The 86460-nt window shown below is 43.9% G+C and carries 103 protein-coding genes and 4 pseudogenes; 74 read left to right on the forward strand and 33 right to left on the reverse strand.

The annotated features are described in order from the left end of the window. Positions 1-13: 13 nt before the first annotated feature. Positions 14-406, reverse strand: coding sequence for a reverse transcriptase-like protein (locus tag AXI59_RS11390; RefSeq protein WP_061528252.1), 393 nt, complete (start codon positions 404-406; stop codon positions 14-16). 6 nt (positions 407-412) lie between these two features. Then, positions 413-1093 (reverse strand): queuosine precursor transporter, encoded by a 681-nt coding sequence (locus tag AXI59_RS11395; protein ID WP_061528253.1) that lies wholly within the window; start codon positions 1091-1093, stop codon positions 413-415. A gap of 81 nt (positions 1094-1174) precedes the next feature. On the opposite strand from AXI59_RS11395, the gene AXI59_RS11400 reads away from it, so the two are divergent. Continuing rightward, positions 1175-1846: a ribonuclease H family protein gene (locus AXI59_RS11400; protein ID WP_061528254.1), complete on the forward strand. Its 672-nt coding sequence runs from the start codon at positions 1175-1177 to the stop codon at positions 1844-1846. Between the two features lie 2 nt (positions 1847-1848). Further along, entirely contained in the window at positions 1849-2031 is a 183-nt protein-coding gene (locus AXI59_RS11405) for a zinc-finger domain-containing protein (RefSeq protein WP_061521020.1), read from the forward strand. 26 nt (positions 2032-2057) lie between these two features. Here the strand turns inward: AXI59_RS11405 and AXI59_RS11410 are convergent, their stop codons facing one another. Beyond that, positions 2058-2315, reverse strand: coding sequence for a DUF2564 family protein (locus tag AXI59_RS11410; protein WP_061521021.1), 258 nt, complete (start codon positions 2313-2315; stop codon positions 2058-2060). A gap of 156 nt (positions 2316-2471) precedes the next feature. Between AXI59_RS11410 and AXI59_RS11415 the strand changes: the two genes are divergently transcribed. Beyond that, positions 2472-2654 carry a hypothetical protein gene (locus AXI59_RS11415; protein WP_061521022.1) on the forward strand — a complete coding sequence of 61 codons (183 nt, stop codon included), beginning with the start codon at positions 2472-2474 and terminating at the stop codon, positions 2652-2654. Between the two features lie 51 nt (positions 2655-2705). Here the strand turns inward: AXI59_RS11415 and cspD are convergent, their stop codons facing one another. From cspD to metA, 4 genes and pseudogenes are all read right to left on the reverse strand, one after another. Beyond that, the gene (gene cspD, locus AXI59_RS11420) at positions 2706-2906 is read right to left on the reverse strand and encodes a cold-shock protein CspD (protein ID WP_003153604.1); all 201 of its coding nucleotides are present in this window, start codon (positions 2904-2906) and stop codon (positions 2706-2708) included. 15 nt (positions 2907-2921) lie between these two features. Then, a pseudogene (locus tag AXI59_RS19790) lies at positions 2922-3033 on the reverse strand (hypothetical protein); the annotation flags it as partial. A gap of 98 nt (positions 3034-3131) precedes the next feature. Next, on the reverse strand, positions 3132-4277 hold the full coding sequence (locus tag AXI59_RS11425) for a diglucosyl diacylglycerol synthase (protein WP_061528255.1): 1146 nt from the start codon (positions 4275-4277) through the stop codon (positions 3132-3134). Between the two features lie 224 nt (positions 4278-4501). Continuing rightward, entirely contained in the window at positions 4502-5407 is a 906-nt protein-coding gene (gene metA, locus AXI59_RS11430) for a homoserine O-acetyltransferase MetA (RefSeq protein ID WP_061528256.1), read from the reverse strand. 287 nt (positions 5408-5694) lie between these two features. Here metA and AXI59_RS11435 point away from each other — a divergent pair, with 287 nt between their 5' ends. From AXI59_RS11435 to AXI59_RS11480, 10 genes are all read left to right on the forward strand, one after another. After that, complete coding sequence (locus tag AXI59_RS11435; protein WP_061528257.1) at positions 5695-6177, forward strand: glutathione peroxidase; 483 nt, start codon at positions 5695-5697, stop codon at positions 6175-6177. Positions 6178-6191: 14 nt separating this feature from the next. Beyond that, positions 6192-6800 carry an HD domain-containing protein gene (locus AXI59_RS11440; RefSeq protein ID WP_061528258.1) on the forward strand — a complete coding sequence of 203 codons (609 nt, stop codon included), beginning with the start codon at positions 6192-6194 and terminating at the stop codon, positions 6798-6800. A gap of 72 nt (positions 6801-6872) precedes the next feature. Continuing rightward, positions 6873-8006, forward strand: a complete 1134-nt coding sequence (locus AXI59_RS11445; RefSeq protein ID WP_061521026.1) for a conserved virulence factor C family protein — start codon at positions 6873-6875, stop codon at positions 8004-8006. 272 nt (positions 8007-8278) lie between these two features. Next, positions 8279-9955: a dihydroxy-acid dehydratase gene (gene ilvD / locus AXI59_RS11450; RefSeq protein ID WP_061528259.1), complete on the forward strand. Its 1677-nt coding sequence runs from the start codon at positions 8279-8281 to the stop codon at positions 9953-9955. 81 nt (positions 9956-10036) lie between these two features. Beyond that, positions 10037-10471, forward strand: coding sequence for a BrxA/BrxB family bacilliredoxin (locus AXI59_RS11455; protein WP_061521028.1), 435 nt, complete (start codon positions 10037-10039; stop codon positions 10469-10471). Positions 10472-10509: 38 nt separating this feature from the next. After that, positions 10510-11280 carry a class I SAM-dependent methyltransferase gene (locus AXI59_RS11460; protein ID WP_061528260.1) on the forward strand — a complete coding sequence of 257 codons (771 nt, stop codon included), beginning with the start codon at positions 10510-10512 and terminating at the stop codon, positions 11278-11280. A gap of 261 nt (positions 11281-11541) precedes the next feature. Continuing rightward, positions 11542-12150, forward strand: coding sequence for a YpjP family protein (locus AXI59_RS11465; protein WP_061528261.1), 609 nt, complete (start codon positions 11542-11544; stop codon positions 12148-12150). Positions 12151-12248: 98 nt separating this feature from the next. Beyond that, positions 12249-13043, forward strand: coding sequence for a thymidylate synthase (locus AXI59_RS11470; RefSeq protein ID WP_061521031.1), 795 nt, complete (start codon positions 12249-12251; stop codon positions 13041-13043). Beyond that, on the forward strand, positions 13040-13525 hold the full coding sequence (locus AXI59_RS11475; RefSeq protein ID WP_061521032.1) for a dihydrofolate reductase: 486 nt from the start codon (positions 13040-13042) through the stop codon (positions 13523-13525). The genes AXI59_RS11470 and AXI59_RS11475 overlap by 4 nt, the downstream gene beginning before the upstream one ends. Positions 13526-13546: 21 nt before the next feature. Next, positions 13547-14170, forward strand: coding sequence for a lysophospholipid acyltransferase family protein (locus AXI59_RS11480; RefSeq protein WP_061521033.1), 624 nt, complete (start codon positions 13547-13549; stop codon positions 14168-14170). Positions 14171-14214: 44 nt separating this feature from the next. Here the strand turns inward: AXI59_RS11480 and trhA are convergent, their stop codons facing one another. Then, the gene (gene trhA / locus AXI59_RS11485; protein WP_061521034.1) at positions 14215-14853 is read right to left on the reverse strand and encodes a PAQR family membrane homeostasis protein TrhA; all 639 of its coding nucleotides are present in this window, start codon (positions 14851-14853) and stop codon (positions 14215-14217) included. Between the two features lie 18 nt (positions 14854-14871). Continuing rightward, complete coding sequence (locus AXI59_RS11490) at positions 14872-15864, reverse strand: sigma 54-interacting transcriptional regulator (RefSeq protein ID WP_061528262.1); 993 nt, start codon at positions 15862-15864, stop codon at positions 14872-14874. Between the two features lie 186 nt (positions 15865-16050). On the opposite strand from AXI59_RS11490, the gene ilvA reads away from it, so the two are divergent. The 5 genes from ilvA to AXI59_RS11515 all read left to right on the forward strand — a co-directional run bounded on the left by ilvA (position 16051) and on the right by AXI59_RS11515 (position 19762). After that, positions 16051-17319, forward strand: coding sequence for a threonine ammonia-lyase IlvA (ilvA, locus tag AXI59_RS11495; protein WP_061528263.1), 1269 nt, complete (start codon positions 16051-16053; stop codon positions 17317-17319). Positions 17320-17412: 93 nt separating this feature from the next. Beyond that, positions 17413-17664 carry a DUF2535 family protein gene (locus tag AXI59_RS11500; protein ID WP_061528264.1) on the forward strand — a complete coding sequence of 84 codons (252 nt, stop codon included), beginning with the start codon at positions 17413-17415 and terminating at the stop codon, positions 17662-17664. 110 nt (positions 17665-17774) lie between these two features. Continuing rightward, a complete protein-coding gene (locus AXI59_RS11505) occupies positions 17775-18356 on the forward strand; it encodes an SCO family protein (RefSeq protein WP_061521038.1) in 582 nt (193 codons plus the stop codon). 77 nt (positions 18357-18433) lie between these two features. Further along, positions 18434-19189, forward strand: a complete 756-nt coding sequence (locus AXI59_RS11510) for an SGNH/GDSL hydrolase family protein (protein ID WP_061528265.1) — start codon at positions 18434-18436, stop codon at positions 19187-19189. Between the two features lie 9 nt (positions 19190-19198). Then, the gene (locus AXI59_RS11515; protein ID WP_061528266.1) at positions 19199-19762 is read left to right on the forward strand and encodes a YpmS family protein; all 564 of its coding nucleotides are present in this window, start codon (positions 19199-19201) and stop codon (positions 19760-19762) included. 51 nt (positions 19763-19813) lie between these two features. Here AXI59_RS11515 and AXI59_RS11520 read toward each other — a convergent pair whose 3' ends face one another. Then, positions 19814-20239 (reverse strand): MarR family transcriptional regulator, encoded by a 426-nt coding sequence (locus AXI59_RS11520; RefSeq protein ID WP_061528267.1) that lies wholly within the window; start codon positions 20237-20239, stop codon positions 19814-19816. Between the two features lie 133 nt (positions 20240-20372). On the opposite strand from AXI59_RS11520, the gene msrA reads away from it, so the two are divergent. Together msrA and msrB are read left to right on the forward strand one after the other, a co-directional pair. Continuing rightward, entirely contained in the window at positions 20373-20906 is a 534-nt protein-coding gene (msrA, locus tag AXI59_RS11525; RefSeq protein WP_061528268.1) for a peptide-methionine (S)-S-oxide reductase MsrA, read from the forward strand. Position 20907: 1 nt separating this feature from the next. Next, the gene (gene msrB / locus AXI59_RS11530) at positions 20908-21342 is read left to right on the forward strand and encodes a peptide-methionine (R)-S-oxide reductase MsrB (RefSeq protein ID WP_061528269.1); all 435 of its coding nucleotides are present in this window, start codon (positions 20908-20910) and stop codon (positions 21340-21342) included. A 38-nt stretch (positions 21343-21380) separates the two neighbouring features. On the opposite strand, the pseudogene AXI59_RS11535 reads toward msrB, so the two are convergent. Both AXI59_RS11535 and AXI59_RS11540 read right to left on the reverse strand, forming a co-directional pair. After that, positions 21381-22001, reverse strand: a pseudogene (locus AXI59_RS11535) (polysaccharide biosynthesis protein); the annotation flags it as partial. Further along, positions 21977-23653, reverse strand: coding sequence for a recombinase family protein (locus AXI59_RS11540; protein ID WP_061528271.1), 1677 nt, complete (start codon positions 23651-23653; stop codon positions 21977-21979). The pseudogene AXI59_RS11535 and the gene AXI59_RS11540, both read right to left, overlap by 25 nt. A gap of 460 nt (positions 23654-24113) precedes the next feature. Between AXI59_RS11540 and AXI59_RS11545 the strand changes: the two are divergent. The 5 genes and pseudogenes from AXI59_RS11545 (at position 24114) to AXI59_RS11565 (ending at position 26660) form a co-directional block, all read left to right on the forward strand. Beyond that, positions 24114-24382 (forward strand): annotated as a pseudogene (locus AXI59_RS11545) (CD3324 family protein). Positions 24383-24522: 140 nt separating this feature from the next. Beyond that, a complete protein-coding gene (locus AXI59_RS11550; RefSeq protein WP_240491512.1) occupies positions 24523-25176 on the forward strand; it encodes a FusB/FusC family EF-G-binding protein in 654 nt (217 codons plus the stop codon). Positions 25177-25346: 170 nt separating this feature from the next. Next, a complete protein-coding gene (locus AXI59_RS11555; protein WP_061528272.1) occupies positions 25347-25784 on the forward strand; it encodes a hypothetical protein in 438 nt (145 codons plus the stop codon). Next, positions 25775-26032: a hypothetical protein gene (locus tag AXI59_RS11560; RefSeq protein ID WP_156476272.1), complete on the forward strand. Its 258-nt coding sequence runs from the start codon at positions 25775-25777 to the stop codon at positions 26030-26032. Before AXI59_RS11555 ends, AXI59_RS11560 begins: the two co-directional genes overlap by 10 nt. A gap of 7 nt (positions 26033-26039) precedes the next feature. Further along, a complete protein-coding gene (locus AXI59_RS11565) occupies positions 26040-26660 on the forward strand; it encodes a lytic polysaccharide monooxygenase auxiliary activity family 9 protein (protein WP_061528314.1) in 621 nt (206 codons plus the stop codon). A gap of 533 nt (positions 26661-27193) precedes the next feature. On the opposite strand, the gene AXI59_RS11575 is transcribed toward AXI59_RS11565, so the two are convergent. Continuing rightward, on the reverse strand, positions 27194-27541 hold the full coding sequence (locus AXI59_RS11575) for a BLB8/JUQZ-1 family protein (RefSeq protein ID WP_061528275.1): 348 nt from the start codon (positions 27539-27541) through the stop codon (positions 27194-27196). A 488-nt stretch (positions 27542-28029) separates the two neighbouring features. On the opposite strand from AXI59_RS11575, the gene AXI59_RS20740 reads away from it, so the two are divergent. Further along, positions 28030-28302 carry a hypothetical protein gene (locus AXI59_RS20740; RefSeq protein WP_156476273.1) on the forward strand — a complete coding sequence of 91 codons (273 nt, stop codon included), beginning with the start codon at positions 28030-28032 and terminating at the stop codon, positions 28300-28302. Between the two features lie 31 nt (positions 28303-28333). Here AXI59_RS20740 and AXI59_RS11585 read toward each other — a convergent pair whose 3' ends face one another. Then, complete coding sequence (locus AXI59_RS11585) at positions 28334-28759, reverse strand: SDR family NAD(P)-dependent oxidoreductase (protein ID WP_061528277.1); 426 nt, start codon at positions 28757-28759, stop codon at positions 28334-28336. Between the two features lie 325 nt (positions 28760-29084). On the opposite strand from AXI59_RS11585, the pseudogene AXI59_RS11590 reads away from it, so the two are divergent. After that, positions 29085-30235: pseudogene (locus AXI59_RS11590) on the forward strand (phytase). A 56-nt stretch (positions 30236-30291) separates the two neighbouring features. Here AXI59_RS11590 and AXI59_RS11595 read toward each other — a convergent pair. Together AXI59_RS11595 and AXI59_RS11600 are read right to left on the reverse strand one after the other, a co-directional pair. After that, positions 30292-31245 (reverse strand): CgeB family protein, encoded by a 954-nt coding sequence (locus AXI59_RS11595; protein ID WP_061528278.1) that lies wholly within the window; start codon positions 31243-31245, stop codon positions 30292-30294. Between the two features lie 6 nt (positions 31246-31251). Continuing rightward, positions 31252-31677 (reverse strand): hypothetical protein, encoded by a 426-nt coding sequence (locus tag AXI59_RS11600; RefSeq protein ID WP_061528279.1) that lies wholly within the window; start codon positions 31675-31677, stop codon positions 31252-31254. A gap of 205 nt (positions 31678-31882) precedes the next feature. Between AXI59_RS11600 and cgeC the strand changes: the two genes are divergently transcribed. From cgeC to AXI59_RS11675, 15 genes are all read left to right on the forward strand, one after another. Then, positions 31883-32182, forward strand: a complete 300-nt coding sequence (gene cgeC / locus AXI59_RS11605) for a spore maturation protein CgeC (RefSeq protein ID WP_061521048.1) — start codon at positions 31883-31885, stop codon at positions 32180-32182. Positions 32183-32248: 66 nt separating this feature from the next. Next, the gene (locus tag AXI59_RS11610; protein WP_061528280.1) at positions 32249-33520 is read left to right on the forward strand and encodes a glycosyltransferase family 2 protein; all 1272 of its coding nucleotides are present in this window, start codon (positions 32249-32251) and stop codon (positions 33518-33520) included. A gap of 38 nt (positions 33521-33558) precedes the next feature. Continuing rightward, positions 33559-34338, forward strand: a complete 780-nt coding sequence (locus AXI59_RS20895) for a GNAT family N-acetyltransferase (RefSeq protein ID WP_061528281.1) — start codon at positions 33559-33561, stop codon at positions 34336-34338. Positions 34339-34416: 78 nt separating this feature from the next. Further along, positions 34417-34557 (forward strand): YjcZ family sporulation protein, encoded by a 141-nt coding sequence (locus tag AXI59_RS20900; protein ID WP_156476274.1) that lies wholly within the window; start codon positions 34417-34419, stop codon positions 34555-34557. A 135-nt stretch (positions 34558-34692) separates the two neighbouring features. After that, complete coding sequence (locus AXI59_RS11625) at positions 34693-36024, forward strand: aspartate aminotransferase family protein (protein WP_061528315.1); 1332 nt, start codon at positions 34693-34695, stop codon at positions 36022-36024. 5 nt (positions 36025-36029) lie between these two features. Then, positions 36030-36719: a CoA transferase subunit A gene (locus tag AXI59_RS11630; protein ID WP_061521052.1), complete on the forward strand. Its 690-nt coding sequence runs from the start codon at positions 36030-36032 to the stop codon at positions 36717-36719. After that, a complete protein-coding gene (locus AXI59_RS11635) occupies positions 36704-37357 on the forward strand; it encodes a 3-oxoacid CoA-transferase subunit B (protein ID WP_061528282.1) in 654 nt (217 codons plus the stop codon). Before AXI59_RS11630 ends, AXI59_RS11635 begins: the two co-directional genes overlap by 16 nt. 7 nt (positions 37358-37364) lie before the next feature. After that, positions 37365-38672 (forward strand): peptidase, encoded by a 1308-nt coding sequence (locus AXI59_RS11640; protein WP_156476278.1) that lies wholly within the window; start codon positions 37365-37367, stop codon positions 38670-38672. Beyond that, complete coding sequence (gene ablB / locus AXI59_RS11645) at positions 38650-39477, forward strand: putative beta-lysine N-acetyltransferase (RefSeq protein ID WP_061528316.1); 828 nt, start codon at positions 38650-38652, stop codon at positions 39475-39477. The genes AXI59_RS11640 and ablB overlap by 23 nt, the downstream gene beginning before the upstream one ends. A gap of 31 nt (positions 39478-39508) precedes the next feature. After that, positions 39509-40933 (forward strand): lysine 2,3-aminomutase, encoded by a 1425-nt coding sequence (kamA, locus tag AXI59_RS11650; RefSeq protein ID WP_061528284.1) that lies wholly within the window; start codon positions 39509-39511, stop codon positions 40931-40933. Next, the gene (locus tag AXI59_RS11655; protein WP_061528285.1) at positions 40930-41208 is read left to right on the forward strand and encodes a YokU family protein; all 279 of its coding nucleotides are present in this window, start codon (positions 40930-40932) and stop codon (positions 41206-41208) included. The genes kamA and AXI59_RS11655 overlap by 4 nt, the downstream gene beginning before the upstream one ends. 74 nt (positions 41209-41282) lie before the next feature. Continuing rightward, complete coding sequence (locus AXI59_RS11660) at positions 41283-41507, forward strand: YozE family protein (protein WP_061521057.1); 225 nt, start codon at positions 41283-41285, stop codon at positions 41505-41507. A 150-nt stretch (positions 41508-41657) separates the two neighbouring features. Then, positions 41658-42053, forward strand: coding sequence for a VOC family protein (locus tag AXI59_RS11665; protein WP_061528317.1), 396 nt, complete (start codon positions 41658-41660; stop codon positions 42051-42053). Positions 42054-42699: 646 nt separating this feature from the next. Continuing rightward, the gene (locus tag AXI59_RS11670; protein WP_061521059.1) at positions 42700-42987 is read left to right on the forward strand and encodes a hypothetical protein; all 288 of its coding nucleotides are present in this window, start codon (positions 42700-42702) and stop codon (positions 42985-42987) included. Positions 42988-43149: 162 nt separating this feature from the next. Beyond that, positions 43150-43830 carry a hypothetical protein gene (locus AXI59_RS11675; RefSeq protein WP_061521060.1) on the forward strand — a complete coding sequence of 227 codons (681 nt, stop codon included), beginning with the start codon at positions 43150-43152 and terminating at the stop codon, positions 43828-43830. Here AXI59_RS11675 and AXI59_RS20025 read toward each other — a convergent pair. Further along, on the reverse strand, positions 43827-43970 hold the full coding sequence (locus tag AXI59_RS20025) for a hypothetical protein (RefSeq protein ID WP_167348373.1): 144 nt from the start codon (positions 43968-43970) through the stop codon (positions 43827-43829). The two genes, AXI59_RS11675 and AXI59_RS20025, sit on opposite strands and share 4 nt — an antisense overlap. Before the next feature lie 119 nt (positions 43971-44089). On the opposite strand from AXI59_RS20025, the gene AXI59_RS19410 reads away from it, so the two are divergent. The 3 genes from AXI59_RS19410 (at position 44090) to AXI59_RS11685 (ending at position 45326) form a co-directional block, all read left to right on the forward strand. Next, positions 44090-44263, forward strand: coding sequence for a YozD family protein (locus AXI59_RS19410; RefSeq protein ID WP_013352563.1), 174 nt, complete (start codon positions 44090-44092; stop codon positions 44261-44263). Positions 44264-44334: 71 nt separating this feature from the next. Continuing rightward, on the forward strand, positions 44335-44946 hold the full coding sequence (locus AXI59_RS11680; protein WP_061528286.1) for a phosphatase PAP2 family protein: 612 nt from the start codon (positions 44335-44337) through the stop codon (positions 44944-44946). A 59-nt stretch (positions 44947-45005) separates the two neighbouring features. Next, positions 45006-45326 (forward strand): YodL domain-containing protein, encoded by a 321-nt coding sequence (locus AXI59_RS11685; RefSeq protein WP_061521062.1) that lies wholly within the window; start codon positions 45006-45008, stop codon positions 45324-45326. Between the two features lie 71 nt (positions 45327-45397). Here the strand turns inward: AXI59_RS11685 and AXI59_RS19795 are convergent, their stop codons facing one another. Next, positions 45398-45523, reverse strand: coding sequence for a hypothetical protein (locus AXI59_RS19795; RefSeq protein ID WP_156476276.1), 126 nt, complete (start codon positions 45521-45523; stop codon positions 45398-45400). A gap of 141 nt (positions 45524-45664) precedes the next feature. Here AXI59_RS19795 and deoD point away from each other — a divergent pair, with 141 nt between their 5' ends. Both deoD and AXI59_RS11695 read left to right on the forward strand, forming a co-directional pair. Beyond that, positions 45665-46363 (forward strand): purine-nucleoside phosphorylase, encoded by a 699-nt coding sequence (gene deoD / locus AXI59_RS11690; protein WP_061521063.1) that lies wholly within the window; start codon positions 45665-45667, stop codon positions 46361-46363. A 78-nt stretch (positions 46364-46441) separates the two neighbouring features. Beyond that, a complete protein-coding gene (locus AXI59_RS11695; protein ID WP_061528318.1) occupies positions 46442-47260 on the forward strand; it encodes a M15 family metallopeptidase in 819 nt (272 codons plus the stop codon). A 42-nt stretch (positions 47261-47302) separates the two neighbouring features. On the opposite strand, the gene AXI59_RS11700 is transcribed toward AXI59_RS11695, so the two are convergent. Both AXI59_RS11700 and AXI59_RS11705 read right to left on the reverse strand, forming a co-directional pair. Next, positions 47303-47557, reverse strand: coding sequence for a hypothetical protein (locus AXI59_RS11700; RefSeq protein ID WP_061528287.1), 255 nt, complete (start codon positions 47555-47557; stop codon positions 47303-47305). Between the two features lie 91 nt (positions 47558-47648). Continuing rightward, entirely contained in the window at positions 47649-48350 is a 702-nt protein-coding gene (locus tag AXI59_RS11705) for a class I SAM-dependent methyltransferase (RefSeq protein ID WP_061528288.1), read from the reverse strand. Between the two features lie 146 nt (positions 48351-48496). Between AXI59_RS11705 and ctpA the strand changes: the two genes are divergently transcribed. Together ctpA and AXI59_RS11715 are read left to right on the forward strand one after the other, a co-directional pair. Further along, on the forward strand, positions 48497-49897 hold the full coding sequence (gene ctpA / locus AXI59_RS11710) for a carboxy-terminal processing protease CtpA (protein ID WP_061521066.1): 1401 nt from the start codon (positions 48497-48499) through the stop codon (positions 49895-49897). Positions 49898-50368: 471 nt separating this feature from the next. Next, on the forward strand, positions 50369-51778 hold the full coding sequence (locus tag AXI59_RS11715; protein ID WP_240491514.1) for a glycoside hydrolase family 30 protein: 1410 nt from the start codon (positions 50369-50371) through the stop codon (positions 51776-51778). Between the two features lie 44 nt (positions 51779-51822). Here the strand turns inward: AXI59_RS11715 and AXI59_RS11720 are convergent, their stop codons facing one another. Both AXI59_RS11720 and AXI59_RS11725 read right to left on the reverse strand, forming a co-directional pair. Further along, positions 51823-53313, reverse strand: a complete 1491-nt coding sequence (locus AXI59_RS11720) for a sodium:solute symporter family protein (RefSeq protein WP_061528290.1) — start codon at positions 53311-53313, stop codon at positions 51823-51825. Next, a complete protein-coding gene (locus AXI59_RS11725) occupies positions 53313-53513 on the reverse strand; it encodes a DUF3311 domain-containing protein (protein ID WP_061528291.1) in 201 nt (66 codons plus the stop codon). The genes AXI59_RS11720 and AXI59_RS11725 overlap by 1 nt, the downstream gene beginning before the upstream one ends. A gap of 185 nt (positions 53514-53698) precedes the next feature. Between AXI59_RS11725 and AXI59_RS11730 the strand changes: the two genes are divergently transcribed. Beyond that, the gene (locus AXI59_RS11730) at positions 53699-54610 is read left to right on the forward strand and encodes a ring-cleaving dioxygenase (protein ID WP_061528292.1); all 912 of its coding nucleotides are present in this window, start codon (positions 53699-53701) and stop codon (positions 54608-54610) included. A 12-nt stretch (positions 54611-54622) separates the two neighbouring features. Beyond that, positions 54623-55225 carry an alpha/beta hydrolase gene (locus AXI59_RS11735; RefSeq protein ID WP_061528293.1) on the forward strand — a complete coding sequence of 201 codons (603 nt, stop codon included), beginning with the start codon at positions 54623-54625 and terminating at the stop codon, positions 55223-55225. Between the two features lie 42 nt (positions 55226-55267). Here the strand turns inward: AXI59_RS11735 and AXI59_RS11740 are convergent, their stop codons facing one another. Then, on the reverse strand, positions 55268-55876 hold the full coding sequence (locus AXI59_RS11740) for a nitroreductase family protein (protein ID WP_061528294.1): 609 nt from the start codon (positions 55874-55876) through the stop codon (positions 55268-55270). A 129-nt stretch (positions 55877-56005) separates the two neighbouring features. Between AXI59_RS11740 and yodB the strand changes: the two genes are divergently transcribed. Both yodB and AXI59_RS11750 read left to right on the forward strand, forming a co-directional pair. Next, a complete protein-coding gene (gene yodB, locus AXI59_RS11745; RefSeq protein WP_061521072.1) occupies positions 56006-56365 on the forward strand; it encodes a transcriptional regulator YodB in 360 nt (119 codons plus the stop codon). A 407-nt stretch (positions 56366-56772) separates the two neighbouring features. Continuing rightward, entirely contained in the window at positions 56773-57546 is a 774-nt protein-coding gene (locus tag AXI59_RS11750) for an acetoin reductase (RefSeq protein WP_061528295.1), read from the forward strand. Positions 57547-57869: 323 nt separating this feature from the next. On the opposite strand, the gene AXI59_RS11755 is transcribed toward AXI59_RS11750, so the two are convergent. After that, positions 57870-58259 carry a tautomerase family protein gene (locus tag AXI59_RS11755; protein ID WP_061528296.1) on the reverse strand — a complete coding sequence of 130 codons (390 nt, stop codon included), beginning with the start codon at positions 58257-58259 and terminating at the stop codon, positions 57870-57872. A gap of 221 nt (positions 58260-58480) precedes the next feature. On the opposite strand from AXI59_RS11755, the gene AXI59_RS11760 reads away from it, so the two are divergent. Continuing rightward, positions 58481-58717, forward strand: a complete 237-nt coding sequence (locus AXI59_RS11760; protein WP_061521075.1) for a hypothetical protein — start codon at positions 58481-58483, stop codon at positions 58715-58717. A gap of 33 nt (positions 58718-58750) precedes the next feature. On the opposite strand, the gene AXI59_RS11765 is transcribed toward AXI59_RS11760, so the two are convergent. Further along, on the reverse strand, positions 58751-59215 hold the full coding sequence (locus AXI59_RS11765; protein ID WP_061528297.1) for an Hsp20/alpha crystallin family protein: 465 nt from the start codon (positions 59213-59215) through the stop codon (positions 58751-58753). A gap of 98 nt (positions 59216-59313) precedes the next feature. On the opposite strand from AXI59_RS11765, the gene rarD reads away from it, so the two are divergent. From rarD to bshB2, 4 genes are all read left to right on the forward strand, one after another. Continuing rightward, complete coding sequence (rarD, locus tag AXI59_RS11770) at positions 59314-60210, forward strand: EamA family transporter RarD (RefSeq protein ID WP_061521077.1); 897 nt, start codon at positions 59314-59316, stop codon at positions 60208-60210. 67 nt (positions 60211-60277) lie between these two features. Continuing rightward, positions 60278-60556, forward strand: a complete 279-nt coding sequence (locus AXI59_RS11775; protein ID WP_061528298.1) for a hypothetical protein — start codon at positions 60278-60280, stop codon at positions 60554-60556. Continuing rightward, positions 60553-60903, forward strand: a complete 351-nt coding sequence (locus AXI59_RS11780) for a YojF family protein (RefSeq protein ID WP_061521079.1) — start codon at positions 60553-60555, stop codon at positions 60901-60903. Before AXI59_RS11775 ends, AXI59_RS11780 begins: the two co-directional genes overlap by 4 nt. 17 nt (positions 60904-60920) lie before the next feature. After that, positions 60921-61586, forward strand: coding sequence for a bacillithiol biosynthesis deacetylase BshB2 (bshB2, locus tag AXI59_RS11785; RefSeq protein ID WP_061521080.1), 666 nt, complete (start codon positions 60921-60923; stop codon positions 61584-61586). A 489-nt stretch (positions 61587-62075) separates the two neighbouring features. Here bshB2 and AXI59_RS11790 read toward each other — a convergent pair whose 3' ends face one another. Next, positions 62076-63422 (reverse strand): MATE family efflux transporter, encoded by a 1347-nt coding sequence (locus AXI59_RS11790; protein ID WP_061528299.1) that lies wholly within the window; start codon positions 63420-63422, stop codon positions 62076-62078. 277 nt (positions 63423-63699) lie between these two features. Between AXI59_RS11790 and cdaS the strand changes: the two genes are divergently transcribed. From cdaS to AXI59_RS11840, 9 genes are all read left to right on the forward strand, one after another. After that, the gene (cdaS, locus tag AXI59_RS11795; RefSeq protein ID WP_061521082.1) at positions 63700-64326 is read left to right on the forward strand and encodes a sporulation-specific diadenylate cyclase CdaS; all 627 of its coding nucleotides are present in this window, start codon (positions 63700-63702) and stop codon (positions 64324-64326) included. Between the two features lie 120 nt (positions 64327-64446). Beyond that, on the forward strand, positions 64447-65658 hold the full coding sequence (locus AXI59_RS11800) for a macrolide family glycosyltransferase (RefSeq protein WP_061528300.1): 1212 nt from the start codon (positions 64447-64449) through the stop codon (positions 65656-65658). A gap of 316 nt (positions 65659-65974) precedes the next feature. Continuing rightward, complete coding sequence (locus AXI59_RS11810) at positions 65975-67204, forward strand: C40 family peptidase (protein WP_061528301.1); 1230 nt, start codon at positions 65975-65977, stop codon at positions 67202-67204. A 79-nt stretch (positions 67205-67283) separates the two neighbouring features. Beyond that, positions 67284-67874, forward strand: coding sequence for a superoxide dismutase family protein (locus tag AXI59_RS11815; RefSeq protein ID WP_061528302.1), 591 nt, complete (start codon positions 67284-67286; stop codon positions 67872-67874). A gap of 77 nt (positions 67875-67951) precedes the next feature. Further along, positions 67952-68842 carry an AAA family ATPase gene (locus AXI59_RS11820; RefSeq protein WP_061521086.1) on the forward strand — a complete coding sequence of 297 codons (891 nt, stop codon included), beginning with the start codon at positions 67952-67954 and terminating at the stop codon, positions 68840-68842. A 10-nt stretch (positions 68843-68852) separates the two neighbouring features. After that, the gene (locus AXI59_RS11825; protein WP_061528303.1) at positions 68853-70769 is read left to right on the forward strand and encodes a vWA domain-containing protein; all 1917 of its coding nucleotides are present in this window, start codon (positions 68853-68855) and stop codon (positions 70767-70769) included. Positions 70770-70995: 226 nt separating this feature from the next. Further along, on the forward strand, positions 70996-73830 hold the full coding sequence (gene sucA, locus AXI59_RS11830) for a 2-oxoglutarate dehydrogenase E1 component (protein ID WP_061528304.1): 2835 nt from the start codon (positions 70996-70998) through the stop codon (positions 73828-73830). Positions 73831-73845: 15 nt separating this feature from the next. Beyond that, positions 73846-75096: a 2-oxoglutarate dehydrogenase complex dihydrolipoyllysine-residue succinyltransferase gene (gene odhB / locus AXI59_RS11835; RefSeq protein ID WP_061528305.1), complete on the forward strand. Its 1251-nt coding sequence runs from the start codon at positions 73846-73848 to the stop codon at positions 75094-75096. A gap of 70 nt (positions 75097-75166) precedes the next feature. After that, on the forward strand, positions 75167-75913 hold the full coding sequence (locus tag AXI59_RS11840) for an MBL fold metallo-hydrolase (RefSeq protein WP_061521090.1): 747 nt from the start codon (positions 75167-75169) through the stop codon (positions 75911-75913). A 27-nt stretch (positions 75914-75940) separates the two neighbouring features. Here AXI59_RS11840 and AXI59_RS11845 read toward each other — a convergent pair whose 3' ends face one another. Continuing rightward, the gene (locus AXI59_RS11845; protein WP_061528306.1) at positions 75941-76912 is read right to left on the reverse strand and encodes a bile acid:sodium symporter family transporter; all 972 of its coding nucleotides are present in this window, start codon (positions 76910-76912) and stop codon (positions 75941-75943) included. A 199-nt stretch (positions 76913-77111) separates the two neighbouring features. Here AXI59_RS11845 and AXI59_RS11850 point away from each other — a divergent pair, with 199 nt between their 5' ends. Beyond that, positions 77112-78449 (forward strand): sodium-dependent transporter, encoded by a 1338-nt coding sequence (locus AXI59_RS11850; protein ID WP_061521092.1) that lies wholly within the window; start codon positions 77112-77114, stop codon positions 78447-78449. 33 nt (positions 78450-78482) lie between these two features. Here the strand turns inward: AXI59_RS11850 and AXI59_RS11855 are convergent, their stop codons facing one another. The 3 genes from AXI59_RS11855 to AXI59_RS11865 all read right to left on the reverse strand — a co-directional run bounded on the left by AXI59_RS11855 (position 78483) and on the right by AXI59_RS11865 (position 82800). Next, positions 78483-79328 carry a superoxide dismutase gene (locus AXI59_RS11855; RefSeq protein WP_061528307.1) on the reverse strand — a complete coding sequence of 282 codons (846 nt, stop codon included), beginning with the start codon at positions 79326-79328 and terminating at the stop codon, positions 78483-78485. Continuing rightward, complete coding sequence (locus tag AXI59_RS11860) at positions 79325-81211, reverse strand: terpene cyclase/mutase family protein (RefSeq protein WP_061528308.1); 1887 nt, start codon at positions 81209-81211, stop codon at positions 79325-79327. The genes AXI59_RS11855 and AXI59_RS11860 overlap by 4 nt, the downstream gene beginning before the upstream one ends. Positions 81212-81312: 101 nt before the next feature. After that, the gene (locus AXI59_RS11865; RefSeq protein WP_061528309.1) at positions 81313-82800 is read right to left on the reverse strand and encodes an aldehyde dehydrogenase family protein; all 1488 of its coding nucleotides are present in this window, start codon (positions 82798-82800) and stop codon (positions 81313-81315) included. A gap of 182 nt (positions 82801-82982) precedes the next feature. On the opposite strand from AXI59_RS11865, the gene AXI59_RS11870 reads away from it, so the two are divergent. The 3 genes from AXI59_RS11870 (at position 82983) to AXI59_RS11875 (ending at position 84059) form a co-directional block, all read left to right on the forward strand. Next, the gene (locus tag AXI59_RS11870) at positions 82983-83186 is read left to right on the forward strand and encodes a DUF6501 family protein (protein WP_061521096.1); all 204 of its coding nucleotides are present in this window, start codon (positions 82983-82985) and stop codon (positions 83184-83186) included. Positions 83187-83251: 65 nt separating this feature from the next. Continuing rightward, a complete protein-coding gene (locus AXI59_RS19800; RefSeq protein WP_156476277.1) occupies positions 83252-83401 on the forward strand; it encodes a DUF4025 domain-containing protein in 150 nt (49 codons plus the stop codon). A 313-nt stretch (positions 83402-83714) separates the two neighbouring features. Continuing rightward, positions 83715-84059, forward strand: a complete 345-nt coding sequence (locus AXI59_RS11875) for a PH domain-containing protein (protein ID WP_061521097.1) — start codon at positions 83715-83717, stop codon at positions 84057-84059. Positions 84060-84106: 47 nt separating this feature from the next. On the opposite strand, the gene AXI59_RS11880 is transcribed toward AXI59_RS11875, so the two are convergent. Beyond that, positions 84107-84340 carry a hypothetical protein gene (locus AXI59_RS11880; RefSeq protein WP_061521098.1) on the reverse strand — a complete coding sequence of 78 codons (234 nt, stop codon included), beginning with the start codon at positions 84338-84340 and terminating at the stop codon, positions 84107-84109. Then, a complete protein-coding gene (locus AXI59_RS11885) occupies positions 84337-84609 on the reverse strand; it encodes a hypothetical protein (protein ID WP_061521099.1) in 273 nt (90 codons plus the stop codon). The genes AXI59_RS11880 and AXI59_RS11885 overlap by 4 nt, the downstream gene beginning before the upstream one ends. Positions 84610-84683: 74 nt before the next feature. Here AXI59_RS11885 and AXI59_RS11890 point away from each other — a divergent pair, with 74 nt between their 5' ends. Beyond that, complete coding sequence (locus tag AXI59_RS11890) at positions 84684-85166, forward strand: Hsp20/alpha crystallin family protein (RefSeq protein WP_061521100.1); 483 nt, start codon at positions 84684-84686, stop codon at positions 85164-85166. On the opposite strand, the gene AXI59_RS11895 is transcribed toward AXI59_RS11890, so the two are convergent. Then, complete coding sequence (locus AXI59_RS11895) at positions 85153-85386, reverse strand: hypothetical protein (RefSeq protein ID WP_061521101.1); 234 nt, start codon at positions 85384-85386, stop codon at positions 85153-85155. The genes AXI59_RS11890 and AXI59_RS11895 overlap by 14 nt on opposite strands. A 103-nt stretch (positions 85387-85489) precedes the next feature. On the opposite strand from AXI59_RS11895, the gene gerPC reads away from it, so the two are divergent. Both gerPC and AXI59_RS11905 read left to right on the forward strand, forming a co-directional pair. Beyond that, the gene (gene gerPC / locus AXI59_RS11900) at positions 85490-85861 is read left to right on the forward strand and encodes a spore germination protein GerPC (RefSeq protein ID WP_240491515.1); all 372 of its coding nucleotides are present in this window, start codon (positions 85490-85492) and stop codon (positions 85859-85861) included. Between the two features lie 81 nt (positions 85862-85942). Then, complete coding sequence (locus tag AXI59_RS11905) at positions 85943-86434, forward strand: TraR/DksA family transcriptional regulator (RefSeq protein ID WP_061528311.1); 492 nt, start codon at positions 85943-85945, stop codon at positions 86432-86434. The last annotated feature ends 26 nt before the right edge of the window (positions 86435-86460 follow it).

The raw sequence follows: 86460 nt of genomic DNA on the forward strand, positions 1-86460 counted from the left end.
GATTTCATTCCTGTCATTCATTCAGCCGGATCGCTTTTTTTGCCAGCTGATCGGCTGTTTGGTTTTGTTTGCCGGGAATCCATTTAATAAAAAACAATGAGAATACAGCCTTTAACCGGATGATTTCATCAACAAACGGCTGGAATGCTTTGTTTTTTACTGCCTCAAGATCAGCGGCCCGCTCCACGATATCGGAATCCGTCCGGAAAGAGACGGATTCATATCCGCGTGCGGCGCACAGCTTCATTCCTTCAATTAAAGCAAGAAACTCAGCTTCCTGATTTGAATGGTGTCCGATCGGTATCGAAAAGGATTCTGTTTTTCCTTCATATTTAATGAAGATGCCGATGCCGGACGGTCCGGGATTTCCGGCGCTTGCACCGTCTACATAAATTTCAGCCGGCATAAAACATCACTCTCCGCGCGGTATCATTCGTTTTGCCGCATATGCATAAGGGACAGAAATCAATGATACCGCAAATTTAATAAGGTAAGTTGAAATAAAAATGCTGAACCAGACGCCCGCGGAATAAACACCAATAAAGGCCACTCCGGTAAAAATCAACGTATCCAGAAGCTGGCTGAGCGCCGTGCTTCCGCTGTTTCGCAGCCACAGGAGCCTGTCAGAAGGAAAGATTCGCCTGATGGCCGAATATACATAAACATCTATCGTTTGGCTGAAAATAAAGGCCAAGAGGCTTCCAAGCGCGATCCGCGGCAGAAAACCGAAAATGGTCTCAAGCGCCGGCTGCGCCATATCAGACGGCGCTGGCTTATACAAGAGAGCTCCCTGCATGGCGAATGTCAAAGCCAGAAGGGTGGAGAAACCGAGCCAAACGGCTTTTCGGGCTTCAGCAGGGCCATATTTTTCATTCAGCACATCGGTGGCGAAGAAAACGGTGCCGTACATGATATTTCCGAGTGTGGCCGTCAGCCCGAACAGCTCCACTGTTTTGACAACCTGTAAGTTGGCGCACACCGTGGCGAAACCGATCCATACAAATAGGCCCGTTTTGCCAAATCCTTTATAAAACAAAAGAACAATGATAAAATGAATGATCGCAAATAAGATCCATAATACGTCATTAAACAAAACCCGCTGACTTCCTTTCAAAAATAGAATGGTTTGATTATAGCACACGCCCGTCAACTAATGAATGGTAAGGTGATTTGAATGAATCTTAAGCCGTATATCACAATGGAAGCAAAAGGAACGGGACCCGTCTCATTTTTATCAGAGGATTGGCTGACTGTTCCAAAAGCGCGTATACTCGCAAGAGAAATCGGCCGCTTTCCATATATAAAAGACATACATTTTGAAGATGAAAAAGGTGCGAGCTGGACACTTAAGGAACTCGAAAAGCTCACTGAAGAGCTTTCTCATGAACCAGATGATATCACGGTGTACTTTGACGGCAGTTATGATAAACAGAGCCGTCAGGCCGGCCTGGGCCTCGTCGTGTATTATTCTCTCGGCGCCATACGGTACCGGTTAAGGAAAAACAAAAGCCTATTGCTCAATACGAACAATGAAGCTGAGTATGCGGCTCTTTACGAGGCGCTGAGGGAAGTGAAGGAACTTGGCGCAAGCAGGAACTCAATTACCATAAGGGGAGACTCGCTCGTCGTTTTGCATCAGCTTGACGGCAGTTGGCCGTGCTATGACGAAAGCCAAAACGAATGGCTGGATAAGATTGAAGCGCTGCTTGATTCCCTTAAGCTGACCCCGACATATGAAGCCATCAATCGAAAAGAAAATCAAGAAGCGGATGACCTGGCTAAAAAAATTCTTTTGGATCAACGGATTGAAAGCCGCATGACATTAGAAGGTAACGGAGATGACTGATATTGGATAAAAAAACCATTTTTAAAGAATTGACCGAGCTGCAGGATGAATATTGCAAGGATTGCTTTATTAAACAGCATTTTCGCAAGGAATTCGGAAAAACGCACGCCCATTCCTTTTGTATTAATCAATGTACAGTAGGGGAGAAGCTGAAAGCCTACGGGAAAGTGCTGACAAATCAATAAAAATAAAACCGCAGCTTTCTGCGGTTTTATTTTTTGAATTCATCAAGCTGATGCTGGCAATCGTCCAGAAGCATGCGCTGCTGCTGTAAAAAATCTTGGTCAAGAGCTTCCAATTCACTCGATTGTGACATCGTTCTTGCATCCTGAATCGCTTGGTAAGCAGAATCAACCAAGGTCGAATTTTGGCCCCGTGTAGCCGCGCCCGTTGTTTTCTGTGCGGTTTCCACCGCTAATTCAAGCTGGCGTTTATCAGTAAGTCCGTTTGGAAAAAATTCAGAATCCATAAAAAAACACCTCCGTGAATAGTTTGGAGATTTTTTTTAGAAATATGTACGGAAAATAGAAAACAATGCTAAAATAAGCCGATATAACTATTGAACCTGAATAATTAGGTCCTATTTACTATTCGGGCTATCTTGGTATAGAAGGGAAATACAGCCGTGAATGATAAAGACTTAAAAACCATCCTTCAGCAGACGTTTAAAGAAATATACGGTGATTTGGGAAGCTTAGCGACAATGGCGAAAAAAGGAATGCCGTCAATGGAGAAACAGATCGAAGAGATCGAACAGCGGTGCAAGCAGAATCTTGTAGCCATCGAGATTCAGACAGCAATCAAATAGGAGAGGCATACGCCTCTCCTCTATTTGTCATCTAATCAACATGTATTGAGTTTAGAGTTTTACAACATTAGAAGCTTGAGGTCCACGATTACCTTCGACAATTTCAAAAGAAACTTCTTGTCCTTCTTCTAATGATTTGTATCCTTCTCCTTCGATAGCAGTGAAGTGAACAAATACGTCGTCTCCGCCTTCAACTTCGATGAAGCCGAATCCTTTTTCATTATTGAACCATTTTACTTTACCGTTTTGCATATTGCTTAATTCCTCCTAGTACTGTAGCACCTTCGTGCTAAAAAAAATTTTGTCATCATCCAACCGTACGTATGTAAACGTTGTTAAATGATGGTTCAACTATACACCATATGGGAGCGGCCGTCAAGCAGCCGACGTCTATTTTTTATCTTTATTTTTCCAGAAATGAGATCGCTGCGCTCCGGGCATAAAAAAAGGCACACGAAAACGTCCGTGTGCTCAATTTTATGAAAGCGCCATGTTTACCTTCCCAGTCATTATTTCTGATTCTTTTATGATGTCCTGCAAAATGACTTCGGAAGAGTGCGGGAGATGAAGGCTTTTAATATTTTCCTTCATTCGGTTTAGCTTCTCCTCATCTGCAAGAAGGGAGGTGACAGACTCTAAAATTTCTTCATGGCGGTTAACCACAATGGCCGCACCGCGTTCTTCGAAGAAAATGGCATTTTCCTTTTCCTGTCCCGGCACGGGTTTGTACAAAATCACCGGTACGCCGATGGCTGTTGCTTCTGTCAGCGTGATGCCGCCTGGTTTTGTAATCATGCAGTCCGTAATCCGAAACAGCTCATCAATTCTTTCCACATAGCCGAGAACCTTCAGCCGGTCCGTGTTGGCGGCCTCTAAGCTGCTGAGTGATTCTTTCAGCGAGCCGTTTTTTCCGCATACCACCACAACCTGCACCTGATCGTCTTTTACGAGATTTTCACACAGCTCTTTCACATTTTTTAAAACGCCGTGCGCTCCCGCCATGATAAGAAGGACTTTTTTGTCAGGCGAGATGCTGTATTTCTTATAAATGGGTTTGGTCGGCATCGTTTCCTCAAATTGAGGCCTGATCGGAATGCCTGTGATTTTTACGTTGTTCGGATGGGTGCCGATTTCAATCAGTTTTTCCTTCACATAATCTGTGGCGACATAATATTTATCTACATTTTCATGAACCCAGATTTTGTGCAGGCAAAAATCGGTCATAACGTTAAACGTCGGAATGACTTTTCCGGTTCTCCGTCTGTATTCCGGCACGACAATCATCGGAAATGTATTAATAATAATGTCCGGCTTATGCTCTTCGACAAGCTGGCCTAAACGTTTATTTCCCATTTTAAAATAAATGTTGAATTTGCGTTTATTATAGATTTTGTCAACTCCGTAATAAAACAAACGATAAAACTGTTTCCCGATTGAGAAGCTTTTTAAATAAAGGTATTGAGTAACCTCAGAAACAATCGGATTTGACTCTTGATACAAATTAGAAACCGTCACATGCTGAAAGCCGAGACGGAGACATTGCTCATAGAGCGTTTTGGCCACTTGAACATGTCCGTTTCCGTAATTTGCAGTCAAAATTAATACTTTTTTATTGGTATTCAAGTAAATTCACCTCAATGTAATCAACAACAAGCAAGCTTCATGCATCGTAAGGAGTTATTGTCTATAGATAAACATAACACAAGTACATCATTTTATAATAAGCATGGCAACATATTTAAACTAAATTTAATTGATATGTTCCAGTATTTTAAAGTTTTGTTATGCACATACTGAATCAAGAGTATTTTATCATATTTTTGTCACCGTATCACTTAAAACAAAAATTAATCCCACTCATAAGGGGTTTCTTGATAAACATAGTAATTCAGCCAATTCATAAACAATAACGTCGCATGAGCCTTCCAGCGGTTTACCGGTTCTTTTCCGCCGGGTGCGAAATAGTGCTTAGGAGCCTCAACGGACGGAAGATTCCTGTCCATATCTCTTTCATACTCATGAAGAAGCGTATCGGTATCATATTCCGGATGACCTGTTAAGAAAATTTGTTTCTCGTCTTTGGAGACGATTAAACAGACGCCCGCTTCCTCTGATGCGGTCAGCACATTCAGTTCCTGAGCCGAATGCAATTGCTCCGTATTAATATCTGTATGCCGTGAATGGGGCACATAGTATAGCTCGTCAAATCCTCTTACCAATCTCTCATGTTTTTTGAGAACGGTATGCTCAAATACTCCGAAGATTTTTTTTTGCATTTCGACTTTCTCGATGCCGTAATGGTAATACAGACCGGCTTGCGCGCCCCAGCAAATATGAAGCGTCGAAGTTACGTTTGTTTTGCTCCATTCCATGATTTCTTTCAATTCATCCCAGTAAGAAACATCTTCAAACGGCAGATGCTCAATCGGCGCTCCGGTAATAATCATTCCGTCAAACCGTTTGTGACGGATGCTGGAAAATGTGGTGTAAAATTCATCCAAATGCTGCCTTGCTGTATTTTTTGGAGTATGTGTGCTCGGAATCAAGAACGTAAAGTGAACTTGTAAGGGCGAATTCCCAAGCAGCCTGAGGAGCTGGGTTTCCGTTTGGATTTTTTTCGGCATCAGATTTAAAATCACGATCTTCTGCGGCCGAATATCCTGATGAAACGCTCTGTTTTCATCCATTACAAATATGTGTTCACTTTCAAGCACCTGCTTAGCGGGCAGGTGATTTGGTATATTAATAGGCAACATGCCACCTCCGTTATTCCCCGTTAATTTTCTTCATTATAGAAATTTTTAAGTCATTTTTCAATCCATCGCGGCGTAATAAACCGCAAATGAAGAAGAATCATGGGCGGAAGGCTTAAAAAAATCGGGATGATTCTTTATTATGACGAATGAAGAGCGGTTTGGTTCCTCTGAAAAAGCGTTTTCCAGTATGTGATAAAAATAGGGAAGCTGTAAGAGACAGTTTCCGTTTGTTTTCCAGTGTGAAACAGGTAAAATAGATGAAGAATGGTACGAGGAGGCTGAAGATGACAATCTACGACATAAATGTACGGACCATAACGGGCAAAGACATGGCCCTTTCGCCTTTTCAGGGCAAGGTGATGATCATTGTTAATACAGCGAGCAAATGCGGCTTTACGCCGCAGCTGAAACAGCTTCAGGAGCTTTATGATACATATCAGCAAGAAGGGCTTGAGATTTTAGGTTTTCCCTGCAATCAATTCATGAACCAGGAGCCCGGAAATGAGGCGGAAATTCAGGAATTCTGCGCAAAAAATTACGGAGTCACCTTCCCGATGTTTGCAAAAATTGACGTCAATGGGGCAAACGCTCATCCTCTTTTTACATTTCTTACTGAAGAAGCGAAGGGGATGCTCGGCACTAAGGCGATTAAATGGAATTTCACTAAATTCATAGTGGATCGGAACGGGAAAGTTGTCGGCCGTTTTTCGCCCAATGTCAATCCGAAGGAGCTTGAGGATACGGTGCAAAGGCTTTTGGTCGAATAAGAGGTGAATGAGACGTGCACGAAAAGGGTCAGCTGGAGAACATCAGGCATTGGGTTAAAGAAAAACTTATCAATGAACGAACCGGACATGACTGGCTTCACACGTCGCGGGTTGCAGCGCTTGCTTTGTATATCGGAAGAGAAGAACACGCAAATCTATTTGTAACTGAGGCGGCAGCATTGGTTCATGACGTCATTGACGCCAAGCTGTCTGAGAGCGAAAGGCTGACCATTTGTGAAGTGACAGAACAATTGGCCGCTTTCGGAATCGCTGATGGCACCGTTAAGGAGATCGCGGATATCATAACGCGAATGTCCTTCAGACATCGCGGAATGCTTCGGGAAAGGCCGCTTTCATTGGAAGGAAAAACCGTTCAGGACGCAGACATGCTGGATGCAATCGGCGCCGTCGGGATCGCCAGAGCTTTTACGTTTGCCGGTGCGAAGGGCCATCCGATGTACGGCTCACAAGCAAGCGTTTTGGTTCATTTTGAGGAAAAATTGTTCCTTCTTAAAGACTTGATGAATACAAAAACGGGGATCCGTTTGGCGGAGGAGAGGCATGAATTTCTTTTGCGTTTTGCCGCACAGTTTCAAAAAGAGATCGAGGTGCAGGAAAGGTAAGGCGGCGCAATAGAACGCTTGTGCTGACTATGTTAGAATAAGTCTTTAGATTGTGTGTATAGGAGGACCATGATGAAGATTAAATCAATAGAACCGACGCCAAGTCCGAATACGATGAAAGTGATTTTGACTGAAGAACTTCCGGCGGGAAAAAGCAACAATTACAAGCCGGATCAGGCAGAAGATGCTCCGGCCGTCGTTCGTGACATTTTAAACATTGAGGGTGTTAAAGGCGTTTATCACGTTGCTGACTTTCTGGCGGTGGAACGAAACGCCCGATTTGACTGGAAGGACATTTTGCCGCAAGTTCGATCCGCCTTCGGGATGGAGAGCACGGAGCAGACAGAGAGCCGTTCCGAACAGGAATCATTCGGTGAAGTCAAGGTGTTCGTGCAAATGTTCAGCGGCATTCCCATGCAGGTGAAACTGACGGACGGAGAACGGGAAGAACGCTTCGGCCTTCCGGAACGTTTTCAAGAAGCTATATTAAAGCTTCGTTCTGAAGCCTCAAACGTTGTTTTTGAGCGCTCTTGGAAAGAACAGGGCGTCCGCTTCGGAGATTTTAAGGAAATCGGTCATGATGTAACAGAAGAGCTTCAAGCAGCTTACAGTGACGACCGGCTTCAGCGCCTGACAGAGGCAGCCGTCCAACAAAAAGGCGAGGCCAAACCGGCTGTCCAGCGCAAAGCTTATAAAGTAACGCTTGACATGCTGGATGACGAGGATTGGAAACAGCGCTATGCACATCTTGAGCAAATGGATCCTGAGGAAGACGATATCCCTGTTTTAGAAAAGGCGCTTCATGATCCGAAAACATCAATCAGAAGACAAGCCGCAGTCTATTTAGGAATGATCGAGACACCGGCTGTGCTGCCGCTTTTATACAAAGCGCTTGAAGATAAAACGGTGACGGTCAGAAGAACGGCGGGCGACTGTCTTTCAGATATCGGCGATGCCCGGGCCATTCCGGCAATGATCAAATCACTCGGCGATTCAAGCAAGCTCGTACGCTGGCGCGCGGCGATGTTCCTGTATGAAGTCGGTGATGAAAGCGCGCTTGAAGCGTTAAAAGCTGCTGAAGATGATCCTGAATTCGAAGTCAGCCTGCAGATCAAAATGGCCGTCGAGCGGATTGAGCATGGAGAAGAGGCGAAGGGATCTGTCTGGAAGCAAATGACAGAAAGCAGAAAAAAAGAACAATCATAACAAAAAGGCGTAAATGCGCCTTTTTTATTTGAATTCACTTTTTATAAAAAATATTGTGAATATTGTTGAAAAATGATTCAAAACTATATATAGTAAGTAACAATATTAATTGTTGGAGGGTTTATATCGATATAAAAAGAGAAAAATGCACCGGTGCAGATACAGGGCAGGGACGGCCTCATCTGTCGATATGACATCATCAGTCCTGAATAAACTGAAAATTTGTAAAATAAAATACAATCCAACAATTGAAAGAATGTAGGGGGATCACCATGGCAGAATTACGCAGTAACATGATCACACAGGGAATAGACAGAGCGCCTCACCGCAGCCTTCTTCGCGCCGCGGGCGTTAAAGAAGAGGATTTCGGCAAACCGTTTATCGCAGTCTGCAATTCATACATCGATATCGTTCCCGGGCATGTTCACTTGCAGGAATTTGGAAAAATCGTAAAAGAAGCAATCAGAGAAGCAGGCGGAGTGCCTTTCGAATTTAATACAATCGGCGTAGATGACGGAATCGCCATGGGGCATATCGGAATGAGATATTCGCTGCCAAGCCGTGAAATCATTGCAGATTCTGTGGAAACGGTTGTCTCAGCCCACTGGTTTGACGGAATGGTTTGTATTCCGAACTGTGATAAAATCACGCCGGGAATGCTGATGGCGGCTATGCGGATCAACATTCCGACGATTTTTGTCAGCGGCGGGCCTATGGCTGCGGGCCGAACAAGTGACGGCCGTAAAATTTCGCTTTCTTCAGTATTTGAAGGCGTAGGAGCATACCAAGCGGGAAAAATCGGCGAAAGCGATCTCCAGGAGCTGGAACAGTTCGGCTGTCCGACGTGCGGATCTTGTTCAGGCATGTTTACCGCAAACTCTATGAACTGTCTGTCTGAGGCACTCGGACTGGCGCTTCCGGGCAACGGAACGATTCTTGCGGCGTCCTCGGAAAGAAGAGAATTTGTGAGAAAATCAGCAGCCCAATTGATGGATACCATTAAAAAGGACATTAAGCCGCGTGACATCGTAACTGAAAAAGCGATCGACAACGCGTTTGCGTTAGACATGGCGCTTGGCGGGTCCACCAATACCGTGCTTCATACACTTGCCCTCGCTAATGAAGCGGGTGTTGACTACTCTTTAGAGCGCATCAATGAAGTGGCGGAGCGTGTACCGCATCTTGCAAAACTCGCACCGGCTTCTGACGTATTTATTGAAGACCTGCATGAAGCAGGCGGCGTATCGGCGGCGCTGAATGAACTGGCGAAAAAAGAAGGTGCGCTTCATCTTGACGCGCTGACTGTAACAGGACAGACACTCGGAGAAACGATTGCCGGGCACGAGGTGAAAGATTACGATGTCATCCATCCGCTCGAAAAACCGTTTACTGAAAAAGGCGGGCTGGCCGTGCTGTTTGGAAACTTAGCTCCGGATGGCGCCATTATTAAAACAGGCGGTGTTCAGGACGGCATTACAAGACACGAAGGGCCTGCTGTTGTCTTTGATTCGCAGGACGCTGCCCTTGAAGGCATTATTAACCGCAAAGTGAAAGAAGGCGACGTTGTCATTATCCGTTATGAAGGGCCAAAGGGAGGGCCGGGCATGCCGGAAATGCTCGCTCCTACTTCCCAGATTGTCGGCATGGGACTAGGGCCGAAGGTGGCGCTGATTACAGACGGGCGTTTTTCAGGAGCTTCCCGAGGCCTTTCGATCGGCCACGTATCACCAGAAGCCGCTGAAGGCGGACCGCTTGCTTTCGTTGAAAATGGCGACCATGTCATCGTTGACATTGAAAAGCGGACACTGGACGTACAAGTACCGCAAGATGAATGGGAAAGACGCAAAGAGAACTGGAAGGGTTTTGAGCCGAAAGTGAAAACAGGCTACCTAGCCCGGTATTCAAAACTCGTAACAAGCGCCAACACAGGCGGTATCATGAAAATTTAAATCGGCGGATTGAACATTTGAATTCCGGTCTCCTCTATAGTATCCTTGACTTCATATAAGGATTTTAGAGGGGGCTTTTTTATGTCAATGGCTTATGAAGAATATATGCGCCAGCTGGTCGTTCCGATGCGCCGCGAGTTAACAGGCGCCGGCTTTCAGGAATTAACGACAGCAGATGAAGTGGAAAGCTTTATGGAAAAAGCAGACGGCACGACATTGGTCGTTGTCAATTCCGTTTGCGGATGCGCCGCGGGGCTTGCCCGTCCGGCTGCGACTCAGGCTGTTTTACAGCATGATAAAGCGCCTGATCATACCGTTACTGTTTTTGCGGGTCAAGATAAAGACGCGACGGCCAAAATGCGTGAATATTTTACCGGTCAGGAACCTTCATCACCGTCAATGGCGCTTTTAAAAGGAAAAGAGGTCGTTCATTTTATTCCCCGCCACGAAATTGAAGGGCATGAGATGGAAGAGATTATGAAAAATCTGACGGACGCCTTCGATGCGCACTGCTAAAATGCCCGAATTCCGGGCTTTTTTTTTTGGAGAAAAAGATGATTACAACCAGTTACAGACCGACAGATGATACGATACGTACAGCGCAATCACTTGCTGAAAAGCTGAATGACAGTTATTGCAGCAGAAATAAACAGCCTGTTGAAAAAATGCTGAAAAACGCAGAAAACGACCTTTTAGTCATTGGAAAAGAGCGGTTTGAACTCTATACGAAGCGAGGGGGGAAATTCTTTTTTCATCCGAATACAGCGATGTTCCGTGCAAAACGGTTTTTGAAAGGGGAAGTCGAACCGATGCTTAAAGCTTCAGGATTAAGTGAGGGAGATTCCTTTTTAGACTGTACGCTCGGCCTCGCCTCCGACGCGATTTTGGCAAGTATGGCGGTGGGGGAAAGCGGAACCGTAATCGGGGTGGAAAAAAACAAGCTTGTTTCGCTGCTTGTCAAAACAGGGCTTCATACATGGAAAACAGGCATAGAGACGCTCCAAACGGCAATGAAAAGAATTCAAGTCGAGCATGCCGACTGTACGGACTATTTGCAAAGCCTGCCTGATTCCTCAGTGGACGTCATCTATTTTGACCCGATGTTTCATGAACCGATTGAGACGTCTGACGGCATTGCGCCGCTGCGCGCGTTTGCGGAAGAGGGATTTAACGAAGAGTGCATTCAGCATGCCGTTCGGGCAGCGAGAAAATGCGTAGTCCTGAAAGACCATTGGAAAAGCCCGCGATTTGAGCGATACGGCTTCAAGGTGTTAAAAAGAAAGACGGCGCTTTTCCATTTCGGTGTCATACATGTAAGCTCATGATTGTCATGGGCTTATTTTTCGTCAATCAGTGATTTCCATGACGACAAAATAAAGCAGTGTGAGAAGTGATACGGTCGCAAACAAGGCGTTAATCATCTCATCCCCTCCTTTTTCCACCTTTTATTGTAAGCGTTTTATAGAGACGGGCATAGTTACCATTTTCCTATATTGTATGACAAAACGATAACGTGCATGACGACGGAAGCCAATCTGTGCTAGAATAAACGGAAGAGGACAAAAAACAGAGGGGAACAATCTATCATGAAATTGTGGATGAAAAAGACCCTTGTGGTTCTGTTTACCATTGTAACGTTCGGGCTCGTGTCTCCTCCGGCTGCTCTGATGACAGACAAGCCTTCAGGACAGCCCAGCAGTCTTGAGCAGAATGATTACACCGCTTTTTATGATGAACATGCCCTGTCAGGGGAAAAGAAAGCAAGGCGAGAGCCTGAATTGCTATTTCAGTCGCACCGGGAGCAGCTTCTCGGCGATGCTGAAAATCAATCATTCTTAAAATTCGGAAACAAAATCTCTCCGGTCATTGAGGATGATTACAGAAAAGAGATTATGCCGAAGATCGAAGAAGTCATTACCGGCCATTTAGCGAAGCTTCAAGACAATGAAGCTTATCAGGATGTTGTCATTTCAAGCAAACCGTCGGCGGGAAAAACAGAAAAAATATTTCATGTGTACAACCGGGTGACGGGTGAAGATCTCTTAAGATTCCATGTTCGCCGGGACCATCCTCCCCAAGACGGCTATTGGTTTAATTTTCATTACCATACCGCAGAAGACGGGTTTCAATCTCATCATGAGCTTGGAAGCATTTATTGGGACCGGAACACGCCTCCTAACTGGATGAGCGTGTAATAACTTTAAGAATAAAAAAATCATTTCTGAGAAATTATGCAGAAATGATTTTTTATTGTGTTACACTACTAAAAGACTACATTTAAAGGATGAAAAAAATGAAACAATATAAAGATTTATGCCGTCATGTTTTAGAAAATGGAGAAAAAAAAGGAGACCGGACGGGAACGGGAACGATCAGCACATTTGGATACCAAATGCGTTTTGACCTTCAAGAAGGTTTTCCGATGCTTACGACGAAAAAACTTCATTTCAAATCTATCGCGCATGAGCTGCTTTGGTTTTTGAAGGGAGATACAAATGTCCGTTACCTTCAGGAAAACGGGGTCCGCATTTGGAACGAATGGGCGGATGAAAACGGAGAACTAGGACCGGTTTACGGCTCTCAATGGCGTTCATGGCGCGGGGCAGACGGGGAAACCATCGATCAAATCTCCCGGCTGATTCATGACATTCAAACGAATCCGAATTCCAGACGTTTAATCGTCAGCGCCTGGAACGTCGGAGAGATCGACCAAATGGCGCTTCCGCCGTGCCATTGCCTGTTTCAATTTTATGTGTCGGACGGAAAGCTTTCGTGCCAGCTTTACCAGCGTTCAGCAGATGTATTCCTCGGCGTCCCGTTTAATATTGCGTCTTATGCGCTTTTGACAATGATGATCGCGCATGTGACGGGGCTTGAACCGGGTGAATTTATTCATACGTTCGGAGACGTCCACATTTATCAAAACCATGAGGAGCAGGTGAATTTGCAGCTGACAAGAGATGTCCGCCCGCTGCCGAAGCTTCGTTTTGCGCGCAGCGTTGATTCTATATTCGGCTTTGAATTTGAAGATTTTATTTTAGAGGGTTACGATCCGCATCCTCATATTAAAGGGGCTGTCAGTGTATGATTTCGTTTATTTTTGCAATGGATGAAAACAGATTGATCGGGAAAAATAACGATTTGCCTTGGCACCTGCCGAATGATCTCGCTTATTTCAAAAAAGTGACGACAGGACACACCATTGTGATGGGGCGCAAGACATTTGAGTCGATCGGACGGCCGCTTCCAAACCGGCACAATATCGTCGTTACCTCGCAGGACGGATCTTTATTCCCGGGCTGTACGACGGCAGCCTCGGCTGATGAAGTGCTGAGGCTTATTCCGGAAAGGGAAGAGTGTTTTGTTATCGGCGGCGCCCAGCTGTATAGTGCGCTTTTTCCTTATGCGGACAGGCTCTATATGACAAAAATTCATCATACGTTTGAAGGGGATCGTTATTTCCCGGAATTTAATGAAGGTGAATGGGAACTGATTTCCCGCAAGCAGGGAGTAAAAGATGAAAAAAACCCTTACGACTATGAGTACCTTGTGTACGAAAAAAAGAATTAATGTAAAGCGGGGGGACAAGAGTTGATTCGCTACAGCTGTCTTGTAATGTACGTTGTATTCATGCTTATAAAAAACATTCAGGAATATGCCAATCAAAAATTGCTTGATCCGCGGCTTTCCTATCAAAAGCAGATGAGTTTGGTTTATGAACGGCCGAAAGCATTTATGAGAGGCTGTATTGACGTTTCGGGGTCCGTTATCAGTATCTACCATGATAAACCGATACCGGGCGGCCCTGTTTTGTACGTTCATCCTCAATTACGCTTGGCTGAGCTTGTTTTGCTTGCGGGGCATCTTGAAGAGCCAGCGAGCTTCATCGCTGATCAGAAAGCTTTCCGCATCCCGCTTCTCGGAAAATGGCTGAAGCTTATGGGGGTTATTTCCGGCGGAGGCAGCCAAGACACCGTGCTTGAGGATGTGACTGACCGGCTTCAAAAAGGACAAAGCCTTATTCTTTCTAAAGACGGGAAGATTAATCCGGAGGAACTGGCCCTGCGTTTCGGACTTCCGATCGTGAATGTCGAAACGTCAGGTGCTGATAAGCTTCTGCGGGGCAGATTTTTTAAACGACTGAAAACGGCTGATATTGAATTACATGTGAAGCCCGCCTATTTTCCGGCTGCCCAAAAACAGCTGCGTGCATAAAAAAAGCACAGTCTCTCGAATCGAAGAGGCTGTGCTTTTTTATTTTAGAGAAAAGGCACTTTTACGCAATAAAATAAAATACAGAAAAACATCGAGGCGCTGCCGCCTAATACAAAACTGTGCCAAATGGCGTGATGGAACGGGATTTTCCTCCATATATAAAAGATCGTCCCCGCTGAATATAATAAGCCGCCGAGTAACAGAAGGCCGAAGCCGGGACCTGACAATGAGGCGTACAAAGGTTTAATGGCGATGATGATCAGCCATCCCATCAGCAAATACACAAGTGTTGAAAAAATGATAAATCGCTTCACGAAGAAAATTTTAAATACGATGCCTCCGATTGCAAGCGACCATACAATAATCAAAAGGGTTGAGCCGAGTGTGCCTTTCAGCGGCCCTAACAAAAAGGGCGTATAAGTGCCGGCTATTAACACGTAAATAGCGGAATGGTCAATGATCTCTAGAATATCCTTCGTTTTTTTATGCTGAATGCTGTGCAAAAGAGTCGAGCTGAGATAAAGCAGCAGCATGGAGGCGCCAAAGATAGAAAAACTGACGATATCCGTAGCTGAACCGTAATTCACCGCAAAAATAATTAAAAAGATAAGCGCCGGAATCGATAACAAAACACCGATTCCATGTGTAACGGCATTTGCAATTTCTTCTTTTATCGTGAACAATCAAATGTCCCCCTTCTTTTACAGGATTTGTTTTTTCAGCGACTGTAAAAAACCTAAACCTTCTAATGTGATTTTCGTGCCCGCGCGTCCGCGGCCTTTTGTGACGTAGTTCACTTTTTCCAAGTAATCAAGCCTGTTTCTGACTTGCTGGGGTGTTAACGGCGTTGAGCTGTTTTTGCTCAGCTCGGAGATGCTCCGCCTGCTGGCGGGTTCTCCTTTTGTATTTAAGTCTTTTATTGATTCCAAAATGAACAGGAATTCTTCTTTTTCCATAAGAGTCAGCCGTTTTTCTTTTTTCTTAGCTGTTTTTGCCGTCAGGCTGTTTCGGATATCCGGGGGAGCGTCCTGCGGATAAATCGTGCCGCCTGAAGAGACTGCCGCCATATAGCATGCCGCATTTTGAAGCTCTCTGACATTGCCGTTAAAGGTGTGCTGCTCAAACAGCGGGTAAACCGACGGATCAATATGCAAATGATGCCCCATTTTTGCCAGAACATACTGTAAGAGGAGCGGTATGTCACTTTTTCGTTCAGATAAAGAGGGAAGCGGCAGGCTTAACACATTAAGCCTGTAAAACAAATCCTTAGAGAGCTTGCTGTCCGCCGCGGCTTCTGTAAGCAGTGATGTGCTGCCCGAGATGATGCGGGCGGAAGGCTCAGCGTCTAATGCGCAAAGAAGGCGGGCCTGTACGGAAAGAGGCATGTCTCCGATTTCAGATAAAAACAATGTCCCGCCGGCTGCCTTTTTCAAGGCGCCGTCAGCGCTGAACAGTTCGTGTTCAAGTTGTTCAGCGCTTTGGCTGCAATAAACGGTAATAAAGGATTCGCTGCTTCTGGCTGATTTATGGTGGATGGCTGCCGCCATTTGTTTTTTACCTGTTCCGACTTCACCTGTTATAAAAACGGGATGGTCGGATAGCGCGAATTGGGAGGCCAATCGTTTCGCCTCTAAAAAAGATTTATGTTCGCCGACTAATTGGTGAAAAGGATCAGTATGTGCAATAACAGTCATGAATTGGCTCCTTTTGGTTCTAATTGGTTTAATTATAACATGATTAAACAAAGGAAAACACCTTTTCTTAATAAATCGGTTCACTTATTTTTATTTACAAAATTAAAATAATTATCTTATTATTTGAATATTCGTGTTATAATGGCGTATTAAATAGGGATTTAAAAAAAAGAAAGGACTCTGTAAATGAAACCGTTGCTTAAAGAAAACTCTCTCATCCAAGTAAAAGACATTTTAAAAGCGCACCAAAATGTAAAGGACGTTGTGATACATACGCCTTTGCAAAGAAATGACAGACTTTCTGAGAGATATGAATGTAATATTTACTTAAAAAGAGAAGACTTGCAGGTGGTCAGGTCATTTAAGCTTAGAGGGGCCTATAATAAAATGAGGCAGCTCTCAAACGAGCAGACCGAAAACGGGATCGTATGCGCCAGTGCGGGAAACCATGCGCAGGGAGTCGCATTTTCATGCAAACATCTCGGCATACACGGAAAGATTTTTATGCCATCCACCACACCGAGACAAAAAGTATCTCAAGTGGAGCTGTTCGGGAAAGAATTTGTAGAGATTATTTTAACGGGTGACACATTTGACGATGCATATCAAAGTTCTGTCGAATGCTGTGAAAAAGAAAACCGCACGTTCATTCATCCGTTTGACGATCCGGACGTAATGGCCGGGCAGGGAACGGTGGCAATTGAAATCCTGAATGACATTGATGTTGAACCGCATTTTCTCTTTGCGAGCGTAGGGGGAGGCGGACTTCTTTCCGGTATCGGAACGTATATGAAAAACATTTCGTCGGATACAAAAATTATAGCGGCAGAACCTAAGGGAGCCGCCTCATATTTTGAATCAAAAAAAGCTGGACAAGTCATAGAACTTGATAAAATTGATAAATTTGTCGACGGAGCGGCCGTAAAAAAAATCGGCGCCGAAGCCTTTAAAACACTTGAAGACGTCGTTGATGATGTCCTGCTTGTGCCGGAAGGAAAAGTGTGCAGCACCATTCTTGAATTATATAATCAATGCGCCATCGTGGCTGAGCCTGCGGGTGCTTTGTCCGTGTCAGCTCTGGATTTATACAAGGAAGAAATCAAAGGCAAAAATGTAGTCTGCGTTGTCAGCGGGGGAAATAATGACATCGGCAGAATGCAGGAGATGAAGGAACGTTCGATGATTTATGAGGGGCTTCAGCATTATTTCATCGTCAATTTCCCGCAAAGGGCGGGAGCGCTTCGCGAATACCTTGATGAAGTGCTCGGGCCTAACGATGACATCACCCGCTTTGAATATACGAAAAAAAACAATAAAAGCAGCGGTCCGGCTTTGGTCGGCATTGAGCTTCAGCGCCGGGAAGATTACGGCGCTCTCATTGCCCGGATGAATAAAAAAGGCTTTCACTATGTAGAAGTTAATAAGGATCAGGACCTGTTCCATCTGTTAATCTGACTTTTTTTCGCTGCGGCCGCACAAAATGACAGACATGTTTTATCAGATTGTATATAATGAAAAGAAAACAATCGAAAAAGAAGGATTGATATCTTGTTACTCAAAAGCCTAGAGTTCAAAAGACGGGACGGGATTCAGGTAAAAGTGACAGAAATACCGGTTGTCACGGAAGGTGAACATTATTTTTTTCAAATTCATCAGCATCTTGAGCTTTATTTGAGAGAAGTTTTTGCTTCACAAAGTGTGAGAACGGTGTATTCATTCCGACAGTATGTTAAGCGCCGTATGAAGTGGAAAGATTATGAAGCCGTTTTCAATCAAGAGATGTTAAAACACAACGCATAACGGTGCCGGTATTCCTTAGCGCCTTCCTTTATAAACAGGGGAGGCGCGGGAATTTTTTTGTGCGGTCCGCTGTTTGTTGTAAGCGTTTTAAATGATGGGAGGAAATGTGGATGAACCGAGTGAAAAGTATGGCCGCCGTCTTTTGTTTGCTGCTTTTATGCGCTTGCGGAGAACAGGCGATAAAAGATCCGCTGAACTACCAAATTGAGCCGTTTTCATATCAGAATCAAGACGGAAAAACGGTATCTCTGAAGAGCTTAAAGGGGGAAGTCTGGATTGCCGATTTTATTTTTACAAATTGCAAAACGGTCTGCCCGCCAATGACCGCCCATATGACTGAACTCCAAAAGAAACTGAAGGCCGAGAACCTCGATGCCCGAATTGTTTCGTTCAGTGTAGATCCAAAAAATGATTCTCCGAAACAATTGAAAGCATTTGCGGCCAAATACCCGCTCTCTTTTGAAAACTGGGATTTCCTGACCGGTTACAGCCAAAAAGAGATTGAAGAATTTGCGTATAACAGTTTTAAAGCAACCGTTAAAAAGCTGGAAGGAGAGGATCAGGTTATTCACCAAACCGCTTTTTATTTAGTCGGACCGGACGGCAAGGTGCTTAAGGATTATAATGGAATGCAGAACATTCCGTACGATGATATTCTTGCAGATGTAAAAGCGGCTGAGACACTCAAGTAAACTGGCAGATTAGACATTTTCAAATCTCAAAAAACATGTTACACTTTCCACTAGTAGACGGGGAAGGAGCAACTAGATTGAAGCTGCGAATGTTCTCATTGATCGCCGGACTGGCTTTGCTTTTATCCGCTTGTTCTGTCCAGCGGACCGGCTCTGAAGCTGAAGAACCGAAAACGAAGGATCACATTGTCATTGCCGCGGTCGGTGATTCATTGACTAAAGGAGTGGGAGACCCTGACGGTTTGGGGTATGTCGGCAAGGTAGCGGACACTCTCAAGACAAAGGAACACGTGAAAACGGTAGACATCAAAAATTATGCGGTGCAAGGTGACCGGACGGTTGACTTGCTGAAAAAGCTCGACGATAAAAATGTACAGCAATCATTAAAAAGCGCCGACTACATCTTTTTTACAATCGGCGGAAATGATTTAATGAAGGTGCTTCGCCAAAATGTTATGCAGCTGACGATTCAGCCGTTTCAAAAGGAAGAAAAACCTTTTGAAAATAGGTTTAAAACCATCATATCAAAAATCCGCAAATATAATCAGCATGCTGAGCTGATGTATGTCAGCATGTATAATCCTTTCACATTTACTTTGCCGGAATTGAAAGAGATTAACGGGGTCGTAACCGACTGGAATCAAATCGCCGAAAAAGAGCTGAAAAAAGATCCTCATGCATCTGTGGCGAATGTCGAAGATTTATTCAGCAAAAAAAACGACAGCAAACGAATTTCGGAGGATGATGATTTTCATCCGAATGCAAAAGGATATTCATTAATAGCCAAACGATTGTACGGAATAATGAAAAAAGAAGGGTTACCAGCAGAATAGGGTGAAACGATGAAGAAATGGAAATCGCTGTTTTTTGTTCTTCTCGCATTAAATGTCATTGCAGCCGCCGTGATTGTGACATTGATGGTCATGCCGGGAGAGCAGGCGAAAATACAGGATCAGACAAAAAGCGAGTACGGCTTTCATATCACAAGCTCAAAAGAATCTCTTGCCGCGTTTGTGAATGCGTACTTAAAAGAAAAGGCGTCAAACCAGCTTGATTACAAAGTGGACATCAATAACGATGTGCACATGGCGGGTAAAATCAAGGCATTCTCAACGTCTATTAATGCGGTTGTCACATTTGAACCGTCTGTTCAGAAAAACGGAGACGTTATGCTTAAAGTAACGAAATTTTCTTTAGGTGAATTGAACCTGCCGATCAGCTTTGTCCTGAATTATATGGACAGCTTTTACGAATTGCCGTCATTTGTGCATGTCCATCCGAGTGATAAAAGCATCGAAGTGCGTCTGTCAGAAATGCCTTTAGATAACGGCATGTATGTCAAGGCGGATAAAATTAACCTTGATACGGATGAGATTGAATTTTCATACTATCATCCGAAACAATAAGTTCTTATAAAAAAAACACAGATCCGCAAACGGATTTGTGTTTTTTTATTTTCAGCGTTTCTTGTCAAGTTTGCTGAACAGCCGGATTAACGTCGCAAGCTCTTCGTCAGAGTAGCAATCAAACCGTTGAAAGAAATACTCTGTTTTTTTCTGGTTGAAATGATCGACAATTTTCTCCCCGGCTTCCGTAATATGGATTCTGATAATTCGTCTGTCCTCTTTTGAGCGGATGCGCGTTATCCATTCCTTCTCTACTAAAGCATCGGTAACAGCGGTAATGTGGCTTGCTGAGACCTCGAGAATCGGAGCGAATTCCGTTACTTTTTTCGGGCCTTGTTCGCTGAGGATTCGCAAAATCGTGAATTCGTTCCGAGACAGCTCTTTATCTAGAATTTCATTAACTTCATTTCTGATTTGTTTAAACACTTTTCGAAGCAAAGCTTCCATATCATACATCATTTGTGTTCTTACTTTCAAATCATGAACCTCCAATATGTAATCAGCGTGGCATTCCGGCTTAGGTGTTTCTGTGATAAAGCTGAATTATTTTTATTATGTTTATACATGCTATAATATAATAATACCACGTATGAACAAAGGAGGCACCCGTATGTCAGAAAAAAAAGAAATCGCCACATTTGCAGGAGGCTGTTTTTGGTGCATGGTGAAACCGTTTGACGAACAGCCGGGAATTAAAAAAGTGGTGTCCGGCTATACAGGAGGCCATACTGAAAACCCTACCTACGAGGAAGTATGCAGTGAAACGACCGGCCATCGCGAAGCCGTTCAGATTACATTCGATCCTGACATTTATCCGTATGAAAAGCTGCTTGAGCTGTTTTGGCAGCAAATCGATCCGACTGATGCAGGCGGCCAGTTTGCAGACCGCGGAAGTTCGTACAGAGCGGCAATTTATTACCATAACGAAGAGCAAAAAGAACTCGCTGAAGCATCTAAAAAACGGCTTGAAGAAAGCGGCGTCTTTCAAAAGCCGATCGTGACAGAGATTTTAAAGGCTGAACCTTTTTATGAAGCGGAAGGCTACCATCAGCACTTTTATAAGAAAAACCCTGAGCATTACGGGCGCTACCGAGTAGGTTCAGGCCGCCAAGGCTTTCTGAATGCGCATTGGGGAGGTAAATAACATGGCTTTTAATAAAGAAGAAAAGATTAAATCGTTAAACCGGATGCAGTATGAAGTCACTCAAAATAACGGAACGGAGCCTCCGTTTCAGAATGAATTCTGGAACCATAAAGAAGAGGGGCTTTATGTTGATATTATATCAGGAAAACCTTTATTTACTTCTAAGGAAAAATTTGATTCTCATTGCGGCTGGCCGAGTTTTACTAAACCGATCGAGGATGAAGAGGTCGAAGAAAAACTGGATACGAGCCACGGCATGATCCGCACCGAAGTAAGAAGCAAAACAGCCGATTCCCACTTGGGACACGTGTTTAACGACGGACCTGGGCCAAGCGGCCTCCGTTATTGCATTAACTCCGCTGCGCTGCGTTTTATTCCGAAAGACAAACTGAAAGAAGAAGGCTATGAAGACTATCAGCATTTATTTGATAAGTAAAGCAAAAAGAGAGGCCGCCCTTAAGGCAGGCCTTTTTTCTACGCTTTTTTTTCATCATGCAATGATTCGATAATCTTCGCAATTCTGTCTTTTGTGATCAGCGGAGCTTGATCAGACTGATATCCCGGCAGACTGACTTTCTTGAATTCCGGGTGTTTGGCGGGGTCCGGCAATATCGCGTAAAGATTGTTCCATTCATACAAAGATTCTGTTTCATGAGGGGAGGTCAGCTCTTCATGCAGTTTCTCACCGGGCCGCTTTCCAACTTCAACAGCGGAAGGGCGCGGCAGCCCGTGCTGTGCGGCATATTCTTCGAAGCCGTGAAGCAGTTCTTCAAGCATTAATGATTCCATTTTAAAAATAAACGTTTCTCCGCCCTTTGTGATCGCTGCGGATTGTAAGGTTAAGGTTGCCGCGTCATCAATCGACATAAAAAACCTTGTCATGTTTTTGTCGGTAATGGTGAGCGGACCGCCTGCCATCATCTGTTCAAATAAAATAGGGATAACGGAACCGCGTGAACCGAGCACATTGCCGAAACGAACCGAGCAAAACACCGTCCCGCGGTTTTGAACATGATGGTTCGCCTGATGAAACAGTTTCTCGGACAAAAGCTTAGTGGCTCCCATTGTATTTACCGGGGAAACGGCTTTATCGGTTTTTTAGGATATAAACTATGAGTTTGTTCAATTAGAATGGGATCTTCTGTTAAAAAGTTAAACCTGAGAATAGGAAGAATTTCAAACTGAGCTGGGATCGGGCCTTTTCTCTTGGCAGTCATTTTAACAATGACTTTTTGAAGGATGATTCTAAGGAGCTTGTTTTTTTCTTCTTTGCTTTCTGAAGTTTCATATATCTCTACGGCATTTTGCATATTGTCTCTAATTTGGTCAAGATCGATTCCTGATGTAATATCGGCTAAACCATGTATTTCATCCTTAGCTTTTTGGAGTTCTTCAATTTCTTGATCCAAAGCAGACTTTCTCTGTAAGAAAACTTCATCTGAATAAATGCCGCTTTCATATTTGTCAAAAATAAAATTCAATTTATGTTGAAGCTCCTTTTTACGCTGCTCGAATTGTTCATTCATTTGTTTTTTTGATTTCATGTTCTTTTTGCTTTCATATGCATGAATTATTGATTGGATGTGTCTTGAAAGGTCATTATCATTTAATGCTTTTAGAGACTTTACATAATCCAAAACGGCCTCTTCAACATCATTGTATCTGACATTTATACACTTGTTATTTTTGCATCGCAGCAATTTCACGTGATAAACACGTTCTGTGCCATTCTTATTTCGGTGTTTTCTTTCAGCTTCATATTTAGACAATGAAGAACCGCATTCAGCGCACGTACATACACCAGCCAGTTCATTTAATTCGAAGTTTTTTTTATTAGGAAGGAGGGGAATTTTGTTTTTAATTTTTGTTTGTACTTGCCCAAATTGTTCTTTGTCTATTATAGGGGGATGTGCATCAGGAACTGTAATTTGTTCATTTTCAGGCCTTATCGTTCTTTTACCGTCTTTTGTTTTTTCTCTAACCTTATATTTAACAGTACCGATATAGGCTTCATTTTGGAGAATCGCTTTAATGGTGTATGGATTCCATTTCTTTTTCTCAGTTGGAGAGGGGATTTGTAAATGGGTTAAGTGAGAAGCAATTGCTGTGTAACTATAATCTTTTCCATTCAGCCCGCTTAAAAAGAGATGGAAGATTAATTGAACCACTTTAGCTCTTTCTTCAACTATTTCCAGTCGTGATATTTTCTTATTTAATTTGTATCCATACGGAGCCAGACCGGAAATCCACTTTCCCTGGGCTGCATAAGTGTATTTAGCCCCTGTCATTCGCTCTCTTGTCATTTCAAACTCTTCTCTGGCCATAAATAGCTCAAAACGGATTTGTCTCATATCTGCAGGGTTTCTTGGGTCGTATACTTTATAAGGAGTAATAATGAGCAGGCGATTACTTTGAAGGACATGAACAATTTTTCCGGCATCACTATAACTTCCTCTGCTTAGACGGGTTATTTCTTTGACTGCTATCGCCTGATATTTTCCATTTTCAAGATCCCTTAAACAGTCTTTAAAAACAGGCCGGCCTTCAATATTTTCACCTGAACCGATCTCCATTCTTAATTCGTACGGGACTTGAGTTGCGGTTAAAACTTTGTTCATCAGCTCCTTTTGTTCTGTGAGTGTATCTTCGCCTGTTCTTTTTTCACGCTCCAAATCCTGCCGGGAACGTCTGAGATACCCGAGAATATTAGTGATATTGTATGAATTTACAATGCTCTTTAACTCCAATACACACACCTCTCTATTTGAGTGTAATATTAAAACTGATGATTATCTTTGTCATGTAATTTAGCGGGTAAAAAACAGTTCTCTTTAAAAATATGATTGTTTTGCCGCCATTATTTTTATTTTGTAAATAAACTCCGGTCAAGGTGACAACTGTGGTGTACCAATCACAAAGCTGAATCGTCGTGGATAGCCGTTCCAAAAACAAGTCTGCGGAAAAATAAGGCTGAAACGATTCAGCAAAATAGTAAATTTCGCGCTATAATACAAATGAAAAGGGGGGTGAATACAGATGGAGAATCACTTAAGATTGTCTGGTACTTCTTCCACTCATGCAAAGCCTATTATTGGAAAGGCGATACTTTGCATGGGGCGAAACATTTAATTTTATCGCTGAACAAGCTTTTTCTAATATTTTGGCTTTGCACCTTATTTATCAAAATCAAAATAAGGAGCGGGCAAAATGAAATATATAAATGCAAACAAAGTTTTACCTGAAAAGCTGATCGTGGAAATTCAGAAGTATATTCAGGGGGAAACCCTTTCATTCCCAAGCTGGAAACGGAGTATCTGAAATGGGGAGCCTCAAGTGGCGGGAGACAGCTGCTTGATCGCCGCAATGCCGAAATTAGAAATTCCTTTATGAGTGGCAGCAGTATCCCGCAATTAGCTAAGGAATATTACCTTTCAACCGAAACCATTAAGAAAATTGTTTATTCACATAAAAAGTAGGTAAAAAGCACTGATGGAAATCCTTCATCAGTGTTTTTTTATGTAAAGAACGTTTCTAAGTCATTTTCTCCATTTTAGAAACTTGCTGCATTTTTTAAAATAAGGTAAGAAACGTCAGCGAAAAATGATAGGAGAGACATATGGTGACCGAAAAATTCATTAAAAATGAACATTTAAACTTTATAAAAAAACAGATTGCTTTGATAAAAGACAGCACCAAAAAGAATGTAGCTCCAACCGTTTTGGCCGCTGTGATCGACTTAGCCAATGCCAAAATCTTGGACCTCATTCCAAATGCAGCATTGGATCAACAAGAATTGCTGGATGTTTCCAGACTGAAAACAGATGACGATTATGAGAAATATATCCAGCGTCTTTCAGCCTTTTTGCAGCCCTTTCCAAAAATCACCGAGCAGCAGCTGAAAAAAATGTTTCCGAAGAATAAAAAATTAAAGCTGCCTGATTTATCAAAAATAGATCACAGCCAGCTGACCTATTTAAGCTGGAACGATCTTAGATCAAATAAAAAATTTATAATATATGAGCTGGATGGAAAAATGGCCGGCATTGAATGTAAATTTACACCGGCTAGCAAACATAATGTTTGTTCCTTTTGTAATTGCTTTGGCCAGGTTGTCTATTTTTCCACGGTAACCAAAGCGAAAAAATCTAGAAATCCGGATTATTACAAGGCCATCGGAAATCTGATTTGCGCCGATAGCAGCGAATGCAACAAAAAAATAACCAATGTCGAATATTTAACAACTTTTCTAAAAGACTCACTGGGAATGTGACTTTTTTTAAAACTTCGCACCAACTCTAAAAGTTGCCTATGAAAATTATAAATAAAACTTGACTTAAAACCGTGGGCATCAATCATATCAGAATGCCTGCGTTTTTTTATGTGATCTATGAAAGAGTTTCATCTTTATATATAGTATAATTTGGAAAAGGGGGAGTGGATATGAAGAAAATTGTTTTGAGTGCAGCTGCTGTTGTATTGGTGTGGATTTTGAGCATCGGGGATGTATCAGCGAAGATTACAAAAGATGAGCAGAAGGTAAGCATTCAAATGACAGAAAATGAAACCGGGTTCTTCATGTCTGATGACACGAATCTTCATTATTGGCCAACTAAGCTGGGCTACAGGTTTACCATTTACAATGCTGAAGGCTGCACATTGAATTTTAAATTGCAGAGAATTACTTTGGCTGGATTTGCTTTTACCCTTAGCGAGAAGAATTTCACCGATAACCATTTAAATCTAAGTGCAGCAGACCAGGTGAAAGCCGATGCGAACAGAAATCATTTTTTAGAGATCACTAAAGGGGCAGGCTGCGGAGACGTTTGGATAAAAGGCTTTTATGGGTTTGAGCATGATGAACCGGATGAATGGCAGTAATGGTGCTATCAGTCAAAGCATACCCTCGGCCTTTTTTAGCGAAAACCGCCAAAATGGATTGTGAATATTTTGAGGTGAACGACTGCCTGAAAGTCAAAATTAACGATTCAGTCCGAGCTATTGACTATCCCGGACTGAAAACTCAAGAAATTTTTGAATTTTACAACATCAAAGATGAAGAAGGAAATTACACCACATGTAATGAATTATATAATAAGAAAGCAAAAAATCTTACAAAGGGAGGATGATTTGGTAATGAAAAAATTTATCAAAGGCGCTATTCTAACGGCTGCTCTGGGTGTTGGTGCTACTTTTTTTGCAAGTGATGCCTCTGCACACGGGTACATAAAAGAACCCGCTAGCAGAGCATACATGGGATCATTAGAAAAACAAATCATTGGCTGGTCGGCAGCTGCACAAAAATATGGTTCCGTAATTGATAATCCTCAATCGGTAGAAGGTCCAAAAGGGTTTCCGGCCGCTGGTCCGCCAGATGGCAAAATTGCATCGGCAAATGGAGGTTCCGGTCAAATTGATTTTGGATTAGACAGGCAGACCGCAGATTATTGGGCAAAACAAGACTTGCGCGGGGGTCTGAATACCTTTACTTGGCACTATACTGCTCCTCACGCAACATCAAAGTGGCACTATTATATAACCAAGAAAAATTGGAATCCCAATAAACCTTTAACAAGAGATGAGTTTGAATTAATTGGAACTGTCAATCACGATGGTTCGAAGGCTGATACTAATCTTTCCCATAAGATTTTCGTACCGACTGATCGCAGCGGTTATCATGTCATTCTAGGCGTGTGGGACGTTGCGGACACCTCGAATGCCTTTTATAACGTAATTGATGTAAACTTAAAACAATGACGTTGAACCTCGATTCATCCAACAAACGTAATGGCAACTACTTTAGAATTAAATGGAATGCTGTGAAGTGATTCTATAGAGGAGCTATTCTGATCGGTCAGATGTTCGCGCATCTGCCGATTTTTTTATATCTTAAAAGAAGTGTATATTCAATCCATACTTATTATTTAAAAGTATTGATGTTATCGGTATGCAGCAGTTATGAACAAGGGGACAAATGTAAAATAGCCAAAACGATCTATGGTATCGGCATCATTCACTACTGGGAAGAGGCTGAGAATGATAGTGCGTTTTAATGCAGACGGGGCTACGAAAAATGGCGGGTAAAAGAATTAAAATTAAAGAAACTGAAAAAGAAGAAAAATGATCGAAGCAGTCATAGCTGCAAAAAGCATTATAAGCATGGTGCTCGTTACAGTCATAGCCATTAAAGGAATAATGAGGAGAATTAAAACTGAATCATAAATAAGAGCCTCTTTCTTCAGAGGCTCTTATTCGATTTTATTATAGAATAAAAAGAAGTGAATTTATGATCACCGAGCTTCAACAGTGATTTTAAAAATAACATAATTATCATTTACATCATATGCATATACCAAAGCAGTACCAAGTGAAGAGTGGGACGACACTACTCCATTGGGACTAATGCTTATAAGATTGCTTCCAGATACTATTTCCCAGCGCTTATAACCATTTAATAAGGAGACATTAGAGTTTCTTAGCATATGATAGTCAACTGTTGTTATAGGACTGCCTAGCGGAACAACTTGATCAGACCTTACCGTTTCCTTCGCAGATGCGTGTGCTGCAAACGTCGGAAGAGCCAATGCTGAAATTGATAAAGCAGAAACAATCAATAATCCTTTGTAAAACTTTTTCATAAGAATTACCCCCTAGGTTTTGATTGTAGTACAACGTAAGTATAGCATGTTAAATATTTGAAAAATGAGGATGATTTGTGAATGTATTTATTGGAATTTTTCTTATATTGAAAGTTAATGTAAAAGGGGATATGTTTCAGAAAGTAATGGATTTGAGCAGTGCTTTAGTTGCTGGCACTGCGTAATGATTGATGATAAAAACAGAAGGGCTTAAGAATGGTCAAGTTAATATTGGATCAAAAGGAGTAAGAGGTACATAAAAGTAGGGGAAGATTCCCTAATCCCAAATTAACGTTTAACATTATCTGATGTTTCGAATATGACAGAATTACCTATCGACAAATTACATCTGGTTTTTTCCAAAACAACATAATGCTATGGTTATAAAAACAATTGCTATAAGAATAGCAAATGTAATATGTGGAAAGTCAATGGGGAAAGGTTAAGAATTGGGAAAAAGGCGCAGCAAAATGCCGCCCCTGGATGTAATGAATGAAATTGACCGCTTATGCGATGATTTGATGAAAGAAAAGTCAAGAGACAATCATATCCCTGCATATAATACTCCTGTGCAAACGGGGGTTGATGTGATGCCTTCAGGGGAGTATGAAGAATTCAAGAAGAAGACCGTAACAGTCGTCCAAAGGAGAAATTATTCAATCAGGTTTATTGAGCAGACATACGGAAGTGAAAATGAAGGAGTGTTTTATCAAGAAATAGCACAGTTATTATTTGAAAGGGCTCTGAAGAAATCAGAATAGCCCTTTCTTTTTTTGTTTTATCGTTAGTATCCTAAAAAACGGCTTTATCGGTACTGATATTAATCACATGCGTCACCTCTTGCAGCAAAGCAGCTTCTGCGACATTTTGTCCGCCGATAAGGTTGGTTTGAATGGCTTCAAACGGGTTATCCTCACAAGTCGGAACCTGCTTCAGCGCAGCGGCGTGAAAGACAATATCAACACCTTTCATCACTTGGTTTACTCTTCTGTAGTCACGGACATCCCCAAGCACGAATGACAGTCTTTTTTCTTCAGCGTATTTTTGCTTCATCACATATTGTTTGCTGTCATCTTTGCTGAACACAATGACTTCTTTAGGTGTTAAGAGCAAAAGGCGTTTAACAATTTGGCTTCCGATCGATCCTGTCCCGCCCGTGACGAGGACAGTTTTATCGTGAAAAAAGGGTTTTAGCTCTACTGCTTGCTGTTTAGGCATGGCTTATCCTCCAACTCTCGTTTCTCTACTATGCATCATATGTTGAACAATTTCGGCGAGTTAATGAAAGCAACCAATAAATCATAAATTAGAGAAAATCATGATTCTGATGCGCTTACATTTTGTCCCAATCGGTTTAATAGATCAGTTCATTTTAACTAACGAAACAATGTACTAAATATTCAAAGGGGTGTATGGCCCCGCCCCTTTTTCTCCGTGTAAACACATTTCCTCACGTTCAGACATTCTTCACAAAACTTTTACACTGGAGATTCTGTATGTATTTTACAATTAAAGTGTACGTTACTTAAAGGAGGAATCAAACATGATCCATTCAAAAACATTTCTCTTAACTGCGGCAGCAGGGCTCATGCTCACATGCGGCGCGGTTTCATCGCAAGCCAACATAAGCTGTCCGATCCGTATCATTTTACGGTGACCGCGGCGGGGGAAACAGAACCGGTTGACACAGCCGGAGACGCGGCCGATGATCCGTCGATCTGGCTTGATCCGAAACATCCTGAAAACAGCAAATGGATTACAACCAATAAAAAATCAGGCTTAGTCGTTTATAATCTCGACGGAAAGATGCTTCATTCCTTTAACACCGGCAAGCTGAACAATGTCGATATTCGGTATGATTTTCCGTTAAACGGAAAAAAAGTTGATATTGCGGCTGCGTCCAATCGGTCTGAAGGAAAACATTCAATCGACGTATATGCCATTGACGGAAAAAAAGGAACATTAAAAAGCATTACAGATCCAGAGCATCCGATTGCAACAACAATAGATGAGGTATACAGCTTTACCCTGTACCACAGTCAAAAAACAGGTAAATTCTATGCATTAGTGACGGGGAAACAGGGCGAGTTTGAACAATATGAATTGACGGAAGGCAAAAAAGGGTATGTCACGGGTAAAAAAGTCCGGGAGTTTAAAATGGATTCTCAGACGGAAGGAATGGCGGCAGACGACGAATACGGGAACCTTTACATTGCGGAGGAAGACACGGCCATTTGGAAATTCAGCGCTGAGCCGGACGGAGGCAGTAAAGGAACGATCATCGACCGTGCCGACGGCAAGCATTTAACCGCTGATATAGAAGGGCTGACTATTTACTATGCTGCTGACGGAAAAGGTTATCTTATGGCATCAAGCCAGGGAAGTAACAGTTACACGATTTATGATAGACAAGGGCATCATAAATACATTGCGGATTTTCGCATAACAGACGGGCCGAAAACTGACGGAACAAGTGATACAGACGGGATCGACGTACTTGGTTTTGGACTGGGGCCTAAATACCCGTTCGGTCTTTTTATCGCGCAGGACGGGGAAAATATCGATAACGGGCAAAAGGCCAATCAAAACTTTAAAATGGTACCGTGGGAAAGGATTGCAAGCAACATCGGCTTCCATCCGCAGGTGAATCAGCAAGTTGATCCGAGAAAGCTTACGGACAGAAGCGGAAAATAAGACAAATGAAAAAAGCAGCTTTATGTCAAGCTGCTTTTTTATACGAGGAAAGTTCTCTAAGAAAGCTTCGAGCGGATAGCCGCAAGCACTGCCGGGAGCTGATCATACGTATAAGCAGGTACCGTTTCTTGATAATTAAGCGCCGCTATTTGTTTACGGTCGTGCGGGTGTGTCATATAGTAAACCGTCTTTTCCTTAAATTCTGTAAGCGAGATGTAAGAAACAAAGGATGAAAAAGGGGGTACGGCAGGAAGGTCAGTCAGCTGAAATGCTTCACAAGCCGCAATGTCTAAGCTGCGGGTATTTAAACTGATATTTTGAATGCCCCGCTCATTTTTATTGAGCGCAAATCGATAAGAACGGTGCGGGTTCAGGACCAAATCTGCGCTGTTATAAAATTTTGCGGCCGGCTCCGGTTCAATCCATTCATCCGTTATGATCACGTTTTGCTGTTTGGCGATTTTTTTAGGCAGATGTTTACGCCATCCCTTGCCGATTAAACGAAGCGTATACGGAAGCTTCGCCGCCTCCTTCACCAGCTTCACACGATTCGGATAAGGATATCCGATCAGCAGCAGATTTACGTGAAGGGATGCATCAGCCGCTTGTTTTTTAAAGATCCGCTGATTGACGGGAATGGGAACATAATACACATGCTGTAAGCCCATTTGCCGATAGACATCGAGAGCATTTTGATCAATGGTCAAAACAGCATCGGCAAGCGGTGCGATCTTTACGCTGACATCGAAATAAAAAGGATCCTCTGTCAGCCACACATAAATGGGGATACGTTCTGCCCTCAGCCATGCGAGCCATTCGGTCGGAATTCTGTCACCCGCCATCATAAAAGCAAAATCCGGCTTGAATGCCCGAATGCTGCGGATGGAATCTGCATGAAGTTCAGAAACAGAAAAAAGATGGATGGAAGACTGTAAAAAGCCTTCCTCGATACAGCGGTCATAATACGTGTAAATCCCTTTATATCCCGAAAGGATATATAAAACGTTCATATTCTGTTACGTAGTGAAAGTGACACTTTCGACTTTATCGACATCAAGCAATGTTGTTGAAGATCCTGCCGGTGTCACTGAATTTTCCTGTGTGACAAAAACGATTCCGTGAACTTCATCAAAAGCTACGAATTGAACTGGACCGATCATGTCGCCTGAATCCATTACGATGCTGATGACAGTGCCCGGCGCAATTCTCGCGAAAATCCATCTGGCTGCTAATGAAATACCGCTGCCTAGAACGGATTGACTGCTGAGGCTGTCTTCGGCAGCTGATTCATCCACTTTTCTGTCAACTGCTGCTTCTAATAAATCTTTAATTTTGTTTTCCACGTTATCTCCTCCATCTGTGCCGTTAGCGCCGTTATTAAATAAAGGGTTCAAAAGGGTTTTAATCAGTTCCTTTTTGAGCTGTAAGCGATCATCGCTCATGTTGACATACACCTCCTTTTTTTCAACCTCACGTTTATTCATATTCGGTATTTGTCTGATTGGTATAAGTCGAATGCCGCTTTGCCGTTATTTTTTCTTATTTAGTGAAACTGCTGAAATTTCGAATCAGCCTTTGGTTGCCTATGCGGATTGTGAAAGGGCTACATACGTTGTATAGATTGAAAAATGAAGGAGAGGAATTGTGTTGGATTCAGAAGAAACTGTGAATCATGAGGAGGTTCAACAGGAATTTAATCTCGTACTGCTTCTGCTTCTTTTATTATCTCGACAGCAATCCGGGGACCATTCTGCATTGCGGCGGCAGCTGGTGATGTCAAAAGAGCTCGGTATTCCTGTGTCACGGGTCAATCTGATCAATGGCAGCACCCTGCAAAACGTGATTGTAAAAGAAGTGCTGTCAGATTTGGCTGTTTTTCAAAATCCGCTTAATAATACAAGATCGAATGTAGCGATTTCAAGCATTGTCAGCTGGGGTGCATTTTAATAACAATTCATCAGGCTCTGTCTCATTCGGAGCCGTTTTTCACGTTAATAAGGAGGAGGCTTTAGGGTGGAGAAAAAGGTCTCAATCATTTTAACGAGTTATAATAAGCCCGAACTCATTAAAAAGGCAATTGAAAGTGTCATGAAGCAGACCTGCAAGAATTGGGAGCTTTTTTTAATGGATGATCATTCAAATGAAGAAACCTCAGAAGCTATCAGCCCGTATATAAAAGATCACCGCATTCATTATTATAATAGCTTTATTCAGCCTGCCGAACGGTTAAAATCAACCCGTTATGCCGTATTAATTAATTATGCGCTTTCCTGCGCCGCGGGGGAATACGTAACCTATCTTACGGATGACACCGAGTATCATCCGAACAGGCTCAGCCGTATGGCGGAAACCCTTGACAACAATCCCGATTATGATGTCGTATATTCGAGTCAAAAGGTTGTTCATGTAAATGAGTGCGGAGCAGAACAATTTCATTTTTACCGTTTTGCCGATCGTGTGCTTGATCAAGCGGCTTTTCAGGTTGATCACTGTTCTGTCATGCATCGCCGTTCATTGCTCGGCCGGATCAAAGAGATGTTCGGAAGTTTTTGGGACGAAGATGTCATGCATTGGAATCACGGGGACTCAATTTTTTGGAGCAGGCTAAACACATTTTCCCCATTTTTGCCGATAAAAGAAGTGTTAGATACTACTTATAAAACGCCGCATTCATTTCAGAACACGTACCAATCGCTTCCGGCTGTATTAATTGACGGAACATTTGTAAAAGGAACTGATCAAAAGGTGTATCAGCTTGACCAAAACAAACGGCGTCCCGTCAAGGAGCAGTGGAGCCCGGTATATAGAGGGAAAACCGTCATCATTCCAGATCCGTTTTTATTCCAATATGAGGAGGGGAGCTGCAGTAACATTCCGAATTATCAGCTTGTTCAGAATTGTCATGCCGTCTACTATATCGAAGGAGGGGCAAAAAGGCTGATTGAAAACCGGGCATTACGCTTTTACCAGTTTAAACGGCATGACATCGTGCCTCTGAAGCAAGAAGAATTATATGCGCTGCCGGACGGTCCGCCGATCAGCTGGGAGAGATCAGGCCGAATTGATCACCCGCCGGGGAGAATTTTATTTTTTATCGAACGGGAGCTGTATTTATATGTGCAGGGCGTTCTCCATCCGATCAGCGGTGATGTGGTCAAGCGTTTTTTTATCAAACAGAAGCCGGTGTCCACTTCTTTTCAAAAGATTAAACATTTACCAATTGGAAACCCGATTCATCCGGTGTACGATGAAATTATAAGAAATCTCAATATAACAAAGGATTGAGATATGCAGTTGGATGTGTAAGGAAAAGGAGAGCTTTCATGACCGATCAATTTGCTAAAACCGAAAAACAATATATAGAGCTGACTTCCGGCGTTCAAAGGTTTGACCATTACAGTGTATATGCTGATCCTTTGCTGCCGCAGATTTTTTCGCATAACTTTGTTCAGCTCCACCATACATTTCCGTTAGACAGCCTGCTTCCGTTTTTTCCGTCCGTTCCAAATATGCTTCAGACCAATTATATTCACGTTAAAGCATCACCGCTGCATACATTTCCGCTTATTTTAAAACAAACATTAGTGAAACAGGGCTTTGTAGTGGAGGATGAGCTGTTTTTTGCAAGAGGGCTGGAGGATTGGAAGCAGCAGGCCGGACATCCGCTTGCTGCCTGGGGAACGGAAAAAAGCCTCGCCGACGGATCATCTATAATGAACATTTATGACGCGCTTTACATTGGCGAGGCGGCAGCCGAGCAAAAGCTGCAGCGGAAATATCCTTTATATAAAAATGGAACGATTATGCTTGTCGTTTGCTACAGTGACGCCTCGCGAACCATTCCGATTGGCTGCGGAGAGCTTTTCATGAACAAAGAAGAAAAAACCGCCAAAATTGAAGAAGTTGCTATTTTGGATCAATTTCAAAGAAAGGGCTACGGGAAAATATTGATGAGTGAAATGATGGCTGCGGCCAAGCTGAACGGTATGGAAACCGTTTATCTCGTCGCCTCAGGTATGGACGGTGTAAATGGTTTTTATGAAAAACTCGGCTTCAAACGGTTCCGGAGGATGCACACGATTTTTCATTATTTTCTTACATAACTGGGCATTCGCATAAACCAATTGGGACTTGGCCCGCATACAATGACGTATATCGTAAGAAGAAAGGATGATTTTCGTATGTGCGGATACGGATATGGTGGTTATGGTTACGGCGGCGGTTATGGCTACGGAGGATTTGGCTGCGGCACAAATACGTTTGTGCTGATTGTGGTATTGTTTATCTTATTAATTATCGTTGGCGCAGCTTTTATTTGTTAGTCTGATATAGGAAATTGAAAAAGCCTTCCTGCAAAGGGAGGCTTTTTTCTATGAAAAAAACTTTTCCGGAGGATAAGAATGCCGTTATTCATCTGTTCATACAATGAAGCAAATGGGTTTTTTGAGGTGGAATATATGGGGAGCTATTTAATCAAACCTGAGCTTGATGCGGTCTATCCGATTGTCAGCTATGGAAAGGGATCATATTTGTATGATCAGGAGGGGAACAAGTATCTTGACGGATCATCCGGTGCGGTGACTTGTAATATCGGCCACGGGGTGGATGACGTTACGGATTCTTTAAAAGAGCAGCTTGATTCTGTGTCTTTCGTGTATCGCTCGCAGTTTTCCAGTAAACCTGCCGAGGATCTGGCTTCATTTTTGGCCGATCATCTCCCGGGCCGGCTGAATTGGTCATTTTTTGTGAACAGCGGGTCAGAGGCGGTCGAAACGGCGATGAAAATTGCTATTCAATATTGGCAGGAAAAAGGCCAATATCAAAAATCCGTCTTTTTATCAAGATGGAGCAGTTACCACGGTATAACTTTGGGAGCGCTTTCATTATCTGGTTTTTATGAACGGAGATACCGTTTTACTCAATTAATCGAACGGTTTCCTGCTGTTTCAGCACCTAATCTGTATCGTTCTGAGCTGCAGGGAGAGGAATTTGTGCAGGCTGCTGCCGAGGAACTGGAAACGGCCATTAAACGCCTCGGCGGTTCATTTATCGCGGGTTTTGTAGCAGAGCCGATTATAGGAGCTGCCGGCGCGGCAATTACGCCGCCGACTGGGTATTATGAGGCGCTGCAGGACGTATGCCGGCGGCATCAGGTATTGTTTATCGCTGATGAGGTCATGACAGGGCTTGGGAGAACAGGCCGAATGCTTGCTTCGGAGCATTGGGGCATCGTGCCTGACATTGCTGTGCTCGGAAAGGGTTTAAGCGCCGGCTACGCACCGATCGCAGCAGCCGTTGTGTCTGATGACATCATTGAAACCATAAAGCGGGGCTCAGGTGTGATTATGAGCGGCCATACGTACAGCGCCAACCCGTATTGTGCAAGAGCGGCGCTTGAAGTGCTGCGGTACGTCGAGAAACATAATCTGCTTCGGCAATCAGAGGAAAAAGGCGCGGTGCTTTTGCGGAAGTTAGAAAACGTGATGGAGCAAAGCCCGATAATCGGAGATGTCCGCGGGAAAGGCCTACTGTTAGGGGTTGAGTTTGTCAAGGATAAATCATCGAAGGAGGTTTTCCAAAAGAACCGGTCACTTACAGAAAACATCATTAAGGAAGCAAAAAAACGGGGGCTGCTCATTTATCCCGCCAAGCCCGGGATTGACAGCGGCGAAGGGGATGCCGTTATCATCGCTCCTCCGTTTACCATTTCACATGCTGAGCTGGAAGAATTGACGGACAAATTTTCACAAGCCGTAAAACAAGTTGAAAAAATGATGAAGAGGGATTGAGCTGAATGTCTATTTTTAATAAAACGGTCGATCTTGATGCCGCAATTGCCGATGTTCATGACGAATCTGTCCTTATGTTCGGCGGCTTCGGGGGAGTCGGTTCACCTCCGTCACTGATTGAAGCGATATTGGAAAGCGGGGTCAAAGAGCTGACTGTCATCTGCAATGATGCCGGATTTCCGGAAATCGGAATCGGCCCGCTCATCGTTCATAAGCGGGTGAAAAGGCTGATCGCTTCCCATATCGGCTCAAACCCTGTTGCTGGTAAACAAATGACCGATGGAATGCTGGAAGTGGAATTTTCTCCTCAAGGGACGCTTGCCGAACGGATTCGGGCAGGGGGCGCGGGACTCGGCGGTATATTAACTGATATCGGGATTGATAACAAAACCGTCTGCGAAAACAAAGACACTGTTATGCTGGATGGCAGGCCATATTTAATTGAAAAAGCGCTGAAAGCTGACTTTGCCTTTGTTTCGGCACACGTCGCTGATGAATTCGGAAACCTGACATATGACAAAACCGCGCGAAATATGAATCCGCTGATGGCGGCTGCTGCAAAAAGAACATTCGCCGAGGCCGTTACGATTGTTCCGACCGGCGAACTTGACAGCGAGCATATTGTAACGCCGGGCGTTTTTGTAGAAGGTGTCGTGCAAAGTGAAGGAGTGAAGTGGAAATGGGCTTGGGAATAGAGGAAAGAGAACAGATCGCAAGGCGGGCCGCCCGTGAGGTTGCCTCTGGCATGATCGTCAATCTGGGCATCGGCATTCCCTCCTTGGTTCCGAATTTTCTGCCGGCGGACACAGAGGTGATGCTGCAGGCTGAAAACGGCGTGCTCGGAATAGGCGGAAGCCCTGAGAGGGGAAAAGAGGATGAATTATTGTGCAATGCCGCCGGCTACCCTGTCAGTGCGGTGAAGGGGGCCTCTTATTTTGATTCGGGGCTGTCTTTTGCCATGATCAGGAAAGGCTTGATTGACATCACGATTTTAGGCGCATTGCAGGTAAGCCGAACGGGCGATCTTGCCAATTGGCTCGTTCCCGGGAAGAAAGTGCCCGGAATGGGCGGAGCGATGGAGCTTGCCCAAGGTGCAAAAAAAGTGGTTGTCGTCATGAGCCATACTGATCAAAAGAGCCGGCCAAAATTAGTCGACAGCTGTTCACTGCCGCTTACGGCGGCGGGCTGTGTGGATCTCATTATTACGGAGAAGGCCGTGCTCAGCATAGAAGACGGAAAGTTTGTCTTAAAAGAGCTGTTGAATGACTCGGCAATAGAAGATGTGATACGCACGACGGATGCCGAAGTGATTTTAGATGAATATTTTTCTTAGAGGAGGCCTGTGCATGGATCAATTGGAAAAGCAAGTCACTGAGTGGGCGGAGGAAAATGAAGGGAAAGCGGTGCGCCTGCTTAAACGGCTGATAGGGGAAAAAAGCACGTATCAGAAAGAATTTACCGCTCAGGCTGTTGTTTTAGAAAAGCTAAGGCAGTTTGACATGGCTATTGATGTATGGGAGCCGAGTGTAAAACAATTAAAAGAGCATCCCTATTTTATATCGGACCGGGAGGACTTTAATGAAAGCCCGAATATCGTTGCCGTAAAAAAGGGAGCAGGCGGAGGAAGATCGCTGATACTGAACGGACATATCGACGTCGTGCCGGAAGGAAATCCCGCTGCATGGACGTATGAGCCGTTTCTGGCTGTCGAAAAAGACGGGAAAATATACGGCCGCGGTTCAACGGATATGAAAGGAGGCAATACAGCCCTGCTGTTTGCGTTAGAGGCGCTTGACGCTTGCGGGATTACATTAAAAGGAGATGTCTTGTTTCAAAGTGTTGTAGATGAAGAGTGCGGCGGAGCCGGGACATTATCGGCGGTAATGAGAGGCTACAAGGCTGACGGGGCACTCATTCCCGAACCGACTAATTTAAAGCTGTTTGTGAAGCAGCAAGGGTCTATGTGGTTCCGCATTACAGTCAGAGGATTGTCCGCCCACGGCGGCACCCGCTATGAAGGGGTGAGCGCCATTGAAAAAAGCCTGCACGTCATCACAGCACTGAAAGAGCTGGAAAATGTACGCAACGCCCGGATTAAGGACCCGCTTTATCAGGACGTTCCGATTCCCGTTCCGATTAATATCGGCACCGTTCACGGCGGCTCATGGCCGTCTTCGGTCGCAGACCGGGTCACAATTGAAGGCAGATGCGGCATAGCTCCGAATGAAAAGCCTGAGGACGTTAAGGAGGAACTCACAAATTGGCTGAAAGACTTAGTATATCAGGATGAATGGTTTAAACACCATCCGGTTGAAACTGAATGGTTTGGCGCCCAGTGGCTGCCGAATGACCTGAAAGACGGGCATCCGTTAATTTCCTCCCTGGAATCCTCATATGAAAAAATTAAGGAGGCAAAACCTGTTCATGAAGCTTCTCCGTGGGGAACGGACGGAGGACTCCTGCATCATGCCGGTCAAACGCCGGTCATTGTCTTTGGGCCGGGGGAAGTCAAAGCGGCCCATCAGGCAAATGAATACATTGAAATCAGGGCATTAATCGATGCCGCAAAAATCATTTCTCTCTTTATCATGGAATGGTGCGGTATTGCAGAGGGGGGTGAACCTGCTGACAAAGGAATTGAAGGGTGAAGGCGTATTCGCCGAGATAGACGCTGATCGTTTTAATGAACGGATCAGAGTCATTCGCTATGAAGGAAACATAACGGAGCTTGTGCCGGCTGTTTTAGCAGAAGCAGAAAAAGAGGGCGCCCAAAAGGTGATTGTTTTTGCCAAGCGGCGTGATGAGCCGGAGCTTTTCAAGCGCCTGTTTGTCACCGAGGGTGTCATAGACGGATACTACATGGGGCGAGAGGCCGCCGTGATGGTCCGGTATCTTGCAGAAAAACGGAGACAGACAGATTCATATTTAAAAGAAGATGAGATTGTGGACAGATTATATGAAAAACCGCCGCGAGGAATGAATCAAACAGAAACAGCGCTGACGCTCAGAAAAGCGGAAGCAAAAGATGCAAGCCAATTGTCGCTCTTATATCAAAAAGTTTTTCTCACCTACCCGACGCCGGTTTTTGACCCTTCATATATTGAGAAGACGATGAAAGAAAATACAGTTTATTATGCCGTGTTTGATGAGGATCGCCTCATCGGCGCGGCAAGCGCAGATATCAATCCTTTATTAGGGCACGCAGAAATGACGGATTGCGCAGTTCTTTCAGTTTTCAGGGGGAATTCCGTAACCGCCCGCCTGTTTGAAGCATTAGAGCAGGAACTCGCCGGAAGAGGAATATTTCACCTTTTCTCTCTCTCCCGAGCGTTGTCCTATGGGATGAATGCTGTGCTGTATCAAGCGAAATACAGCTACAGAGGCAGGCTTGTGAATAACTGCCGGATTTCTGAGGGGCTGGAAAATATGAATGTATGGTGCAAAACATTATAAGCTGAGAGCTTACCCACAAGGAGGAATTCGTTTGGCAAACAAATGGTTTCAACCGAAGCGTCATTGGAAGGAGATTGAACTGTGGAAGGACGTTCCCGAGGAAAAGTGGAATGATTGGCTGTGGCAGCTGACTCATACTGTAAGGACCGTCGATGAGCTGAAAAAAGTCATTCATTTGACGGAAGAGGAAGAAGAAGGCGTCAAAATGTCTGTAAAAACCATTCCTTTAAACATCACGCCGTATTACGCATCTTTAATGGACCCAGATAATCCGAGATGTCCGATTCGCATGCAGTCTGTGCCTTTGTCAGAAGAAATGCATAAAACCAAATATGACCTTGAAGATCCGCTGTTTGAAGATGAAGATTCACCTGTGCCGGGTCTGACGCACCGTTATCCTGACCGCGTTCTCTTTCTGGTGACGAATCAATGCTCCATGTACTGCCGCTATTGCACCCGCAGACGTTTTTCCGGGCAGATCGGTATGGGCGTGCCGAAAAAACAGCTGGATGCGGCGATCGCCTATATCCGGGAAACGCCGGAAATTCGCGACTGTCTCATTTCCGGGGGTGACGGGCTGCTGATTAACGATCAAATCCTGGAATATATTTTAAAAAACCTCCGCGAGATTCCGCATCTTGAAGTTATCCGGATCGGCACAAGAGCGCCTGTCGTTTTTCCGCAGCGGATAACGGATAACCTGTGTGAGATTTTGAAAAAGTATCACCCGGTCTGGCTGAACACTCATTTTAATACGAGCATTGAATTGACGGAGGAATCGGTTGCAGCTTGCGAGAAACTTGTCAACGCTGGCGTTCCGGTTGGGAACCAAGCCGTTATTTTAGCAGGCATTAACGATTCTGTGCCGATCATGAAAAAGCTCGTGCATGATTTGGTGAAAATCCGCGTGCGTCCGTATTATATTTATCAATGTGATTTGTCCGAGGGGATCGGGCATTTCAGGGCGCCGGTCTCAAAAGGTCTTGAAATCATTGAGGGGCTGAGAGGGCACACAACGGGCTTTGCGGTGCCTACCTTTGTCGTAGATGCCCCTGGAGGAGGCGGAAAAATCGCCTTGCAGCCGAATTATCTGCTGTCCCAAAGCCCGGAAAAGGTCGTGCTCAGAAATTTTGAAGGCGTTATTACGTCCTATCCTGAGCCGGAAAACTATATCCCGAATCAGGCCGATGACTATTTTGAATCCGTCTTCCCGGGAACAAGCGACAAACAGGAGCCGGTCGGTCTGAGCGCTATTTTCGCGGACAAAGAAGTTTCATTTACCCCTGAAAACGTATCAAGAATCAACAGAAGGAAAGCGTTTACGTCAGATCCTGAACATGAAACGCTGAAAAACCGCAGAGAAAAAAGAGATGAATTAAAAGAAAAGAAATTTTTAGCCCAGCAAAAGAAAGGAAAAGAAGGGTCGGAGTCGGAAGTCGCAGGTGAGTCGCCGTGAAGCCATGCGCGTGGTGTAATGATCTGAAGACCTCACCGTGTGCGGAGACTGTGTATTGGGAGCTTCCTGACGGCACGAGGGCAATTGAAATTACAGAGACGCCTGCTCTCGCCTGCTCCTCCTGCGGGATGACGTACCAAGAAGAGTCTGTCATCGGAGAAATAGAAAATCAGCTATTCTTAATAGATGCCAAAAAATTGCCGCAAACCATTACGTACCAAGAGCTGATGCAGACCGAACGTATTTTGAAACGCAATTATTTTGACTTCTCCTAGATTTCTTTTGTTGTAATTTCAGACTTGAAATGTATAATAGTACAACAAAAGACAGTCATCAGGAGGGGAAACCCATGAAATCCTTTTACCATTATTTGATGAAATACAGACATTCTAAGCCGCAGGACGCAATCAGCCAGTTTGCAAACAAGGCATATGAGGATCACAGCTTCCCGAAAACCTCAAGCGATTATCATGAGCTCAGTTCTTACTTGGAACTGAGCGCCGATTATTTAGAGACAATGTCGACATTTGACGAAGCTTGGGAAAAATACGAGACAGAGGTGCATCACGCCTAATGAAAACCGCACAATGTGCGGTTTTTTGCTTCCGATTTTTAAGAGGCTGGGACAATAGAGGTAATATAATCAGTAAAGCAGTTAAATAATATATAATGGAATTCTCGAAAGAAAAATCAATATTCATGAATGAAAGAAAGCGGGGAAAAAATGATTAATCAAGTTGGACAAATCATGCTGTATGTGAATAACCAAGATGAGGCATTGCAATTTTGGACGGAAAAAGCAGGGTTCAGCGTCGTTTCTGAAGAAGATAACGGCCAAGGATTCAGATGGATTGAAATTGCTCCGGCAAAGGAATCGGAGACGAGTATTATTCTTCATGATAAAGAATTCATTGCAAAAATGCAGCCGGAATTAAATCTGAATACACCTTCAATCATGTTTTTTTCAGAAAATCTCGATAAGTTATATAAAGACTTTTCAGACAAAGACATTACAGTCGGAGAAATCGTAAATATGCCATCAGGCAGAGTATTTAACTTTGCGGATCATGAAAAAAATTACTTTGCAGTGATGGAAAAAAAGGGACTGAAGAAAGGTTAGGCAGTTTCTCTGAACTCAGCGTAAAAAGGCTGCTCCAGATCAGGAGCAGTCTTTTATTTTTCATTTTAATTGATAGAAATCTGCTGAAATTGCAAAATGCGATATTAATCAAGGCGATCTATGCGGACAGAAAAACAGACGAAAAAATAAATAATTGGCTGGCTATTCATCCATTAGTGATCCAGCAGTTCGGGGGATAATCAGATATTGTTCTAAGGGTGTATAAAACCAAATATGTTATATAGGGTAAAATTGGAATATTGTAGTATAATCGGAATAAGATCATTTTTTCAAGAGCCGATTTTATGAAATGCATAAAGAAAGGGGGCAAATAAGCCAAGATTCGGTGCTAATGAAATTGCTGATTATGTAAGGCCAAAAGGACATAAAACGAAAATAAGTGTGATACATTACAGAGATCATTTCACCGGCTCTATAACCTTTTGGCATCAGTTTAGGAGATATATTTTTTTACAATGTTTAGAACGGATACAAAAATGAATTTAACATTAAAATTCAGTGAATTTAGATGTATGTGATTTTATCTTGTTATAAAGAGTATTAGAAAGCAGAGCATTCCTCCATTTTCTTTTAAAGGCCTGTTCAAATAAAATAATTGTTTATCAAGCAGAAAGGAGCATTTTAAATGGATTCTTTATGGATTGGAATTGGATTCGCTCTAATGGGCTATTTTATTGGGGAAGGGCTGAAAAACTTTAAAAACCCAAAAGGAAGCTATTCTGACTGCCCAACATTAATTAAAGAAAAGGACTTGCATTATTACCTTGGATTAAATAAAGATGAGGTAAAGGAGCTGTTAAACAAGTACCCTAACGCACCGAAAGTTGAATTGAAGGGCACTTCTTATTATCCGTATCAGCAATTTTTAAAATGGATGTCTTCACATCATATTTATAAAGATGAATATAGGTAATGCCGATATTTAATCACACCCGAAAAACCGTACATTGTGCGGTTTTTTTGTCATTCTGAAGAGGCGTATAAATGGATTTATCCTGTGGTTTTCATGCCCATGCGAAATAACGGCGGCCGGCATACGATAGCGTATGACAGTCCGCGGCAAGGGGGAGACAGCATGAAGCCAAAAAAACCGAAATTTCGAGTGGGAGATATCGTGGTCGTCGTGATGTACGGAACCGTCGGCACCATTACAAAGGTTCACCAAATTGATAAGCATTATCTTTACGAAGTCAATCATAATGAAGTGCTTTACTTTGAATCGTCCATCCAGCTTTATAAACATTATGAGGGCGTCATCGTCGATATGGAAAAACTTGATATCGAATATGAATTTCTGATTGGCGACGTGGTGTATGTAAAGGACTACGGAAAAGAATTGTTTCGTGTCATCGGCCACAGAACAGAAATATGGAGGTATTTAGAGGATGGATGGGAAGATATCATATATGAGCTGACTCGATTGAAAGATGGAGAGTGGCTTGAAACGGAGGAAGAGGATCTCACGCTGGTTCTGAGAAAATATGAAATGGATCAGTTTGTGCATCAGCTGCTGTTTGTCCACTATGTTGGAGAGACATCTTATGAGATCGGCGAGGATACAGTCACGTCTGCTCTTCTTCAGTTTGAAGGCGATACTGATGATCCCGATACTCTGCATGTTTTAGCAGTATCGATTGTAGATGAGCTGCTTGATATTTATAACGATTATAAGATCCTTTATGATATGTTCGGTGACGAGGAGTATAAAGACATGATGAAATTTGTGCTGGAAAGCCTTCGGGAGCATTTCAGCTAGCCGGCAAAAAAACGGACGGCGACATATAAAAACCAGGGCAGGCAGCCGGCAAAGATGACAAACGACATTCCTTTCAGCACTTTTTCCAATACGATATCAAATCCATCTCCGTCCAATACGGCCATCATTTTCGTCAGCATGATTTTATTCCTCCGGGGCTTGTTTTTTTTAAAGTATATGAGCGGAAAAAACGTTTAGAACTTTCGGGTATAATTCGGGTGGTTTTTTCATAAACCATAAAAAAGGAGGCGGTGTTTGCATGAAAGAAATAGATCTTGTGATTGACACAGAAGAAATCGCTGATTTTTTTTACAGTCAGCTTGCTATGCGCGGGTACATACCGAGTGAAGAGGAGATCTTTGAAATAGCCGACATCACCTTTGATTATTTATTAGAAAAATGTATGATAGACGAAGAGCTGGATGAAGACTGAAAACGCGGAGCCGGAGTGAAAAACTTCGGTTTTTTCATTCGGCTCCCAGAATGAAAAATGGGGGGAAAACGTTGTACAAGCCACTCGGTCTCTTTGCATTATTTATATTGTTAGCTTTGGCCATCCGAATCGAAGCCGTTCAGCTCTTTGATGAACGGGTGATAGAAGCAGCGGTCTCCCTCAGGGTGCCGTGGGTCAGCCAGGTGATGCTGTGGATAACAGAGCTTGGCACGACCGCGGTTTTATTGCCTCTTCTTCTCCTGTCATGCGCGGTGCTGTATGTTTACAAAAAGACGCCGGATGTCGTTTTTTTGCCGCTGATGTTTTTGATTGAACGGATTATAAACATAAAGGTAAAAGAGCTGATCGAAAGGGCCAGGCCTGCTTATGAACCGCTTGTCCATGAAACGTCATTCAGTTTTCCGAGCGGTCATTCCATGAATGCGGCAGTCATTTATCCCGTTATCGCCTACCTTTTCATCAAGCATGTTCCCTTTTTTGCAGCAAAAAAGCGCATCGTATCTGTATGCACCGGCATCCTCGTTATTTTAATAGGGATAAGCAGAATTTATCTGGGCGCGCATTTTCCGACGGATGTCCTTGCCGGGTTCAGTCTGGGGCTTTGCCTCGTCTCGCTTTTTGTGCTCTTTGACGAAAAGTATCACCCGTTTCGACAAAAATAGAGAGAGGAAAAAGGAGAAAAAACGCTAATACTATTAAGAAATAAGAGGGAGGGATCTTGATGCTGTTATCGCTGCCTGTGTTTAAAAAAAAGACTTGTGCCTACGATGTGACGATTTTTCAAACACCCCGATATGGCGAAAAAAAAGGATACAGAGTCGTCTATCGGACTGAGCTGGCTGCTGACAATCATCAAGACGCACTGAAAAGGGCATTTTCTGTTTTTAACGTGCCTGATACGGTTCCAAACGACTATGAAGCCAGATTTATAGCGACCGGAGATGTTATTCTCATAGACGAAGGAAGAAAAGGGAAGACCTATTACAGGCTCAATCCTGCGGGGTGGAGTAAAATTAACCGTTTGCTCGTACAGCCTAAATGAGACAGCAGCCGGCTTAAAATCTCGGCCGGCTGCTGATACCAACTAAAAATGCGGATATCCGCATTTTTTTATTATGGCTTTCGTTTAGCGGCGGAATGTTCTTTTCCGTGCGCTTCATCAGCCGCAATCACGTCTGATACGGGAATGTGGTTGTTCTTCTTCTGGCCGGTGACCCGGTTCCGCTGTTTTTTGCCCATCCATGATCCCTCCTTTTCTTCTCCGGCTTATGATCGCTAGCTATTTTACCCATAATCGTGATGATCAATGCTGATGATTGTCTCATCACGTTATTCAGTGTACAATGATTGGGAGTTTTAATATGGCAGGAGGAAAAGGATATGAGTGTACATATAAACGCAGAAAAAGGTCAGATTGCCGATACAGTGCTTTTACCCGGTGATCCGCTGAGAGCAAAATTTATCGCGGAAACGTATCTTGAAAACGCGGAATGCTACAATGAAGTCAGAGGAATGTATGGATTTACAGGTACATATAACGGCAAAAAAATCTCCGTTCAAGGCACGGGAATGGGAGTTCCGTCCATTTCCATTTACGTGAATGAGCTGATACAAAGCTATGACGTTCAAAATTTAATCAGAGTCGGTTCATGCGGCGCCATCCGCAAAGATGTGAAAGTGCGCGACGTCATTTTGGCCATGACTTCCTCAACGGATTCACAAATGAACCGTGTGGCATTCGGGAGCATAGATTATGCCCCTTGCGCGGACTTTGACCTGCTTCATAAAGCTTATCAGGCCGCTCAGCAAAACAGCTTGCCTGTAGCGGTAGGAAGCGTATTTACGGCGGATCAGTTTTACAATGAAGACTCTCAAATCGAAAAGCTTGCCAGATATGGCGTGCTCGGCGTTGAAATGGAGACGACTGCTTTGTATACGCTTGCAGCGAAATACGGCAAAAAAGCACTTTCCATCCTGACAGTGAGCGATCATGTACTAACAGGAGAAGAAACAACGGCAGAAGAGCGCCAAACGACATTTCATGATATGATAAAGCTGGCGCTGCATACTGTATCGTAAAAGCAAGATGAGGGGCATGCTAAACAAAGCGGCCTCTTCTTTATGCAGCTGATTCAAAAAAAGAAAGGTAAGGGTAAAATGAAGAAATCCAGTAAATGGTTCTCGCTCGCTGCGGCTCTCAGCGTAACCGCTATCGTGGGGACCGGCTGCAGCATTTCAGGCGGCGACAGCCATAAGGACACAAAAACCACTGCTGAAACAAAACAAACTGACGACGCATCAAACAAAAAAACTGCGAAGACACAAGACAACGACTTTTTATTGGAGAGTAAATATTTTAACGATATTAAAGAAGTGAACGGGCTTGAGACCATTCAAAACCCCAAAAACACACTCGCGCTTGTGAACAAGACATACACACTGCCGGGAGATTATAAACCAAGCGATCTCGTTATACCGAAAGTTGATTTCTCTTTCACTGAGAAAATAGAGAAAAGATATATTCGAAAACCCGCTGCCGATGCCTTGGCGGAATTATTTAAGGCGGGGAAAAAGCAAGGTTATGAACTGGTTGCCGTATCCGGATACCGTTCTTACGACAGACAGAAGGTTATTTTTGATAATGAAGTCAGCCTAAAAGGAGAAAAGAAGGCGAAAGAAGCTGTCGCATTTCCGGGGCAAAGCGAACACCAAACAGGGCTTGCCATGGATATTTCCAGCAAAAGCAACGGATTTGAGCTGAATGAAGCGTTCGGAAATACAGCAGACGGCAAATGGGTGAAAGACCATGCGTACGAATACGGATTTGTCATCCGCTATCCGAAAGGCAAAGAAGACGTTACAAAGTATGAATATGAACCGTGGCATTTGCGTTATGTAGGCAAAAAAGCTGCAAAAGTGATGCATGACCGCCATTTAACGCTTGAAGAATATTTTAATGAAGTAAAAAAAGTATAAACGAAAAAGCCCGCTTGCAAAACATAAAGCGGGCTTTCCCTATTACCAGAAGAATAAACCTGCAAGCGCAAATCCGGCGATGAAACCAAGGCCGATACCGATTGCTCCACGTCCGTCGCCCCATCCGCCCCAGTAGCCGTAGCCGTAACCTCTGTAGCCTCCGTGACCGACCGGGGTGATATACACTTTGCTGTTTGTCACGCGTGTGATTCTGCCGACGTGGACTCTGCCGTTTCTTTCTGTAATTCTAGCAACTTTCCCATGGTGCTGACGACAAATATGATAATAGTTTCCCATTTTTCTCCTCCTATCCAATCCTTCTTTCTATTTCATCTTATGATAGAGTGCGAGAAAAAGGTTGGACGAAAGGAGGAGGCCAATCGCCGTTTTACTTATAAGCAACAAATGCGCAGTGGCCCAAGTACTCATTGTATGTCTGCATGAGCTCATAATGGGCGGTCAGCGTATCATAGTGTTTGGGAGAAATGACCGGCGATAAATCCATTTCAGTTGTCGGCTCATGCGAATTGTCTTCGTGGAAAACAGAGATGATTTCCGCTTTTTGAAAACCTTGCTGGATCAATATCTGTTTCCATGCCGCTTCATCGTAAAAAACGGTAAAACCGTAAAAATCCTTAATATTTGTTTTCAAGTTTTCCGGAAGCGGTTTTTTCAAAGTTGCTTCAATGCCGATGAGCATGCCCCCCGGTTTGAGAACCCGCAGGATTTCAGACAGCGATAACGGAAGGCTTGAAAAGCTGAGGACAGATTCAGAAAGGACGGCAGAAAAAGTTTCTTCAGAAAAAGGAAGCTGCTCAAGCTCACCTAAATGACTGGGAATGGATAATCCTTCAGCGGCAAAACGTTTTGCCGCTTTTTCAAGCATAAGGGGATCTTTATCAACACATGTGACGGGATACAGCATATGACCGAGATATGCCGCTGTCTGTCCTGTACCGCAGCCGGCGTCAAGAATCGGCTCATGAGGAGGAGGAGCCGCTTTTGCGAGAATTGCTTTAGAATAAGCGAGTCCGCCGGGGTGAGCCCCTCCGACTCCGAATAAGGACAGCATTTCTAAATATTTGCTCAAAGTCCGAATCCTCCTTTCTCCCTCAGCATATGTTGAGAGAAATGCATAGGTTTGGGTAAAAGAGAAAGAAGGGCGCTTCACGTTTGAAGTTGACGAATGAGAGTTCGTCCATGATAATAATAAAAGAATAAAAAGGTGGTGTTTACTTGAAACGGCAATTTAAACTGTTTTTTATCGTGCTGATCACAGCAGTTGCAGCCTCAGCCCTTACGTTGTTTTTCACGGGCAATACGACCATTTTCGGACAAGGCTCAACAGCGCTTGGCAATAGCAAATTTGATAAATTCAATAAAGCTTACGAGCAGATTAAAAGTGATTATTACCAAAAAACAGACGACAGCAAATTAGTAGACGGAGCGATAAAAGGCATGATCAGTTCCTTGGATGATCCGTATTCATCTTATATGGATCCGCAGGAAGGAAAGTCTTTTGAAGAAACAATTTCCGCTTCATTTGAAGGCATTGGCGCGCAAGTAGAAGAAAAGGACGGCAGCATACTGATCGTATCTCCGATCAAAGGATCACCCGCAGAAAAAGCCGGTGTTAAACCGAATGATCAGGTCATTAAGGTGAACGGCAAAAGCGTTAAGGGCCTTAATGTAAACGAAGCTGTTGCATTAATCCGCGGCAAAAAAGGAACCAGCGTCAAGCTTGAATTACATAGAGCGGGAGTCGGCGATATTAACCTGTCGATTAAACGTGACACCATTCCGGTCGAAACCGTGTATTCTGAAATGAAAAAAGGCGGCATCGGCGAAATTCAAATCACTTCTTTCTCTGAATCAACGGCAAAAGAGCTGAACACAGCTATTAACAGCCTTGAGAAACAGGGGGCAAAAGGGTACATTTTAGATTTAAGGGGCAACCCTGGCGGTCTGATGGATCAGGCGATTAAAATGAGCAACATGTTTATCGATAAAGGAAAAAATATCATGCAGGTGGAATATAAAGACGGTACGAAAGAAGTCATGAAAGCGACCGAAGAGCGTAAAGTGACGAAACCGACAGTCGTGCTCGTCAATGACGGTACGGCAAGTGCGGCAGAAATCATGTCAGCAGCGCTGCATGAATCATCCGGCATTCCTCTGATCGGTGAAAAAACTTTCGGAAAAGGCACCGTGCAAACGGCAAAAGATTACAGCGATGGTTCAACCGTTAAACTGACAATCGCAAAGTGGCTGACAGCCGACGGCGAATGGATTCATAAAAAAGGCATCAAGCCGCAATACGCAGTAAAGCTTCCCGATTATGCGAACCTGCCGTTTTTAGATGCTAAAAAAACATATCAATACGGCGACTCTGGCACAGACGTAAAAAATGCGCAAAATATGCTGAAAGCACTCGGGTATAAAGTGAATGTTAACAGCACGTACGATAAAGCATTTGAAGCAGCCGTCAAACAATTCCAATCCAAAGAGAACCTGAAACAAACAGGCATCTTAACCGGAGACACAACGGCAAAACTGATGACGGACCTGCAGAAAAAGCTGGCTGACAACGATACACAAATGAAAAAAGCCATTGAAACATTAAAAAAGAATATGTAACAGCCCGATACCAGAGGCTTAAAAACACCTTGTTACGTCATAAATCGTTCAGCGTTATGACGTAACAGGTGTTTTTCTGTTTTAGGGAGGAAAGTGATGATAGCCCATGCCTGATGTTATAACAGAACAACTATGTTCATCATTATAAGTGACTTTCGGAAAATCAAATGGCAGCGCAAAGTTTAGGCGCTCATTCTTTTAACAGTCCTAAAACATCAAAACGCAAGGATTAAGTTAAATGAGTGTTTACGTATAAGCTGAGAAGAATGAGTACAGCTTAAGTTTAGAAAAGCTTCATCCCATGGTAAAGCCGTCTTTGAAATGAAGATGAACCAAAGGAGGTGAACTGGAGCAGTCTGATTCACAGTTGTCATTCCAATGAATGATGAAAATAGGGGAGGAATTGGGTATATGCCTTTTTTAAAATTATCGCTGGCTCTTCTTCTTACTTCTTTACTATTAACAAGCAGTATGGGAAACGCTGTTCATGCTGCTGATCATAAGGAAACCGACAAAAATAAAGTGCGAGTCTGGTATAGCTCAGAAAAAGACCCGGCTTCCCGCTCCTGGTACGATGGGCCAAAAGAAGTGAAATACGCTTTAGACGAGCAACCCCCCCTGACATTGACAAAAAAGAAGGCGTCTGATTCAAAAGCCATTTATGTCGATCCGTCACAACGCTATCAAAGCATGTTAGGCATAGGTTCGTCTTTAGAAGAATCCACGATCCATAATATATCCAAAATGTCTTCCGGGAAAAGAGAGGAAGTGTTAAAAAAGCTGGTTGATCCGAAAGAGGGTATTGGTATGGATGTGATGCGCATAACGATTGGCACATCGGATTTTACGGCTCAGGAGTTTTATACGTATGATGATATGCCTAAAGGGAAGAAAGATCCTAAACTTAAACATTTTTCTATTCAAAAGGATATTGATTTAAACATTACAGCAACAATTAAGCAGGCGCTGCATATTAATCCTAAGTTAAAAATCATTGCCTCTCCATGGAGTCCGCCGGCATGGATGAAAACGAATGAAAGCCTCAGCAGAGGAAAGCTTAAACATCAATATGTCGATGAATTGGCCGCCTATTACCGAAAGTGTATTGAAGCATATAAAAAACAAGGGATTCCAATTTACGCAATGACTCTTCAAAATGAACCTTTACTGGAAATAGACTATCCGAGCATGTACATGCCGCCGGAGCAGCAGCGCGAACTCGCGATTACATTAAAAAAGGAAATGAAAAAACATGTAATTGACACGAAAATATGGATATATGATCACAATGCAAGCGGGGCTTGGAACTATATTCCTCCGATTTTAGATGATAAAAAAGGAAATCAAGCGGCCGACGGCATTGCTTTTCATGATTATGACGGAGATCTTTCCGTCATGGCGGAGATTGGGAGGAGATATCCTGAAAAATCTATTCACTTAACAGAACGCTCTGTGTGGGGAACAGAGGGGGCGGACCGGATCGCACAATATTTCCGTAACGGCGCTTCCAGCTACAATGCCTGGGTGACAATGCTTGATAGTCATATTCAAACCCATCATTGGATAGGCACGCCAGATCCAACGCTGTTTATTCAAGATGCTATAAATCCTGATCGTTATTGGAATATACCGATATACCATATGACAGGCAACTTTTCTAAATTTGTGGACCGAGGGGCAAAACGGATTGAAAGTAATTACGGCTCCAAAAACACAGTAACAAATGTGTCGTTCCTCAATCCTGACCAGTCTATTGTCTCAGTCGTCATCAACCAAACATCCTCTGACCAAACATTCCATGTCGTTTCGGAAGATAAGCAATTTGAAGCTGTCATTCCGGCTAAAACCGTTGCAACCTATAAATGGGATCATAAAAAATAATCACATTACAAAGCCGGCACGGGATACGTGCCGGCTTATTCATATTACGCGCCTTTTTGATTCAATTTATCAGAGGATGTTTTACCGAATAAACCTTCTTTCACCGCGTTTGCAGTCGCTTTTTTCACAAAAAACGGATTAAGAATAACGACGGCAGACAGATTGGAAACCAAACCCCAGAAGCCCTCATAAATGCCGTGGGAAGATTGGGTTATGTTTACTGTAAACGTCACAATAAGACCGACGAGCAGACCGATAATCGTCGCTTCTTTCGTTTGGTTTTTCCAAAACAAGCTGACGGCGATGGCCGGGAAAATCTGCACCATTCCGGAAACGCCCAGCAGCTGGAGCGTAACGAGCGCCGTCGGGAAAAGCATGCCGAACAAAAGCGCAAGTCCGATGACGACAAACACCATGGAACGGGTGATGATCGTCAGCCTGCTTTGCGAAACATTCGGATGAATCAAATCTCGGTACAAGTTATTCGCAAATAAGTTAGAAGCCCCGATGGCCATGATGGAACACGGAATCAAAGAAGCAAGGGCGATGGTTGAATAAGCAAAGCCCTGCGCGACGCCGCCGTAAGACGTTTGAATCAGCTTAAGCAAAGCGAGCCGCGGGTTGGTGTCCTCCGGCAGTACAAGAAACGCAATGAAGCCGAGAAAAATGACAAGAATCAAAACAATGTTATAAAGCGGCAGAAACATGCTGTTTTTACGGACGGCATCAGCGCTTTTTGCCGTAAATACTCCTGTCGCGGCATGCGCCCACATAAAGAGTGCCAGCGCCGATACGATAGAAGCGGTAATAAACCAAGGAATCCCTTTAGGCCCTGATGAAGGAATCGTCAGCATTTGCGGCGCTTTTTGTGCCATCGTGTGAATCATCGGCATCCAGCCGTGAAAATGGATCAGCGGGAGTGACACGACCATAAACAGCATAATGACCCATACTAAAATATCTTTAATAATGGCTGTAAATGTAGGCCCCTTAATACCGCTGAAAAAGGTATAAAGCGCGACAAGAACAAATGAAATGATAACCACCATGTTGACATTGATCACACCCGTCCCGGCCACCTGAAGCGTATCCTGAATCCCGCTCAGCTGCAGACAGATATAAGGAATCAGCATGAGAACCCCTACAATGGCGACAAGGCTCGCCAAAAGCTTGCTGTCAAAACGCTCCCGGGCGTAATCAGCAAGCGTCGTCAATTTATGTAATTTCGCTACCTTCCAAAGCTTCGGCAAAAAGAAATAGGCGATAAAATAGGCCAACACAGAATATGGTATCGCAAAAAAGGCAACGCTTCCCCCGGTGTAGGCGGTGCTCGTCAGCCCTAGAAACGTATAAGCGGTATAAAGGTCTGCGCCGACTAAAAACCAGACGAGCAATCCGCCAAAACGCCTGCCGCCGACTGACCACTCTTCAACAGAGGCCCGGGCTGATTTGTCTCTTCCGGCGATAAAGCCGATACAGACGACGGTTAAAACGATAACGGCTGTAATGATAAGTGCAGTTACATTTGCGGGCATCAATCCAATCCTCCTTGTTTCTTCTGAAGCTTATAAATGTAAAACGAACATAAAGGAGTGACAGCAATCCATAAAAGCAGCCAAAAATGAAAAAACGGCAGCCCGAAAATGATGGGATCAATCCGATTAGCGAACGATAGAAGCGCAAGCTGGCTGAAAGGTATTAAAATAAGAATGAAAATTAGTGCTTTTCTGACCATTTACTTTCCTCCCGGAACCTGATAATGCTCCTTATAATAGCAGTTGTCAGATAAGATCACAAGATATTTTTCAGAAAAAAAAGATTTCTATTATTATATTAACCAAATCGCTTTATTTGCATTTATACCGGAAACAAATTAAAATGATTAATATCTCGAAATCAAGATATTTAGGAGTGAATACATTGAATACACCAGGATTGCACCATGTAACAGCATTTGCGAAAGACCCTGTTGAAAATTTGCGCTTTTATACAGAGGTGCTCGGCATGCGTCTTGTTAAAAAAACCGTTAATTTTGACGACCCCGCCACATATCATTTTTATTTCGGCAACCAAAACGGAGATCCGGGTACGATTATAACGTTTTTCCCTTTTCAAGGCAGCCGCCGGGGCACTGTGGGAAAAGGCCAGGCCGGAAGAATTTATTTCTCCGTGCCAAAAGGAGCGCTGCCGTTTTGGAAGAGCCGTCTTGAACAAAACGGTTTATCAGTAACCGAGCAAACACTGCTATCTGAACAAGTGCTTCTGTTTAACGATACAGAAGATCTGCCGCTTGCAATCATGGAAGATGAAAGAAGCGGAAAAAGCCAATGGACGCCTGACGGTATTACGGAAAATGAAGCGATTACAGGTATGAGAGGAGTGCTTCTGTACTCATACCGTCCGGAAGCCACTATCCGATTTCTGACGGAGAGCTTCGGCTATTCGAAAATAGGGGAGGAAAATCAAATCGTCAGGCTTCAGTCGGAGGCTGCGGTCGGACATATAATAGATGTTGATCTTGCGCCGAAAGAGAGCGGTGTCGGGGGCTGGGGCACGGTTCACCATGTCGCTTTCCGCACAACAGGCGAAGAACAGGCAAAATGGAAGGACATACTTGCCGCTTCACATCTCTCATCATCTGACATTCTTGACAGGTCATACTTTACATCTATTTATTTCAGAGAAAGCGGCGGTATTTTATTTGAAATGGCGACGGATGAACCCGGCTTTTTGACAGATGAAACATTTGACGGTCTCGGCACAGAGCTGAAGCTTCCGGAATGGCTGGAAGAGCACCGCAATCAAATTACCGGCATTCTTCCGAAAATATAAGGAGGGCATACGATGAAACATATTTATGAAAAAGGAACGTCCAAAAACGTTCTCTTGCTTTTGCACGGAACGGGAGGAAATGAACATGACCTTCTGCCGCTCGGCCGTTTTATCGATCCTGACGCGAATTTGCTCGGTGTCAGAGGCTCGGTTCTTGAAAATGGCATGCCTCGTTTTTTTAAGCGCCTGAAAGAAGGTGTATTCGATGAGAAGGATTTAATTGAACGGACGAAAGAATTATATGATTTTATAGATGAAGCGGCACAAACATACGGTTTTGACAGAAGAAACGTCATTGCAGCCGGATATTCAAACGGCGCCAATATTGCGGCGAGTCTCCTGTTTCATTATCAAGATGTATTAAAAGGGGCGATTCTGCATCATCCAATGGTGCCGATCCGCGGGCTGCCGCTGCCGGACATGACTGGGCTGCCAGTTTTTATCGGCGCGGGCAAGCAAGACCCGCTTTGTACAAAAGAGGAATCTGAGGAGCTTCATCATTATCTGACAGAAGCAAATGCAGCCGTTTCTCTCTTTTGGCAGGAGGGCGGACATCAGCTTACTCAGCATGAAGCGGAACAAGCGCGCGTTTGGTACCGAGAGCAAAACATGTAAAAAAACCTTAGTTCGCATAGGCGAACTAAGGTTTTTTTAGTCTTACAGCCAAGTTGAAACTTTTGAAACAGGCAGACGGTTGCTTTTATGTGCCGGTTTGGCAGCTTTACCGATAGAAATAAGCATCACAGGCACGAAGCGGTCGCTGACATCGAATTCTTTTACGAATTGCTCTTTGTTAAATCCGCCGATTGCGCAAGTATCGTAACCCTTTGCTTTTGCGGCAAGCATCAGCTGCATCGCTGCTAATGAGGCGTTTAGAAAAGCAGAATCGCGGGCGAATTGTTCATTTTGATATGCGCCGTTAATTTGGCTTAAAAGCGTTTGCTTGATTTCTTCTGTGATATTACCTTGACGAGCAAGCTCAGAATATACTTCTTCACCGTTTTCGTTTGCTTTCAAATCACCTAAAACGGCAACTACCGCAGATGAGTCGATAATTTGTTTTTGGTTAAAGGCTACCGGCAGCAGAGCCGCTTTTGCTTCATCACTGTGAAATACTTGGAAATGCCAGTGCTGCAGGTTCCAAGCGGAAGGCGCTTTTATCGTGATTTCTAGCAGTTCTGTTAATTCCTCTTTTGTCATAACCGCATCTTTATCGTATTCTTTAACAGATGCGCGTTCTTTTAAAAGATCTAATACGGACGTCATAATGTTTCCTCCTTCGGATAAACGTGTTATCATAATAGAAAAGTTAGAAGCTTACTAAATGTAACTCGAGAACTAATTTTAATGGATCACTGAAAACTTGTCAATAAATAGATGAAGGGATGGAATCATATGGGATATACAATGTGTCCTAAAATGGAATCTGCTTTTTCGCTGTTGGGAAAGCGTTGGAACGGCCTAATCATCCATGTGCTGATGGACGGCCCGAAACGTTTTAAAGATATGACTGAAACCATACCGATGATCAGCCAAAAAATGCTGGCGGAGCGGCTGAAAGAGCTTGAACAAAATGAAATTGTCGAGCGGCAGGTGCTGCCTGAAACCCCTGTAAAAGTCATTTATAAACTGACCGACAAAGGTATGGCGCTGCAAGCCGTTTTTCAGGAAATGCAAAAATGGGCCGACAGTTTTTGCGAACCGGGAGCAGCCGCACAAGACGAAAAATGTGAACAAGAACAGCACAGACCTTAACAGAAGGCTGCCGGACATTTTCCCGGCAGCCTTTCTGAATTACAGGAAAACGAAAACAAATGATATGAAAGCACCTGCTGTTGAGGCAAAAGAAGCTGTAAATAGTGAAGCTTCAATTCTATAAAGGCAACAGTTACATCTCCGAAAAACCATCAATATCAAAATTATTTATATCGAGAAGTAAGTCTTTCCATTGTTTTATCAAGACTTCAATTTGCAATTCCTTTCCCTTAACGCTTTAAAACAGGCGGATGCTTTTGACATCGGCGACTGTCAATGAATATTTCAATTTAAAGAATCTAAACATGGAGATAAGCTTGAATGTGAGAAAGCAGTTTCAAACTTGTTAAGACACTTTGAGCTGTTCATATCATAATATAAAGACTCATTGCGAAAGGGGGATGTTCATGTCCAAGGCAGCAATCGTTACTGGCTCTGCAGGAGGATTAGGAAGGGGCATAGCAGAAAGACTTTGCAAGGATGGCTTTAGTGTTGTGCTGCATGATATAAATGAAACACTGCTGAATGAAACAGTTTCAGATCTCAAAGAAAAAAATTTTGATGTTATCGGCGTTAAAGGGGATGTGTCGAAACGTAATGATCAATTCAATTTAGTGAAAGAAGCAGCAGATACGTTTGGACGTCTCGATGTTTTTGTAAACAATGCCGGTATTGAAGCTGTTTCTCCATTTTTAGAGATTACGGAAGAACAACTTAATAAATTATTCCGTGTTAACGTAAATGGTGTTGTTTTTGGCACTCAAGCTGCTGCTGACCAGTTCATGAAGCAGAAAACAAAGGGTAAAATCATTAATGCATGCAGTATAGCTGGTCACGAATCATTTGAAATGCTGGGCACTTATTCTGCAGCCAAGCATGCTGTAAAAGCATTTACACATGCAGCTGCTAAAGAGTTAGCTAAATATAAAATAACAGTTAATGCATATTGTCCTGGTGTTGCTAAAACAAAAATGTGGGATAGAATTGATGAAGAAATGGTTAAACATAGTGATGACTTACATCCGGGGGAGGCATTTGAAAAATTCTCTTCAGAAATAGCCCTGAAAAGATATCAAACACCTGAAGATGTTGCTAATTTAGTCTCTTTCTTGGCTTCAGATGATTCAGATTATATTACTGGTCAAGCGATCTTAACTGATGGCGGCCTTGTCTATAGATGATACAAAACTGCAGAGAGACATAAAGAAAAATTTATAATGAAGCCGAGTACAATATTGAAATGAGTATAAGAGGCAATAATAAAGCAAAAAAATTTTGGGGTATTTAGCGGATGTAAAAGAAAAGCCTGGCTGCGAAGATGAATGAGTGTAAATATTGAAGGCCCCAATCCAATAAGGAGAGGGGCTTTTTCTTTAATCCAGTTAAATCATAAGTTTTCTTAAAACATTCCAGGAAGCAGCATCTTTTCTTCTGAAATCTCGACATAACGCTTTCTGGCTAACATCAGGCCGCGTTCACTTGAAGAATTCGGTCCTTATAAATCTTACAATTTTCCAGTTAAAAACTGAGCTTCTCCAAGTCCGAAGCTCCAATCTGCATTGCCGTTTTCTGTAATTGAGATCATGACGTCTTCAGGTGAAATGCCGCACTCGGCTTCAAGCTTGTCAGCCATAAGTTTATATAATGTTTCTTTTTTGCTTTCAGTTCGGTCCTTGCTGACAATGCTGATGATGACGATATCTTTGCTTCTGTTGAATCCGAGTCCGGTATCTTCAATAATAAGCTCATGAGCAGGAAGCTGATGAACGATTTGGTAACGATCCTTTACAGGTACGTTAAATGCCTCAACCATGGCAGAGTGGGCAGTGTCCAATAATTTTTTTAATGATGTGTTATCCCGTCCTTCGATGACGTCAAAACGCAGTAATGGCATATCTTTCTTCCTCCCTGTTGGTTTCTATTGTTGCAATTTATGGAAAAGTATAACAAATAACCAAAACATTATCAATTTATAACCGTGATGTGATGTTTTTGTGTCGAGAGATGTTAAGCGCTTTACGGTATGTGCTGCGCTGCAAAACAGCCGGCCGCCCAATCAAAACCCGCCCTTTCCGAATACTCTTAAGAATAGGCAGACATAAAGGAGGAAAAAACATGTACCCTCATCATGAAATGTATCGCGGGAATTTCGGACCGGGCGGATATCCGGCGAGAGGTCCTTTTTTGTTCGGCGCTCCTTTAGTCGGCGGATTTTTAGGCGGCCTTCTCGGGGGCGCGCTTGTTACCGGGTTTGCGAGGCCCCCTTATGCGTACGGTGCTGCCGGTTACGGATACGGAGGAGCTCCATACGGCGGTTTTGGACCCGGAGCGGGTTATCCGCCCTTTTATTAAAGAAAAACGGTCTGCATGATGCAGGCCGTTTTTTTATCTCATAATTTCCACTTCCGACAAATTATAATCTTCCTGTTTTGAAAACATGACTTCAATAATCCCGTCTCTATAGACCGCCTTCGTTCCTTTCCGTTTAACGAGGCTAGGGAGAACGATTTCTTTTTTTTCTTCCGAAAGACTGCTGTTTTCAATAACAAGACTGTGTGACGTATGCTTAATCCTGATATGATCGAGTTCATCTTGTTCGATGGGAATTTTTGCAAAGACATGGTCGGAAGTTTCGAACAAGTCAATTTCCGGTTTCGGGGGTGCGGCTTCGACCGGCTCCGTTTTTTTGGAAAGCGGGTCGCGAAATGGAAATTGCCCCGCATAATCGGAACCGAACACACTTTCCATCACTTGGTTGACATATGACTCGACATCTTTTGGATCTGCATTCTTAAACGTTTCTTTTGAAAACTGATTATTGAAGGGAAAATATCTATTCCATTCAAACATCGGCATCTCACCCTTTCTTAACGGACAACATAGTATATGCCTGCCTGAAGCTTCCCGTGATATAATATAATCTGTTTACAGAAAGGAAGGGGAAGGCTGTGCAACGTAATGCCGCAAGAAAAGGAATCATTTATACCGCTGTTTCATTTGCCATGTGGGGGCTGTTTCCGGTCTATTGGAAGCTTCTTGAACATATCCCGGCAATGGAAATTTTAGCCCACCGTATCATATGGTCGTTTGTCTTTATGTGTGTGCTCTTGACAGTGCTTCGCAAGTGGAGGACGGGATGGCGGGAGCTGCGTTTGCTGAAGGCGAACGGAGGCCTATTGGCGCTTTTTTTCGCTTCCATTTTAATTTCCGTCAATTGGTTTGTATACATATGGGCCGTAAACCACGGTTTTTTGCTTGAAGCAAGTCTCGGATACTATATTAATCCGCTCGTTTCTGTACTTTTGGGCATCATATTTTTAAAAGAAAAGCTGAACCGACTTCAAATCGCAGCAGTGTCTATTGCCGGGGCAGCCGTCATCCTTTCCGCGTTTCAGTATGGCGCGGTTCCTTATATCGCATTATTGCTTGCATTCAGCTTCGGTTTATACGGCTTATGCAAAAAAAGAACCAGTTTGTCCAGCACGATCGGATTAACGCTGGAAACACTATTGATTACACCTTTGGCACTTATTTATTTAGGTTATGCCGCTCATGGAAGCTCGTCTGGTGCATGGAGCGGGGAGACGTGGGCGCTGCTCTTTTTAGCCGGCGTATTTACGGCGCTGCCGCTGTTGCTGTTTGCAGAGGGGGCAAAGCGTCTGCCGCTTTATCAAGTGGGCATTCTGCAATATATTGCGCCGACCATTACCCTTATGCTCGGAGTATTTGTATATCATGAGCCTTTTTCAGGGCAAAAAGCGTTTACCTTCATTTGTATATGGGCCGCACTGCTGTTGTTTACGGTTTCACATCTGAAATGGAAACGGCCTTTAAAAAGCCGCTAAGCCTTTCGCTTTCCAGCGGAAGCTTAAATTATGTATAATCATTAAGAGTATGTAAAGGAGCTGTACAATGGGAACTGATAAAGATTTAGCCGCAGCTTATACCGCACTGTGGAACAACCGTACACTCTCCGGTTCAACCCTTGAAGAAGTGGAGGAGGCCATTGATCTTGAGCTGCTGGATCAAAGAACACATCCGAGGCTCCGAAAACCGCTTCAGGAGAAATTTGTGCTGGCGGTGCAGCGAATTGTAAATTCCCGGCTGGAACCGATTGAGAAATGCGAATTGGTTGAATTACATACGAAACGTTTGCAATTTTTAAGAGAAGAAAGAGGGGAGCAGCTATGAAAGCAATCATAAAAGAAGATGTGCAAACTTCTTTAGAACAATTTGCGGATCGTCCTGTATATATCCATTTGGAAACGACAACCGGTTCTTATTCAGCACACCTGAATGAAAAAAACATGACGGTTGTAGCTTATATACGCAATGCGAAAGTGACGTACCAGCAGGCGAAGATAAAAGGCAGCGGCCCATATCGTGTCGGTTTGAAAACCGAAGAGGGCTGGATTTATGCAGAAGGTCTGACTGAATATACAGTAGATGACGAAAACCGTCTCTTAATGGCAGGGCATCTGCCGGGCGGAAAATTGGCGATTTCGCTTCAAATCAGTGAAAAGCCGTTTACAGTTTAAAGAAAAGGGTGAAAATCATGAAAGAACACGTACTCGTCATCCTGCCTCACCCTGATGATGAATCATTTGGAGTGGCAGGGCTGATTGCCTTACACAGACAAAAAGACATTCCCGTTACGTATGCTTGCGCAACCCTTGGCGAAATGGGCCGGAACATGGGAGATCCCTTTTTCGCCAACCGTGAAACACTTCCGCTGTTAAGGAAGCAAGAGCTGATTGACGCATGCAAAGCGATGGACATCACCGATCTGAGAATGCTCGGATTACGTGATAAAACACTTGAATTTGAAGATGACGAGTGGCTGGCGGACATCATGGAAGAAATCATCGATGATGTAAAGCCGAGTCTGATCGTTACATTTTATCCGGGACACGGCGTCCATCCGGATCATGATGCCTGCGGTGAAGCGGTAATCAGAGCTCTTTACAGGAAGAAAAAAGAGGATCGCCCGCGCACGCTCTGCATGGCGATCACCCGCAACAGGGAAGAAGCCGTCGGCAAGCCTGACGTCATCCTTAATATCAAGGAAGTCGCTGATATTAAAATGAATGCCTTAAAAGCACACCGCACCCAAACAGAAGGCATGCTCAGAGAGCTTGAAGAAAAAATAAAAAATAACGAACCGGTTCTCCAAACTTGGTTTGAAGAAGAAGTGTATTGGACGTACCCGTGGAAAGATTAATAAAAAAGGTATAAGGCGATTTTCAGCCTTATACCTTTTTAATTTTCAGCTCAGAAGCGATCCGAAGACCGTACTGATATATCGGAAAATGTCAGGCCGAGAACCGCCGTTTGGGCAATTTCCGGGCGAATCCCCGATAATGTCGATTTGACCCCGAGCATTTTAATGAGCAGGAATATTTCTTCTATAAAAATATGAATCACCAAATGATGTAATCAAATGCTCCTTATCTAGAGCCCTTCAAACGCCCGCTCCTTTAACGCGGACTTATAGACTTCCTCATCATCAGAAAAAATTCGATTGATCTGATAGTTGAACGCCAGGTTTTGTTTTTTAGAATTTGCTGTCACCGCAGGATCAGCGGAAGTATAAACAGTATTTTGTTCCGTTTCTTGAATAGTTTCAAACCATGTTTTACTTATCTCTTCCGCGTGATGCGTATAGCTGTATACTTTTTGGCATGTTTCTTTTCCTTTATGAGAGCACCTTTTATTTCACATAACGTTTTTGCAGCTTGAGCAGCCTGAAGAACAAACCGACAGCCCCTGCGGCAAGTCCGGCAATTAAACCAATCCAATAGCCGTATGCCCCAAGGCTCGTATAGGTGCCGACAGCATAACCGACGGGCAGCCCGATGATCCAATACGAGATAAAAGCCGTGCCGAGAGTATAATTCACATCCTTATATCCTCTCAGAGCGCCTTGAATAGGGGCGGCAATCGCATCAGACAGCTGGAAAAACAGTGCATAGATTAAAAAGTGCTGCGTCAAAAGCAATACATCCGGGTCAGATGTATACATCCCGGCGATTTGCGGTCTGAACAGCAGAATAAAAGCTGCCGTGCATAAAGAAAAACAAATGGCAATCACAATACCGATATAACTGTACGAACGGGCATCTTTGTAGCGATTTGCACCGGCTTCAAAGCCGACTAATATGGTCAGCGCCATGGATACGCTGAGCGGCAGCATATACAGAAGGGAAGCAAAATTCATCGCCGCCTGGTGGGCTGCGATCGTCACCGTCTGAAAATGGCTCATCAGCAATGTGACCGCCGCGAAGATGCTCGTTTCAAAAAACACGGCAAAGCCGATGGGCAAGCCGATTTTTAACAGCTTTTTGCACTCGGACAGCGAAAAACGGTACAGTTTACGGAACACGGAGTATCCGGCAAACGGCTCGAATTGATAAACGATAAAAAAGCTGATCGCGCAAATACACCAGTAGGTGAGAGCAGAAGCGAGTCCGGCGCCGACACCGCCTAATGCAGGCATTCCGAGCTTTCCGAATATAAAAACATAATTTAAAGCAAAGTTGATAGGCAATGAACAAAGCGTAATCAGCATGGTAACTCTCGTTTTCCCGAGTGAATCAATAAACGAGCGCAGCACCGCATACACAAATAAAGGAAAAATGCCAAGTGATAAAAAGCCTAAAAAATGTTTGGCAATATCCTGAACATGCGGTTCAAGATGCAAACTTCCTAAAATCAAATCAATGGTGCAAAAGCCGATGAGGATAACGGCCGCGCTGAGAATTGCCGCTACATAAACGGCTTGGATGACGGAAAACGGCACATCTTTATGCCTTCCCGCCCCAAACAGCTGCGACACGATAGGCGTAACGGCCATTAATATTCCGGCAAGTCCTGTATAAATCGGCGTCCACAGGCTGGAACCTATCGCAACGCCGGCTAAATCGGCCGCGCTCACTTTTCCTGACATGACGGTATCTAAAAACGTAATAAGAGAAAGGCCTGCCTGTGTAATTAAAATCGGAATGAAGATATGTAACAGCTGTCTGACTTTTTGGCCATTCGTTATGGTTTCTCTCAAGTTGGGTTCCCCGTTTCTTTATTTTAACGAGAGAAATTATAACATTTTATGTATAAAAAGCAATGAACACTTAGCCTACTCTTTTTTGGTCGATTTCGGCTTTTTAAACATCCGGGCATAAATAAATGAAAGAGAAATGATCCCTAAAAAGGTGCAGATATATTGCATCAATCGTGCAAACTCCATTGGGCCGCGCCTCCTTTCTTTTTTATGATGTGCATGAACACGCATATCCATGCGCAGGTTGCGGAAAATAAGAGAAAGGAGCTGATGATGTATGCACCGAATCCAAATGACCGAAAGTGCGTTTACCGCTGCTGTCCAAACCTATTTGAAGCAAATTATGGAGGATGCCGCAATGATATTGCGGACATTGGACGAAAAAGATCAATGCCTTCTTTGCGATTTAGATGAGCTGGGCCATACGTTTCAGGAAATGCAGGCGATCGCCTCATCGTTTTACTTACAGTCATATATAGAGCACTTTACACCTTCATATACAGAGCTGGCGATGGCGGTTCAGCATCTGGCCGAAGAAAAACACGGCGCGCTGATTGTCATTGAGCGTACAGACACGCTGGACGGGCTGATCCAAAAAGGAACCAGTCTGCATGCGGAAATCAGTGCTGCTTTAATTGAAAGTATTTTTTATCCCGGAAACCCGCTTCATGACGGTGCCGTGCTTGTGAGAGAAAACCGGGTCGTATCGGCTGCCAACGTACTTCCGTTAACAACAAAACAAGTGGATCTCAAATTCGGCACGCGCCACAGGGCCGCAATGGGTCTTTCGGCTGTGACTGATGCGCTTGTTCTCGTCGTCTCAGAAGAAACGGGAAAAATGTCCTTCGCTAAGGATGGCGGCCTGTATCCGCTTGTATCACAGCGAGCCCTTCATACAAAATAATAAGAAAGTAGGAATATTGTACTCATTTAAATATTAACGAAGTGAATATCTTTACCTTTTTCTGTATACGTGTTATCGTTGAATTATACATAAAATTTAAAAGGAAAAGGGAGTGGAGAAATGGCAAATGTATTAATGATCGGTTTTCCGGGAGAAGGCCACATCAACCCGTCTTTAGGCGTTGTAAAGGAATTAAAGGCAAAAGGTGAGAACGTTGTATATTACGGTGTAAAGGAATACGAAGAAAAAATCGTATCAAGCGGTGCGGAATTCCGTGAATATGAGGATTTCCGAAAAGATCAATTCGGGAAAAACGCAACAGGCGATGAGAACAGAGACTTTACAGAATTTTTAGTGCTGATGCTCGATACCTCTAGAAAAGCCGCACTCCGCATTATCGAGGAAGTAAAGCAGGAGTCATATGATTACATGATGTATGACCACCACTTTCTGGCAGGAAGACTTGTCAAAAACATATTAAAACTGCCGGCATATTCCCTTTGTACGACGTTTGCGATGAATGAAGAATTCGTGAAAGAGGTCTTCTCAAACGTGAGCATGGTCTCAGAAGAATCACCATTTTATCCGGCTTATGCTGAGAAAGTCAGCCAATTAAATAATGAATTCAGCGCAGGAATTAACACTCCGTTTGATATTTTCTCAAATGACGGCAAAAAAACGATTGTGTTTACCTCAAGAGCTTTTCAGCCGAAGGAGGAGCATTTCGGAGCCTCATACCTTTTTGTCGGGCCGTCTATTACCGACAGGCCGCTAGACAGCGATTTCCCATTAGAACAGCTTGAAGGGGAAAAGGTGCTGTTTATTTCGATGGGTACGATTTTCAACAATCAAAAGGAATTATTTAATCAATGCCTAAAAGCATGCAGGGACTATGAAGGAAAGGTTGTTATGTCTATCGGCAAGCATCTTGATCCGGGCGAACTGGATGAGATTCCGCCGCATGTCATCGTCAAACCATACGTGCCGCAGCTTGAAATCCTGAAAAGGGCGGACTTGTTTATCACTCACGGAGGGATGAACAGCACGAGCGAAGGCCTTTATTACAAAACGCCGATGATCGTGATTCCGATGGGCGGTGATCAATTTGCTGTCGGCAGCCAAGTGGAAAAGACAGGTGCGGGCAAGCTGTTTAAAAAAGAAGATATAACTGCTGAACTGCTGAAAGAGACGATAAAAGAAATAAGTGAAAATCCTGAGTATCAAGAAAAAGTAAATGAAATAGGAGAATCACTGAGAACTGCCGGAGGCGCAAAGCGCGCAGCCGAGCTGATATTAGAAGACGTGAAAGCTGCTGATTCTGCAGCATTGTAATGACTCCCCGTTTCCTGAAAAGGAAACGGGATTTTTTTTGGCCCTCATTCGGAGGAGGAATTTTCCCGTAAAAAAGAGAATTGTATGAAAAACAGACAAGAAAGGAGGAAAATCGCGAAAAAAATGAAAATGATTCCAAAGTCTTTTGTGAAATGGTCTCTATTTATGTAAAATGTGTGGCGTTACTTGCTGATCATAGGTTCTCAAATGAAACAAAAATGGTGTCGACATCTGAATAAATCCTGCATGATAGAAGATTGTCCCGAAAAATGGACGATTCCTTTAGCAATGATGACAATAGGAGGTTTTTCGTTATATGAAAAAAAAGATCGCAGCCGGCTTGGCTGTTTCTGCAATGATGACTTCAACATTCGCCGTGCATCCCGCCGAGGCTAAAACGATTCAAGTAAAAAGCGGCGACTCTCTTTGGAAACTTTCCCGTCAATATCATACAAGCATTTCAGCCCTGCAGTCGGAAAATAAACTAAAATCAACGATACTGCACCCGGGACAGCGGCTGAACATACCAGACGTCAATACACATAAGACCGCCAAAAAAGGCAAAAACACTACGGGAACCTACACAGTTACATACGGTGATTCGTTATGGGTCATCGCTAAAAACCACAGCATGAGCGTTTCAGAGCTCAGAAGCCTGAATCATTTGAGTTCGGACGTTATCTATCCGGGACAAAAACTGAAAATCAAAGGTTCAGCCGGCGGCACAGATGGAGGCGGTAAACAGACTAATCCTGATAAAGGCGCGTCACCATCAGGAACTTATACCGTAAAACTCGGCGATTCGCTGTGGAAAATCGCCAATCAAGCCGGTATGACAATCGCTGAATTAAAGACGTTAAACCATTTACAGTCCGATATGCTGTATCCGAAACAAGTCTTAAAAATCAAAGGCTCTTCAAAGAGCGGAAACAGCGGCACAAAAACACCTTCTAAACCAAATTCTTCTGAGAAGCCTTCTGCATATACAGTGAAATCGGGCGATTCCCTCTGGAAAATTGCCAATCGGTTTGGCATCACCGCTCAACTCATCAGAGAAAAAAACAAGCTCACATCTGATGTGCTGCAAATCGGACAAGTTCTGGTGATTAACGGAACGAATAAAACGGAAGACCCTGTGCAGCGGCCGGAAAATAAGCCGTCTGTGCCCGAAACCCCGGTTGAGACAGGATCAAAGATTGACAGAATGATAGCCGAAGCGAAAAAATACGTCGGCGTTTCTTACCGATGGGGAGGCAACACCCCTGCGGGATTCGACTGCAGCGGTTATATCTATTACCTTTTGAATAAGGTAAGCTCTGTTTCTCGTCTGAGCACTGCCGGATACTGGAATGCGATGAAACATGTCAGCCAGCCGTCCGCGGGCGACTTTGTCTTCTTTACGACATATAAAGCGGGCCCTTCTCATATGGGAATTTATTTAGGCGGCGGCAGCTTTATCCACGCAAGCTCCTCCGGTGTTGAAATTTCAAATTTAAGCAATTCCTATTGGAAAAAAGCCTATTTAGGGGCGCGCAGTTATTTTTAAAAAAGCCTTTCGGGGCTTTTTTTGTTTACCGTTTTTAAGTTTTGACAAGACTGAAGGGTAAAAATAAGGGGGAGGCAGCATGTATCGTCTCTTACTTTTCTTCATGCTCGCATCGCTTGTGATTGAAGGCTGCGGCAGCAAACAAGCGCCTGTACGGCCGCAAAATCAAGCGGAACGCCGCGCGCTGGAAACATCTTCATACCGCGAGCATGCCGAACTCATCAATAAAAACGGAAAAAACATCGGATATATCGAAGTCAAAGACTCTAAAGAGGAAGGGCTGGACGTTCACATATCAGCAAGCCATCTTCCGCCGGGAGCCTCATTAGGGTTTCACATTTATGAAAAAGGAACATGTAAGGCGCCGGATTTTGAATCAGCGGGCGGACCGTTTAATCCTTTGAACAAAGAGCACGGCTTCAACAATCCGATGGGCCACCACGCAGGTGATCTGCCTAATCTTGAGGTGGGGGCCGACGGCAAAGTTGATGTCATTATGAATGCGCCGCAGACATCTTTAACGGAAGGGAGCAGGCTCAATCTGCTTGATAAGGACGGAGGCGCGTTTATCATTCATGAACATACGGATGATTACTTAACAAATCCAAGCGGGAATTCCGGCGCCAGAATTGCCTGCGCACCACTGGCAAAAAGCGCCCGCAGAGAATGAGCCCTTTTGTATTGAGTATACAAGGGCTTTTTTAGTATACTCGGATATGGAATACGAATGGAAAGGAAACATCATCTATGACATCAGAATTACAGCACTTATCACTGCCGGCAGACATAAAAAATAAGCTGACAGCTTATCAAAATCATCCTGTTTCCGAAGAATTTCAGGATTTGATCGGATCTCCGGGCTATGAAGCTGAAGATCAAGCAATTTTATTCGATGCTATCATCGCCCTTTCAATGGGAAAAAATATTTTATTAAAGGGACCGACCGGTTCAGGGAAGACAAAATTAGCGGAAACGCTGTCAAGCTATTTTCATAAGCCGATGCACAGCGTCAACTGCTCCGTGGATCTCGACGCAGAAGCGCTTGTCGGATATAAAACGATTGAAAATGAACAGGGGCAGGCGACAATTGAATTTGTTCCCGGGCCTGTAACGACTGCAATGAATGAGGGGCATTTTTTGTACATTGACGAAATCAACATGGCTAAGCCGGAAACCCTCCCGATTTTAAACGGCGTGCTTGATTACAGAAAAATGATGACCAACCCATTTACCGGAGAAGTCATTAAGGCAAGCGAAGGATTCGGTGTGATCGCCGCTATTAATGAAGGGTATGTCGGCACCGTTCCGCTGAATGAAGCGCTCAAAAACCGTTTTGTTATCATCGATGTTCCTTATATTAAAGGAAGCCTGTTAAAACAAGTGCTCACTGCTCAATCTGTTTTAAAAGACGAGAAACTGATTGACCGCTTTATGACATTGTCATCTGATTTAATCGTACAAGCGCAAAACGGCCAAGTATCAGAGGAAGCGGCGTCTATCAGAGCTTTAATTGATACATGTGATTTAGCAGCATACATTCCGCCGAAGCGGGCGATCGAAAGAGGCATCGTGGAAAAACTCGATGACGACCGGGAAAAAGCCGCCGTCCGAAATATTGCTGAAACGCTGTTCGAATGAGGGATTTACAATGAAGTTTATCAAATTTAACGACAGCACGATCGACTCCTTTTTATTCATGATGCTGACCGATTTGGCAAAAACATTGACCAAAAGCAAAGAAGTGGAGGTAGAGTACGGCGTTCAATCCTACTACAATCCTTTTGAAAAGAAAATTTACATGAGCCACTTTTGGAAGGACAGATCGGCGGCAGATATGGAAGCCGGTCTGAAAAGCGATGTGTATTTACGTGCTGTCGGGACACGCAGCAGCTCATTCAGGGATTTTGCCGGATTTTTACATGACGTTCACCGCCGTTTTACCCATCAAAGCTTTGCAAAACAGCTGTTTATGCTGCTTGAGGATATCAGAATCGAAGAGCTGATTAAAAAAGAGCGGCCCGGAACGAAGCATGTATTTGCAAAGCGGAGAGAAATGTACAGAAAATATTTTAAGACCCAGCTTACATTGAATTTAGAACGGAGCATTTTCACCGATGCCCTTTATTGTGCGATATTTGTCAAACTGACGGCTGAGTCACCGCTGGAAGGCATTCCTTCAATGCGGGAAGACATCGATATGATGAGGCCGTTTATCGAAGGGCAGCTCATTCGGGTATATGAGTCCGATTCTACAGCGCAGATCGCAAAAATCACCGAAGACCTTATGGAAGGCCTTGAAGAAGTGCTGGAAAAAGATATGCTGAATACTTACTTCTTTCTGCCTGAACTGGATTACGAGAAGGCGGCCGAACAGCCTTTATTCGAAAGCATCAAAGAAGCGCCGTCATTAAGTGACGATATGACGCTCCCGGAACCATCCGACGGAGATGAAGACATTCATGACGAGGAAATGCCGACATGGCATCGTGAAACCGAAGCTTCGTCAAAAAGTTTTCTGCAATTTGATATTGAGCACGGCGCGAAATCAGATTTAGGAAAAGATGCGGCCCGTGAAGGTGATGACGGGGACCAGGCGCTGGGCTCTGTTCAAGGCTCCGCCCGTCAAACGAAAAGAAAAGATTATTCCAAGCTGGAAGCCCTTGAATCCAAGCGGGATGAACCGGCAGGAGCGGGGATGGCTGACGGAAAAGAGAACAAATTTGCCTTCCCGATTTATAAAACGCCGGAAAAAGCGTCACCCGCTGAAGAGCTTTCGTATAAAGAGCAGGCAAAAACGATAGAATCATATCAAAAACGCCTGAAGCAAATGATTCAAAAAACACTTGAACATAAGAAAACATTGCCGCGGACAGATCTTCACGCAGGCCGGCTGAACAATAAACTGCTCCGTTATTTTACAGAGCGGAATCCGCGTCTTTTCTATAAAAAGCAGGATCCGTCATCAGAAATTGACGCCGTGTTCACATTGCTTGTCGATTGTTCTGCCAGCATGTTCGACAAAATGGATGAAACAAAACGCGGCATCGTTCTTTTTCATGAAGCACTGAAATCTGTGTCCGTTCCGCATCAGATCGTCGGATTTTGGGAGGATACAAACGATGCGACCGAGACGAGCCAGCCAAACTATTTTAATACGGTCATCCCGTTTGAAGAATCACTGAAGCAGGCCGCAGGGCCGCTGATCATGCAGCTTGAACCTGAGGAAGACAACAGAGACGGCTACGCTATCAGGCAAATGACGAAACAATTGATGCGGCGGAGCGAGGCGCAAAAGTTTTTAATCGTGTTTTCAGACGGCGAACCGGCGGCATTCGGCTATGAACAAAACGGCATCGTCGATACGAGCGAGGCCGTCATCGAAGCGAGAAAAAGAGGAATAGAAGTGATAAATGTTTTTCTGTCCAATACAGCAATCGAAGAATCGCAGATGAAAACCATTCAAGATATGTACGGAAAGTTCAGCATTTTCGTTCCGGATGTCGATCAGCTGCCGGATGTGCTGTATCCTCTCTTGAAAAAACTGCTTCACAAAAGCATAGGATAGGGCTTTTCCTATGCTTTTTCGCTTTTTATTTTAAAATGATTTAATTTTTTCGTTAATTAGATGATTTTTTTACTATTTTGTGAACAATCAAGGTAGAATCAAATCGCAAACAGTGGTAAAATACCCTTGGAAGCGTTTTTATTACATAATTTTGGGCACAGTGTTCAAAAGTTATTTCAAGATAGTGAATCATCACTTGATTATCTAAGTTGGGGGTAATATTCAAATGTTTCAAAATAGTATGAAACAACGAATGAATTGGGAAGATTTTTACGGACCGAACCTCGGCTACGCATTGGAGCTATACGACCAATATGTTGAAGATCCAAACAGCATTGACCCGGATCTGAAAGACATGTTTGATGAACTCGGCGCTCCTCCAAGCCAGATCAAAGAGGCATCGGGAACAAAGGAACAGGGACGCGTAACAGCAGACCTGATTCAAAAGATCGCATCAGCAGTTAAACTTGCAGAAGATATTCGAACCTATGGCCATCTGAACGCTTCCGTCAATCCGCTCAGAAAGGATCAAAAAAAGAGCGAGCTCTTTCCGTTATCCGATTACGGGCTTACAGAAGAAGAAATCAAAGCTATACCCGCGTCCGTCATTTGCAAAGACGCACCTGCCAATATAACAAACGGCCTAGAAGCCATCCAGCATTTGCGCAATACGTATAAAAAAACGATCTCCTTCGAATTTGACCATGTGCATGATTTCGAAGAGCGCGCATGGATTACAAAAATGGTCGAATCCGGCGAACTGTTCCAAAAGAACTCACCGGAAAAGCTGTCAGCCGTTTTAGAAAGACTGACGGAAGTAGAAGGGTTTGAACAATTTTTACACCGTACCTTCGTCGGGCAAAAGCGTTTTTCAATTGAAGGATTGGACGCACTTGTACCGGTTCTTGACGACATTATCGCCCAGTCTGTGAAAGCAGGCACGACTAATGTCAATATCGGAATGGCGCACAGGGGCCGCTTGAACGTGCTGGCGCATGTGCTCGGCAAACCTTACGAGATTATTTTCTCAGAATTCCAGCACGCGCCGAATAAAGACCTTGTGCCGTCAGAAGGCTCAACCGGAATCAGCTACGGCTGGACGGGTGACGTAAAATATCATCTTGGAGCAGACAGACAGCTTCAGGATGCTGAAACGAAAAGCGCGCGAATCACGCTTGCAAATAACCCGAGCCATTTGGAGTTCATCAATCCGATCGTCGAGGGAAGCACAAGAGCCGCGCAGGAAACGAGAACGCAAAAAGGATATCCGGTTCAGGATGAAACAAAGTCGCTTGCCATTTTAATTCACGGAGACGCTGCGTTTCCGGGAGAGGGCATCGTCGCAGAGACCTTGAACCTCAGTTCCTTGAAAGGCTATCAGGTCGGCGGGGCCATTCATATCATCGCGAACAACATGATCGGCTTTACAACTGAAAGTGAAGAATCACGTTCAACGAAATATGCCAGTGATTTGGCGAAGGGGTATGAAATTCCGATCGTTCACGTCAACGCTGATGATCCTGAAGCATGCCTGTCAGCTGTAAAATTTGCGGTTGAATACCGCAAACGGTTCAATAAAGATTTCTTAATTGATCTGATCGGGTACAGACGGTACGGCCACAATGAAATGGATGAGCCGTCCACGACACAGCCGATGCTGTATGACGCCGTCAGAAAGCATCCGACTGTCAAGCAGATCTTCGCGGAGAAACTCGTAAAAGAGGGACTGATCAGTGAGGAAAAAGCGCAAAACATTGAGCAAACAGTGACAAAACGAATAGAGGACGCTTATAAAAAGGTACCCGCTAAAAAAGAAGATGCCGTGCGTGAAATCGAATTGCCGGAACCTGTGTCAAACGGTTTTCCTGATGTTGACACATCCATTGATTTTGACGTTCTCCGCAAGCTGAACGGTGAACTGATCAACTGGCCGGAATCCTTTAATGTCTTCGGCAAGCTGAAAAGAATTTTGGAAAGACGTGCGAAAGCATTTGATGATGACCGCAAAGTGGAATGGTCATTGGCCGAATCGCTCGCGTTTGCTTCCATTTTAAAAGACGGCACGCCGATCCGGTTAACGGGACAGGATTCAGAGCGCGGAACGTTCGCTCAAAGAAACCTTGTGCTGCACGACAGTGAAACGGGCAAAGAATTTGTTGCGCTCCATCATCTAGACGATTGCTCTTCTTCATTTGCGGTGCACAACAGCCCGCTGTCTGAAGGATCTGTTATCGGCTTTGAGTATGGATACAACGTGCATTCGCCTGAGACTTTGGTTCTGTGGGAGGCGCAATACGGAGACTTTGCCAACGCGGCTCAAGTGTATTTTGACCAATTCATTTCTGCCGGACGTGCAAAATGGGGGCAAAAATCAGGATTAGTCATGCTGCTTCCGCACGGTTACGAAGGTCAGGGGCCTGAGCACTCCAGCGGCCGAATCGAACGTTTCCTTCAGCTTGCGGCGGAAAACAACTGGACGGTTGCGAATCTGACCAGCGCGGCTCAGTATTTCCACATTTTAAGAAGACAGGCGAAAATGCTGCTTCGTGAGGAAATCCGTCCGCTTGTGATCATGACGCCGAAGAGCCTGCTCCGTAATCCGAATACGGTATCTGAGGTGCAGGAACTGAGCGAAAGCAAATTCAAGGCAGTCTATGAGCAGTCCGGTCTTTCTCATGCATACGAAAAAGTGACGCGCCTCGTATTATCAAGCGGGAAGGTGTCTATTGACATCAGCGATTGCTTTAATAAGCTGGAAGGCGATAAAGATTGGCTCCATATTGCCAGAATTGAACAGCTGTACCCGTTCCCGGCAAAAGACGCGAAAGAGCTTTTCGCCAAACTGCCGAACTTGAAAGAGATCGTTTGGGTTCAGGAAGAACCTCAAAACATGGGCGCATGGAGTTATATCAGCCCTTACCTGACGGAAATCGCACCAAAAGGGGTAAGTGTTCAATACATTGGCCGCAGAAGAAGATCCAGCCCTGCTGAAGGAGATCCAACGGTTCACAAAAAAGAACAGGAACGCATTGTATCTGATAGCTTGACTCGCAAAAACTAAGGGGGAAATGAAAAAATGGCGGAAATTAAGGTACCTGAATTAGCAGAATCAATCTCAGAAGGAACGATAGCCCAATGGTTAAAGCAGCCCGGTGACTATGTAGAGCAGGGTGAGTATTTGCTTGAACTGGAAACGGATAAAGTAAATGTTGAATTGACAGCAGAAGAATCGGGTGTTCTGCAAGAGGTATTGAAAGATTCGGGTGATACCGTCCAAGTCGGAGAAATTATCGGTACCATTACAGAAGGCGCGGGAGAAAGTTCTGCACCTGCCCCTTCAGAAAGTGCTGCAAGCAATGAACACACGAAAGAAGAAGCAAAAGCTGAACCGGCTGCGCAAGAAGTCAGCCAGGAAGCACAATCAGAAGCTAAATCAAGAACGGTAGCGTCTCCGTCTGCACGCAAGCTGGCACGGGAAAAAGGAATTGACCTTTCACAAATTCCGACAGGGGACCCGCTCGGCCGCGTGCGCAAACAAGATGTGGAAGCTTATGAAAAGCCGGCAGCAAAACCTGGGGCACAGCCGAAACAGCAGCAGGCGCCAAAAACACAGCAAAGCTTTGACAAACCTGTAGAAGTGCAAAAAATGTCACGCCGCAGACAGACAATCGCTAAACGTCTCGTTGAAGTGCAGCAGACTTCTGCGATGCTGACTACATTTAATGAAGTCGACATGACGGCTGTTATGAATTTAAGAAAACGCCGTAAAGACCAATTCCTTGAACAAAACGAAGTGAAACTCGGTTTCATGTCTTTCTTTACAAAAGCTGTCGTGGCAGCATTGAAAAAATATCCGCTGCTTAACGCTGAAATTCAAGGCGATGAGCTGATCGTGAAAAAATTCTATGATATCGGAATTGCTGTTGCGGCTGAAGAAGGGCTCGTCGTCCCAGTCGTGCGTGACGCCGACCGCCTGACATTTGCTGGAATCGAAAAAGAGATCGGCGACCTTGCGAAAAAAGCAAGAAACAACAAATTAACATTGGGTGAGCTGCAAGGCGGTTCCTTTACGATCACAAACGGAGGAACATTCGGTTCACTTATGTCAACACCAATCTTAAACAGTCCTCAGGTTGGGATTTTAGGCATGCACAAAATTCAGCTTCGCCCAGTAGCGATCGATGCAGAGCGTTCTGAAAATCGTCCGATGATGTACCTTGCTTTATCATATGATCACAGAATTGTAGACGGTAAAGAAGCGGTCGGATTCCTTGTAACGATTAAAAACCTGCTTGAAGATCCGGAACAGCTGTTATTGGAAGGATAATTTGAGACAGAAAGTACACCGCCCTTACGAGCGGTGTACTTTTTTATTTGAGAGAAGGGAGAGGCTTTATATGAAAAGCTGTTATCCGCTTGAGATTGAATTTGAATATAATCAAGAATTGCATTCTATCACCCCGGTTCTTCTGCAAGACGACAATGACACGATTTTAATAGACTGCGGATATCCGGGTTTTATAAACCATCTTCAAGATGCTTCTGCCCGGCATCGAATGTCGCTTCATTCACTGACGAAAGTCATTGTGACGCATCACGATATAGACCATATCGGCTCACTTGCTGCCTTACACCGTTTGTACCCGGATATCAGTGTGACAGCACATGAGAGTGAAGCGCCGTATATTGATGGCTCCAAAAAATCATTGCGGCTTGAGCAGGCTGAATCAACGTTTTGTTCATTGCCAGAGGAGGAAAAACCTTATGCAAACCAGTTCATCCGCTCGCTTCAATCAGTCGAAGCGGCTCCCGTTCACCGGACGGTAACTGACGGCGAGCTGCTGCCTTGGTGCGGGGGCATTCGCATTGTAGCCACGCCGGGGCATACGCCCGGCCATATCAGCCTTTATCTGCCTGCCGAAAAAACAATGATCGCTGGTGATGCGGTCGTCATCGAAGACGGCGAGCTGAACCTTGCTAATCCCCGCTACACGTTACATATGGATGATGCGGTCCGTTCCGTGCAGCGAATGCTCGAATACGATATCTGCCATTTGATTTGTTATCATGGAGGTTTATTTAAGGGAAATGCAAAAAAAGCGCTCTTGCGCCTGCTTCGTGATCTGCAGAAAAAAGAAGGATAGGGGCGGCAGCCGCCTATCCTTTTTCAGTTATGAAAGTGGAATCTTTGCCGTTTCATCTTTTCCAGCGCTGTTTTTTTCTTTTTTCTTAGACCAATAAGTGGCGAGAATTGATCCAGATAGATTATGCCACACGCTGAATATCGCACTCGGCACGGCTGAAAGGGGAGAGAAGTGCGCCGTCGCAATTGCTGCGCCCAGCCCGGAGTTTTGCATGCCGACTTCTATCGCAATCGCTTTTTGAGAGGCATAATCCATTCTAAAAAGCTTTGCAGTCAGATAGCCTAACAAATATCCGACACCGTTATGTAAAATGACAACGGAAAAAATCAGTAAACCTGATTGAAGCAGATGCTCACGATTGCCGCTGACAACGGCGGAAACAATGGCTACGATGCCGATGACAGATACGAGAGGAAGCGCGTAAACCGCTTGTGCGACCTGCTTTTTGAAAAACAGCTTCACGATAACGCCAAGGACAATCGGAAGCAATACAGCCTGTATGATCGAAACAAATAACGAACCGAAAGAAACAGGCAGCCACTCTTTGGCAAACAGCATAATCAACACCGGCGTTAAAACCGGGGCGAGCAACGTCGATATCGTGGTGACGGCAATCGACAAAGCCGTATTTCCTTTCGCTAAAAAGGTCATGACATTAGATGCGGTGCCTCCCGGGCAGCACCCGACAAGGACGACGCCGACTGCAATTTCTGCGGGAAGATGGAGCCCAAATGCTAAACCGAAGGCTGCCAGCGGCATAATCGTGAATTGGGCGAACACCCCGATGACAACGTGCCACGGTTTTCTGAATAATTCTTTAAAATCGTCAGCTTGAAGGGTAAGTCCCATCCCAAACATGATAATTCCCAGAAAAATGGTGATATAAGAACTGATCCAAGAAAATAAACCAGGGAAGGAAAACCCTAAGACAGCAAAGACGATAACCCATAGGCCGAAGGTTTGACCCGCAAAACCGCTTATTTTTTTAATCCATTCCATACAGCTCCTTCTGTAACACAAGTATGTCAGCAGTAAATATAACTGACTTTTCTGCACTCTATTATAAATAATATTCTGAATTATTCAATATTAAATTTTAGTTTCTTATGAAAATATTATGTTAACTAATATCTTCTTGACTATTCAGACATATATTCTTACAATGAATCTTTATACTGAATGAATTGGGAGTGCTGAAGTGAAAGAAGCTAATCAATGGTCATCAAAGCTGGGATTTATTTTAGCTACGGCTGGCTCTGCAATCGGCCTTGGCGCAATATGGAAGTTCCCTTACGTAGCGGGAACCAGCGGAGGCGGCGCTTTTCTGCTTATTTTTATTTTATTTACGATTTTAATCGGACTGCCGCTTTTGCTTGGTGAATTTATTATCGGCAGAAAAACACAAAAAAATGCCGTTGAGTCCTATAAGGCTCTTGCGCCGGGTAAAAAATGGCACTGGATCGGCTATCTCGGCATCATCACTTGTTTTATTCTATTATCCTTCTACAGCGTTGTGGGGGGATGGATATTAATCTACATTTTTAAAGGCTTTACAGGCGGTTTATCGCTTTCGTCAGGGTTTGATACGTTGTTTATCGATACCATCTCCAATCCGTACGCAGCGGTTTTCGGCCAGCTTCTGTTTATCGTACTGACGATTTTAGTCGTCGCTAAAGGGGTAAGCAGCGGAATCGAAAAAGTGAGCCAAGTTTTAATGCCGGCGCTTTTTGTTCTTTTTATCCTTTTAATCATCCGATCGGTCACGTTAGACGGATCAATGGAGGGATTAAAATTCTTTTTCATGCCTGATTTTGGGGCGATGAATGCCAATACGGTTTTATATGCGATGGGACAGTCATTTTTCTCTTTGAGCGTCGGTGTTTCCGTTATGGTAACGTATAGTGCTTATCTAGAGAAAGAAGAAAATCTCGTTCAATCCGCTGTATCGGTTACAGTATTAAATGTTCTTGTTGCCGTAATGGCGGGGATTGCGATTTTTCCGGCGGTGTTTTCGTTCGGATTGAAGCCGGATCAAGGTCCGCAGCTTTTATTTAATGTGCTTCCGACTGTCTTTAACCAAATGCCGTTCGGCATAGTATTTTTATTGGCCTTTTTGCTGTTGTTTTTATTCGCGACGTTGACATCTGCTTTCTCCATGCTTGAGATTTTAGTGGCCGTTCTGTCAAAAGGCGATTCAGTAAAAAGAAAACGATATTCTTGGCTCGGCGGGCTTGCGATTTTTGCCGTCGGCGTGCCGTCGGCGCTGTCATACGGGGTATTAAGTGATGTATCCATTTTTCATCGGTCCATTTTTGATGCTGCCGATTTTCTTGTCAGCAACGTTTTAATGCCGTTTGGCGCTCTGATGATTGCCATTTTTGTACCGTTGAAAATTCCGAAGCAGGCGCTGTTTGACGAATTAAAAAGCGGCTCCGATTTAAAACGGAAGTGGTTTGCCGTCTGGCTCATTTTGATTCGATATTTGTCTCCGGTAGCTATCATTATTGTGTTCCTGCATGTGCTTGGCATTTTTTAAACAGAAAGACCCCCGTTGCGATACGGGGGTTTTTCAATAGAGCGGCCACATCACGCGATGCGCCTGCTCGAACCGCTTTTCCGCCTCGCGCCAATCGATGACATTCCACCATTGGTCCACGTAAGCTGCCCGGTCATTTTTGTATTGTAAATAATAGGCGTGCTCCCACACATCAAGCGGAAGCAAAGGAATGACGTCCCACTGGCTGAAGAGCTGATGCTTCTCAGCGGCTAAAATCTCAAGCCGCCCGGAGCGGGGCGCCCATACAAGAATAGCCCAGCCGACTCCTTCCACTTTTTTAGCCGCATGAGAAAATTGCTCCTTGAAGGCAGCATAGCTTCCGAAAGACAAATCGATCATTTGAAACAAAGCTCCCGTCGGCCGCCTTTTTCCGTTTGGATTCATGGAAAACCAAAAGATACTGTGTAAATAATGGCCGGCTCCGTGAAACGCCAATTCCCGTTCCCAATGGGCAATCAAATCGTACTGTTTGGTCTGTCTCGCATTTTTCAGTTCCAGCTCCGCTTTATTTAAGCCGTTAACATAGCTCTGGTGGTGTTTGTCGTGATGCAGCTTCATAATTTCTCTCGATATATACGGCTCCAGCGCAGAATAGCTATAAGGCAGATGAGGCAGGACATGCTTTCCGATCGGAACATAGGCTCTGCGTTCCTCCGTATCCTCTGTCTCAGTAATGTCCCGGTACAGGGCTGATGCCTGTTCGTACCATTCCGCTTCCGTTAATCCGTCATCCTGAAGGGTGTGAAAAATACGGTCAATTTGAGCCGCGAAACGATCGAAGCGCCCTTGCTGAATGACTTGTTCCTTCAGCGTTTCACACCAATTCAGCATTTCCGTCTGATAAGCGTGCCGTTTCATTTGTCCGCCTCCTTTTCAATCTCTTTCATAAAGGTGCTGAGCGTCAGTAAGGAAAACACATACGGGTAACTGTGATACCTGATATAAAACTGCTTCGGCAGTCCGATTCCCGCGGGATATGACAAAGGTGTTCCTTCATAATGATGGTCGTCAATGAGAAAATGAATGCCCTTGATGACAGCCAGATGGTGAGGTCTTTCATATTGGAGCAAGGCTTCCAGCGCCCAGGCCGTTTGCACAACTGTTCCATGGGAAAGCGGAACATATGATTTCACTTCGGCGCTTTTGCACGATTCCCCCCAGCTCCCATCATCGTTTTGAATCGACTTCAGCCAGCGGACGGCTTTTTTTACAGCAGGATGGTTTTGGCTGACACCGCAAGCCTTCATGCCGGTTAGTGCCGCCCATGTGCCGTAAATGTAGCAAACGCCCCATCTGCCGTACCAAGAGCCGTCCTGTTCTTGGTGATCGATCAGCCATTGAACCGCTTTTTCAATTTGGGGATGATCAGAACGAAGGCCGGCTGTTTCCCCTAGACAGCGAAGCACACGCCCGGTCAAGTCGCTTGTCGAAGGATCGACAGCTGCTTCCTCCGCGGATTCAAGCGGCAGCAGGCGGATAAGCGGATGATTTACATTTTTCTCAAAAGCGGAGAAGCCGCCGTCCTTGTTTTGCATGGACAATAGCCAGCTCAGCCCGCGTTCCCACGAAGCGGGATAAAGTTTTCTCGGTATGGCTTTAAGCACGGCGGCTGTATCATCACAATCAGGATTGTTTGTATTGATTCTTGAAAAGCCCCAGCCTCCCGGTTCCGCATGCGGATTGTGAACGGCCCAATCCGCTATTTTCGTGTGCTGGCGTTCACGCAGAAATCGGGCGGCGCATGTTACCATCTGATCATTTTCAGAAATGCCGCTTTTGATGAGCGCATAGTTGAGAAGCGCCGTATCCCATACTGCTGATGTTGAATTTTCTAAGTACGGCGTCCCGTCGCATGTGGTCAATAAAGACTTCGTGCCTGCCAGCGCTTTTCGGATAACAGGGGAGTGGCGTGATACACCGAGAGCAAGCAGGCCGTATACCATGAAAATGGTTGCGCTTGCGTAGCTGTACAATGTGCCGTCTTCCTCAATCCGGTCAAGCATATACGTTTTCGCCGTCCGCAGGCCGAGCTGATGTAAAGCGGCCGGAAGGTGTAACAGACGCTTCCAGTGCGCCAAAAGAGACGATATATCTCTGTCCTGTTCTTGATCGGACCGCAGCCATGAAAACGGATTTTTGGTCATATGCCGGTCCAAATGCCCGAGCGAAGGGACGTTGGGGTTTTTCAACGTGAATCTTTTATTAAGCGTTACAGCCATCGGGACAAAATGGATACGCGCGTATGTACTGAACTGGTAAAAATGAAGCGGAAAGGAAGGGGGAATCACTAAGAAAGATAATGGCAGATGCAGTGCGGGCCATGGATAAAGCCCGCTTGCTGCAAGCACCCACTTTGTCATGAAATGAACGTTTCGCAAGCCGCCTTTTGATATGATAAAGCGCTCTGCCTGAATCATATTCGCATCAGAACGATGGTATAAGCCCGAAGCCAGCATGCCGACATACCCTTGCACTGTTGCCGTCACATTTCCTTCCCGTTCATCCGGATAGTTGGTGAATGTCCCGTCCGGCCGCTGTTTAGCGCGAATGCCTCTTGCAAGTTTTGCAATCAGCTCTTTATCTTTGTCATCAAGGGAGGTGAGAAGGAGGATCAAAAAGGCGTTTGTCAAAATCGGCCCTTCAAAACAAAACGACCATGAGCCGTCCGCATTTTGTTTTTCTCTTAATAGGGCGATGGTTTTCTTTTGGCGGCTTCTGACCTTTTCCTGAATTGTGCTCACACTCGCTCAACTCCTTCAGAAGCATATATATTCATATACACATGACCGCATGACAAAAGAAAGAAACTGCTGGCGGGCAGCAGTTTCTTTTCAAAAAGAGATTAATCTTCCAGATTGATCCATATGCTTTTCACTTCTGTATAATTATTCAATGCGTATGATCCCATTTCACGTCCGAGACCGGATTGCTTATAGCCGCCGAATGGGGAAGCCGCATCAAATACATTATAGCAGTTGACCCAAACGGTTCCGGCTTGAAGACGGTCAGCGATGTAGTGGGCATGCTTGACATTTTCAGTCCAAAGCCCCGCTGCAAGGCCATACTCTGAACGGTTGGCCCGCTCAATGACTTCATCTACCGATTCATACGGGATGGCGGCCAAAACCGGTCCGAAAATTTCTTCTTTGGCAATTGTCATGCTGTCATCCACGTCCGCGAATACGGTCGGGGAGACAAAATAGCCTTCTTCAAATGGGCAGCTGCCGCCTGTCACGGCTTTTGCCCCTTCAGCTTTCCCTTTTTCAATATAAGAAAGCACACGCTCGTGCTGCTCCTCGCTGACGAGCGGGCCGATTTGCGTATCTTTGTGAAGCCCGGCTCCCTGGCGAAGCGACTCGGCATAAGAAACCATTTCGCTGACGACCTCATCATACTTATCTTTATGGATAAAGACACGGGAGCCTGCACAGCATACTTGGCCCTGATTAAACATAACGCCGTTTAATGCGCCCGGGATCGCTTTTTTTAAATTGGCGTCAGGCAAAATGATATTAGGCGATTTTCCGCCAAGCTCAAGCGTCACGCGTTTAATGGTTTTTGCAGCCTTTTCCATAATTTTTTTGCCGATTTCTGTAGAGCCGGTAAAAGCTAGCTTATCGACATCGTCATGGTTAGTCAGCGCTTCTCCAGCAGTCTCTCCGAAACCCGGAACAATATTGATGACGCCGTCAGGGAATCCGGCCTGATCAATTAACTCCGCTAAATACAAAGCTGTCAGCGGTGTCTGCTCGGCTGGTTTTAATACGATCGTGCAGCCTGTGGCAAGGGCGGCGCCCATTTTCCACATTGCCATAAGCAGCGGGAAATTCCAGGGAATGATTTGTCCGACGACGCCTACAGGTTCATGGCGGGTGTAATTAAAATAGGAGCCGGCGACAGGGATCGTCTGCCCGGTTATTTTTGTGGACCAGCCGGCATAGTAGCGCATGTGCTCTATCGCCAGCGGGATATCTCCGTTTGTCGTTTCATTAATCGGTTTTCCGTTATCAAGTGTTTCAAGCTGCGCGAGTTCAGTTTGGTGCTCTTCCATTAAGTCAGCCAGCTTATACATCAGCCTGCTTCTGGAAGCGGCCGGCATTGTCCGCCATTCCCCGCGATCAAAGGCTTTGCGTGCCGCTTTGACTGCACTGTCAACATCCTCTGCCTGTGCTTCATACAAAGTCATCAGCGTCTCGCCGGTTGCCGGATTCGGTGTGACAAAGGTTGATCCTGAAGCACTCGGGACAAACTTTCCGTCAATATAAAGCTTCTTCGTGCCTTGCAAAAATGTTTCCAGCCTTTTTGTGATCTGCATCGTTAAAGAACTCATTCGTAACAAACCTCCCGAAATTTTTTTATGGTCTGTTTTGAGCATCTTGATGTCCGCGCGAAGTAAGCGCATACAGTCATTCTATACTACAGCGCCTTATAAAATCAATTGATAACCGTTATTGCAATTCACAAGAAAAAACGGCTACAATAAGCTTATCGATCAGAAAAGGAGTTTTATACATGATTCATAACAATTGGCGGACAAAAGAAACCGTAAAGAAAGTCAAATGCGTACATACCGATGCGAAAAAATACATTGTCAACCGTGTATTGACCCCGGGAAAAGAGTATGAAGTCAAAAATGAAACAGAAGAATTCATTTTTGTCGTTGATAATACAAATAAGGTCGGGGGATTTTATAAAGAATACTTTGAAGAAATCTAAACCGAATGAATTCATTTTGCCCGAGCCATACTAAAGAAAGACTACACATAAAGGGTGGCTGCAAAATGAAAAAATCAGAGTACGGCAGTAAAAACGAAACGACAGATCAGACAGAACAAGTGCGTCCGGCTGAAGGCACGGACGTCACGCTTGAGCAAATCTCAGATACCTATAAAGAAGGAACAATTGAAGATAAGGATCGGGATGAAACATGAGGAAGCCGCGGCATTTCAGAAGCCGCGGTTTTTTTAATGGGTTTTACCCAAGAATAAGGAAAAAACGCAAAAAACTGACTTTTCGAAAAAAATATCCTTTATTTTGAAACTTTCTCTCCTGTTTACACGTACTACATTATAACAGCATCTCCTGAGCGGAAAAGGTTCCATTTATTGGCGCGTTCTAAAAATGTAATCTGTTCGTAATGGTTTAAATGCCGTCTATGTCGTATTCTTATATAGGGAAAAAGAACTTATTTTTTATTGGAAATGTGATATTACAATAGATAGAAGCAGAAAGTGGGGTTCTTCATTGGGAATTTTTTCTGTTAGCAGATCAACTGACACAAAGAAGCTTGAGGCTTTGCTCGTTGAGGGGGAAAGAATAGAATCAATCTATAAGCTCCGGGTTGACCAGATTTGCTTTACAAATAAGCGGATCATTTTCTTTGATAATAAAATGTTTTCTAAAAAGAAGGTCCGCGTATTTCTTCCATATAAAACGATCGAAAGCTTTGCCATTCAAGAGGCTGGCATGTTTGATCCGGACACCGGACTTTTATTGATGACAAGAAGCAAGACCTTTGAATTAGAATTTGCAAAGGATACGGATTTAAGCGAAGTTCAAGCCGTGCTGACCAAGCATTTATGCAATTAATTTTCACATAAAAGCCATCCGAAATTCACTTTCGGATGGCTTTTTTATTACACGATACTTGTTTTGGCAGAAGTTGAATCAATAAGGTCTGGATCAACAATTGAACTGATCGGGATATAAATAGGAGCCAAATCTCCGTTCTCCTCGCCGAACCCGTAATTAATCTTATTCGATAAAAAATAGTCAATTTGCTGATATGGTCCGATCGTGATAGAAGAACCGCGGTCCATAGCATTTACTTTAAATCCGCCTACATTCACTAAAGCCGGCGAAAACATCATAATGGGCCTCCTTTTCCAGCAGGTATGTTGGCTGGTATTGATTCAAATGAAGAAGGTGAGTCAATTTGATCGCGGTCATCTACTTTGCCGCTTGTTCCAAAAAAGCCGCTTGCATCTCCTAAATTTTGTCCGTATCCTTGATTCTTTTTATCCGAATTTTGCCATTCTGCCAGCAAATTCTGTCCGACATTTACCGCTGAAGCATTTTCAAAGGAATTAATTTTCAACATGAAAATATTAATATTGATATATGGAGTTGGATGAACCACAGGCAAACCTCCTTTACTTTAATACAGGTGTATGCCGTCTTTTTTTACCGTATGCTAAGACAGGGAGGATAAAAATGGACTTCGATAAGATGAAGCAATGGATGGAAATGGCGCAAAACATGTCCGGCGGCGACTTTTGGAAAACAGTCTTCGATGAAGAGCAAATGAAATCTTTTCAAAGCGGTCATTCTCATTTCCCTTTTCAGCAGGGAGACCAGCAAATGAGAAGAAATGAGGATGTTTTTCCTATTATAGATATTGTTGAAACCCATGATGAGCTGCAATATTTGCTATACCTGCCCGGCTATAGAAAACAAGATGTTCAGCTGTTATCCTATGGGGAATATATTTTAGTGAAAGGCACCAGGAAGTCCTTTTTTAATGAACAGGATTTTAAACAGAAGGCTGGAAAATACGGCGATTTTGAAAAAAAGCTGGATCTTCCGCATTCGGTTCAGGGAAACAAGGGTATGCAGGCGGTATTTAAAGACGGAATTTTATATATTTCGATAGATAAACATATGGGAAATGCAAGCCCCATTATTATCGAAGGCTAGTCTTTTTAGCGGTGCTGTCTAATTGATCATAATCATTGATACTAAGGATAGGGAGCACTGTGACAACACAATCTCCGCTCTGTTCACCATATCCCTCATTTCTTTTATTCACAGCTGTTCGTCTTAAAATCATGGAAGAGCCTGTATTAAAAGTTGCTCCGCCGCTCATACCGTTAACTTTTATGTGTTCTAAACTGATAACCGCTGGAAGAAACATCATAATTCACCCCCTCTTTTGTATACCATGTTTATATATTCATGATGAGATGGACATAGAACTTTCCAAGAGTGAACAGGGAAAGAAGTGATTTTCTTTGAAAAAAATGATAAAAGAGTTCTTCAAAAAAATATGCGAAGAAGAATTAGAACGCCTTGAGAAATTAGAAAAACAGCTTGATAAGCTTGAGGATAAATGCCATGCTGAGCCGCAAATGATAGAAGGAGAAAAAACGTATGTCCATATCGAGCACGTCAAAGTGGACAAGATTGAATACAATATCGATTTCGAGAAGCTTAGCATTAACGAGCTGAGCGGTATCTTGAATATAGGCGCCACTTATCATACACCGGATAAGCAGCTGAAAAAAGCTGACGCTGAAGAATTTCAGGACAAACATCAGAAAAATCATTTGAAAGAACAAAGAGATGCAGAAAATAAAACGCCAAATGTCACCATTAGGGCAGGAAAGCATTAAGGTCTCGTGTTTCAGCTTTCTTTTTTGCGGGTATGAAAAGACTATGACAGCCGAAAAGACACGAAAAAGGAGATGATGAATATGTCATTGTCAAAAGAACAGCGAGACTGCCTTTATCATAAATTAATCGATTTAAAAGAAGGGCTCCAAGGAGAGTCAAAGGAAGATCAATCAATGAGTGAAGCAACAGGAGAACTCTCAAACGGTGTAGATAATCACTTAGCTGACCATGGCAGCATCTATCTGGACAGGGTCACAAACCAAACGTTAGATGGAGTGGATCAGAATCTTTTAGATGAGGTAAATTCCGCTCTTGAACGAATGGAAAAGGGAACGTACGGCATATGCGAAAAAACAGGAAAGGAAATCCCTTATGAAAGGCTGGAGGCTGTCCCGTACGCCAGAAGGACAATTGAAGCGCAGGAAGAGGCGGAGGGTGACCTGAAGACTGATGCCCCGTCTTATGAAAGAGAGTTTCATCAGCAGGTGAAAGATCTTTCAAATAAAGAAACCATTGACCAAAAAAGCTCCCAAACATACGAAATCTTGGATCGGGAGCAGGATTCACAATAATCCCGAAAACAGGCACATTCATCATG

The sequence above is a fragment of the Bacillus nakamurai genome (assembly GCF_001584325.1).
Taxonomy (GTDB): Bacteria; Bacillota; Bacilli; order Bacillales; family Bacillaceae; genus Bacillus; species Bacillus nakamurai.

Coding starts and splice junctions, on each gene's coding strand:
- AXI59_RS11490 (WP_061528262.1), bottom strand. CDS start 15,864: ATGACTGTTATTGCACATACTGATCCTTTTCACCAATTAGTCGGCGAA.
- AXI59_RS11825 (WP_061528303.1), top strand. CDS start 68,853: ATGAAGTTTATCAAATTTAACGACAGCACGATCGACTCCTTTTTATTC.
- AXI59_RS11560 (WP_156476272.1), top strand. CDS start 25,775: ATGGCAGTAATGGTGCTATCAGTCAAAGCATACCCTCGGCCTTTTTTA.
- AXI59_RS11725 (WP_061528291.1), bottom strand. CDS start 53,513: ATGGTCAGAAAAGCACTAATTTTCATTCTTATTTTAATACCTTTCAGC.
- AXI59_RS11800 (WP_061528300.1), top strand. CDS start 64,447: ATGGCAAATGTATTAATGATCGGTTTTCCGGGAGAAGGCCACATCAAC.
- AXI59_RS11460 (WP_061528260.1), top strand. CDS start 10,510: ATGATTACAACCAGTTACAGACCGACAGATGATACGATACGTACAGCG.
- AXI59_RS11670 (WP_061521059.1), top strand. CDS start 42,700: ATGGATTCTTTATGGATTGGAATTGGATTCGCTCTAATGGGCTATTTT.
- ilvD (WP_061528259.1), top strand. CDS start 8,279: ATGGCAGAATTACGCAGTAACATGATCACACAGGGAATAGACAGAGCG.
- AXI59_RS11905 (WP_061528311.1), top strand. CDS start 85,943: ATGTCATTGTCAAAAGAACAGCGAGACTGCCTTTATCATAAATTAATC.
- AXI59_RS11445 (WP_061521026.1), top strand. CDS start 6,873: ATGAAGATTAAATCAATAGAACCGACGCCAAGTCCGAATACGATGAAA.
- msrB (WP_061528269.1), top strand. CDS start 20,908: ATGGCTTTTAATAAAGAAGAAAAGATTAAATCGTTAAACCGGATGCAG.
- AXI59_RS11870 (WP_061521096.1), top strand. CDS start 82,983: ATGATTCATAACAATTGGCGGACAAAAGAAACCGTAAAGAAAGTCAAA.
- AXI59_RS11735 (WP_061528293.1), top strand. CDS start 54,623: ATGAAACATATTTATGAAAAAGGAACGTCCAAAAACGTTCTCTTGCTT.
- AXI59_RS11700 (WP_061528287.1), bottom strand. CDS start 47,557: ATGGGAAACTATTATCATATTTGTCGTCAGCACCATGGGAAAGTTGCT.
- AXI59_RS11685 (WP_061521062.1), top strand. CDS start 45,006: ATGCTGTTATCGCTGCCTGTGTTTAAAAAAAAGACTTGTGCCTACGAT.
- AXI59_RS11600 (WP_061528279.1), bottom strand. CDS start 31,677: ATGAGCGATGATCGCTTACAGCTCAAAAAGGAACTGATTAAAACCCTT.
- cdaS (WP_061521082.1), top strand. CDS start 63,700: ATGCACCGAATCCAAATGACCGAAAGTGCGTTTACCGCTGCTGTCCAA.
- AXI59_RS11555 (WP_061528272.1), top strand. CDS start 25,347: ATGAAGAAAATTGTTTTGAGTGCAGCTGCTGTTGTATTGGTGTGGATT.
- AXI59_RS11760 (WP_061521075.1), top strand. CDS start 58,481: ATGTACCCTCATCATGAAATGTATCGCGGGAATTTCGGACCGGGCGGA.
- AXI59_RS11750 (WP_061528295.1), top strand. CDS start 56,773: ATGTCCAAGGCAGCAATCGTTACTGGCTCTGCAGGAGGATTAGGAAGG.
- AXI59_RS11675 (WP_061521060.1), top strand. CDS start 43,150: ATGAAGCCAAAAAAACCGAAATTTCGAGTGGGAGATATCGTGGTCGTC.
- AXI59_RS11845 (WP_061528306.1), bottom strand. CDS start 76,912: ATGGAATGGATTAAAAAAATAAGCGGTTTTGCGGGTCAAACCTTCGGC.
- AXI59_RS11595 (WP_061528278.1), bottom strand. CDS start 31,245: ATGAACGTTTTATATATCCTTTCGGGATATAAAGGGATTTACACGTAT.
- AXI59_RS19795 (WP_156476276.1), bottom strand. CDS start 45,523: ATGGGCAAAAAACAGCGGAACCGGGTCACCGGCCAGAAGAAGAACAAC.
- AXI59_RS11505 (WP_061521038.1), top strand. CDS start 17,775: ATGAACCGAGTGAAAAGTATGGCCGCCGTCTTTTGTTTGCTGCTTTTA.
- odhB (WP_061528305.1), top strand. CDS start 73,846: ATGGCGGAAATTAAGGTACCTGAATTAGCAGAATCAATCTCAGAAGGA.
- AXI59_RS11720 (WP_061528290.1), bottom strand. CDS start 53,313: ATGCCCGCAAATGTAACTGCACTTATCATTACAGCCGTTATCGTTTTA.
- AXI59_RS11815 (WP_061528302.1), top strand. CDS start 67,284: ATGTATCGTCTCTTACTTTTCTTCATGCTCGCATCGCTTGTGATTGAA.
- AXI59_RS11775 (WP_061528298.1), top strand. CDS start 60,278: ATGGGAACTGATAAAGATTTAGCCGCAGCTTATACCGCACTGTGGAAC.
- cspD (WP_003153604.1), bottom strand. CDS start 2,906: ATGCAAAACGGTAAAGTAAAATGGTTCAATAATGAAAAAGGATTCGGC.
- sucA (WP_061528304.1), top strand. CDS start 70,996: ATGTTTCAAAATAGTATGAAACAACGAATGAATTGGGAAGATTTTTAC.
- deoD (WP_061521063.1), top strand. CDS start 45,665: ATGAGTGTACATATAAACGCAGAAAAAGGTCAGATTGCCGATACAGTG.
- AXI59_RS11550 (WP_240491512.1), top strand. CDS start 24,523: ATGGTGACCGAAAAATTCATTAAAAATGAACATTTAAACTTTATAAAA.
- AXI59_RS11755 (WP_061528296.1), bottom strand. CDS start 58,259: ATGCCATTACTGCGTTTTGACGTCATCGAAGGACGGGATAACACATCA.
- bshB2 (WP_061521080.1), top strand. CDS start 60,921: ATGAAAGAACACGTACTCGTCATCCTGCCTCACCCTGATGATGAATCA.
- AXI59_RS11740 (WP_061528294.1), bottom strand. CDS start 55,876: ATGACGTCCGTATTAGATCTTTTAAAAGAACGCGCATCTGTTAAAGAA.
- AXI59_RS11880 (WP_061521098.1), bottom strand. CDS start 84,340: ATGATGTTTTCGCCGGCTTTAGTGAATGTAGGCGGATTTAAAGTAAAT.
- AXI59_RS11820 (WP_061521086.1), top strand. CDS start 67,952: ATGACATCAGAATTACAGCACTTATCACTGCCGGCAGACATAAAAAAT.
- AXI59_RS11625 (WP_061528315.1), top strand. CDS start 34,693: ATGGGGAGCTATTTAATCAAACCTGAGCTTGATGCGGTCTATCCGATT.
- AXI59_RS11780 (WP_061521079.1), top strand. CDS start 60,553: ATGAAAGCAATCATAAAAGAAGATGTGCAAACTTCTTTAGAACAATTT.
- yodB (WP_061521072.1), top strand. CDS start 56,006: ATGGGATATACAATGTGTCCTAAAATGGAATCTGCTTTTTCGCTGTTG.
- AXI59_RS20025 (WP_167348373.1), bottom strand. CDS start 43,970: ATGCTGACGAAAATGATGGCCGTATTGGACGGAGATGGATTTGATATC.
- AXI59_RS20740 (WP_156476273.1), top strand. CDS start 28,030: ATGAATGAAATTGACCGCTTATGCGATGATTTGATGAAAGAAAAGTCA.
- AXI59_RS11470 (WP_061521031.1), top strand. CDS start 12,249: ATGAAACAATATAAAGATTTATGCCGTCATGTTTTAGAAAATGGAGAA.
- AXI59_RS11715 (WP_240491514.1), top strand. CDS start 50,369: ATGGGAAACGCTGTTCATGCTGCTGATCATAAGGAAACCGACAAAAAT.
- AXI59_RS11665 (WP_061528317.1), top strand. CDS start 41,658: ATGATTAATCAAGTTGGACAAATCATGCTGTATGTGAATAACCAAGAT.
- AXI59_RS11390 (WP_061528252.1), bottom strand. CDS start 406: ATGCCGGCTGAAATTTATGTAGACGGTGCAAGCGCCGGAAATCCCGGA.
- AXI59_RS11635 (WP_061528282.1), top strand. CDS start 36,704: ATGGGCTTGGGAATAGAGGAAAGAGAACAGATCGCAAGGCGGGCCGCC.
- AXI59_RS11475 (WP_061521032.1), top strand. CDS start 13,040: ATGATTTCGTTTATTTTTGCAATGGATGAAAACAGATTGATCGGGAAA.
- AXI59_RS20900 (WP_156476274.1), top strand. CDS start 34,417: ATGTGCGGATACGGATATGGTGGTTATGGTTACGGCGGCGGTTATGGC.
- AXI59_RS11575 (WP_061528275.1), bottom strand. CDS start 27,541: ATGAAAAAGTTTTACAAAGGATTATTGATTGTTTCTGCTTTATCAATT.
- AXI59_RS11855 (WP_061528307.1), bottom strand. CDS start 79,328: ATGAAACGGCACGCTTATCAGACGGAAATGCTGAATTGGTGTGAAACG.
- AXI59_RS11695 (WP_061528318.1), top strand. CDS start 46,442: ATGAAGAAATCCAGTAAATGGTTCTCGCTCGCTGCGGCTCTCAGCGTA.
- AXI59_RS11765 (WP_061528297.1), bottom strand. CDS start 59,215: ATGTTTGAATGGAATAGATATTTTCCCTTCAATAATCAGTTTTCAAAA.
- AXI59_RS11585 (WP_061528277.1), bottom strand. CDS start 28,759: ATGCCTAAACAGCAAGCAGTAGAGCTAAAACCCTTTTTTCACGATAAA.
- AXI59_RS11455 (WP_061521028.1), top strand. CDS start 10,037: ATGTCAATGGCTTATGAAGAATATATGCGCCAGCTGGTCGTTCCGATG.
- AXI59_RS11810 (WP_061528301.1), top strand. CDS start 65,975: ATGAAAAAAAAGATCGCAGCCGGCTTGGCTGTTTCTGCAATGATGACT.
- AXI59_RS11895 (WP_061521101.1), bottom strand. CDS start 85,386: ATGATGTTTCTTCCAGCGGTTATCAGTTTAGAACACATAAAAGTTAAC.
- gerPC (WP_240491515.1), top strand. CDS start 85,490: ATGATAAAAGAGTTCTTCAAAAAAATATGCGAAGAAGAATTAGAACGC.
- ilvA (WP_061528263.1), top strand. CDS start 16,051: ATGAAACCGTTGCTTAAAGAAAACTCTCTCATCCAAGTAAAAGACATT.
- AXI59_RS11400 (WP_061528254.1), top strand. CDS start 1,175: ATGAATCTTAAGCCGTATATCACAATGGAAGCAAAAGGAACGGGACCC.
- AXI59_RS11840 (WP_061521090.1), top strand. CDS start 75,167: ATGAAAAGCTGTTATCCGCTTGAGATTGAATTTGAATATAATCAAGAA.
- AXI59_RS11660 (WP_061521057.1), top strand. CDS start 41,283: ATGAAATCCTTTTACCATTATTTGATGAAATACAGACATTCTAAGCCG.
- AXI59_RS20895 (WP_061528281.1), top strand. CDS start 33,559: ATGACCGATCAATTTGCTAAAACCGAAAAACAATATATAGAGCTGACT.
- AXI59_RS11565 (WP_061528314.1), top strand. CDS start 26,040: ATGAAAAAATTTATCAAAGGCGCTATTCTAACGGCTGCTCTGGGTGTT.
- AXI59_RS11435 (WP_061528257.1), top strand. CDS start 5,695: ATGACAATCTACGACATAAATGTACGGACCATAACGGGCAAAGACATG.
- AXI59_RS11865 (WP_061528309.1), bottom strand. CDS start 82,800: ATGAGTTCTTTAACGATGCAGATCACAAAAAGGCTGGAAACATTTTTG.
- AXI59_RS19410 (WP_013352563.1), top strand. CDS start 44,090: ATGAAAGAAATAGATCTTGTGATTGACACAGAAGAAATCGCTGATTTT.
- AXI59_RS11890 (WP_061521100.1), top strand. CDS start 84,684: ATGGACTTCGATAAGATGAAGCAATGGATGGAAATGGCGCAAAACATG.
- AXI59_RS11410 (WP_061521021.1), bottom strand. CDS start 2,315: ATGGATTCTGAATTTTTTCCAAACGGACTTACTGATAAACGCCAGCTT.
- msrA (WP_061528268.1), top strand. CDS start 20,373: ATGTCAGAAAAAAAAGAAATCGCCACATTTGCAGGAGGCTGTTTTTGG.
- AXI59_RS11515 (WP_061528266.1), top strand. CDS start 19,199: ATGAAGAAATGGAAATCGCTGTTTTTTGTTCTTCTCGCATTAAATGTC.
- AXI59_RS19800 (WP_156476277.1), top strand. CDS start 83,252: ATGAAAAAATCAGAGTACGGCAGTAAAAACGAAACGACAGATCAGACA.
- AXI59_RS11465 (WP_061528261.1), top strand. CDS start 11,542: ATGAAATTGTGGATGAAAAAGACCCTTGTGGTTCTGTTTACCATTGTA.
- AXI59_RS11630 (WP_061521052.1), top strand. CDS start 36,030: ATGTCTATTTTTAATAAAACGGTCGATCTTGATGCCGCAATTGCCGAT.